This window comes from Sphingobacterium arenae, from assembly GCF_014692505.1.
GTDB lineage: Bacteria > Bacteroidota > Bacteroidia > Sphingobacteriales > Sphingobacteriaceae > Sphingobacterium > Sphingobacterium arenae.
The window spans coordinates 346,028-461,370 of the sequence record NZ_JACNYK010000002.1; the positions used below are offsets into that span (position 1 = coordinate 346,028).

The following is a 115,343-nucleotide window of genomic DNA, read 5'->3' on the forward strand; positions in this document are numbered from 1 at the left end:
GTGCTGAGCTCTCACAAGAAAGAAGAATTACCCCCATGTTCTTTTTATATCCGGGACTATAGTGAAATAAATGCGCAACGGGTCATGGATTTATTGACTAGTTAATTCATGGGTGAAGCACTGCAACTCCTTCCCTCTCCGGCCGGATGGGTATTGTACTTCGTATGTGCGGTGCTGATAGGCATGTCTAAAACGGGCGTCCAGAACATCGGAACATTAGCCGTACCGTTATTTGCCTTCTTATTCGGTGCAAAATATTCCACAGGCATTGTACTCATTTTGCTGTGTATCGCAGATCTTATAGCTGTTATCTACTACCGGAAGGAGTTTTTATGGTCAGAAATAAAGAAGTTGTTACCCGCCTCGTTATTCGGACTTATCGTCGGATTACTCCTTGGTAACTACATCAATGACAAAATCTTCAAGCTGCTTATCGGCATTTGTATCATTGTGGGGGTGGGGATTATGATCTGGCTAGATAGAACTTCGCAACAAAGGCAGGAAAAACTCACCAAAAACCGCTGGTATTCCCCATTTTTTGGTTTTATCCTCGGGTTTTCAACCATGATCGGCAACGCCGCTGGTCCGGCTCTATCCGTCTACATGTTATCGAAAAGGTTAGATAAAATAAGCTTCGCCGCGACCTCTGCTTGGTTTATTATGATTTTAAATTTCACGAAAATTCCGTTGCAAGTCTTCGTTTGGCATAATCTTACCTGGTCAGGCTTCTATCTGAATTTACTCGCTATTCCATTTATTCTGCTCGGGGGATTCACCGGAATAAAAATTGTTAAGATACTGCCCGAACGAGAATTCCGGTTACTTATCATCGCTTTGGTGGTGGTCTCAGCAGTTTTGTTGATGATTTTATGATTCGTAATCGTGATTTGTCACGCGTCACAAATCACGATTTACGATTTACGCCAATACGTCTCGCTCGTCTGGATATCGTTCAAATATTGTTTTGGCAAAGGAACAGGCCGGCACGACCTTCCAACTATTTTCCCGCGCTTGATTAATGGCGGCCAAAACGAGTTCCTCTGCAATTTTATTCCCCCGATAAAAAGGTTCTACTTCCGCGTGCGAAATCGTCATAACATTATCCTCCACATGGTACATCAGCTCTCCAATCTGAACCTCATCATTTAGAGCAAGCCATCTCCCACTATCTGCTATATGTGTTAGTTCCATATTATAGATGTTTTAAGATTTTATATTCGTTTTTCAGATAAATATAACAACATTTCAGGAGAATAGTTTATCCACGGTATAAACCTTTCGTTAAAAAATTAAAAATCCTCCGTATCTTTGTTAGTGATGAATGTAGACAAATTACTTGAACGTGCGCTTAATTTTGAATTCCTATCGAAGGAGGAGGGTATATATTTGTATAAGAAAGCTGCAACAGCAGATTTGACCTATGTAGCCAATACCTTACGGAAAATACAGGTTCCACATAACAAAGTTACTTGGCAGATTGATCGCAATGTTAATACGACCAATGTTTGTATCGCAAACTGCAAATTTTGCAATTTTTTTCGCCGTCCGGGCCATGAAGAGAGCTATATCACAGACATCGAAACATATAAACAGAAAATTGAAGAAACATTTCGTTATGGTGGTGATCAACTACTTTTACAGGGCGGACATCATCCTGATTTGGGTCTTGAGTTTTATACGACATTGTTCAGGCAACTCAAAGAACTCTATCCGACCCTCAAGTTACATTCGCTCGGACCTCCGGAAGTTGCACACATCGCAAAACTCGAAGGGCTTCCTCATATTGAAGTACTTCGAGCCTTAAAAGAGGCTGGATTGGACTCCCTTCCTGGTGCGGGAGCTGAAATACTGAATGATCGGGTCCGAAGATTAATTTCGAAAGGAAAATGTGGTGGACAAGAGTGGCTTGACGTAATGCGAGCGGCTCATCAAATCAATTTACCTACATCGGCTACCATGATGTTTGGTCATATTGAAACGATAGAGGAACGTTTTGAACACTTAGTATGGATTCGCGAAGTCCAGCACGAAAAGCCTTCCGATGCTTATGGATTTATCGCTTTTATACCATGGCCTTTTCAAGATGACGGCACGTTGTTAAAGCGTTTACGAGGCATCACCAATAATGTCAGTAGTGAAGAGTATATCCGGATGATTGCATTAAGCCGTATCATGTTGCCCAATATTAAGAATATACAGGCTTCATGGCTTACTGTAGGAAGGAAAACCGCACAACTTTGTTTACATGCGGGAGCAAATGATTTCGGTTCGATCATGATCGAGGAAAATGTAGTTTCCGCTGCCGGCGCACCGCATCGATTCACCTCCAAATCTATACAGGAAGCTATTTTAGAAGCTGGATTCCAACCACAATTACGTACGCAAAAATATGAGTTCCGAGAGCTGCCACAAATGGAAGAACAGGTTATCAACTATTAAAGTATACCATCGTGAAGGATATATTGTTAAATATAGAGGCTATTATTTTTGCATCCGAAGAGGGCATCAATGCCAATGATTTAAAACAAGTGCTCAAAGATGCGTTAGCCATCGACATCAATAAACAAGAGGTGTTAGACTTGTTAAAGAAGATAGCGGAAAAATACAATGATGAAGACCATATTTTCAGTCTCCAGATTTTTAATAAACATTATCAGTTTTTAACCAAAGAAAAGTATCACGACGTTGTGAACCAACTTCAGGCACATAAAGACAAAAAGAAACTTAGCCAAGCCGCTTTAGAGACATTGTCTATCATCGCTTATCGTCAACCACTCACCAAATTAGAGGTGGAACAAATTCGGGGAGTAAACTGTGACTATTCCATTCAGCGATTGCTGGAAAAAAATCTCATTGAAATTGTGGGGAAAGCCGATACTATTGGTAAACCTCTTTTATATGCAACAAGCGGACAGTTTATGCAATATTTTGGTATCAAGTCCGTAAAAGATTTACCACAACTAAAAGATATTATTACAGAGGATAACAACATAGGAGAAGCCGCAAAATAGCCTAATTGCCTGCTGGCGTTTTAACTCACTGGGTGACAAGTGATAAAAAAACAAAAAAAATTTCAAGTTAGAAGATTCTTGATTATTTTTACGGTCGGTAACAAACAGTAGATTTATCATTTATTAACACGAAAAGACTATGATGGCAGCGGCAGAAAAAGAGGTTTTGGTTGAAGAAATTATCAATTTTAACGGTCCGGAAGATGATGCAGATGATGTCTATGATGACGATTTCGAATTAGATGAGATGGATTCTATCGGGGAGTTCGATGATTTCGACGATGACGACGATGATTTTTAATACACGATCGCGTACAGTTGGTAAAAAAATTAAAAAAGCAGGGTTTTACACACCCTGCTTTTTCTTTGAATAGTATAGTAATCTTGGTATATTATTAATAACCTTCGTTTTGTGTATAATTTGGATTACCCAGTTGGTTTAACGGAATAGGAAAAAGAAGATTTCTAGCATCAGAAGCAGGTTTTTCCTGCCAAGCTTCTAAAAATCGTCCAAACCTAATCAAATCTGTTCTTCGATGTCCTTCCCAAAAAAATTCGCGTCCGAGTTCATCCAATAGCAGCTGCTCATTTAATTCTAATAAGTTACTTGCTCCTCTTTTTGCACGCACCTCATTTACAAGTTGTAACGCTTCTCCGTCTTGTCCGATACGCAATAGTGCTTCCGCTTTCATCAACAGAACATCTGAATAACGGTAAAATACCCAGTCGTTGTCTAATAAACTGGTAGAACCATTCGCATAGTCGATGGGATATTTGATGACACGTATACCAGCTACTTCAAGATGATTTTGGTCACGTTCGATAATACTTACTTCCGGCGTAAACGCTAAGGGGTTACCTCGACGGTCTGTTAAATTTTCTCCGTGCTGGTTTGCTTGTTGACCTACTAAAAAACCGACTCGCACGCCACTTACAGTCGTCATCCCCGGATATTCACCTCCGCGTCGTACATCACTTTCTTCGAATTTATCGTAGAAGTCCGATAATGTACAGAACCCGTTGTTCCCTCTCGGATTTTGATTGTAATGAAGCGTTGCCACCCACATATTTGTCATACCGGTTGCGGAACTTTCTCCCCCAATATTCTCACCAGTAAATATATTTTCGGTATCTGATTGACCATTCGCAGGAGAAAAATTCAAAAAATAATCGTCTATCAACTCATACTTTCCACTATTAATAATTTCATCGGCTAGATTGATGACTTGTCGCATATCTTCCTCAGAAAAAGTTGGTGATTCACGGTTCAGAAACACGCCCTTATTCAAGAATATTTTCATTAATAGTACTTTTGCAGCATCTGGAGATGCGCGATCTATACGGTTAGTAGGCAAGTCGGCCATAATCGCTGTAATTTCAGAAATGAGATAACTGATTTGCTCTTCCGCATTTCGTACCCTGGGGTTTTCCGTAACGTCTTCTCCCGGCTCTCGATAGGGTACCTGTCCCCAACCATCAAGGATAGAAAATTCAGCAAACGCTCTTAAAAATCTAGCTTGTGCTTCTTGAGCAGGCGTTGGATTATATTGTAAAATATCGGTCGCCGCATAGCTCACCCCTAAAACATCCTTAAACACGCTATGGATCCTTGTATGATCCGACTCCCACCGGTGTAAGTGAAGCGCTCGCCAAGCGCCGTTGTCATCCCAATCCCCCCCTCTCGTAGGCACTATAGCTTCATCTGTCGGAAACTCCTGCAACGCCCACCATCCATATGGCCCAAAATAAGGATTACGCATAGCAATGTAGGTTGCATTTAATAAAGCCGGTACATCATCACTCCCAATATTGCCAGCTCCCACTTGTCCGTGGAGCTTTTCTTCTAATTTTGTACATCCTGTAATAGTTACGGTTAGGAACGTAAACAAAAGGACTTTTATATATCTATTGCTCATAATACTTCCTTTATTTTTACAATGAAAAGTTGACGCCAATATTGAATGTGCGGGCTGCCGGATACGTAACATTATCTATACCTGCAGACGGAACGCTGTTGACTGATTTATTGACGTTTACTTCGGGATCAAATCCTTTATATTTAGTAATGACGAATAGGTTCTGCCCATTCAGAAATACACCGAGATTTTTGATTGAAGAACCAATATCTCCTATCCGGTAATTCAGCGTTGCATTAGCTAATTTTAAATAGCTACCATTTTCAATGTACCGGGAAGACGCAGCGATAGGGTTTGCCGGTGATTCCAAGATCCCTTGCTTCATCAATTCGGAAGCAATATTCCTTGATCCGAGGTTAGAAATAGGCAAAACGGAATTCGCTGTGTTATTATAGATATCTTGTCCAATCACGCCGTTGAAATTCGCGTTAAAGGAAAAGCGCTTATAATCTATACCCGTACTGAATCCCAATAACACTCTCGGATTCGGATTCCCTACCCGACGAAACACAAATCCATCATCGGTAAACCGAGAGAAACCTTCTTCGTCCAGTCCCAGATATTCCCTTGTTACAAAAGCAAACAGTGGATAATCATTCTGAACAACTTGTACCGTGACATCACTCAGTCCTTGTCCGCTGAGGCTACCGGTTCGGATGATTTCACTTTCTCCTAAGTTTTGTACACGATTTTTGACAAAGGTTAGATTCCCCCCGATGTCCCACCTAAAGTCATCGTTTTCCACGACTACACCGTTCAGGTTTAGTTCTATCCCTTTATTAATTACTTCACCAGGTAAGTTTATCCAAGTGATAGAAGCATCCGGTGATGCAGGATATTGTGGTGTCTGCGGAAAGAGTAAATCAGTTGTTTTTTTATGGAAGAAGTCAACCGTTCCCCGGAGTCGTCCATCAAAAAAACCAAAATCAGCGCCTATATTGATCTGTTCATCCGATTGCCACCGTAAATCAGTATTTTCATTATTATTAATGGGCCTAGTTTGTTCTCCGCTCCCAAACCCGATCGAATATCTACGCTGGGAAGAACCAGACGGAAATTCCTGATTACCGGTCTTGCCCCAACCAGCACGTAATTTTAGTTCGCTCAACCAAGTAGTAGAGGACATAAACTCTTCATTTTTAATATTCCAGGCAGCAGCAAATGAAGGAAAAGTTCCGTATCGGTTATTTTCTCCGAATTTCGTAGATCCATCTATCCGAACAGTCGCTGTCAATAAATACCGTTCCTTTAAATTGAAGGTAGCCCGTCCAAAGTATGACTGCAACTGCGTCGTGGGGTCGTAAAATGAATTGATATTTCTGTTACCGGGAGCGGTAGCCTGCATAATATCTGTATAATTTACGGCGATGTCACCAAAACCGCGAGCATTCATGTCAGTCCCTCTATTCATAAAATCCATGTATTCGAACCCAACAACGGCATTTAGGTTCAAATCTGTTGCAACTTCTTTATTAAACGACAGCGTGTGCGTCAGCTGCTTCGTTATGAGCTCATTATTGGCCACGCTGGCATAACCTCCCGCGAAATCGTTTTCAGGATCAGCTTGGATTCCTTGTATATTAATAAAACTTCGGGTAGAAGATCGACGTTCTCCTTTACTGTAGTTAACACTCAGCAACATCCTGTATTCCAACCAATCATTAAACTTATAGAAAGGGGATAGACTTGCCAAGATATTCGTCACATTCGCCCGATCATCATATGCCTCCGACATCGCCAAAGGATTGATAATATTACCTTGTTCAATGGCCAAACTACCATCCGTATTTCGCAATGGACGTGTAGGATTCCATGCTAAAGCCTGACCAATCAAGCTACCACTAGCCCCGGCATCGGTTACTACAGGTGCAATATTTTCCATATTATGGCTGGTCAATAAGTTAACATCCAAGCCCAGTTTCTTACTTTCCAACATTTTAAAATTCCCATTGAATGCCCCACTATATCGTTTAAATCCAGTCTTTTGAACAATTCCCTGTTGATCTTGGTAGCCAAATGATGTTCGGTATTTATTATCGACATTTCCTCCGCTTAAAGAGAGGTTATGATTCTGGTTATAAGCGGTCCGCAAAACTACTCCCAAGGCATCTACATCTTCACCATAATCGCCTGTTGTAAATCCATACTTATTTAACGCATCTCTATATTGATTTCCGTTCAAAATATCAATATTTCGCATTATATTGGCTACCCCCCCTGAAGAATTTATGTCTATTTTCACTCCTCCTTCCTGACCTCGTTTGGTTGTAATTAAGACAACACCATAGGCTGCTCTAGAACCGTAAATAGCTGTAGCCGAAGCATCTTTCAAAACCTGAATAGAAGCAATATCTGTAGGGTTTATGAAACTTAACGGGTTACCTGCGGGACTCGTTCCAATGCCTCCACTCTGATTAGGTCTAGATGTACGTCCGTCCAGCGCGACACCATCAACTACATAAAGAGGTTGCCCAGAACCGGTAACGGCTGAATTTCCTCGGATACGAACCGTACTAGCGCCACCAGGCTGTCCGCTATTATTGAGCATCTGCACTCCGGAAACCTTGCCTTGGATAAGTTGATCAGCGGATATTAACGGTCCCTTATTAAAATCCTTTTCATCAACTGATGCTACCGCACCTGTTAAATCACTTTTCCGCTGTGTTCCGTACCCTACAACGACTACCTCGTCCAAATCACTGAGCTGCTCCTCTAGCACCATATTAATTTCAGCTTTCCCGTCAATAACAACTTCTTGTGTGGCAAAACCCATATAGTCGAATATTAAGACACCTTGTTCTGGGGGTGCCACAATGGAATAAGTACCATCTCCACCTGTACTTGTGGCTGTGCTTGTACCTTTTAATGCTACCGTTACGCCTGCCAACGGCTCTCCATTCCTGTTAGTTACCTTTCCCTTGATTGTACGCTGCTGTGTGGTTGATTTTTCTTCCAAATGGCTAGATAGGTTTTTCGGAACACGTATTACAGCAATAGATTTGCCCTTAATCTGGTAGACTAATGGTTTTCCTTCAAACAACGCGTCTAAAGCTTCCTTTATGTTTCCATTTTCAACGGTAATTGAGACTGGAAATATCGGTGATAGATCCTTTTCGTCATATATAAAAGTATAACCCGATTGCTTACTAATATCTACTAACACTTTTTTCAATTGAACCTGTTGATAATGGAGATTGACACGCTGTCCATGTACATTTGCAAAACATAGCATCATAGACGCGAAAAAAATAACGACAGTAAGTTTCATAGGTAAATAAAAAAATGACGGCAACAAATATTTTGTTTGATTTCGATGTTTGATCTTGTTCATTTTTGTTTCATGAACAATACGCCCTTCATTATAAAAGACCTGGCACAACACGTATAAATTGCTTCCAAATCAAATAATCAGTAAGTTTGTATTGTTGGTATATAACTTTGTTAGCTAACACTATTTTAAAGTTATCCGACATACCTTAACTGTTGAGATGTTACGAGCATCTCGACAGCTTTTTTTGGATAACCATGCTTATTATTTTTTATTTTTTTGCCGAAACCCTCCTTTCTTTTATCATAAATTTTACACCTGTCTTTAATTCAATGGCTGCTAATACCTCAGATAATTTAGCATTTCGAGGGATAATGGCTGATAGTCGTCTCTCGCCGTAAGGCTCCATATTTACTTCGACGTCATACCAGCGCTCTATCTTTCGTGCATAATGCTTTAATGGTTCATCATTTACGATATACATGCCGTCCTTCCAAGACGAAATCTCTTCCGTATCTACATTTTTTATTGTTATCGCCTTATTATCCGTTACCACCGCCTGCTGCCCCGGTTTCAGTTCAATCTGATTCCCAAATTTTTCATGATATATCCGAACATACCCTTCGGTTAGTGTAGTTAAGGTTTGGCCGTCATCTGCGTAAGCATTTATATTAAAACTTGTTCCCAATACTTCAATACGTTGCTGATTGGTGTGAACAACAAACGGCTTCTTACTATCGTGGGCCACTTCGAGATATACTTCTCCCGTAATTTCTACCTGACGCTTTTTGCCAATAAATGCCGTAGGGTATCGAATCGAAGATAAGGCATTGAGCCAAGCTTTGCTACCATCTGGTAGGGTTATTTGGTATTGCCCTGCTATCGGGGTACTTAACATCGCCATTTGGATCTGTTTTATTTTTTTTAAAGATGTTCCATCATGATAAGTAATGATACCGTCATCATTAATAAGTCCGCCCTTCTCTTCGTTTAGTTCGATCTGCTCCTTATTGTCAAAAGATAAAGTAGCACGGTTTGTACCTGGCATCACATCTTGGTGAGCAGATATATCCGTGGACGAAACATTTTCTACAGCTGCATTTTTATTCCAAATAACAAGACTTATCGTCAGCGTAACACACAATATCGCTGCGATAACACGTGCATAAATCTGAAAAGATTCCTTTCTTTTTGGTATTTCAAACAGTCGATTTTGCAGTTCATGTAGGTTTCCCTGTATTTTCTTACCCTCCCGTTCATTTACATCATGATGAATGGATAGATACCAATCTTCAACCAAAGCTTTTTCTTCTTCGGTACAGTTTCCCTCCAGATATCTTTTTAAAAGGATTCGTGTTTTTTTATGATGTTGGTCGGCCATGATCTTTTCCCTATTTACTATATAAGACGGATGAAAAGAATCTTAGGGGGGATAGATTTAAAAAAAATTAACGCAAAAGGAGAATAATATCCAAGGAAATGCATTCAATTTTACGCGCAACACGCGCAAAGCATCTTTAATATAACTCCGTACACTCTGTTCTGAGAGATTAAGTTTTTGTGAGATTTCCTTATGACTAAGATATTGTTTCCGACTCAGTTCAAATATCTCCCGTATTCGAGGCGGAAGTTTCACAAGAGCATTTTCGATTTGCTCTTCAAGCATTTTTTCCCGCACGCGGTAGTCAGTTGCTTCGTATTGACTTTCCATTTGCTGCGTTAAAGAGTCTAAATAGCTGGCTTTCGACTGTTCTTTCGAAATATAATCCAAAACCCTATTACGGATACTAGCATAGAGATAAGATGACAGTTTTCCCGTTATTGTTAAAGATTCCCTTCTTTGCCATATGTTAGCAAAGAGATCATGTACAATATCCTGTGCAGCATTCCCGTCCCCTAATTTATTGTAGGCATGTAGGTATAATAAACTATAGTACTGCGTGTAGATCCGTTGAAAGGCTAACGTATCACCTTGCTGTAAAGCATGCAGCAAAGCTTTTTCCTCACTTACAACATGTGGTTTATGCATGGCCATATATACAATATTAATAAAATATTACAACATGAACAAAACCAAGCGCTATAAATAAAAAAGAGAGCATAGGACTATGCTCTCTTCACCCCATCTATCGATGAGACCTTATTTTTTGTGGAGCTGTTCGTACAACTCGATGACTTTTTTTTGTAATTCAATTACTTCAGCTTCCCGGACTTGCAATTTATTGTTCAGCTCATCAATTTCATCCTTTGCTTGTCTTTCTTCTTCCGAATCGGAGGTAGACAATAGCTGAACCAATGACATACCGAATAGTTTAGAAATTTGGTTCAATCTGGACAAATTCACATCTGTAATTCCCGTTTCAATCTTCGAAAAGGCTGGGATCGAAATATCCAAACGCTTTGCGACATCTTCTTGACTCCAACCTTTTTGATGTCTTAACAAACGTATTTTCTTTCCTAATGCATTCATTTTGGGTATTTGCTTTCTTATTCTGTTAGATAATCCTCTCTCCTTTCAAAAATAACAAAAAGATACTAAAGAGACGCATTTTACAGAATAATTAATAATTTTTAAGAAATTTATCTGCAAAACTGACAATATCCATACTATTATGATGGGGAGACACCATAAATAGAAGATTGAAACCCAGCGATTTAAATTTATCCAAATAAATCTCTAAGGAAGTAATATCGGTTAAAAACGTGAAATTTCGGTGGTTAAAAACAGCTTGAATTTCGGACTCTAAATTACTTAATAATATATTTTTCTCTTTTATAGCATCCTTGTTGATTAAAACCACTGCATAATCGGATTCATTCATAGACTCTCGATAAGTATCCAAAAAACTCCGATTTATAACATCATAAGGGTTTAATTCAATAATGGTAACCAATCCTTGGCTGGGGAATTGCTCTTTAACGGCATGGATACTCGTTCTGAGTTTATAAGGTGAGTGTAAGAAATCTTGATATACCACACTTTCGTTGTCGCTCGCGACAAACTCCAAATAGCGGATGGAACTTCTAAAATCTTTGATGGCTTGGTAAAAATCAACTCGCTTTACACCTAACCACTCGCAAACCGTATATGCTCCTGCTATATTTGATAAGTTCAATTTTCCAAATACTTGAAGTGGTATGCGTTCTTCTCCTAGATGGAGGTACGTTACACCCTTGTTGATAGAATATTCGGGCAGCTTATAACCATGCCGATTAATATTACAATCCGAAGTCGCCTCTACAATCTTTACCAAATTAAGGTTATCTTTATTATAAATCAACGTGCCTTTTGGTACAATCGTATCAATAAAGGTTTCGAATTGTTTAATATACTCCTCTTCCCCGATATTTGCCCTACTCTCATTCCATTCCACACCACTGATTAATGCTATATTGGGGTTAAAAAGATGAAACTTCGAACGATGGTCTATAGGAGAAGCGTAATATTCATCACCTTCCAGTAAAATAATTTTGTTATGGGTCGTTAATTTCACAAGCGAATCGAATCCCTCTAATTGTGCCCCTACCAGATAATCAAAATCACGCCCAAGTTTTGTAAGCACGTGCATAACCATACTCATGATGGTCGTTTTGCCGTAGGTTCCCGCAATCACAACGCGCGTTTTATCCATGCTTTGTTCATAGATAAATTCCGGAAAAGAATATAACTTAATATTCAGCTCTTGTGCACGACGCAATTCCGGATTATCGCTTTCCGCATGCATTCCCAAGATTACTGCATCAATATCTTCCGTTATCTTCTCCGGAAACCACCCCATGGTTTTAGGCAAAAGTCCTGCTTTTTTTAATCTGGACTTTGATGGCTCCACAACCTGGTCATCAGACCCACTCACTTGATGCCCCTGCTCAGCCAAGGAAATGGCCAAGTTGTGCATTACTGCACCGCCAATGGCTATAAAATGAACTCGCATACTTCTTAAAAATAAAAAGTCAACATCTCACGAACTTTGCTGCACACCATTTATTCTGTGTTTTTTTATGCCGATAGTCAAACCCCACAGATTGTGCTTTTCGTATCAACATCTCTAAGTCTTCGCCCTCATAGAAACCACTAATATACAATTCTCCCCCAGAATTCGTACTTAAACCGTAATCTTCCAATTGATCCATCAAAATATTTCGGTTGATATTCGCCAGAATGATGTCAAATACCTTTCCCTTTATACGTTCCTCCGATCCAAATTCAGCGTCAACGGACACGATATTATTCAACACTTTATTTTCGTTTACACTTTCCACACAAACCTCATCATAGTCTACCGCCAGAACGTGCTTTGCACCACGCTTAACAGCTAATATAGCAAGAATCCCTGTACCGCACCCCATGTCCAACACTTCCTTATCTTGAAAGTCATTCTCTAAAATAAAGGAAAGCATCATCGATGTCGTTTGATGATGCCCAGTTCCAAATGACATTTTAGGGTCGATAATAATTTCGTAGGGAATACCGGGTTTCGGTTCATGAAAGGTAGCCCGTACATAACAGATATCATTTACCGTAATCGGCTGAAAGTTACTTTCCCATAGCTCATTCCAATTCTGATCTTTTATTTCGGCGATTGTATAATGAATATCAAAACCCTCCGTTTCCAGCAATAATAACGTTTCCAATGCCTGTAAATCCAAGTTAGCTGTCGGAATGTAGGCTATAAACCCTTGCTCTACATATTCGAAGGTGTCATAGCCAATGGATCCTAGAGAATCGATGAGCAGATCCCTCTGCCAATCTTCCATAGTTGAAGAAGTAAACGCAACCGAAGAATACTTCATTATTTCGTATTAAAAACCTTTACAATTTCTAAAAAGTCGCGCGATTTCAGGGATGCGCCTCCGATCAATCCACCGTCGATATCCTTTTGTGAAAATAACTCATTTGCATTACCGGGGTTGCAGCTTCCTCCATATAAGATTGTCGTTTCATCTGCGGTCTTTTGAGCGTAATGATTAGCAACAGTTTCACGGATAAAAGCGTGGACCTCCTGCGCCTGCTCCGGCGAAGCAGTCAGCCCTGTTCCAATAGCCCACACGGGCTCATAAGCTAACACTACTTTTTCAAAATCCTCACTAGGTAGATGGAATATACCTTTTTCCAATTGCGTTTTGATAACATCAAAAACCTTTCCTCCTTCACGCTCATCTTTTGTTTCGCCAATGCAGAAAATTGGTCGTAAACCATTAGCTAATGCAGCATCAACTTTTTGCGCCAATAGCGCATCGGTTTCATCGAAGTATGCTCTACGCTCCGAATGACCTAAAATAACATAATCTGCGCCGGCGGATTTGACTTGTGCTGCAGATATCTCACCCGTATATGCTCCCGATTCAGCCTGATGTATATTTTGTGCACCGACAGCCACGTTACTTACGGGCTCTGCTAATTTTGCAATGCTGTGTAAATGGATAGCGGGGCTACAAACAATAACCTCTTGGTCGCCAACGACTTCATCCTTTACCATATTCACAATTTCAGAGAATAAGCTTACGCCTTTCTCATAATCCAAATTCATCTTCCAGTTTCCTGCTACAATGTTTTTTCTCATCGTTTTTTATTCTTATCTACTTTGTTATATTAAATTCTTCTCGTCTTGTTAAACAGTAGACCTCCCATAATATACGAAGGTCGGTTTCCTGTAATTCTTGATTTTTTAGTCGCCCCCGTTCTGTCAACATGTCTTCAAATTTATTCCATGCATATGTTTCCTGCTTTTCATCGGTCATCCAGGAAAAGTCCGGCACAAACTTCGGAATAATATTTGACATAGACACCTGTGCACCTACACCAATCACTGTCCCGGTCGTGATAGACGAATTGATACCACACATTGCTAAATCGCCCATAAAAGTACCTACTTTATGCCGACCAGTCTTTCGCCATTTGTCAAGCTTATAATCATACAACTTGACAATCTTCCAATTGTTTTGAAGATTTGAATTACTCGTACCTGCTCCCAAATTGCACCCTTCTCCAATTACAGCGCATCCTAGATAGCCGTCATGTCCTTTCGCGCTATTTTCCCACATCACGGTGTTATTGACTTCTCCTCCAATCGTTGCTTTCGGACCAACACTTACATTTGGATACAGCCGACTCCCCATCTTTACCTTTGCTCCTTTACCGATAGCTATCGGACCTTTCAAATGGCTGCCTTGTTCTAACAACACGTCATCAGCGAGGTATATCGGCCCCTCCAGCGTATTGAATGTACAAGCAAATGCAACCACATTTGTTCCGACATAGATATTATCTCCTATTACCAGATTGGAAGAATGTAGCGTTGAGGAAGTTTTGTCTTTCGTAAGTAGATCAAAATCAAAAACAATTTGTTGCGCATTTTGAAGATAAATATCTTCCAAAAATTGAATCCGGCCTAGTTCTCCTTCAAACTTACGCACCCTTAACGTGCTCCTTTCCGGTTGTGGACTCCACGTCCTTACTTTATAGGCAATCCAGTCGTCATCTTTTTCCAAAATACACTCTTCCTCCAAGGTAAGCACGGCATGAACTAAATCCGCGGTCGGGCAAAGGTTGGCACGTATCACTAAATAGGTGGCTGAAGGTGGTGGACTATTAAATTTATCTTGAAGATAGGGCTCTGTATAAAAACTGACCGGAGCATTCATTACGAGTTGCCATTTTTCTTGGATCGTCAAAACTCCCATTCGAAACGCCCCCACTGGTCTCGTGTAAGCCATGGGCAATAAATGTTCTCGCCACGGGTCTCGATCATGTAAGACGACTTCTAACAACATAATTCGATAAATTTACATAAAAAAATCCCGACAAGGAGAACCTATCGGGATGAAAGTTATTTTTGACCGAAGCCTATAGTCTATATTATTTTTGGTAACGGCTACGGAATTTATCAATACGTCCTGCGGTATCGACTAATTTCATTTTACCTGTATAAAAGGGGTGTGAGGTGTGCGAAATCTCCAATTTCACTAACGGATACTCATTACCATCTTCCCAAGTAATCGTTTCTTTTGTGTCTACACATGATTTAGTTACAAAAGCATAGTCGTTAGACATGTCTTTGAAAACAACTAATCTGTAGTTTGATGGATGCAGATCTTTTTTCATTTTTATCGTATGATTATTATATATTCAACAATTTGAGGTGCAAAGATAAACTATTTCCCCAAATAAAACAAAAGAATCGTTTTAAAATTACACGCAATCTGGGTAAACCTACTCTACTGCATCTGCTATTTAAAACGTCCACTTTTTTTCCTACTTTTGCATTCTCATTTAGCAATTGAATCATTAGACATGAGTACTGTATTATCGGAACAGGAACAACAGCGTAGACTAAACCTTCAGGCCCTTATCGACTTAGGTATTAATCCCTATCCGGCGGATGAGTTTAAGGTAAATGTCTCTGCTGCGGATATTCTGGAAAATTACGAAAGAGATAAACTAAATTACAAAAACATCCGCTTCGCCGGACGTATGATGAGCCGTCGCATTATGGGGAGCGCTTCCTTTATGGAGTTGCAGGATGCTACCGGACGGATTCAGGCTTACGTCAAACGTGACGACATTTGCGTTGGTGAAGACAAGACCTTATATAATACCGTCTTTAAGAAGCTCATGGATATCGGCGATATCATAGGCGTCGACGGATACGTATTCACCACACAAACTGGAGAAATCTCTATCCATGTCGAAAAATTCACCATATTGACGAAATCTCTCCGTCCATTGCCTATTGTAAAAGAAGCAGATGGCAAAACCTATGATGCGTTTACCGATCCGGAGCAACGTTATCGCATGCGGTATGTAGATTTGATCGTTAATCCGCAAAATCGGGAGAGGTTCGTTAAGCGCACAAAATTGTTCAACGCCATGCGCGCATTTTTTAACGACTCCGGTTATATGGAAGTAGAAACACCCGTACTACAAGCGATTCCTGGTGGCGCAGCGGCACGCCCATTCATTACGCACCACAACGCCCTGGATATTCCATTATATTTACGTATCGCAAATGAGTTATACCTTAAACGACTTATTGTCGGTGGGTTTGACGGTGTGTACGAATTTTCCAAAAACTTCCGCAACGAGGGTATGGACAGAACACACAATCCAGAGTTTACGGTCATGGAGATATACGTGGCGTATAAGGATTACAACTGGATGATGGGCTTTACCGAACGTTTAATCGAGCATTGTGCACTTGCCGTCAATGGAACTACAAAAGCAACTTTCGGAGAACACCAAATCGATTTTAAAGCTCCTTTCAAACGGGTAACCATGGCGGAAGCCATTCAGGAGTTCACGGGTTTTAATATCACCGGAAAATCCGAAGTTGAAATTCGTGAAGCTGCAAAAAACATGGGTATCGCAGTTGATGATACGATGGGCAAAGGTAAGTTAATTGATGAGATTTTCGGAGAGAAATGTGAAGGCAATTATATCCAGCCAACTTTTATCACAGATTACCCTATCGAGATGTCGCCGTTGACTAAAAAACACCGAAATAATCCCGAATTAACCGAACGTTTTGAACTCATGGTATGCGGAAAGGAAATTGCCAATGCGTACTCAGAATTAAATGATCCAATAGATCAACGTGAACGTTTTGAAGACCAACTACGTCTTTCTGAAAAAGGAGATGATGAGGCGATGTTTATCGATCAAGATTTCTTACGCGCGTTGGAATACGGTATGCCACCTACTTCGGGGCTCGGCATAGGCATGGATCGTTTAATTATGTTCCTGACCAATAACGCTTCCATTCAAGAAGTCCTTTTTTTTCCACAAATGCGTCCGGAGAAAAAGGAAACTATCGTTGAATTGGGTGAGGAGGAAAAACTACTATTGGCACAACTTACGGACGAGCGTAATATCTTGGCCGATGTGAAACAAGCGACAGGGTTGAGTGGAAAAAAATGGGACGCTGCTACAAAGAGCTTACGTCAAAAAGATCTGATTAATATTGTTGTTGAGGGCGACAATAAGTTTATCATAAAGAATTAGAGGTGGGATATCCCACCTCTAATTCTTTATGATATTGCTTCACGGATACGCACTAATTTTTCAAGCAATCCCTCCAGCAAATCGAGATGCAACATATTTGCTCCATCCGATTTTGCATTCGCCGGATCCGGATGCGTTTCTATAAATAAGCCGTCTGCTCCTACTGCAATGGCCGCCTTGGCAATTGTTTCGATAAGTTCTGGCTTCCCTCCTGTAACGCCCGATGTTTGATTTGGCTGTTGCAACGAATGCGTACAGTCCATTACCGTCGGCACACCAAAAGTACGCATCTCGGGCAGCCCCCGAAAATCCACAATCAGATCCTGATATCCGAATGTGTTCCCCCTATCTGTCAAAAATACCCTGTCATTTCCAGCATCCTTTACTTTATCCACGGCAAACTTCATCGAAGCGGCAGATAGGAACTGTCCCTTTTTAATATTGACTACTTTTCCCGTTTCCGCAGCAGCCGTCAGCAATTCGGTTTGTCTGCACAAAAATGCAGGTATCTGCAAAACGTCAACGTAAGCCCCAGCGATAACCGCTTCATGGCTCTCATGAATATCGGTTACTGTAGGAACTCCAAATGTCCGTCCGACCTTTTCCAGTATCTTTAAAGCCTTCTCATCTCCTATTCCTGTAAAGGAATCTGATCGGGAACGATTAGCTTTCCGGTAGGATCCTTTAAAGATGTACGGAATCTCGTACTTATCTGTCATTTTCACAACTCTTTCGGCAATGCGCAAAGCGATTTCTTCTCCTTCAATAGCACACGGCCCTGCCATTAGAAAGAACTGCGTAGAATCTCCGTGTTTAATGGCGGGTAAATATTGTTGAATCATATACTTGATCATTAATTTCCTAATTCAGACATGAATTTAATCCGCATCAACTGGACATCTTCATATGTGTAGTCATTTTCCCCCAGCTCTTTCAATGCTTCATCGATGGAATCTACCTCGGCAGCCCGAAAGTAATCATACACTTCTTCTTGTCGGTCACTATCAATCATCTCATCCACAAAATACCCGATATTAAGTTTTGTGCCGGAATTGACAATAGATTCAACTTCTTTAAGCAAATCTTCATAACTAATCCCTTTAGCAGAAGCAATATCCTCCAAACCGATTTTACGGTCTATATTCTGTATGATTGAAACTTTCAACGCCGACTTATTGGCAGCACTCTTAATCACAAGATCCAATGGGCGGTCAATATCGTTGTCATCTACATATTGCTTAATCAGCTCCACAAATGGCTTCCCAAATTTAAGGGCTTTTCCTGCTCCCACACCGTGCATTTGCTTCAGTTCATCCAAACTGACGGGATAATGCGTACACATTTCATCAAGCGAGGGGTCTTGAAATATCACGAATGGCGGTAAGGATTTCTGCTTGGCTATTTTCTTCCGTAGATCTTTCAGCATCTTTAGCAGGTTGGTATCTAATGTCCCAGAGCCCTGAACGGCTTCTTCCATACCATCCTCATCAGCCTTTTCCATTATCCTGTTTAAAATGAATTTGATACTGTACGGATTAACCAAATACCTCCTGCCGTTTTCCGTAAGCGTCAACAAACCATAATGGTCAATATCTTTTTTCAGGAAATTATTTAATTCGGCCTGTCGAATCAACGATTTCCAGTAGTTCACACCCAAACTTTTGCCTTTTCCGAACAAGGGATGTAGATCATGCTTATAAGAAGATATAGGCTGGTTGTTTTGCCCCATCATTACATTGATAATATGGTGATCGTCAAACTTCTCTCCCTCTTCCTCTATAAAACCTAATACTTTTAGTAAATTTTCTTCGGCCTCAAAATACGTTTTTGGTGTACGACAGTTATCGCACATATTATTACAGCCCGTCTCGTCAAACTGTTCACCAAAATAATACAAAATCTGCTTTCGACGACATACCGATGATTCGGAATAATCTATCACTTCTTTTAGTATCTGTGTACCGATCTCTCTTTCGGAGACGGGTTTGTCTTTCATGAATTTGGTGAGCTTCTCTATATCCTTTTCAGAATAAAACGCCAAACAAAGTCCCTCGCCACCGTCACGTCCGGCACGGCCTGTTTCCTGATAATATCCCTCCATTGATTTGGGTATATCATGATGGATGACATACCGGACATCCGGTTTATCTATCCCCATTCCAAATGCGATCGTTGCCACAATGACTTCGACATCTTCCATCAGGAACTTGTCTTGTGTATCTGCTCTCGTTTTGGCATCCAACCCCGCATGATACGGCAATGCCTTTATCCCGTTGATATTGAGAACTTCCGCAACTTCCTCCACCTTTTTACGACTGAGGCAATATATAATACCCGTTTTTCCAGCATTGTTTCGGATAAACTTCACAATCTCCTTTACCACGTTCTTTTTTGGTCTGACTTCATAATATAAGTTGGACCGATTAAAAGAGGATTTAAACAAAGTCGCATTATTCATCTGCAAATTCTTACGAATATCAGACTGCACCTTTGGTGTAGCGGTTGCCGTCAAAGCAATGATAGGAATGTTTTCACCGATACCGTTAATAACTTGCCTTATCTTACGATATTCCGGCCGAAAATCGTGCCCCCATTCCGATATACAATGGGCTTCGTCTACCGCAACAAAGGAAACGATAATCTGCTTCAAAAAAAGTGCATTTTCTTCCTTTGCCAACGATTCGGGTGCTACATAAAGCAGTTTCGTCTTGCCTTCTGTGACATCTTTTTTCACCTTGGTAATCTCCCCTTTATTAAGAGAAGAATTTAAAAAATGTGCAATGCTATCATTCCCGCCGAACGCTCTTAATTGATCTACTTGATTTTTCATAAGTGCTATAAGAGGCGAGATGACAATAGCTGTGCCCTCGCTCATCAACGCAGGCAATTGATAACAAATAGATTTTCCGCCTCCTGTGGGCATAATAACAAACGTATCTTTTTTATTCAATATATTCGTTATTATCGCTTCTTGATCCCCTTTAAAGGTATCGAAGCCGAAAAACTCCTGCAAATTGTCAAATAGTGATTTTTCTATTTCCATTGACCTCAAGACAAAAATTAGATGGATCCGTGGCTCATTTGAGCGCTAAATAACCTACTTTTGTAGTTATTAATATAAAATTAACTATTTTTTCTGTGATACACAACATCGATATCAAAAAGACTGCAATTGACGCGTTGGAACTGGAGGCCACAGCAATCCATAACCTTACACAATTCATTGACGACGATTTCGTTAAGGTTGTAAATCAAATACTGGACTTACCAGGCAGAATAATAGTAACGGGAATTGGCAAGAGCGCAATCATTGCACAAAAAATTGTGGCTACGTTTAATTCTACGGGAACACCTGCTATATTTATGCATGCAGCTGACGCAATCCACGGTGACCTGGGCATCATCCAGCAGCACGATCTGATTATCGCGCTTTCCAAAAGCGGTAATACACCGGAAATTAAAGTATTAGTTCCCTTTTTAAAGCAAACGGGGAATACATTAGTCGCCATGGTGGGTAATATGGACTCCTTTTTGGCACATCATGCAAATTTCGCTCTGAATACCTCCGTTGAACGGGAAGCCTGCCCGAATAACCTAGCGCCCACAACAAGTACGACAGCACAATTAGCAATGGGGGATGCTTTAGCCGTTTGTCTGCAAACATGCCGACAGTTTTCCGATCGTGACTTTGCTAGATATCATCCTGGGGGTGCATTGGGCAAACAATTATATTTAAAGGTTAGCGACCTATCAGACAACAACGGTAAACCCGAAGTGTCTCCAACAGCAAGTATACGTGAGGTACTCATTACCATCACAAAGTATCGTTTAGGTGCGACGGCGGTTATCGGCGTAGATGAGATTCTCGGCATCATCACGGATGGAGACATCCGTAGAATGCTCGAAAAACATGAGGATGTGACGCACTTAACTGCAAATGACATTATGACACGAAATCCTAAAGAGATAAAGAGAGAAGAGCTCGCTGCCGACGCACTTCATATAATGCGGCAACACAATATATCGCAGCTTTTAGTTACCCAAGAAGGACATTATACCGGCATAATACATTTACAGGATCTCTTAAAAGAGGGAATCATATAAGTTCTTTCTGTAATATTTTTGTCTATTTTATAAAATTTAGGTCACACACATTGCTGTATTGGTAATTTTGGCGTATCTTTTGATCTTATCAGAAGGTTAAAGTATTAGTAAGATGAAGAAAAAAAGTTTAGGAATATTAGCGACGTTTATAGCTGTCATTGGTTTTACGTCGATGGCAATAGCTATTGGTGAATTCAAATTTGAAAATGAAACCCACGATTTTGGGAATATCCCTCAAAATAAACCAGCATCATACAACTTTAAGTTTTCCAATACAGGTGATGCGCCTATTATTATCAACGAGGTAAAACCTTCTTGTGGCTGCTCTGTTGCTGAATTCACAAAAACTCCAGTTAAGCCTGGCGAAGGAGGCACTGTAACGGTTACCTATAATGCGGCTGCCAAAGGGCCTTTCACCAAGCAATTCACGATTAAGTCCAACACGAAGACGCCTATCAAAACGTTAACAATTAAAGGAAACGTAGAATAATAATTCGTTTTCCGTAGTCAATACATAATAGATTAAGTAAAATGCCGTCAATTGACGGCATTTTTTATTAGTTTTGTGATATACTTAAAAACACAAAGTAATGCCAGAAATATCAAAAAGAGGCTTAAATATGCCTGCTTCTCCAATTAGAAAGCTTACACCCTTTGCAGAGCAGGCAAAAAAAGAAGGAAAGAAAGTATATCATCTGAATATCGGGCAGCCCGATATCAAAACGCCGGAGGTCATGTTAAATGCATTGAAAGACATCGATTTCACTATTTGGGCGTACACGGCGTCAGAAGGCATTGCCTCCTACAGGGAAAAATTGACAACTTATTATAACAAGCTGGGTTACAACATTGATCCGACAGATATTTTAGTGACCAATGGTGGGTCAGAAGCTCTTACCATTGCGATGCAAAGTTGCCTTAGCTCCGGCGATGAAATTATTATTCCCGAACCATTTTATGCGAACTATAATGGGTTTGCCTGTGCGGCAGACGCCGTAGTAAAGCCGATCCTATCGCACATAGAAACTGGTTTCGCTTTGCCCCCCATAACGGAATTTGAGAAATTGATCACGGACAAAACACGGGCAATTGCAATCTGTAACCCAAATAATCCTACAGGTTATCTCTATTCTCTAGAAGAATTGGAATCTTTGAAAGCTTTATGTCTAAAATATGATCTTTATTTATTTGCCGATGAAGCTTATCGAGAATTTTGTTACGACGGTCACACGTTTGTTTCACCTATGCACTTGGAGGGCCTCGAACAGCATGTAGTCATCATCGATACCGTCTCTAAGCGATATTCCGCATGTGGAGCCCGAATAGGTTGTTTTATGACCAAAAACAAGGAACTTTATCAAACAGCGCTTAAGTTCGCTCAAACTCGCTTGAGTCCCTCTCTTGAGGGACAAATTGCTGCTGAAGCGGCGATCGATACGCCGGACAGTTACTTTGAAGCAGTATCTAAAGAATATACTGCCCGTCGGAACACACTGGTTGACGGATTAAATAAAATAGACGGCGTGTTCTGCCCCGTTCCGGGAGGAGCCTTTTATGTCGTAGCCAAGCTTCCTATTGACAACGCCGACAAATTTTGTCAATGGATATTAGAGAAATTCTCTTATAATAATGAAACGGTTATGATGGCTCCGGCTACCGGCTTTTACAGTTCTCCAAATGTCGGAACGGACCAAGTGCGTTTGGCATATGTACTTAAACAGGAAGATTTACATAGCGCCTTGATCTGCCTAGAAAAAGCGCTGGAGGCATATCCTGGTCGTACGGCATCTTTATAAACATCTTTTCCAAAGTGTCGGATCTTTGGAAAAGATGCCACTCACCTTATACGGACTTAGGAAGGTGTTGCGCACTTTCTTTATCAATAAACAAGTAGGCGTTTTCATGCTTTCTCAAAATAGTAGATGGATACTGTGCATCCATTTCTTCATAAAGTGTTTGATAGACGGCTTTGGCTTTATTTTTTCCGGGCACCATACAGTACAAAAATTTCCCTTGCAATAATGCCGGAACCGTCAGCGTGATGGCGTGAGTCGGCACTTCATTAAAAGAATCAAAACATCCATCATTTACCTGTTGCTGACGACTCTTATCATCCAGATCAACGATTTTCACCCAATAGGGATCGTCAAAGTTTGCTACGTGCGGATCATTAAACGCTATATGCGTATTTTCTCCAATCCCCATACACACGATGTCTATAGGATGCACTCTCAATAACTGCTCATACCGCTCACATTCTTTTTCGATATCACTTGAATTTCCTTGTATATAGTGGATCTGGTGAATAGGTACCTTATCAAATATACTTTCTTTAAGAAATCGTCCAAAACTCTGTGGATGCTCTAAATCTAAACCAATATATTCATCCATATGAAATGCAACGATTTTCCTCCAGTCTATGTTTGGGTTATTTCCCAACATTTCCAAAAACTCACTTTGTGAAGGGGCGGAAGCAAATACCATATATACATGCTCTTTTTCTTGTTGCAATTCTTCAATTTTTCTGCCTACCATTTCTGCCGCGTCTTTTCCGAGTTGTGCACGACTCTCATACGTTCTGACTTGCAGATGCTCTATTTTATTCTCTTCAATTTCCATTATTATTTTTTTATTATACAATTACATTCAAAAACAGCATTAATTCACTATCGTGTAGGTACACGTTAATTATTCTAAAAAAAGGCATACCTCGTATACCTAATTCCGATAGAATCGTTGATTCTCTCGATGGATGATGTCAATGGGCATAAAATACTCCTTTTCTTGTTTTTCTTCGAACATCAAATATCGATATAATGCTTTTACTCCTCGATAAGCTTGCTCTTGCGGTTTCTCGCATATTAAAAAGTCAATCACTCCCTTGTTAAGAAAGTCAATATTGTGTTTTAAAAAGTCGTATCCTACCAAAAGAATATCTTCTTTTTTCTTTTCTAATAAGTATTTTGCGACCAATGAAACCCGTGAATTTGTTACAAAAATCAGTCGTATGTTGGGGTATTTTTTCAGGGCCTCTGAGACTGTTTTTTTTATCGACCTAGAGTCCGTATCATACAAATTTCGTTTTATTATTCTCTCTGGATTTTTTGCAGCAAAATATTTCGTAAAACCTTCTTCCTTTTTGAGAATATGATAGTCGGAGTCAATATCTTTGGCTATGTTCATTAATAATACCTGATCTGATTCTTCTACCAGGTAATCTACCAAATGAGCTGCCGTGTAGCCACTATAAAAAAGATCTGGACCAAAATAACTAAGGTTCTTTCGATTCGGAATATTGGAGTTGATGAATACAAAAGGAATCTTTCTTTTCTGGCAAACGTCCGTAAATGCCGTAGCTTCCTCAATAAAGGCCGGTGCAATCAATACACCATCTACGGATTCTGATTGGAGAATGGTTTCTGTCTGCTTGACGAAAGAGTCTTTATCGTTCATATCATAAAACAGTTTCTCAATCTTAACATTATAAAGCATAATCTCATTTTCGGCCTGTATAATGCCCTGTAAGGGTACCGACCAATAATCCGTTTCTTTAGATACCTCAGGAATTAACGTATAAAGGTGCATGGTTTTAGATGAAGCTAAACGCCTAGCCAAAATATTGGGTTTATAGTCCAATTCCTTGATAATGTCGTTAATCTTCTGTTTGGTCTTTTCCGACACACCAGTCCGATTATGTAATACCCTATCCACCGTTGCGATGGAAACATTTGCTCGACGTGCAATTTCTTTTACGCCGACCAGTTCTTTTTCATTTTTCTTCATATAAAAACATTACATCCACCTTACAGCATACAAAAATAATGAATATGCAGCACTTCCATATACTATTGAAAAGCGCCCATGGTTTAAAACAACTAAATATCATCTTTATTTTCAAACGTTCTTAACACCAAACCCTATTTAGATTTGAACATTCAAGATTTATCTAATATGGTTACCCTCATGTTTACCTATAATATCTTGCTGCATATTAATAACTGGAAGCGGCAAGAAGTGTACGTTACCGAATATAAGCCAAACTTTCTTTATTCCAAAATTTTTTTAAAATAAGCTATGATTTGATTCCTTCTATCTCGAGTCAAAGCTTCTTCTCTTGTATTAGATGTATAGCGTGGTTTGCCGCTCGGGCGGTAAGTGCCATAAACGTAAGTGACGGATTTTGGTTCCCTATACTGGTCATACACGCACCATCGGTTACAAAAACATTCTCACAAAGATGTAGTTGATTATACCTATTCAACAGTGATGTATTTGGGTCATTTCCCATCCGAACACCACCTACTTCATGTACTTCTAATCCAGGCTGTCTCCCGAATATTTCGTGCTGATCTAACGTACGGATATTTTCCGCACCTGCTCTGGCCAACATTTCCGTTCCTTCGTTAAAGAAATCTTCCATCATCATCATGTCATTGGCACTGTAATCCACCGAAGTAATTAATTGGGGTAAGCCATATTTATCGACCTTGTCTGGACTCAATCGCACATAATTATCAAACGATGGGAGTACTTCACCTTGCATCATCATCGAGATTTTCCAATCACCCGGTTCGAGCAAGTTATCCTTAAAATCAGCTCCTAAACCTTCTGTTGTGCCCCCCCTCGCCCACGAATCGCGATAAGCAGCAAAAGCGATAAGATATGACCCCTTAAAATTCTGCTCCGTCCGATGAATGTTTTTGAACGCTGGGATAAAAACCTGAGTAGGACGCCTACCGTAATAATACGAGTTTTCATAACCAGGAAAGTCGGCGGTAATACGACCCCGATAATTATGAAATGTAATATATCTTCCCATCAGCCCATTATCATTTCCTAATCCATTCGGAAACCGATCCGATTTCGAGTTCAATAGTATTAAGTTAGAGTTAAGGGTCGACGCATTTAGAAAAACTACACGAGATTTAAAGATTTTTTTAACTTTTGTCTTGGTATCAATAGTCTGTACGCCGATTGCTTTCTTCGTTTTATCGTCATATAAAATCGATTCTACAATAGTATCTGTTATAATCGTTAAATTTCCCGTTTTCTCCGCATAAGGTATAGTAGAAGAATTCGAGCTGAAATATGCTCCAAAAGGACAACCCCTCTCACATAATGAACGAGCCATACATTTACTACGACCCTGTGCAATCTGTTCCTCCTTTATTCCAGCGAGATTTGCACAACGTCCGATAATCGCTTTCCGATCCGAATAATGTTGGGTAACACTGTTTGAAATGGCCTGTTCCACTTGATTCATTTCAAAAGCTCCAACTACTTCGCTATCCGGCATATTTGGAATGCTGTCTTTTGTGCCCGCGATACCTATAAACCGTTCTACATGTGAATACCATGGGGCTATATCTTGATAACGGATGGGCCAATCGGCCGCATATCTATACTTCTTGGGAGCCTCAAATTCAAAATCGCTCCATCGCTGCGTTTGTCGAGCCCATAACAACGATTTACCACCGACCTGATAGCCTCTTACCCAGTCAAAGGGTTTCTCCTGAATATATTCTTGATCCTCATCATTGACATAAAAATGCCGGGTAGCTTCCGAATATGCATAATGCTTGCTTATCAACTTATTCTGTGTCAGATCATCACGTGTTCGCTGGTTTCGATGCATAAACTCCCAGGTGTCTTTATACGCCGTAGGATAATCTTTGACATGTCTGACCATTCGGCCCCGTTCGATCAACAGCGTCTTGAATCCCTTTTCAGTAAATTCTTTTGCGGCCCAACCCCCACTAATTCCGGAACCCACCACTATAATATCAAAATCGCTCTCTAGGTTCATACTAATAACTTATTAAAGTAAATATAGTATTTTTATCGGTAACGTAACCGCTATGTAACAAAAAGAATGCAATAATTCTTTTATATATCGACAGGTATTATATTTCTGAAATGATAACTCGGGAAACGCATGAAAATATTATCTATTAAAACTGGCTTCGTCCTTGACCTCCGAAACCAGTTGTTTTATTTTTTCAATCATGCGAACAAACCAAGTTTTACATTTTCATCAAATTCTGATTCAAAAACTCCGTCACAAATTTATCATCATTTAACTCCGGATAGGCTGCATAGATTCTTGAGATTTCTTCGTATTGTCCCAGTGACAATACCTCATCTGGGTTAAGGCACCAGGTACCTTTCATCAATCCCTGACGTCGCAGCACCTCGTGTATTCCCGGTATACATCCGTGAAAATTATTCGCTGTATCAAATAATGCCGCATTCGCATCAGTCGTTTGGTTCGACAATATCTGTAACGCCCTCCATTTAGCAAACGATGGATTATCCTTATAATCTTTGACTTTAGCCAACAACGCTACAGCTTTATGGGTCCACACCGCCCAATGTCCTAACAGGCCTCCTCTGAACTCTATTTCTATATCTTTACCATTTACATTAAATCGATAAATGGACAACAAGTCCTGCACAATATTATCGTCATTACCTGTATATAAAGCAATTTGATCCCGTCTGGAGGAATTGGCAATCGCGCGAACTACATCCAAGGTCTGGTAACGATTAAAGGAAGCGCATTTTATGGCTTCTACGTTATCTATCTCCACAAATTTAGACCAGAAATCATACGAAAACACCCGTCCGCCAACCGAAGGCTGCAAATAAAATCCAAACACGGGAATCACCTTGGCAACTTCCTCCGTGCGTTCGAGTATTTGCTTTTCACTCAAACCCTGCAGCCCGCCCATGCTTAACAATCCCATATCATATCCGTAATCCACTGCAATCCGCGCTTCCTGAACAGCTTGTTCGGAGAGACCACATATTCCCGCGATTTTTACAAATGGACGATCCAGTTTATGCTTATCAATAACATCGGCCGTCACCCCTAAAACTTTTTCAAAGAGATTATATTTAGGTAAGCGGATCTCGAACTGCGTCGAATGCACCGCCACAGCTATTCCTCCAACACCGCTTTGGATATAGTATTGTGTCAATAGTTTTTGGTTTTCCTCATCAAAATTGCGAAACTCGTCCAGCGCTAGCGGATGGGCAGGAATGACTGTACCTTCCATGAGCAAAGACTTTAATACACGATCTAATCTTTTCATTAAAATTTCCCTCCCCTCTCCTGGAAATGCGTATCCTTCCCGAACTCTCCACCGTCTTGCAATATCCATTGTGCCGTAATGGCAATAACATCCAATATACCTACTTTAGGGTAACCAAATATCCTATGGCATTCCGACGCATTATTTAATAATGCTGTCTGTTCAGGTTCGTGTACAAACAAGGGTTTCTTTCCCAGTATTTCCCCAAGCTTTTCGGCAATCCATTTTATAGACAATATCTCCGGTCCCGTTACATTCAGCACCTTCGCTGGGCTTTCAACATGCAACAAGCTACGGATAGCTATTTCATTGGCATCACTTTGCCAGATGACATTGACATTATTTGTACGTATATCAATAGGTCGTTGGTGATAAACCTGTTTTGCAATTTCTCGGATCACACCGTATCGGAAATCCACGGCGTAATTTAATCTATACAACAATATCGGCGTACCGTTTTTCTTACTGAAATAAGTAAAAATACGTTCACGCCCTAACGTACTTTGGGCATATTCTCCTATCGGTTCCGGAAGGATCGACTCGTCTACGCCTCCCGATCGAACGTCGACATAAGGCAATACGTTACCGGAGGAAAATGCGATGATACGCGAATTTTTATATTTCTCCGCTATACGACCCGGCAAATAAGTATTCATCGCCCAAGTAAAATCTTCCTTTCCTGTCGCACCGAATTTAAAACCCGCCAAATAAATAACGTTTTTTGCATAAGGAAGCGATTGTAAGGCTTCGTCATCCAACAAGTTACAAACGATGGTTTCCACACCTAAATTTTCCAGATATTTTCGGTTGCTGTCATCTGAAAAGCGGGAAACACCATACACCTTTCGGGAAACCCCAATTTGACGCAAGCCGTCCAACAACAATTTTGCCATGCTTGGCCCCATTTTCCCTCCAATACCCAGAAATATAAAATCACCATCAATCTGCGCAAGATCTTCGAGAAATACTGCGGACGGTTGGGTAAACTTGTGCTCCAATTCTACTAAAACCTGATTCTCCATTTTTATTTTAAAAACATATCATAAACATTACTAACCATTAATATACAGATGACGATTAAGCCTAATGCCCCCGCTATCTTGTAAAAGAGATTATTAGCTTTATCTCCCATAATTGATTTATTATTTGCAATCAAATAAATAGACACGCCGATAAAAGGCACCAAAAATATGGTCACACTTTGGGCCAATACGATAAGTTCCAATGGTAACCTTCCAAAGGAGATCGCCACCACGCAGCCTAATATCATAACGAGAGAAATTAAGATTTTCACTTTTTTGGAATTTAAACTGCTTCCAAATCCCAACGCGTCGCCTAGTAACGCTCCACCCACCGTTGCATTACCGACCAAAGAAGAAAAGGCAGCACCAAACAACCCGACAAAAAACAGTGAACTGGCATGTTTGCCAAATAATGGCTCTAATGCCTTGCCCATTTCAGCAGCGCTACCTACATGTATGCCTTTGGGGAATAATACCGCTGCTGCACAAATCATCACGGCTGCGCTCATAAACCCCAAAATCGCTACCCCTGTAAACGCCCCTCTCTCTGAATCCTTAATATTCACCACATTTTGTGTGAGTTTTCTACGTTCCTGGATTAAATAAGTCTGGTAAAACGCCCCCACAAGTGAAAAACAAGAGGCGGTAAATGCGATTAACAGTCCTAGAGAACCATCTGGAATAGTCGGTACAAATCCAGTGAATAATTTATCAAACTGGATATCGGCTAGAAATAATGTCGCCATAAAACACGTCAACATCAGCAGCACTAATATTAGCATCACCTTTTCCATAATCTTGTAGAAGGAAGGAAAAAACAACAAAGCAATAGCTATTGCCGTAAAGACAATGATCCAGATATACATAGGTGTTCTGGTTGCTTCACCTATAGCAATACCTACACCAATACCATTGCCCGCTTGAAAAGACGTCGCCACCAAAAATATACCTACACCTATCGCGACACCGATGCCTTTACCAAAGCGTTCTTTTATCAAAGTCAATAAAGACTTGTCATGAACCACTCCTATGCGAGAACACATTGCTGTATATATCCCCATAAAAAACAGCGCCACCAAGACAATCCATAACAGTGAGTATTCGTAGTCTGCCCCCATTTTGGAGGTAATGGTCATCTTGCTGGGGCCAAACACAAGTGCGGCTGTGATAATTCCGGGACCTACGATGTTTAATAGTCTCTTCATCTATTTTCTTTTTTTCTTAACATTATCGTCACTTATTTGCTCTCCGTCACCAAACTCTTTCTTGACATAATTGATAATAGCTGCCAATTCCTCATCCTTCAAAAAGGAGAAGCTGGCCATACCCTGTTCGTAGAAGACGCCATCTATCGTATCCTTACCTTTGCTACCGTTCAACAAAAGATCGATAAAAGCATCGTTATCCTGTACCCTCGTAGCATTCTTCAGCGGGGGAAAAGTACCTTTAACCCCAAGACCATCTTCTTTATGACATGAAGCGCAAAAGCTGGTGTAAAGCTGTTTTCCGTTATGCTCCTTAGATTCGGTTTCTACGACATCTTCCTTCAAATAATTATCCGGCGTCTCCATAGTTCTTCTTAGTCTTAGTATCCTATCGTCAGTTGGCAGCGGAAATCCGGGTTGGGGGTTCCAGTCCCTATTGCTGGTCGACAAATAGATATCGCCATTAGGTGCCACTAACACAGCTCTCATCCTTCCATATTTTTTAGAAAAATATACTTGCTCTCGTTTGATTTGTTGATTTTTATCATCCAAATGCAGCACCCTTAATGATTGCGATTTGAGTGTAACGAGTAAGAGTGTGTTCTTCCATTCGGGAATATCGCTTTCGCCGAAATATGCTAAACCAGCGGGTGCTACCACAGGTGTCCACGACCAAATAGGTTCTGTTCGTGCGGAGCGCTTAGCTATCTCTATCTCATCAGGTGTATCGTGCATACCCTCTATAGCGGGCCAGCCGTAATTGTTCAACGGTTTGATCAGATTGATCTCATCCTCAATTGCGTCACCATGTTCAGATGTAAATATATTCCCTCGGTTATCTACGGTTAATCCCTGCATATTGCGAAATCCCCAGGCATACACAAAGCTATTTGGTATAGGATTATCGGGAGGAACCTCCCCGTTTATCGTCATCCTCAGAATCTTACCATTTAATGTCGTTGAATCTTGTGCTTCTGTATTATCTGCCACATCACCCGTTGCCCAATATAGCATATTTTTGCTGTCCAGCATTAGTCTGGCGCCATTATGTCCGTTTGCACCTCTGATCGTCAACAGATCAACGGGGTTAATCAATGTATCTTTTTGATATGTGTATCGCACCAATTTAGAAATGATACGATCATTTTCCTTAGCCGTATAGTTAATAATAACATAGGGATTATCTGTTACACCTTTCTGTACGACAATATCCAGTAAACCTGGAGTTGTCCTTGTAAATACATCCGGCACACGCAGGAGTGTAGAAACTTGACCGGTCGACAGATCGAGTTGCTTCACATTTCCGATAATCTCCGTAAACAAAATTTTATCATCAAAAAAGGCCATTCCCCACGGTACCTGCAGACTATCTGCTACCGTAGCTACCTCCAAAAATGAATCACCAAGTTTGACGTAATCGAGCACTTCTGTCACATAATCATGTGGGTGTCGATTACATGACTGACATGACATAATACATAACCATATCCATATGCTCATTATCCAAGATACGAACTTTCTTTTTCCAGACATTATAGCTTTCCTTTCGAGATCCTGTAAATATTATTATCGCCATCCGGGATTTTGTGTCAAGTTTTCTGGATTTAAAACTATCTGGCTTTCCGGAATGCAATCCAAGTAATCTCTATCCACCTTAAAATCGTAGTTGCCCGTTGGCTTTAGGGCGTTCCGATAAGGATCCATAAAACCATCTTCATCCACCGGAAACTCATCTTTGTTGATTATCTGACTGGCCTTAAAGCCCTTTGGCCGTTTACCGACAATCAGCTCGTCTGCCGCAGCCCACCGCGCGATATCATCCCAACGGAATCCTTCGGCCACGAGTTCTATCCGACGCTCCCTCCGTATTTCATTAATGATAGCTGGCAAGGCAGAAAAATCCCAGTCCGGATCTGTTGCAATTGACTCGATATCGATATTCGGCATACCGACCCGGTCGCGCAAGAGCTTCACTGTTTTATTGATATCGCCCTGACTGATATCGCCCAATTCCGCTTTAGCTTCGGCATAGTTTAACAGTACCTCGGCATAGCGAAAAATAACAGCGGGCTCCTCGCCATATTGCTGGATATGGTAAATGACCTGTGGATCGTAACCTTTCTGGATCATGTACCCTGTTGGTGCATTGAGGTCGGCATTGCTGTTCATCCGTGAAAATACAGTAGACCAGTTCTCTACGTTTCCATTAGCCTGTATCTTCCAGACCTGATCCGGGGAAGCTACCGTCTGCCTAAATCGAGGATCTCTATTTTCCATCTCTTCAACAATCGTGTTGTAGCCCTGGAAAAGTGCATTCCCAGAAATCGCACGACCATCAGTACAAAGGTAATCGTCGATCATACTTTTGGAGATCGACCGTCCAAGTGGCTGCGACATCCGAAAGTTACGGTCATTGGTAAAGGAACTGTTGCCTCGGGAGAGATTGTTGTCATACTTGCGCCAAAACATCACCTCACTGCTTCCCGTATAATCCCGCTGGATAAACAGATTTCGGTAATCTTCGTCCGGATTCCCTGTATTATAGATTCCATATAACCCAGACTCTATGATCTGCTCAGCAGCCTCCACAGCCTTGGTGAGATATTTATTCGGATCTGCATTTTCTACACCAAAAGGCGTACCGTTATGGTATTTCTGCCAGGTACCTTCATACAAGGCCACACGGCTCTGCATCAGTAATGCAATCCACTTATTGATACGCTCATACCCGTTTGTTTTCTCCGTCGTCAGGTACATGGCTGCCGTATCCAAACAGCCGATAATACGATCCGCCACAATCTGTCGAGGTGTACGGGGACTATATAGTTCCGGGGAAGTATCGCCCAGTTCTACATCCAGCCATTGTATGTCTCCATAATTTCTTAGCAGGTTAAAGTATGTCACCGCTTTAAAATAATAGGCCTCCCCAACGTATTGTTTATAGCTATCGAATTCATGAAGCGCCTCGATCTTTTTATAATGTGTCATAAAATAATTGATGCTGCGTACGTTACCAAACCCGATGCTGCCAGACGTCACGATCGGTCGTGTCCCTGCCAGACGCGTATTGACTGTCGGACCAACGAGATCGTCGCTGTCGTAATCATTACCGTGATTAGCGTATTTTGTAAAAAAAGTTGCGTTGTAATACTGGTTTACATATGTCTCTAAATCCTTTGGCTTTTCAAAGAACATCTCCGAAGCTACTTGATCTAACGGCGGACGTTCCAGAAAGTCATCGTTACAGGCAATGACAGAAAGCAGAGCGGCTAGACCTAATATTTTTGTTAAAGTTTTCATAACCATCCTTATTTTAATGTGAGATTAATACCTAAAGAAAATACTTTGCTCATCGGATAGATAACTCCGTTGGTGAGGTATCCGTCCTCCCGACTGTCCGAAGCAATAGCCGTTTCCGGATCAAATACTTTCGGCAGGCTTGAGAATGTTAGCAGGTTCTCGCCGGAGAAATAAACACGTGCTTTACTGAATATGTTCCCTACCGTCGAGGATGGTAGGGTGTACCCCACCTGTACGTTTTTCAGGCGTATAAAACCTGCATTCTGCACGTATGCAGTCTGCGCTAGTCTGTTCTTATTTGTTTCTGCCGTAAAATAAGGTTTAGGTAGGTAAGCTCCTGTATTTGGTCCTAGTATATTTGTTTCATCCGCTGGTCGCCAATAGTCGAGTGCTGGCGAATCCTTGTACAGCCCCGAACCTGCCCAAGCGCTTGTTAACCCCCAGAACAACGGTGATGTCGTTTCTGGATAAAATTCGCGTCTAAAAATGCCCTGCCAGAACATGTTAAAGTCTATCCCCTTCCAGTTCGCACCGGCATTGATACCGATATTGTAGCGCGGACTGGTATTACCGATAACTTTCAGATCCCCACGGTCATTCAGTGTACGGCTCCCTTCATCAATGACATCATCATCATTCAGGTCTACGTATCGAATATCACCCGGTCCCCAATTCGTATGGTATCGCTTCTGCCCCGCCGCGACAGTCTCAGCTTCTTCAGCGGTTTGGATAATACCTCCTGTTTCGAATCCCCAGATTTCACCATACTCTTTTCCGGCATACCAACCATCTATTCGTCCCATAGGATTCCAATACCTTGTTATTGTCGTCCGGCTATCGCCCAACGCTAACTTAACATTGTAGCTGAAATCATGTGATATATGATCGTTCCAGTCCACAACAAGCTCAAATCCTTTTGTGGATAGATCTGCATTGTTCGTGACCGGTGCAGTCGCGCCCAATACATAGGGCAATTCAAAAGCAGCTCCCCACATATCCAATGTCTTCCGGTTATACCAGTCAAAGGTAAGCCCCAAACGTGAATCCAACAGGTTCATCTCTACCCCCATATTGAAGGTGTTAATCGTCTCCCAGGTGATATCGTCACTTATCAGAGTCGGTACACCGGCATAAGGAGGCCGTTGCCCTCCCAATATCCAAGGTGTCTCGGGAGAGATTGATATTTTGTCATAATACAGATAGTTTGTAATATTCTGATTACCTAAAGAGCCGTAGGATACCCTCAGCTTCATGTAATCGATATAGCCCCGCATAGATTCCCAAAAGGGTTCGTTCGAGATTGCATAGCCGACAGAAGCCGAAGGGAAGAACCCAAAACGTTTATCTTTCGGAAAACGGGAAGAACCGCTATAGCGACCGCTTACTTCCACCAGATATTTCTCCTGATAGTTGTAGTTCAACCGGCCAAATGCCCCCCTTGTCGCCCAGTGCTCCATATTATCCGTCGCGATCACCCCGCCCAGAGAGGTTCGGATGGAAGGATATTCGTCCACCACCGGCGACGTACCTGTTGCCGACAATCCGGTCGTCAGTAATTCCTCCTGTTCAAAACCCAGCATAATATTAAAGAAATGCTCATCGATCTGTGATTCATACGAGGTTACCGCATTCAACAACTTATACACCCGTTCGGAGTAACTCGACACATAGGTAGATTCCGGCTTTCCAATATTACCAAACGAACCGTCTCCTAGTTCTACCATCACCGGTTTGGGATTACTGCTGGCCTTTGTATTGCGGATGTTATAGTTATAATTGAATGTGGTCTTCCAGCCCTTAATAGGTTCGATCTCCGCACCGATATTTGCTAAGAAATCTGCCCGTTTACTAATATCCCGCCCTGAATCTTGCAACAAGCGCACCAACGGGCTCTGAACCGTACCATTAATATTATAATGCGGCATCATTGGAGCAAACATCAACATCTCGCGAAAGGTATGTTCCCTCCCAACGGTCGTTTCTCCCATCGGATAATCTGTATCCGAGGACGCCCACTTCAAGCTGGAATTTAACCGCAACCAGTCGGTCACTTCTGTCGACACATTGGACATGAGGTTATATCGTTGATAATGATCGTGACCAACAGCATACGCTCCGTTCTGTCTGGAATAACCGGCTGAAAGAAAATACTGTGTCCGTTCCGATCCACCCGATACATTTAAATTATGTTTGTGGCTTAACGAATTGTTTCCCATCAAAAGATGAGGCCAGTCGTTATTGGCATTTCCATTTCGCCGACCGGCCCAAATATTGTCAATCGGATTCTCCGGATCATATTCATATGGAAAAGTCCCGTCGATATATCCTTTTATTCTTTCCATCTGTTCGTCTGAATAAACGGAAGTGAGACCGGCATTGGCATTGGCCTGGTTATAAGCCGTTGCCCAAGTATACGCATCGATAAAATGTGGTAAACGAAGCAGCGAGGAGATAGAAAGATTATTCGAATAATCGACTTTTACACCTTCCGCTTTACTTCCTTTTTTTGTCGTGATCAGGATCACACCATAGGGCGCGCGCGAACCATAAACTGCTGAGGCGGAAGCATCTTTGAGTACCGATATACTTTCGATCGTTTCGGGATCTACACTATTGATATCGATTTCTACCCCATCTACTAAAACCAAAGGACTACTACTTCCATTTAATGAACCAACCCCTCTTATATTCCAGCCACTTGCCGCCCCCGGTTCGCCTCCCCGCATCCCCATGTTGATGTTCATGTTCGGTGAGGCGCCTTTAATAAGATCCGCTACGTTAGCCGACGGACGGTTAGCCAAGGCCTCGCCCGAAACCACATCAACCGCTGCTGTCATGTGCGCGCGTTTCTGTGTACCGTAACCAACAACCACAACTTCCTCTAATGTAGATTCCTCTCCTTCCAAAACTATATCAAAGGACGTTTTATTGCCAATAGTCATTTTCTGAGTTACGTACCCGATATAAGATATGACTAAGACATCGGAAGAACTCAACCCCGACGCCGACAGGTTGAAAACTCCGTTTTCGTCCGTAGAGGCACTTGATTGTATCCTAACAACGGTCACCGTCGCTCCTACGATGGGCTCCCCATTTGCATTACGTACGGAACCTTTTATCTCCCTTTGATTATACGGGCTGGTATTTAGTATTATTCCTTCATCCAGCTCAAATGAAGGAGTCGCTGCATAACCGCTTCCTATAAAGAATGCAGTTATTCCTATCCCCCATATCCTGACCAAAGGATATAGTCTTCCCCGTTTTTGCATTCTATCCCTAGGATAAAATAAAAAAGAGTTGTTCGTTGTTACCATAATTAGTCTTATAATTTTAACTGCGCTGTATTTTATTTGATGTTCTATTTTATATAATTTATAGTTATTTCGATATTCTCTCGTTAACGTTACCGAACATTGCATTTAAAAAAAGGCGACATGCCTTATGAGTTAAAAAAGTAACGATAAATTTTCTATGGAGATTCCTTTCATCACGTTAGTCTCTGTCTGATATCAACTAATTTATTGCTTATAATCTGATCCAAGGTAAAATATAAACATTAAAAAAACAAATATTTTTTTCAATTTTCGTAAAACATATAATTTTCAACAGTAATAATATCAATTGGCATGGGTTTAAAATTCATGACATTCTCCTTTAGCAAAAAGAATCTATACAGGTAGTTTAACGCAAAATATCCCTGTTTATCCGGACGTTGGCAGATTAAGAAATCTACAATCCCTTTCGAGAGATAGTCTACGTTGGCTTCCAAAAAGTCAAATCCTATAATATAGGGTTTCTTTATCTCCTGATGATCATAAAAAAAACGTCCTACAACAGAAACCCTAGAATTCGTAACAAATAATACATCAGGATTAGACTTTCTAATACTAGACCACAACTCCTTTTCTACCTCTGTATATTCATTATAAGGAATATCGACAACTTCTATTCTAAAATTTTTATTCAGATTATTAAGATACGTTTTGTAGCCCTCAATTTTTGTATCTAAATACTTATAGTTTTCCAAGCCTTTCGCAATGTTCAAAATAAGTATCTTGGCATTTGTTCCCACTAAATAAGAAGTCAGGTTTCCCGCCAGTCTTCCCGTACTGTTCAAATCCGGGCCAATATAACCTAATGTTGATTTAGTTGGAATATCGGAATTTATATATATCGTCTGCAGTTTTTTCCGATGGCATTTTTTCACAAAAGCTTCCGTTTCTTTAATGAATATCGGCGCTATGACGACGGCATTAAACTGAGACTTTATCGTTTTTTCTGAAACTTCTAAAAAAGTGTGAACATCCTCTTGATCATAAAGAAACACCTCGGTTTGTATACCAAAGGGTTCTAACTCCTGTATACCTTTACGAATACCTTCTAAACACAGTTGCCAATAACCTGTCTGTAAAGATGTCTTAGGGATAATAACGGAAATCTTAATATTGTTTTTAACGGATAGTGATCTTGCGTAAAGATTAGGCTGATAATTGTATTCTTTTATGATATCCTTAACCTTTTTCCGAGTTGCTTCGGAGACGTCCTTTCTATTGTTAAGTACACGATCTACCGTTCCGATAGAAACATTGGCAAGTTTGGCAATATCTTTAATCCCAAAACGTTTTTTATCCTTGTCATCAGACATCATACTTCCCTAATAAAGTTAGTTTACGATAAATTTACGTTATATTTTCCAATATCCATCGTCGCGCTCGACCTATCGTTTCAAAAAATAATCAAAAAATAAGAATGCTTGTTCATTGGAAGTGCTATCTGGTGAATGTGCTACACGATTTGTCATGGCTACCCGGTTTTCAACGCCCAACAATTTATTTACTGCAATAGTATGGTTCAGTGGTATCCATCTTTCCAAGGGGTCTGAAGATCCACCTGAAACCAAAAAAGGACGTGGTGCCATTAATGCATGTAACTCGTGTAGATCATACCCCTCTTCAATTAGTTTCGGATATAGCCCCTTTGCATCTGCTCCCATTCCTGTTTTTCGCCATGTGTCTTTCCAAGGTGGGGAATAATAACCAAGATACCAGGGCTCCCAATAATTCACACCGCTTCCTTTGGTTTCGTCAAAAACAATACCCGGATCGGACCATACCCCACAGGCGTATTTATCATATAGAGCAGAGGCAAACATCGCCCATTTTCCGCCATAAGAGTGCCCCATAATTCCGATGCGGGTTTCATCAACCTCTGAATATTTCGCCAATGCCTCCCAAGCATTCGCCGCGGCATATGCCAGCATAGATAAAGGTTGCACTGTAGCATTATCTATTGACGGGTAATAAAGCGAATAGGTTCTGTTGGCAGATGTCTCTTTCGTGCCGATGGATAATGTTACAAACCCACGTTTTGTTAATTGCAAAGCAAAATCGCGATGTGGTTTTCCCGCACCTGTTGCTGTTTCTGGTTCATAGAAAACCGTTACCACTGCTGGTTTTTTACCTTTTGTTCCGGGTACTAAAAGATATCCCGTTGTTTCTTCGTTCGGCAACCATTTAAAAGTCACCGTATATTGTGTGTACCCCTCTTTCTGAGTGGAGTCCAATATGTTTAAGGTCTGATCTTCTATTATACCAGGCCACTCCCCCATCATGTCGTGCCATTTTTCTCTAATTTCTGTCCTTCGTTCTTCCCAATCTTCCTTTGTTTTTACTACCCTGCCATCATAAAAGTTCAAAGGGGAACGATATTCACCTAATTCGTGTTTAAATTGTTCAGGTGGAACAAAATACCGCTCTATCTTATCCCATATTTCTTTTTTGGACACTTTCATGGTTTGGCCGTGAGTGGCTAACGTGCCTAACATAAATACTGCGGTGCTCCAAAGTGCGATATGCATTTTTCGTCTGCTTTTCATATTAAATCGTGTGCTTTTTCTATTAAAACAAATCATTATAAAGTTTCCTTGACCGTATATACCACTAGCTTATTCAGCAAGGTATCTGTCCTTTGTTTATTAAAAACGGAATCTAACGTGATTTCATAGATATAATCTTTCTCCATTTCACCGAGGTCTATCTGCAATCTCTTTCCTCGATTCGATATTTTCCATTTGTGTACCGACATTTGTTTAAGATTTACTTCTGGCGAACCATATTTTTGATGGTATAGGTAGTTATAGCGACGAACTCGGATAGCTTTGGCGATATGAATGCTATCTCCCAGGTCGATAGGTTGTGTAAAATACATTTCAAAACCGTTTTTAAGAAGATGTATGTCCGCTACGTCAAACGGCGTTTTGCCAGTGAACGAAATGCGTTGGATTCCCCTATCTCCTAGCCAGCCATGATCTGATTGGCCTACCCACAGACTACCATCCGGCGCAAAAACTAACCTGTTGTTTCCCTTTCGTAGCCCCTGACCATCTATAAACGGTGTCACTGCACCTTGAACCACCCCCTTTACATCTTCTAGCATAATACGAACTAAGCGTTCTTGATTCATCTCGCCTACAATAAACTGTCCCTCAAAGGGCTTTAGCATTTTATTATGTCTAATTTGAACAGGTTGGGTAGGTGAATTTGCGATGACGTTATGTGGAAAAATCACAGCAGGCTTCTCCCGCATTGCATTTAATGTATCCGCATTCAGTTCAAATGGGTTGCCTCTATTCCATCCCTTCGTCCATACCAAGCTTGCCGGATGTCCGTAAAATTTACCTTCTTGGACATAGTGCAAGGGGCTCGACCCTACCCAATCTCCTTGATTATCGGTAACAAACAGCCTTCCTTTTGCGTCAAGCCCTAATCCATTAGGGGAACGAAAACCCGAAGCAAACGGCACAATCTCTCCATTTTTTTTCATTTTCATCACCCAACCCCTATAGGGTACAATGGAAAACATAGGTTTACCTTCCCGACTCTTGCCGTCCATCAACGTATCTCCTCGAAGTTCAGCAGATATCCCTCCTCCCGCTGAGGAAGAATTCAAGGCAAAATACAAATTGCCGTCGCTGTCTTCCACGGGGCCATAGGTAAATTCATGATAGTTTCCCGTCATACCAAATCCGTCATATACCGTTTCGTACATATCTGCCTTTCCATCGCCATCGGTATCCTTGATCCGTGTTAGTTCGGGTAATTGCATGACCAGTATTTCACGGTCATTAATGACCTTCAAACCAAGCGGTTCGTGCAAACCTGTTGCAAAAACACGCCATTCCTTCGTATCCGGTTCGTAAATCATCACCTCTCCCCGCATAAAAGCTGCTACCAACCGACCATCTGCTAAAAAATCCAATGCGGCTACTTCTGCCGTCAACCCAGGAGGTGTTTCAATAGTATCTATTTGAAAAGATGCACCGTCACTGACTAGATCGTCGCTTTGACAAGCTGCTAAGGCTATCGACGCACCTAAAAAATATGTAATCGCCGTTCTCATTATTTCTCTATTCTAAACTCCACACTAAATTGCTTTCCGTTTTTTTTATCCAAGACAAGCGGCCCAGCCGGTAATGGTACGCCATTATAATAACAGGTTATTTTTTCTTCTTCTGTATGGTGAAAAACAACATTATCATCTAATGTTGGAATCCGAAAATGACGTACAATCCCATTTTTATTTTCCAATTCTCTTATCGTTTCAAAAATCTCGATACCTTCTATGATATAACAAAATTCTAAATAACCACCATCCGTTACCCGATATCCTTTAAATTTAGGCGGGTTCTTGTTTGTATTTTGTTCGCCGATCGTTAGTACGTCCGGCCGGGTTTCGCGGTACACAATTGTCCCTTCTATCTTCGCTTTCGCATCTTTATGTCCTTTCCACAACTCCGTATTATCGACAAACCCGTCTTTCCATACAAATCTCATCTGACAGGGAGTTGCATCCCAACAAAAGGATATGTTTCCAGGTAAGTGGACAGCAATTGCTGCTGGGCTTGCGCCATCAATATATAGTCGATAATAATAAGGAGGTACCAATTCATAAGGATGATTTTTGGTTTCTGCATGAACATGCACTTTATTCTTAACATGGTGTGGCACTGCTTTATCCTCAGTCAACACGGGCATTTCACCAGATTCATTAACATACATCGCTCCGTACATGACATGTCCGTGTCCTGGTAGGGTACAAACATACGGATATACCCCTTCTTCTGATGGTGCTGTGAAAGACAATGTTTCTGTTTGATCTGCATGTAAAACAGACGTATGCCACATCACGTCCTCAGTTTCGGGAATATAACTTTTTGCTACTCCTTCCGCCCCTAATTTAGCGGCGAGATTTACCACCTTTTCTCGAGATTTCGGACGAATAACCAAGAGGTTATGATCCATATCGTCCGTATTCGTAAAACGAAGGACGACCTGCTGCCTTGGAACAACATGAAATCTAGGTAGACTAAACTGCAATCCGGGTAATACCGATATGTTAATTTCCTTAGGTGGTTCTTTTTGGGTTGAATATCCCTCTTTGTAACCCAAAATACCGATAACTATCAAAAAAGCAAAAGCTACGGCAATCAGCTTCTTAACCGTTGGCGTTGTTTTTAATATTGTTTTCATAATCCCTGCCTCGCAATCCCCATCATTTGCTGGTAATATGTCGAAATGGAAAAAATACCACCTGCAGTGTCATAAAAATTTTGGTCCAATGTAAATACACCGTTTACCACCCGCGTCCATTTAGCGTCCGCAAGCGGATGTCTCTTCTTCATATTTTCCCAATTGACATAGTTCATATCACCATTGGTTTCCATCAATCCCATCCCAATTGTAGGAAAAGGAGCCAGTGTAGCGGCAACATTCTTGTTCCACTCCATCAAAATTGGATTGACTGTCAAGTCTGCGCACAAACATGGTATATCATTTTCATGGGCTATCTTAGCAATCTTAACAGTCTGACTGAATGTCTTTGCTATACCTTTCAAGATAAATGCTTTATATCCCAACGCAATCTTACGACGGGCATCTTCTTCACTGTGAATACTCTCGTCGGCTCCGATAATTACACCTAGATCCGAAACGTCTTCATTGTCACTCTCCCCAAAAGGTTCTTCATATAACAGAATGTGTTCAAATGCGCCAATTTCTTTTGCGTAATCCAGATACTTTAACAATGTTTCCTTTTTGTCATAGCGTCCGTTGGCATCCATCGTATAATAGATTCTGTTTATCCTTTTATTCCTTTCCGCATTAAGGATATCATGGATATCTTTTAATCTCGCTTTATCCTGTTGCAACATCTTCTCTTGATCACCAGGACTTCCCGTTTTTATCTTAAATACAAAATATCCTTCTTCAGCTGCCTTTTTAATATCTGCCAGTGGCATGTCATAAGAAATCTGAAACATAACGGCGATCCGATCATTTTTGTGACTAAACGCTTGACGATAAATCGAAGGTATAAGTTCGGTAAATGTTGAGATACCGTTCTCTTCTGCATATAACATCCACATTGCATTATCAATACTAACCAAGGCATTGTATACAAAATTTATATTAAGATTAGGATATCCTGTTAGTTTTTTACCTTCTTCGATCAACCAAGGTAGCATTTCGTCGAACAGCTTTATCGGGCTATCTAATGATCGCCCTTCTATCCATTTTAACGCCTTATTTGTTAGCACAAACATAGTTGCGTTTCCGTTGGATTCAGAGGTAGAGGCAAATATCTCCGCATCGCCATATAGGACACTCTGCGTAGCTAATCCCAGTCCTTTTTTTCCCTTATCGTTCTCGAGCAAAACGACTATTTGCCATAATTCGCTGAGATATGCTCCCTTAAATCCAAAAGGGAACCGGAGCTTCTCTCTTTCAAAATCTGACTTTGTTTTTATGATTGTTGATTGATTTATCATTTCTAACTTTCTACTCGTGTTTGCGTTTCCTATCTTTATTCTTGCTGAAGCCCATAAAATAGCAGAACTTGCCAAGAAATATCTACGATCCATTGCTATCTTTTATGTTTCACTTGGGCTACTTGCTTTATTTTTCCTCAAATTATCCATTAACCAATTGTAGGTTTTCTGTCGCTGTGGAGGATATATCTTATGTTCCCCTTCAGGGATGACAAAAGTTTGTTTTGGTGCTTGCACCATGTTATATGCCGCATAGAAGGAGGTAGGTGGTGTGGTGGCATCGTTAAAACCCCAAGAAAAGAAACCCGGCACATTGATATGGGTGGCAAAATTGACCACATCGTAATAAGACAATGCTTCTAATACTTCCTTTTCCTTATCTTCATATAATTCGGGACGCAGAAAAAAATGTGGCCATCCCCCTGCCCGCTCATATAAATAACCTGAAAAATCACACATAGCAGGACATAGCGCAACAAAATAATCGATACGCTTATCTAATGCGGTAGTGATGATGGAAAGCGCTCCTCCTTGGCTTGATCCCCAAGCACCCAAATTTTCACCGTCGAAGTTGGGTAGTTCATAAATTAGATCTACAGCACGCCTACACCCTAGCAGTACATTATGGTAATAAAAAGAATCGCGGTTGTCTATACCTTTATACATATAGTCCTTAAGCTCGTTGTTCTTCAAATCCTCATAATACGCTTGACTTTCTGTAACGGGTTTACCATGTATATACAAATCGAGCGTGATGAATCCCTTGGCGGAGTTTGCCTTATCGCCCGACAGTGGAGCCCAACCTGCACCTGGAAATCGTATGATTGCAGGATACTTCCCTTCCTTTTTCGGAATACAGAGTACGGCATAAAATTTTTCGACATTTTCACTCAGAAATTCGTATTCAACCTGATAAACATTCACATCCTCGGTAGCTCGGTCTTCCAACAAGGTTAGCTTTTTATGGAGAGGCACCGATTTAGACTTTTGCATCGCTGTATGCCAAAAAACGGAAAAATCCTTAGGCTGCATAACCGTTGGTTTAATTTCCTCCGGCGCGAATGCCGCCGTTGCCCGAGCACTATAAGGATTTCCGTCGACATCCATTTTCACTTCACACCTTAAAAAACCGGGCTGCTGCATTGTCCCGCCAGAGATCAATGCTTCCCCACCTTTTATCTCCATCTCACCACGTTTCGTAAACTGCATCTTTTCGGGGCCTATTTCAAATTGGATTTTTTCATTATCGCAAGCTATACCGTTTTTATATGCCTTTACGACAAAGACAGCTTCCTCTCCTATATCATATGTCCAATCTCGCTTTTCCAATACCACGGCAATTTCAACCGTCGGGGTAGTTTTCTTTTTCTCGGATACGACGTCTATACCTTTTAAATCTTGTGCGTGAGCGCCCAAAAACATACCACTTAGAAAGATAAAAACTATCGCGCTGCGCGCAAAATTTTTAAATACGTTAACGTACCCGTTATAATTATTAAATTTTGAATAAATAGCTTTTATCATTCTTTTCTTGTTAAGGTGTTTCGATTTATAATATAAACGAATTTAAAAACATTATTCATTACATCCAAGTTTTTTTATCTGTATATAATTATCTATACGTGTTAAATCTCAATTGTATAGATGAGCTCGTTACACTCGGTTTATTTTCTTTTAACTTCCTTTTTTACTTGAGTTTCCTAGAAAACTAGTTTTCAAGGTTAAACCATACATTCGAGGTTCCGCTAAATGTACCGCTCCAAAATCATAAGCATAATCGATATATATTTTATCCATCAAATTGGATACCCATAAAGCGATCTCCGTTCTTTTATATTGAAAACCTATGCGGGCATTTAGCAGATTATCCGCATCTTGATAAATCGTGTTCGCCAGATTAAAATACCGCTTTCCGATACGTCTGTGCTCCAACCTTGCAAATAATGTAGAATTTGTATGCGCTGTTATACTTCGGCTATATTGTAATGATAGAAACGATGTTGTTTTCGGAGTAAAAATCTGTTTATTGCCGCTTAAGTCTTTATTTTCTCCATCATCAGCGATAATTAATTCCTTATAGGCAGCATGGGTATAACCAAAAGTATAGGTAAATTCAAAACCTCTAACAGGTAGAGCAGACAGTTCTAATTCTAGCCCTTTACTTTCCAATTTAGCCGCATTACGGATTAATGTGAGCGCTTCCGGCATCATTAGAACAGGTATCTGCCCGTTTTTTATCTGGGTATAAAACAATGTAGCGTTCAACCTTAATCTATTTTCGACAAACATATTTTTGCTGCCTATTTCAAGATTGTTGCTATATTCCGAATCGTACGGAACAAGCGGTGGTGTAGAAGGATCGGAAGATAATTGACTTATACCCCCTGCTCTAAATCCTTTGCTGTACATTCCGTAAAAATTATGGTCTTTGGATAGACGGTAACTCAAAGTGATTTTCGGACTCAAATTTCTATACACTTCAGACGTCGAGGTATCCGTTCTGGTGATGACAGCTTCTCCACCATCCGGTAGAAATGCACCCTCTATCTGCTGTTTCTTGTACTCATGGTCGTATCTCAAACCGGCAATTAGGTTTAGTGACGAAGACAACTGATAATCTATCTGCCCGAACCCTGCAAAACCGTAGCCTGTAAGATTATTGATAGTGATATCTGTAAAATTGGTTACCGGTGAGCCGTACATCTCTGCATCATCACCGTAGTAGGTTCCCTGTTTAACCGGATTTTCTTGCTTAAAACCGTAAATTCCCATATTCCAACGCAATCTGGAAACGGAATGTAAAGGAGACGAAAACCGGATCTCCTGCATGAAAACTTTACTTCTGTTCCATTTTTTGCCATAGTTATTTATAACGGCTATAATATCGTGGCTAGAAAAATCACCGTCTATCGGGTCTTCGTAAAAACGGTAATTGTCCTGATAGGAAGTCTGGGAAGTCAGCGTGTAATGGTCATGCTTGTATATGCCAGTCAAAGAAACATTAAAAGTGTTATCCCTCATTTTGGATAGTCGGTTTTGGTCCAATGTATAGGGATTTTCAAAAGCTTCTTGCATGTCGGAGACTAAGGGGAAGGCTCCGCTGTTCAGTTGTAATTGATGTTTTACGTTGATCGAAAATGTCAATCGTTTATTCGGTTGGTATTTCAAAAAGTAATTCCCCTGATTCATGTCCACATCATCGTAAGATGAACCTGTAAATTTGTTTCGAAAAAAACCATCTTTACGTTGGACCATACCGGTTGCTCCAATAAATAATTTGTCGGTAATGACGGGGATTCCTATACCTGCAGTATAACGCTGCAAGCCAAAATTTCCATAATCTATTCCGGCAAAACCCCGTATATGATTATCCGGCTGCTTCGTTATTATATTAATAACTCCTCCACTGGCATTTCTCCCATACAGTGTACCTTGTGGGCCTCTTAAAATCTCTATTCTTTCGATATCGTTCAGTTGAGAAATATACGTATCTAGACTAAACTGGTTTACACCGTCTATATAAAGAGACACCGCTGGCTCATATGAAGAGGTGGTTATTCCCCTTATGCTAATAACACTTCGGAGATCGCCAGGATGTGCAGCGTACAGGTTTGGAATCACAGCGGAAATATCCTTTACATCCCATATTCGGCCATGATGAATTTCGTTAGCATTTAAAACACTGAGGCTTAGCGGGGTTTTCTGCATATCCGTTTCCGTTTTATCCGCCGTTACTATTACTTCCGGCAACTGATATCCAGCTCTTTCATCGATGTCTCGAAGGTTAGTCCGATCCTGCGATCGACTATGGAGGAACAAACTACACCAAAAGAAGAAGATGAAGTACGTTATTCTCATATCACTGCTATTTTAACGCCCCAACCATTTCTTAAAAAAAGCTATACCCGGTTCCACGATAGCTTCGTGTCCACCTTCGTGCATAATCATATCAATCTGATTTTCTATTCCTAACTTCTTATAGTGTACTTTTGCACGTTCATATTCTTCCATAACCTGTGGCCAATGTGCAATTCGATCTTTCTTGCCATGTTGTATCTGCAAGGGTCTCGGTGCGATCATGGAAACTACATCATCATCTGAAAATTCTTCTAACCAACCGGGAACATATACATAGTCTTCCTTCGTCATAATAAAAGATGAATACCGTTCGTCTGGCACAACCATCTTATTTCTTCGTTCGTTGAACCAAGCCGAAACAATTCCTGCTTTAATCCGGGGCTCTAATGGCATCCAAAACATTGTTGCCATACCACCTAATGAGACACCCCACATCCCAATACGATGTCTGTCTATCCTTTCATCTTCCAACACCATATCCAATAAGTGCTGCATACGCGAAAACTCAATCCCCGGAATGCTAGTTTTCGCTAACCTGGCATACCGTTCTATATTATTGCGTCGTTCTATCGACCTCAAGTTCAGTGGTGCTAAAACGGCAAATCCAGCTTCCAACAGCTCTTTTGCATACGCGTGATAACTTTTTCCATTTTCAAAAGGTGTTTCTGGGCCACTTCCAATACCATGTTGAGCGATGATGAGGGGCACTGGATCATCCTTACTTGTTCCTTTTGGAAATGCTAAAATCCCTTCTGCCACAATATCACCAAGCGGTAAGGTTACCCATTCTGCATGAACACCATTAACTTCGTAAGAGATCTTTGTCATTGCACCTGTTTTTTCTAAGATGGGCGGATGCAGAACCTCTTTCCATCTGCTACGGTTCGGCTCAACACTCCTCTCCAGCGCATAACCGCTGCTATAATCTCTGTTCCAAAGTCGACTGGATCGTTCCTCATACCCATCAACCAAATAATCAACTAAATAATCTTTCAGTTGCTGTTCGTAGCTATCGATACGTGCATCGTCTTCTTTTTTAGTCAACGTTTTTTCCTGACCTTTAAGAAAGCAAGAAATCATTATTAAAAATAAAACTAGCAAGTTGCGATTGTATGTGTTGTTGATCATACGTATAGAGTTTATATATTGCTTTTACGGTATCTTTAATCATAAAGTGTGAGCGCTTCTTCTCCTGAGAATAACAATTCTTCTGTGTTCAGTGCTTCCTCTATATTCGCTGTACCAACCCAAGAACCAGTAGATCCATAACTATTGGAGTATTGATAAACAGCACTAAATTTTGCGTTTCTGCTAACGTTTTTACCGAAATATATCTTATCAGCTTCCAATCCCAGCTGGACAGACATTATATTTTGTTTATCCAAGACGGTACCTGTCTGTAACTTTTCCCCGTCGGCGATTGATAATCGATAATTACGATTCTCGGGATTAAATCCAGAGCTGTGAAACACGACTGCATGCAGTTTATTCTGGTTACCCATATTTCCATAGCTAAACGTATTATCAATAATGACATAATTCGTACCCATTCGCTCATTGCCTGGATCTGTGCTGTTTGAAGCAGAAACCTCGATAAAGGCGGGATTTATACCAGACAGGTATGTTCCGGTTGAAATAAAATCATTTCTAAAAAACACCCCCCTATCAACCATATTACCTCCAAAAAGAATAAAAGATCCAGAGCAGTCTTTGAAATAACTATCCACTACTTTCAGTCCGGTAGCTCCTCCTAACACGCAAATCACGTGAGCATTTTCATCTACTCCAATACGCTCAAATCGGGAGTTCACCACACGGATATCATCCGTCGTAGATTCATAGATACCTAATGCCGCAATACTAATATTAGGCAGGTCCTGCATATAGCAATTTTCCAGCATAATGTGTCGACTGTTTCTTATTTGCAAAGCATGGTCTGTTGAAGCACCCGTGAATTTAAGTCCGCGCAAACGGACGTTATAGCAATTTTCTAACGTCATCAGTGTGGGAATTCCTCCCTCAAAAATACATCGGTTTATTGCTTGAGCAGATATCATCAGTGAATACTCATCGTGTCCAATATTTTTAACAACAATAGGTTCAGTTAAAGTATATTCACCGACTGCAAACCGCACTAGGACGTGACCTGTATCGAGCGCTGTCTGAACTTCTTCCCAAAAAGCCCCATCTAATGTCGTTTCTGAATTAACTGTAAAAACCGTATCTGCTTTAAACACGACAGTCTCTGTTGAATCCCGTCCGGGATTTAGTGATTCTGGTTCGGGATTTGATTGTTTACATCCGAACAGAAAAAGTGTCATAGCGATAACACACGCAATATTTATTTCTGTTAGTCTCATGGGATAATTTCTATCGTAACTTCTTTGATAATTGTCTCCTGTTCTTTAATAGTAGCATTGGTTGCGACAAAGTATGCTTTATAGGTGCCGGGCTTAGTATAGCTATATGTAAAAGTTTCCGTTTTCGCATCTGAATTTCCTTTTACCTTAACCGGGCGGTCGGGTCCAAGATCTTTCGCCCCAAAATCAAATCCCTTACTAACGCACCAATCTTCCGTATAAGCAGGGACACTACTCCAATTGGAGTTTGCTCGCAATGTAATCGATCCGGAGGCAACACTGGAACGGCCGCTTGTCTCTTTCGGTCCGACATAAAACAGTTCGAAACCGCCTGTGAGGTGATTCGCCAATAAAGTCGCTCCAATCGTTGTTATGCTCGTGAGTGCTAGATTATTTATATTCCAAGTACGGGGAGCGGCATTGGTAGCTGGATCCTGAATGAAACGAAACGCGATATACAGCGGCATCCCCTCCGCCACGACATCTGCTAGATCAGCTACGCCTGCAGGTACATACGCATCGGTGGTAGCTAAGGTGAATCGATCAGTAATATCTATCCACTTAGCACTTTTAATCGCATCAATATTCCTTAACCCAGAATAGTCGGTGGATGCCAACACAGAAAATTGGTTGGGTTGCGTGCCATAAATTACTCGATTATTGAACGACAATGTCGCTTCTCCAGGCGGAACAATCCGACCATTTCGATATTCATAATCGCATCCTATTTCTCCCGAGTAAAATGTAATTATACCGGGTTCCCCCGACAGCTGAAATGTAATTTCTTCATCAACAGCATATGTGGACTTTTCTATAACTATGTCAAAGTCGTGCGCCGCAGTAATTTCCAACGAATCGTCGCAGGATGTTTCTAGGAGGAAACCTACAGCCAAAAAATAAATGAATATTTTTTTCATCTTTTTAACGGTTATTATCCGGTTTACCAGCCGGGGTTTTGTGTCATCAATTTATTAAGCATCAGTTCGGCAGCCGGAATAGGCCATACGGTATGTTTTTCCTGTTCTGCATTTGCAAAACGATCTCTGTAATATGGAATAGTCGTGAACACACGCTCAATGTCTTGTTGGACAGTGCTCATCTCAAAAGAAAATATTCCCCAACGAATAAGGTCAAACTTACGCATTTGTTCAAAGGCCAGTTCGCGCATACGTTCATCTTGCACCTGGGTTTTAAAATCAGTATAATCCAAGCCATACAGATCATGCGCTTCCACATTTTCCGCTTCCGGCAACAGTTTACCAAATGCTCTTCTACGAACTTGGTTTATCGCGTTGTAGGCGGCTTGCGTTGGGCCATTATTCACTTCGTTTTCGGCTTCGGCAAACATCAACAATACATCAGCGTAACGAAGCAAAGGAAAGTTCTGAGGCGTTTGCCCTACCGCTTTCGGAAGCAAGGTTTCGTATTCTCTGCGGAATTTTGCAGCCTGTCGATTATATAATGATGATTCCGAAATGGCATTAATCATCGTTTTGGCTCCATTTTCCCCTGTATTATTGTACGTGAAATCTGCGATATTCCAATCTCTTCGAAGATCTCCGGTTTCGTATTTCCTATAATGCTTAGCAGTCGTTCGTATCCCTCCAAATCCGTTCCCTGTATTGTTATTTGATGTCTGTGGTCCATTTGCAAAACCGACATACCCTGTTTCCGTGTAATTGTCTGTTCGGTTACCCCAGAATTCGACCTCAAAAATGCTCTCTTTAATATCGTACTCATCTCTCGCAATTTTTATAAATACATCTGAATAACTGGGATTCAATGCATGCGCGACCGCATCATCTTCCATTACCTTAAGCGTCCAACTACGTGCTTCTGCAAATTTAGACTCGTCTTTCAAGGGATTCCCAGCCATGTATAGGCAAACTCTCGCTAAAATGCCCCTGACGGCAGATTTATTGATCCTTCCACTAAATTGTATCTCATTAATGTTCGGCACTAATGCTTCAGCCTCCTTCATATCCTCCAATATTTGTGTATAGACCTCCGCAAGGCTATTTCGCTGGCTATCTGTTTCTTTCGCAGAGGCTGTAGGCGTTATAAAAATAGGAACCCCACCCCAAAGCTGAGCAAGTACAAAATAATAGTAACCGCGTAAGAATAGTGTCTCTCCTCTGATACGACTCCTGATTTCAATCGGAATACCGGGATTTTTATTGACGTTCGCCAACAACACATTTGCTCGGTTAATTCCTTGAAAAAGATTACGCCATATAGTATGCGTATCATTATCGCTAGCGGCTTGGTTAAAGTTTTGGGGACCTAATACAGGAGTTGATCGCGCAAAGTACCCCTCATCTCCTTCCATGCCTGTTCGATATAGCCAAACCGTGCCATACACACCTCCTAATATATCGTAAGTACCAGCTAGTGCTGCCATCAATTGACTCTCTGTTTCGTAATAGTTTACCGGAGCAAGGAAATCATTTGGATTTTTTTCAAAAGCTGTCTCACAGGAACTGGTTATCAATACAGTAGCCAGTATAAATAAAGTTCTTTTCGTGTATCTCGTTATCATGATGATTATCTAATATTATTAAAACGTTGCCTTAAGTGCAAAAACGATCGTTCTCGGAATTGGATAGGCAGAGAAATCAAATCCCGGTGTCAATACCGAATTTCTTACCGAAACCTCAGGATCCATTCCTGTATAGTTAGTCCAAGTCCATAAATTTTGTGCTGCCAAACTCACGTTGAGTTGCGTTATCGCCAAGGGGCGTATAATATTTCTTGGAACTTCGTACCCAAGTGAAACTGTTTTCAACCGCATATAAGAGCCATCCTCCAATACCCGGTTGGAATGGTAGCCTGTTACTCCTTGTCCTCTGGCTCGAAACAACGTACTATTTGGATTCTCCGGCGTCCACCGATCTGCATAACTTGCATATTGATTGATATTTGTCCGAATATTACCATTCCCTTCAAACATCAGTCGATTGGCATTGTAGAGTTTATTGCCATAAGACCACTGTAGGAATACATTCAGAGAAAAGCCTTTGTAAGTAAAATCATTATTGAAGCCACCACCGTGGATTGGCAGGCCGCGACCAAGTATCGTTAAGTCGTCGGAGTCAACGATTCCATCGTTATTGAGGTCACGATATTTAATATCACCAGGTCGGATATTATCACGTCCCGTACCGTTATCGGGCTGCGACGGTTTCAATACATGTACACCTTCTGACGGATTATCAAAATCGCTATAGTTATAGACACCTTCCCAAACATAGCCGTAAAACATGCCAGCAGGACGCCCAATTTCCGAAATATACAGTGGATTGGCATTATATTGTGATTCGAAAGACGGCGTAATGAATAATTTGTCCTGCCCTTCGGTCAATGCCAAGATTTTATTTCTATTAAAGCTGATGTTAAAACTAGAAGACCAAGAGAAGTTTTTCTTCTTAATATTATCAAAAAACAGTGTGATCTCTAATCCTTCATTGCGCACACTACCGATGTTTTTCATGGCCGAATTAAACCCCGTCGAGGTAGGTAATAGCGCATTTAACAACAGGTCGCGTGTGTTCTTTCTATAAACGTCAATGATGGCCGCAATGCGGTTGTCAAAAAAACCGAGGTCTAACCCTAAATCCACTTGTTCAGTCGTTTCCCACCTTAAATCTTCATTTCCTAAATCAGATACAATCGCTCCCAGTGTTGGTGTGGCATTCTGCCAAGAATAAGAAGCACCGAACGGTTGTGTCAGACTAGGGAAACGGACATATTCGCCAACTCGGTTATTTCCTGTCCATCCATAGCTAGTCCTAATCTTAATCTCCGAAATTCCGGATATTTCTTTCATCCAAGGCTCTTCATGCACATTCCAAGCTGCCGCCATCGAAGGAAAATATGCCCAACGGTTCACCTTATCAAATTTCGAGGAACCATCGGCACGAATCGTTGCCGTAAGTAAATATCTCGAATCATAATTATAATTGAAGCGTGCGAAGCCAGACATCAAAAAGAATTCTGAAAGCAGCGCTGTAGTTGCATAAGGCGTACCTTGGTCAATGCCGCTCATACCCAGATTTTCATTCGGGATCTGCTGTGTCGAAAAGCCGTAGGCATTATAATTTGATTCCTGAAAAGATAAACCTGTCATTCCAACTAAATGATGTTTATTGTTGAATTTTTTAGTATAGGTCAGCGTATTTTCATTAGACAACGTAATCCGCTCATTAAAATTAACCCTTGCATTGATCGCACGCGTATTAAAGTAACTAATAAGACTACCTTGTGGGGTTCTTGAATTAAAAAACATTTCGTTTCGAGCGTCTCTTCGGGTTACAGAGCCCGTCATTCGCAATATCCATTCCGGCAGGAATTTATACTCTGCGTAAACATTTGTGAGGAAATCTGTCACAAAGGTAGGTTGGTAAGCATTTTCACTGGTAACAATCGGGTTGAACCTAGCATCATATTGATTAAGCGCTTCCTCATCAATATCTTCTTCTAATAAATTGATATTGATATTTCCAGCTACAGGCCGATATCCCCACACCCGGCTAAGCAAGTATGTCGTAAAAGAAGACCCTTCACCTGATGCGACATTGGTACCGTAGGTTTTTCGTTTGCTCATATTAGCCATAATACCCACCTTCAATTTCTTACTTAACGACTGGTCTATATTGATCCTCCCCTGATATCGATCGTAACCAGAATTGAGCAGAATTCCATCCTGACTATAGGCAGACCCAGACATAGCATAACGCGTCTGATCTGTTCCTCCGCGTATTGCTATCGTATGAATTCTATTCAGCGTTTTCCGAAACACCTGATTCTGCCAGTCGATTCCGGGAACTTTTCGATAATCCTCCAAAGTGAGACCGCGTGGATCAAACCCTTCTTCGGAAGGATCCAATTCGCCCGGGGTATAGGATCTATAACCAGCACGAGAAAGCTCACGTTGATAGTCCACAAATTCATAAGGATTCATTACGGAAATGGTTTTTTGTACCCCCTGAAAGCCAAGGGTATTATTAAAAGTAACTATTGGTTTTCCGACTTTACCTTTTTTCGTTTCAATAATAATAACGCCATTTGCACCTCTCGATCCATAAATAGCTGTAGCGGATGCGTCCTTCAAAATATTTATGGAAGCAATATCGTCTGGATTAATGGCTCCATTGTCTGGGTCTTCAACGGGAAATCCATCGATAACATATAGCGGAGCATTGCTCTGTGTCAAGGAGTTGGCCCCTCGGATGACAATATTCATTTCCTGTCCCGGCTGTCCATCTGTTGCGGAGACGCTAACCCCGGCGACACGCCCCTGTAAAGCCTCTGTAAACGATGGTACCGGTGCTTTCTCCATATCCTTCATTGATACGGTACTAACCGATCCCGTTAAGTCTTTGCGGGCTATTTCTCCGTATCCAATCACAACAACTTCTTCCAAACGATCTTCCTCCACACGAAGTGTAACATTGATAATACCTGTCGCAGAAACATTACGTTGCTCGATGTGAAAGCCGATAAAACTGTAGGTCAGTACATTTTTCCCAAAGACTTCCAACTTATAATTCCCCTGCGCATCCGTAACAGTCTGATAGGTACTCCCTTGGATAAATACATTCACACCTGGCAAAGGATTGCCCTGCGGATCTATAACACGTCCAGAAACAGTATAACGTTGTTGCTTCTTAATCCTCTCGTCTTTCCCCTCCCCGAAGGAAAGAATCATCTCCGCCCGCTCCTCATTGTGGGTAGTCGAATAAGTTACAGCATAGCTGCTGTAAGAATTCATCCAGAAAAGTAGGATAAAAGACGACGTAAAAAATGGTAAGTATTCTTTTTTCATAAAATATTTATGTTGGTTAAACTACGTTTACGTTACCGAAAACATTCTCATTAGAAAATAAGATGGACAATATTTATATTATTTTTTAACCCACCTCCGTGTTCGAACTTTTTATTATTTATTTGATTTATAAATTATGGTTACGTTACCGATGTGACATGAAACGTCTTTAGCTCTATTACAATAATAGTATTATATATTAATATTACCAATATTTTTTATTGAAATTTATGATAACGTAACCATTGACGGACGTTAATCAAAAAATATATGCTCTATTTGGGCGTTACGAAATAATTACCGGGCTCTGTCATCTCCGTATATCCCGTATGCTCCTTCCCTCGGACATCTATATTCTGAATAATATGGCCTGCTTTGCGTATCTCCCATTTTCCCTCCTTCAGCCCCATAAGAACGACTTTCGTGATGCCCTCATGCTCCACTAAGATCGAAAACGGTTTCTTAACAGGATGTTGTGCTGCAAATACAATTGTATTAGCTCCGATATTTATCACTTCCCCTTCTTCATTGGTTGTACGCGTCAATGGCAATGGAGATTTGTTTCCGTCCACCATTTGAAATACTGTTACAAATTGATTGTTCTTATTCGGTTTCTTGTAGCTGACCATGAGTCTATGGCCTTTCCCTTCTGGATAGTTTGTTTCCGGCACTTCCAAAGCAACACCAAATACATTGGTTGCTAGGGAATCAGACCATACTTCTTTTGTATAGCTTTGCGAATCTGGATTCAGTATCGTCACATATGTTTTGCCTACCCTTCCTCCCAATTTATTGTGTATTACAAAACCATCGTCTGTTACCTCCGGCAGATGATGTGTATTTATCTGCCAGTATTTTGCAATCTCTTCATTTTTCGTTTCAATATTATCTATCAATATAATGGCAGCTGGTACATCTTGTCGGTCCAGATTGAGAAAACAGAAATCTCGGACATAATGTTTAACCTTATCGGTGTATGCACTTTTTAAATCCACCGAAAAATAGCTATAAAAAGGTTTCTCTTTCGTCGGACCTACGTCTGTAGCCAAAACGCTTCCATTATGAAACCAAGGATCCGACTGTATCTGTTGTGGAGATACCGGAGCGCGTTGATTGAATCGAGTCCCACCATCGTTGACTTCACTTCTGTAGAATAGCTCTTTCGGATCGACCGCCAACATCATACTATGGGCAACCGAACGTTTGTTGAACCCCATATCATATGGCGTACCATAGAACCTGTAAAGGCCAATATCGCCGACCTGAAATCCTCTATAATAGATTTGCAAGGATCCCGCATCGGCATGTTGATGATTTCCAAAATGGTAACCGCCTCCTTTTATCTCTGCAACCACATCGTCGCTGTCCGGACCTATATTCCAACCTGTACGTGCTACCATAGAGCCTAGTATTGGTCCAAAATCTTTTGTCAGCGGTAAAGATTGTAAACTAGGTTCTGCCTGCAAATCGGGGTCATTTAACAGCAAGTACAATACGGGATTGTTTAGATTACCATGCCTTAAAAACTCTCCTTTTACAATGGGGTCCTTACTATAAGTATACATTAAGAACATGACCAAAGGTGATTTCCAATAATAGGGCTGATCCGGTCTACCCGACGTAAAACCATCCCCGTCCCGTAACATTTCACCACCTGGAGTCCGCATATATAGCCAAAAATCCGACAAATTCTTTAGGTTATCATCGAAAACCATCTCGCCCGTCATCCGGTAGTAAAGCCAAGCCGCATGCATTTCCCAAGCAAATCTATACGCCCCATAGCCTATTCCCTGGTTGTGCCTGGGCGACTGATATTCAAATTTACGCATGGGCACGAGCTCTTCAAGGATTGCATAGGACACGTACTGATAGGGAATCGGGTCTTCATCGTAGATAGCAATGCTCATCGCCAGAAAATCCCGGTTTACCATGGCTTCATTCCCGTGTCCATTCAGTATTTTCGTTCTAAATGGCGGCCAACCAATCTCCATATCCATAGCCAACCGCATCAGGTTTTTGATCATCGTCTCCTTTTCTGCCGTGGTCAATAAATCGTAAGTCCAATCGTAGACCAAAGAAGCCGTGTAAATAGCCCGTCCGAGTTCCCTTGTAATATCCAACAGATTACCAAACTCCACATTTGCCAGATAACTGACCGTGAGGTCAATTGCCTCACGTCCAATCTCTTTTTCTCCGGTCATGAGGTAATAAAAGGCTTTCTTTTCCACCGCTTTTTCCAAATCCACATTATAGGAGATTTCTTCTTCGCTGTTAAACGAAAACCCAAAGGGAACTATGGCTTCTTTTTTCAGCTTTTCCCATGTCGTGCGATTTTCATCCTTCAGCAGATTTTCTCTGACCAAGGGAAGAGATTCCGCATTGACCCACAGCCGCGGGCGGCTAGCAGGAGGCTTTACACGGGGTTCATAATCTGCAGCCGCTTGTGGGACACGCGGTGGCACATAAGGTTGTATTTCCATATATTCCAATCGCACACCACGAGGCAGCCAGACACGAATATCTTGCTCTCCGCTATCTAAATAGAAAATACCTGTTTGTTGCTTCGGTCTATTCCAGGGCACATAAACAACTCTTTTCGTTGCCCTGTTTTCGCCAATCTGCATACGCATAAAAAGCGATTCAAATTTTGTTTTTGCTTTCTTCATCAATGCTGCGCCCTCCTCGTCCGTAACGGCATACGTATGAATAAGATAGTGTCCTGCCTGCCGCACGTTGACAGTGAAAATCATATCAGCGACTTGCCGTTCACCATTTACGGCCTCGCTGATTCCTTTTTTTAACGTGATACTCTGCTTACTCTCCAATCGATCATCGGTCACGATGACCACCGTTTCGGAGTTCACATCTGCTTTTCGACTGTCTAATTTATAAGATTGCGCCCTAAGATCGATCGTCGATTTGGTCTGTGCCCAGATAGAACATATTCCACATAGGGTGATCAGCAAAAAACTGATAACCCATCTCCTGTTTATCCCCTTTATTGGTATGTGAACATATTTATTCTTCGTCGTTAAGTTCATAATTTTGCATTAGCTTTTGTATGAATTCTTGTTTTAACTTTACGCCATTTTCCCTCATAGCCTGTAATGTTCGGCTATCAAACATGGTCTGTAAATGATTATATTTCACGGCACGGTTTAATTCGATAAAACCCAATAAATTTAATGCTTCTATTGCTGGTTGACCATCTACAACGGGAGCGGATAAACGGCAGTTCACAAAACTGGCTCCTTCTTTGCAATCCAGCGTAAAAGCTTTGCGTTTATACGCCCGTGGGTCAGGTCGCAATACACAGTCCCATAAGGTAATCTTCCCCATCAATCCCCCCCCTTCCGGGGTCTGCAACGCGTGAATTACGCTATTCCGGACATCAATATCCAGTTTCATCGCATCAAAAGAAGCGGCCAACCTATTACAACGCGCAATATATAACTGTAAGTACAATCCTTCTTCAACGAGAGCAGAATCATTGGATACAAATTGCATATTCATTTCCATTTCCAGTCCCTGTTTATTATCCAGGTACTCCAAGTCGACGTCCTCTAGTAGTATTTGGCTCGTGGCATGTACATTATTGTTCGAGCTATCCCGAACGACAAAATGTTGCGGATCGATTAATTTCATAACTTTCACTCCCTTCCGTCCCCCTCGAACACGGATATTCCTGAATATCATATCACGCGGAAAAAATAGTTTATGGCCGTTCTTCGTCTTTGAAAAGGACGGCGCATATAAAACCCAACAGGGATCCGTCCTTGTATCTTCCCCGAGATCAATTTGTAGATTTTCAACCCGGATTCCGTGTGCAAGCCCAATAGGGTAGCCATATTCGAAGTCTGCTGGTGAAAAGTACAACACCGCCCGCATTCTTCCAGCGGGAGGAATAAAACGACAATTGGAAATTTGTACATATCCGTCCCACTTCGCTCCATAATCTCTTCTAAAATTAATAAACGAAGTGCTACTACTTTGGGTATTTTCGACTGTGAGCTGCCCACCTCCGGTTACAGAAAGACCACGATAACCAATCTTTGAATCTTTTATATGAATATTCCACGCATGAAAATGGACATCGATACGATTTAAATGACATCTGTTTATATAAAGGTCTTTCATCAAGTTGGTACCAAACACACCCCAGTGGACAACACCTCCTTCGGCCATAATATTATTAAAACAGCTTTTGAGCACACGGGCTCCACTAATTCCATAAGTCCCTGCCGGCACATCTCGCTCTGTTCCTTCACGATCCTGCTCCCAAGGTATCAAACGTATATTTTCTAATGTAATATCATAAACACGACTAAAGTTGTAAAAACCTGTTCGTGGGTTCATGGACGTATCTACGGCATCTTTTTCCATCCCGACCCATTGATTACGGATAATTGTACGGCTCCTTGTGATGGTGAAACCATTATGCCTATATCCTTTCACATCTTGTCCTGGTCCTTCGCCGGAAATATAAAACGATCCTCCCTCCACGATCAGATAACAATCTTCTGCTGGATAAGCAGTCAGATGTGTATAATCTTTAAACGTCCATGCGATATCTCCGATAATCCTTCCGTGCTCTTCCACATAAAAGAATTCCTCTTTTGCCCAAGAAGCTCCTCCATAACGCGCTCCGGCACGATAGCCGATGCGGTCGTTATCATCTCGGACGATGATCAATGTATTTTTATAGGAAGCCAATTCTTCAAATTGCTGTATATTCGGTTTAAGCTGTTTCAAGAATTTCCGTTTCGTCTCATTATCCCACGAGATATCCTGCGGTTTTTGATAACTGGTAATGATAAAACGTGGAGTATTCTTCGTATTTGCGCTCTCCGAAATATGAAAAACAGTCATGCCCCAATCTACATTCGTGCGTATATGTATGGTCTGTGACGCCATTAACCAATACTCTCCGGTGACATTTACAACAGGAAGCTTATGGAGGTTCGCATAATCGTGCGCTTGTTTAATTTGATCGCCATCATCATCCATGCCATTGCCTTTCGCCCCAAACATCGCATAATTTACAGCCTGTACCCCGACTAACCGAGCTAACAGGTTCGTTTCCAATTCCCATTCCCCAATTTGTATGTCCTTATTTTTTTCACTTAGATACAGTTTATAGCTAGCACCTCCTCCATCGCCTACTTCATGATAACCTAACGTATGCACCACCATACCATTTTCCAGCTGGTTGTCCAGCAACATCTCCATCAACGTATCTTTAACAATCAAACCGGAGTTTGGAAAACCGTTATCCCTATCCATCATTGGTTGGTTCTGTAGCGAAGCATCTACATTTTTTTGTAATAAAGAGGCACTTCCCACGCCTAATAGCCCCAGTATTTGCCGTCGGTTCATATTTGGCTTCTTATTCATATAGATATTCTATTCATATATTGACAATCCTTCATATAATTAATCGGTAATACGGACACGGAATAAGCTAGCATGCGTAGCGTAATATAAGTGCCCATCTTCCTTCACCTTGGCCGTCCTCGCCCCTACCAACGATGCGTGTTCACCCAAAACCTTCCATTCATTACTTGTCGGATCCACCTGCAGTAACCGTCCATTGCGTGTATCTATACCATATATTAACCCATCGGCTCCGAGCGAATCACTCAAACTAATCCGCATCGCCTGCCCACTAGGATTATCCACAGGCATGGTTGTAACAATTTCCTTTTTTACCGGGTCAAATACAAACAAGCTGTTGCGAGCTGCCCCATATATCAAGCCATTATTGCCCCGTACGGTATTTTCGTAAACAGACGCACCGCTTATCGGTTTCCCCTGATAAGTGGTTTTTTTACTGACGGGATCCCATACGACAATGACAGCCTCTTTTTCGGTTGGTTTCGCGCTTGAACCTCCACGGACGGATGATGCTAGCAGTAATTCGCCGGTTTCAGGTATCGGTGTTACAGACATGAGGCTCTGGTTGGGTACAATATCCTTAAAGACCTCCACTTCTAGCGATTCTGGGTCTATCCGCACCAATGTACCTCCCAGATAGCCTTTGATAGGTATCGTCGGACTATATATATAACCGTCGGGTGCAAGCTGCAATTCCAACAGCCGCTCCTGCTTTGCCAAACGGTGCAAATGAGCTACTGGCTCACGGTTAATAGGCATATTATCCGCGTCTAGAGTAAATACATCAATGAAGCCGCCTGTGTAACTCGTCATAAACAAACGATCCTTATAAGCTAAAATATCATACGCCTGGACACTGCCCCGTGTTAATATGCCCAAATCATTAATTTCTCCTGATTGCATATCATAAGTAAAAATATTACCTGGCTTCATTCCACTACCGTATAGCTTACCGTTATACACGTCACCTATAGTCAATATTTCCCGTGCCGCGGGTTCAAAGGTGCTCTGAATGATCGATTTCTCTTCATTCTCGTTGTTCTCCACAACCAAATTTCCCGCTCTGTTGAGATATAATGCACGCTTGTCCCCGTATAAGTTATCCAGTATATTGACGGTTGCCTCCTCCACCTTGCTCTCCACGATACGTGCTTCTGTACAGCGAAAAGTTGTTTTTCCTTTTTTACCGTACACATGTCCGTCTGCTGCCCGCCAAATCTGCGGCGCGCCATACGTCATCAGTTTTTCCGAAAGAATCTGTTTCTTTTTTCCTGTTTGGTGATTATAAGACCACAATTCTCCGTGCTGCATACCTGTTGCGAAGTATACAATGCCATCGTTATCAGCTTCGGGATTGATCACATATTCACTCCCTTTAGAAGCAGACACCCGATCAATAATAGTTACCTCCTCCGTCTTCGGATTTAGTACAGAGACTGCTGCTCGCGGATATGTACCTACATAAATTAAACCTTCAGGAGAAATAGTATGGCTGTTTTTCATCCAATACTGCGCTTTGCTTGCTTCTCCAATAGTTTTCAACTCGTTTAGGCGCACATCGTATTTAAAAAAGCGTCCCGGCTTTCCCGAATACAGATAGATATAGCGCTCCGAGTCTTTAAACAATAACAGAGCATTCGCTTTCCCATACTGTGCCAAGTCCACTTCAATAAGCCGTCCATTCTCCATACTCACGCCTACCAATGCATTTCTCTCGGCATCGGTAAATGCGCCCCAAGCAATTGGTCCGGTGATTTCATCTCTTGTCACAAACTCCATAGCTAACGGTACCCTAATCGGTTGTCCTAGCTCTTCAAATTCATATATTTTTTGCTGTGCAATGCATAAACTACACGAGCTTAAAACAAACAGACAAACATAAATTACCCCATTTTTCATCCTATATTTTTTGATTCTGTATTTTACACTACCTATCTCAACAATAACGGGTACGCACCCGAAACTACTCCAATAAAAAAAGAGCCCCTTCTTTCTTAAAATATTTTATTTCGTTTTGTTTATAATCTGCGGTACATGTATATAAAATAACACAATTATTTTCAGAGTAACAAACGTTCGGGACATTGCCATTAAAACGTAACGATTGTTTTACGATCTCTTTGTCAATAACATAATCCTTTTACCCATATAGGTTATGCCTCCGCTATCTGACACAAGTAATTTGAAAACAAATTATGAGGTTAAAGATCAGACAAACAACTATTTATACATATCCTTACGTATCGTTTTGCTCCATATTACCCCCATTTTGAGCTACGGCAAGGACATGGCGAGGAATCTCTTTGTCCTGACGAAGGACTTCTTTTCATCGTAGAGGTACCTCAATGCCACACCGAGGGGTATCCACATCTCCAAGAAGAACCGATCTATCAACAAGAGGGACCTCTATACCTATATGTCGTCTGTGCCAATCGTTATGACGGACCTCAACGTAACGCTGAGGGACAACAATAAAGTATTGCTGTTGCTCAAAACGTTATAGAGGTATGCGCTTGCTGTTGTGAGGGGCGGATACACGTCAAAGAGGGGCAAGTAAGATGTATAGATGGACGGATATCGTTTACTGAGGGAGCTCTTTCTGATGCAGAGGGACAACGAGGAACGCCAGAGGTACATCTTCGCTTTGTTGATGGTAGGAGAAAATGCATATCGCTACCTCGATATGCACATGAGGGGTGTCGTCAACTCCAAGATGTACAGCAACGGAATCTCGAAGTATCTCAAAACGATAGGAAAACGTGTCATGTTCGGACAGCCCCCCGTTTGCCGAACAGCGTTACGAATTAATTTTTGTTTAGCCATTCATTGATACGTATATCGGTATTGAATTTAGTATAATGATTGTATATCCCCGTCATCCATAATACAATCGGGTCGCCTGTAAATCCAAAAACAACATACGGTCGTACATTATCGATTTCGGATTCTGTCGTAATTTTTGTTGTAATCCAATTTTTTCCTTTCTTTTTCCAATGTTCCACTTCGAAGAAATGGCCTACCTTCCGAGACAGATAAACGTTAGACGGATCACGATGGTTTAAGGAAATCCCTCCCGAATAATGAGGTTCCCTTACCTTCTCTCCAGGTTCTACAATCGGCATCCATCCACCTGCTTTACATATTTCTTCATCAAGCCACCTATTCCCGTTCCATTTTGCATAGTGATAACGGTGGTCTGTATCCTGCGGGAAGCGTGGGTAAACAACGACAGGGTGTCCATCTTTAGCAAGAGCCACGTCTGCAATCCAAGCTCTTATACTGTCCTTTTCTCCGGCATATACTTTATGAACATGTTGATGTTTGATGGCAGGGCCCTCTATTGAACCAATCAGATCTCCATTGGTTTGATGAAACATTCCTTTTTTATAATAAAAATGATACACTGAATTTGTAGGCTCTACACTTGGATGTCCATCTGTAAATATAAAATCTATTCTGTCCTGACCATCTGAATGAACTTTAAGATATGGTCTGTTCCTTGGCTTGTCTTTAATATTCTTACTTGCAATCAGCACTTTCGGATCGCTCCAGGTATCCCCCAGATCATCGCTGAATGAAAAAGATGGTTGCCAGTCACTGCCCCGCCAAAACATATAAATTCGATTCCCTTCGTCCTGCAACATAACCGGATGAGAATACGTAATGCGGTTTCCTCCAAAAGGAATAACCCGTTCTTCACCCCATTCGGTAATATCCTCTGGTTTTTTACTTATCCTCATAAAGAAACGGCCATTATGTTCTGTATAAAAAGCGATGAGACGGCCATCAGGTAAAAACAAAATGGAAGGAACATTGTGGTCATCGATTTGCAATTCCTTATGCAAAACAAACCTTCTCACTTCTTTTGATCTGGAATCCCTCGAATTTATGACAACATCTCCCTTACTGTTAATGTAGGCATAATATATCTGCTCGTTAGCTCCTTTATAATATACCGCACGCGGATCCGAAAACCAACACCAAGCTGCATCCTCGGCTACAACGATGTAGTCGGTTGCTTGAAATTGTGCTCGGGAAAAAAAAACAAAAAAAACCTGTATAAAAACTAGAAATACAACCGCTGTTTCTCTCATTTTACTTTCCATCAAGCCTTCTAATTTTGATATTCCTAAAATACGCTTTATCATGATGATCTTGTATTAGAATGTAACCGGATGAAGCTTCTCCATAGCCTTTATATTCTCTAAATTTGGTCCGTTCGACGAGTTTAGAAAACTCGTCGGATCCACGTTCATAGCTTAATACCTTCTTTCCATTAAGCCAATGTTCAACACTTTTACCTTTGGCGACTATTTTTATCCGATTCCATTTCCCGGGTTCGTTCAGCACTTTGTTCTTAGGAGCGTACAGAAGATACAAAGAACCCGTACTGGTTTCAGGACTCTTGCCATCCCTTACCGTTTCATGCTTAGAATCGTCTATTATCTGAAATTCAGGTCCATTTAACGCCGTTTTTCCTTCTACAGTCTTCAGTTCTGAAACAAAGTATTTTATTCCAGTGTTAGCTGAATCAGCCAATTTATAGTCGAGCACCAGTTCGAAATCTGTAAACTGTTCACGGGTAATGATATCCCTACCCATCCTCCCCGGAAGAAGCACAAGAGTCCCAGGTTCAACAGTCCACCCTTCTTTTGGAAATCTGTCATTACTGATGCTTCTCCATCGAATATTGGGATCCCTACCGTCAAATAATAATTCCCAACCCGCTGACTTCTCCATTGCGCCCAAATAATTATGCTGCAGACTCAACATCCCTTCTGAAAAACGCCGACCGAGTTCAGACGCGGAAGGACTATCAAAATGCGTCCCATCTCCCTTATGCCAAAGCCCTTCAGAAGAAACAACTGCGGTGTGAGGCACCGTAGCCTCAAGTTTATCTAATTCTTTATTGATCAATTGATAATTATTCCGATATCTACCTAATTGCCCGGCTACAAACGGCAATTCTGGGTCACCGACTAACGCACGAACTCCCCGAATCAGCTTTTGCAACTTATCCAAATAAACCTTTGCAGATTTTTCGTTACTGTCTCCTTCCCCTTGATGCCATATGATCCCCTTGACGTTTCCAGTTTCCATAGCTTTCCTGATTCTTTGTTCCGCATCATCAAATGGATGCGTATGTGTGGCTTTGTCGTAAACTGCCGGCGCCCAACTAGCAATCGATGTTCCTCCTACGGCACACGGAACTAATCCGATAGTGATATTAGGATCAGCTTCGGCCATTGCCATGCCAAAAGTCAAACCAGGCCCTACGCCGGCAATACTAGGTTTATCGAAGTGTAGAGGATGTACTGCCGTAACCCATTCACCGGCTTGATTGAGCATCCTGACGCGCGAATGCTGTTGTATGGCGTACTGCTCAGTCACTTGCCCTCTCCCCGCCATATTGGATTGCCCCATCAAAATATAAATGTGCATATCCTTATCTTGTTGCGCGAATACTTGAATAAACGCGCAGCTCAAGAATAACTTAAGGTATATTAAAATTATAGTTTTATTCATCTTTCGTGATCAAATCGTCTTACCACTTATTATTTCAATTCTGTTCATATAATGCACTGAAGAAAGTTCCCACCTCATCATACATTTCGACAGTCATCCTGTTGATTTCGCAGACCGGATATTTTACCTTCAGTTGATTTTTAGCGCCATATAGTTCATATATCCGATATACTGGCCTCATCATTTCTTTTAATGCCTGGATATCCGTGTACCGGTCTAAGTCCGGGGCCAAGATCAATATCGGTTTTGGTGCAGCTGCTGTAATAATTTCCCCGAAATCTACTGGTACACGTTCTGGATTGTCCGCAAATACTCCCAGTCTGGGTATAAAACCGTGTAAGTGAGAATAGATCCGTAAAGACTCGTACTGACTATTAGAGCTTCGCCAGGGGGAGAATGCAGCCACGGAAGCAACTCCAGCTACCCGATCGTCCAATGCAGCTGTCATTAAAGAAACACTACCACCCATCGTGTTACCCAATAAATAAATATGGGAATCGTCTAGATAGTCGATATCTTCTATCGCGTCTATACAGCCTTTAACATCAGTAATCATCTTACCCATTTTTGACCACTGTGGATACCGCAAATAAAAATTTTTGGCTTCCCAAATCCGAGTACCAAATCCATACATATCTATCGCCATGACAGCAAAGCCACGTTTCGTCAACGATTCAAAAAGTTCCTTCGTTCCTCGTCGCCCGTCCTTATCGTAGCCCTTAGAAAAACCCGTGGAATGCGCATACTGATGCAAGTAAATTATTACTGGTAATTTTCCATTCAGTTTGGTTTTAAGATTCCCAAATTCGTTTACCGGGCAATATAGAATGCCTGAAACGTGATCTCCAACAGCGCTATATGGACCTAAATAAATTTCTTTAGCTCCTTTTATGGTCGGTACAGGGTTGATTTTTTCGATCCAATCTCTAATCGGTGGGATCCAGCTACCCACATTAGTCGCCCGAGCACTGGGCGGTTCCTCGCCTAATATCCAATCTAGGTTTTCCAATATTTTACGCTTATCCTGATTAAAATCTTCAATGTCAGAATAATTCTCTTTGAGGCTTATGGAGGTTAGTTGCTCTGCTCTCTCCTGAATACCTGGATGGTTCTCTCGCCATTTTTCGTAATCGTAAGTATAATAGAGGTTATTCGTCCATTTTAGTGGAGTTCGCTTAAAGTGGATGTCCAAAAAATCAATGGTTTGTTCCACATCTCTTGCGGCAACACCGTGCGATCCCATCCGAGTGAGAACACCAATATTATCGGGAACATCTAAGAAATCGTAAACTTTTTTGACCGAGTAGTAATTTTGTTCATTAGACCAAGAATTTAACCCTGGTTCTACAAGGGAATAGTGGTACAATAGGGGGCGTGGAGCAATCAACGCTCCTAATAGGTTCTGGTCAATTGGTAATTTATCTTCTCTCCCAAAGTAAAACCTCAATCGTGGATGAAACCAATGAGCGTTCCAGGCAGTCACATAATCCAATGTTTCACTTGCATATTGAGGATCTCCGTATCGCCATGGAGCATCTCCACCTGTACTGGAACTACTCGATACTACCGCAGCTATACGCTCGTCAAAAGCTGCAGCCCACAAAGACTGCTTGCCATTACGAGAGTGCCCTGTAATGGCAATCTGTTGTTTGCTGACTTCTTTTCGCGTGGTTAAATAATCTACCACCCTTGATGCTCCCCAAGCACGGCGCATTAAACCACTGAAATCGTATTCCGGGTACAGGAACATATAAAGGTCTGTGTCATCTTTTAAATCTGCTGCTGCATATACGCAGCTTATATAGCCTCTCTTAACCGCTAACTGCGCCCAGTCGCGATGGTTCCACTGCGTCATGAACACCGGAAATGTTCCCTCTCCATTGGGGATCATTAATTCCACAGTCATCTTAGCTTTATGCTGTGGACCGAAACTTAATCGAATCATTTGTATCCGTAACCCATTCTGCTGCAGTGTATCCTTTAGGATCTCAGCTTTTACATTTTCAGGCGGCGGCGGGGCATGTCCCGAAACCCATTGTTGATATGTTGCTTTAATCCATTCACGCTTCTCCTCCCATTCTTTTGCGGTCGTTATTGGCACGTCCTTTCCGTCTTTATTTTGCATTAGGGGCTCCGGTAGCATAGGTATTGAACGCATTTTGGAAAAATCGGGTGGTAATTCTCCACTTCGATGTAGCCAATCTTTCCAAGTACTATCCTGAACGGATACTCTTCGGGTATTTTTCCGGAAGCGTTGCTCTATATTGATTTTAAGCGTCTCGTTTAGATATTGATTCTGTCGATCCACCGAGCTTTGTGGCCATCCGTCATTTGAAAGAAAACCCCAAAAAGCGAAACACACAATGATCATCTTTTTCATTGAACTCTTGCTTAATCAACGTGTTTACTAAACAGCCAATAGATTGGCTCCAAACAACACGAAAAGATAGATAATAATGATGGACATGACATTCAAAAAAGCGCCGCTCCGTAACATGTCCTTCAGCTCCACGTAGCCTGAACTGAAAACTATAGCATTGGGAGGTGTCGCTACCGGTAGCATGAAAGCACAGGAACTTGCCATAGTTGCCCCGGCTAATAACCCGATGAGGTCGGCTCCCATTCCTGCACCTAACGCGATAAGCACGGGCAGCATCATGCTTGCGGTAGCGGTATTGGAGGTAATCTCCGTTAGAATATTAATACCGGCAATTACGATGAAGATAAATAATGTAGCTGGCAAAACCTGAACGTTCTGTAGCTGAAAACCTAACCAAGTCGTTAAATCAGTCTGTGAAAAACCGCTCGCAATAGCTAAGCCTGCTCCGAAGATTAAAAGTACACTCCAAGGAAGTTCCTTTGCAACATCCCACGACATCAACCGTTCACTACTTCCCTTCCGTGCAGGAATTAAAAACAAGAGGAGAGCACAAAAAATAGCAACGATCGTATCGTCCAACATGGGCCATAGTTTAACTAGTAAAAATGATCTGGTTATCCACATTATCGCTACGAGCACAAATACGATCAATACCCGTCTCTCGGCAGTACTCATCGGAGGCAAAGGTTCCAACGTGATTTTTATTTCTTTTCCCCTAACGACCTTATATCTTGTAAGATAAAGCCACGTAACCAATAATAGGATACAGCTCAGCGGTAGCGCAAATATCATCCAATTAAGAAAAGTAATTTCGATCCCCAATGAATTCTGCACTATGCCCGCAAATATAATATTGGGAGGAGAGCCAATAAGCGTTCCCATCCCACCTATTGAGGCGCCATAAGCAATACTGAGCATCAAGTTTTTGGAAAATGGTTGGATGTTTTTGAAATGCCCAATAACAGACATGCCGATAGGCAGCAACATAATCGCAGTTGCCGTATTAGAAAGCCACATAGACAAGAAAGCAGTCGCGATAAGAAAGCCTAAAATAACTTTTTTCTCGCCCGTCCCCATGACACCTATAATCTTATAAGCGATCCGCTTATGTAAATCCCATTTTTGGATAGCCAGTCCAATAATAAAGCCCCCCATAAATAAAAAAATAAACGGATGACCGTAGGCTGAGGTAACTTCTGCTATGGGAGCTGCATTAGACAACGGAAAAATAACAATAGGCAACAGCGAGGTGACCGCAAGTTCCAACGCTTCAGTAATCCACCAATAGGCCACCCATACCGTGCAGGCGAGTACTGCCAGCCCCTCTTTGGAAAGTCCTTCAAAAGGTAAATTTATCAGGATAAAAAACAACAATGGACCGATAATCAAGTGTATTCGTTTATTAGACATTAAATCTGGATTTTGGTTGAGCTTTTATTCTTTAAAGATAGTTTATACGACTCTAATGTAAACAATCATTCGCGATATCTCATCATACATGGACACTTTATATTTGTTCAACTCGAAGTTAATTTAACAAGACCAACAATTTCCTTTCTTTTTCATGGATATTTAATTAATAGGCACCGTTCATCGACCTACAGGAAGAGTAATATACGCCGCAGGGTATCTACAAAGATGATACTCATTCGCTTCTGGACGTATTCATGTTGTCGACGCAAAGGATGGTATGTGACTTTTCAGCACGCTCTTGTCCATAACTCAAGTAAGGATTTACAAGAAAAACAAAAAAAAGGAGAAACAAAATTCTCTCATAACTCATGGTTCCCAATCAAACGGTTCGCTTTGCGAATTGATCGTAGCTGTTATATCGCCGTCGCCTACCCATCCTTTACTAACAGCTCCATAATTCACCCTCGTTGACATCGCCAACTGTCTGGTTATACGCGAGGAAAATACGTTTCCATGCATCCGGATTTTCTCTGTATCAATGCCAAAATTATCTTTCAACAACTGTTTCTTTTGAAATACAGTTCCCGATTGCAATATACCGCCTTCATCTCTAGTCAATAAATAGTTCCACTCCGGGGGAGAAAAACCCGAATGAAAAAAAGCAAGTGCGTTGGTTGTGGTATTATAGGTTTTATTTGAAAATTCATTATCTACAATAACATGGTTTGATGTAAAATATTCATCCCCTACTGGTGGCCGGCTGTTGAATTGCGGCCAAGCAATAAACATATTGCCAGTAAAGTCATTAGAGCTTTTTAAGAAAACACAATTTTTGACAATACCATAATCGCTACCTGCTCGATACCGTACATAGTCGCCCATACAGTCTTCAAAATGACAATCGAAAATATAGATATGTGATGTACCATAGGCATTATAAATCATATGGGCTGAACTGGCGATACCGATGCGTTTAAAGGTTACATTTTGATAGGTAATATGACTTGTCTCTTCATAAGAACAGCCGGACGCACCGTAAACTATACCCTCCATATCCACAAAAGAACTATTTTTTAAAAGAATATTCTTCGTCGGAAGCGATTTATCTGCTATTCTTGTAAATCGCACTACATAATTGATCGATCCATTTCCCGTAAAATGAAATCCGTTCATTTCAATATTTTGAGCACCTCTAAAATCTATAATATATGATTTGGTTCTTTCACCTTCTTTAAGTGGAAAAAGTACATTATCCCCACCTTTTAATATTAATTTATTTTCAGGGTGGCCTATTCGTTCAAAAACAAGCCCTCGTTCCAAGTATGCTCGCTCATACTCGCCGTCCAGAAACTGAACTTCCACCGACTCTGATAAAAGTTGTCGCCTAATTTTATCCCATAATTCAGTAGATAGAAAGTCTGCTGCATTTTCCGCAGAACTTCCGTCTCCTGTTCCTTGAACAATATTAGCGACGTAATAGCGGTTAGAAATTTGCAGTACTGGCTCTTCGTCGTCAGGATCTACCAGAGGCTGATTCGCCTTAGAACATCCCACCAATAAGAGTAAGCTCACAAGAAAAATACAAAAGTTTGTTGTTCTCATAATTATAGTTTTTATAGTTCATCCTATATCCTAACATTAAAGTTATCACGAGATTGCCGCAGCTTTCGTCACAGCGGTTTACTGATACCCCAAGTAACTAGTGATCGATCTTCAAGCCCCGAATTACCTCGAAACGTTATTCTTCCCGTTGATCCTATAACCGCAACATCCCGATCAGTCTCGCCTATAGTGACAAAGTTAAATCCACTTCCCTCCACTCCAGATTTTCTATTACCATTTTGCGTTTCAACCAAAACATCTTCAAGAAACCAATTTCTCGGCTTGGTGCCTAAATCCGGACTATAAGTATACTTAAAAGCGATATAAAAAAGTTCATTGGGTAATTCGTATTCAGATATGTCTTTTAAACCTGACGAGATAAATGAGTCCCCCCCCGAAGACAGGACAAAATCATCGGTGATGTCGATCCAGGTTGCCGCATTCACATCCGCTGCCTCATAACTTCCATTAAAATCTGTTGATATTAAAACGGTCAACTGATTATCCTGACTTCCGTATTGATACCTTGTTGAAAAAGATAGAAGTAAAGGATTTTCCTCTGCTTCAAATTCAAAAACTGTATAATCCGTATAAAATGTATCCAACGCCAATGAATCGGGGATAAACGCTGATCGCAGTTCAAATTCTCCTCCATTTGGAAAGTTGTATAACGTGTCGACCTCAGAATCTCGGTTGACTCGATAAATAACTTCGTCATCATTTGTATTTCGATATTTTATTTCGGAAAACAATAATTGAAGTTCCGGATCTGCCCAAGTAATCTCCATACGATCTCTTCCAATATATTCCGTTTCGTTAAAAGCTCTATTGACTAGCGAATTCTCATATCGTGAGCCATACACCTTTCCGACGACAGAAGATCTAATCGAGGTATTTCCTAACCTGTCGAACTGGAAAACCTCAAATTCATGTGTTTTTTCCTCGAGGTTTCTTAGAAGAACAACTACCGTATCTATTTGGTCCGTTTTATGCAACTGTCCCATAACCGAATCTTGTCGGTTATTCCAATATATCTTGTAGTTATCAACTTTAGGATCAGAAATCAACAGCCAATGCAATTCCACACGTTGATTTCCTCCTCGAACTAACAAAGAATCTGCTTTGCCTATATACGTAGTTTCTCCATCTTCAATGAATTGGCGATAATTAAAATCCATTTTTTTACATCCTACAAGAAATAACGTAAGAAGAAAGAGACATAAAATATTATATAAAAATCTAATCTTTTTCATTTGCTTGATTTTTTAATAAAGGGAATCCCGTCATCATTTAAACATATTGCATGAAATTTTCAAAAATCGTAACGGGAGTTCCTATTTTTCTTTGTAATTATTGTCTGTTTGCTTGTTGTCCCCAAAAAGTTAACTCCAACATACACATATACCCTAAACCACCCCAAGTTTCTAATGTCTTAAAACGTATATACCGATAGGAGTCCGATGAAATTGGCATATCAAAATCTTCACCTTGTGCATTTACCCGCAGATCATCATCCGATAATTGTCCTGTAGGTAAACCAGAGGGCTTAATGGATTCAAATTCACCCAATAGTGTCCAATCATCCCAATTGGGTGTAGGGTGATTGGTTCCCCAAATTTCGAACAAACGAGGTGAACAGGAGCTAAATCGCCATGTGTTTGAATGTGATACCTGATTATACCGCATTCGACCCAATACATACTCCCGACCGAAATCGATTGTAACCCAGTTTGGCATGTGTGCTTTTTCCAAAAGATTTCTATCTTGAAAAAAATACGTATTCGAACCGGGTGTCCACAACTGATAAAGTGGACTATATAATGGTTCATTGAAATCATCTATAAGCGCCTCGTCTGCCCATAGACTTTTATCTAATTCTTCTTCGTATAACGGTGTCAAATCACGGTATAGCGTATCGGAACAATTCCCCCATTTATCTGTCAAATAAAATGCAAAGGATGTAGGTTCAGGTAAAAATCCCCGTACCGCATATCGGTTTTCTTTTGCACTTGAATAATGGCGGTCATATTCTTCCCACCCACCCTGTTCATTTTTTAACAGTGTACGTGTCACATATTCGGCCCCCGATTCGTTGACGTAACCAATTGCCGGCCCGCCAAACGTTGCTATAACATCTAATGTTTCAAACGCAATGTGAACCGGCGCTTTAAGCGGGCTTATCTTAACATTTATAGGATCCGATTTATCCTCTGAACGGCTTACCGTATACAGCGATACACCGTATTCACGCTCTTGTCCGAACCCCTCTAGAAGTAGATAATTTTTAAAACTGGAACTTTTAACAGATTTTTTTCTGCCGTTGTTATCCGTAAACTCGGCCAGTACATATAAAAAAAACTGATCCTCCGGAAGTGTATACGATATTTTAGCCGCACCAGGCAAGTTTTCGATTTCTACATTTCGGAGTACTCCAGGTGCGCCCGTCCCTTGTACAAGCGGTTCATGAACTATTTCCTGACAGCTTCCCATCAGCAATGATGCTACAAGAATAATATTCCCTATTTTTGTCATATTTTTAAACTTTACCAACCTGGGTTTTGAACCAAGTTTTTATTAACAATCAAATCTTGTTCGCGCAATGGCCAAAAATAATCTCTCAAACCAAACGTCTGTTCAAAAAGAACACGGATACGATAAAAATTCTCTGTGATTTCCTGATCAACGTCCCATCCCCTTATAGACTGATTCAATTCATTTGGAGCTGTTTTCCAACGTCTTAAATCCCAAAACCGCTCGCCTTCAAATGCCATTTCGATAGTGCGTTCACGATGGATAATTTCTCGAAGACCTTCTTTTGTCGTTGGTTTATTGGGTAAGCGAGAATGATTTTTCCAAGAAGCTACGACGCCTTCCAATCCAGCCCTAACTCTTATCTTATCCAGATATTCATACACCTCGTCGGAAGGTCCATCCAGCTCATTTAATGCTTCTGCATATAGCAGGTATAAATCGCCCAACCGTAATAGTGGCCATGGATATTCAATTGCCGAATACGATGAATTTGTCGTATTATTATTGGTTACATTCACCAGCTTTTTAGCATAATACCCCGTAACTGCATGCCAACCCGCTTGTGTCTTTCCACCGAACTCCCCTCTCTTCAATTGTAACCAATAAGAATCTTCTTCATCATAGTTTCCCTGACCAAACCATATTCCCCGATCAAAACCCAAAGAACCATAAAAACGAGGTTCCCGGTCAAAGTTTATTACCGCAGTTAATTGCCCTTCCTTAATATAATAGCGATCGGACGCAGTAGCTTCCCTTAAGGTATAGCGATTATTATAATCCCAAGATAAATCCTCATCAATAGGAACACCATTATCAGAATAAAATTTTTCTACCATTTTCATTGATACCGCCGTACTTCCGTTGGGAGTAGAATGTGCTGTCTGGCTTGCCGCAAGTGCTTTTGGAGCAATCCATTCTTGTAAACTCTTGGTTGTACTACTACTATGTGCCCAAAGGATTTCCTGATTCCACTGATCGGTTACGATACCACGTGTTGTCAATTTCTGTTTAGTACTATCATTAACCACACGGATTTGAGATGTTGGTTCAAATTCATATAAGGCGTAGCCTAACGTGTGCGCTGCAATAATAGCCTCTTCCAATGCGTCCACAGCTTTTTTCCACTTATCCGCAATATATTCCTGATTGAAGAGCAACTCACCATCTTTATTTGTAAAATTAGCGTAATCGATGTTACCATTAAATAATGGGCTAGCTGCATAGGTTAATATTTTGGCTTTCCATCCCAAAGCAATTGGTAAAGTCAATCGACCATAATCGAGATTATCGTCCAATAGCTCCAGTGGCAGGTCTTGTTCGGCCTCTTCGATCAAGACAATAATATAATCAATAACTTCATCCACTGGCCGTCTAAATACGCGAACCTCCTCTCCCGATGCAGAAATCGGAAAATTTTCTCGTGCAATAGGTACCGGCCCGTAGCACCTCAATAACCAAAAATGATAAAACGCCTTTAAAAACTTTGCTTCTGCTGCCCACTGTCGTTTTTCATAACCATCCATATCTGGAACGATGTCAATGTTTTCTAAAAAGATATTACATTGGCTAATTCCTTCCCATAAGTCATTCGCCCGGTTCGCCCCATTCCAGTAATCCATTAATGGACTATTCGTATTTTGAAGCCCTAGCGCAATATTCCAATTATCCCATGTCGTTTTATCCGATGACAGCCAAAATTCGTCTCCTCCATACAAGGCGGGGTGTCGGTATTTATCGCCTAGCTCCGGTAAATAAGAATAGCAAGTAGCTAAATATCGCTCCGCTGTACTACGCATGCGAAAAGCATATTCTAATGTAGCAACATTATCCGGCACTACATCTAAGTACTTATTACAACCACTTATGGTCATTATGGCTATTGTCAATATCAATATTTTGATCAATCTCATCACTCAAAAGGTTACATTTATACCTAAATTAAATACACGTTGAACTGGATACCCTAGTCCATTTCCTGCCATCTCCACATCCCACAATTTGAAATTACTTACAGTAAAAAGGTTGGTGCCGCTTAAATATAGCCGTAATGTTTCCATACGCAATCTGTCTGCCAAATGATTCGGAAGGGAATATCCCAGCTCCATTTGTTTTACGCGCAAAAAATTGCCATTACGCAACCACCAAGTACTATGTTGCATATTGTTATTCTGATTTTCTATACTCAATCTTGGCCAAAGCGCATAGATATCGGGGTTATCTAAAGAAAAATGGTCCTCCGCAAATGCTTTCAGGATCTGTTTTCCACCCACAAAAGGCTGAATATTTGTCGGTCCGGTTGTACCGCTAACCGTTCCTCCCATCCAAAAAGAAGAATGTGCAGATCCCTGAAGAAAAGTGGAAATATCCAATTGTTTCCATCCAAAGGAAAAGCCAAAACCGTAAATAATCTCCGGCATGGTAGGAAATCCTATAGGTACCTGATCTAAGGCGGTAATTTGTCCATCTCCGTTGACATCTTTATATTTAATGTCTCCAGCTATATTGACTATCCCAAAGTTTTGAGCCGGAGAATTATGCACCTCTTCATCGTCTACAAACAGCCTTTCGGCAATATAACCACGAGGTTGATTCAAAGGGTAACCCACTCGCGATTTCCACCATTCTTTTTCGTATTCCGGTTCTTCATATACCCTGTATTCGTTTGTTGCGTAGGTAAAGTTTCCGCGCGCCTGCAACCACATGCTATTAGAAAAATGATGTGCGTAGTCAACGGATATATCCATACCTTTACCCGAAGCCTCTCCCACATTGGCCTGAACAGCAGCAGTAAGTCCCATTGTCGATGGAATATCCGCTCTAGGCATTAAGATATTTTTACGTGTTTCGGAAAAGAAATCAGCTTGTATATTTACTTTGTTCCACAAACCAAGCTCCAGAGCTAAGTTTGTTTTGTAGGAAGTTTCCCACGTTATACTGGGGTTGGCATAACGAGAAACATTAATTCCTGCTAATGTACGTCTATTTTGTCGGCCAAAAGTAAAGCCCTGAGCAGAGCTGGTCATGTTGACGTTAGATAGGTAAAAAAAACGATCGCTAGCCGAACCAATTGCGTCATTTCCAACTAGTCCATACGTACCTCTAATTCGCAAATTATTTATTTTGTCCTTTAACGGTTCCCAAAATTTCTCATTAGAGACACTCCAAGCTATGCCGAAAGATGGAAAAAACCCAAAGCGGTAATCTTCGTGAAAACGTTCCGAACCGTTATATCCAAAATTAAACTCTGCATAATATCGGCTATCATAGGCGTAGGTCGCCCTACCCGAAAGCCCCATATTTCGTGATGGTAGCGACAATTGCAGACTGTTTGCATTTGCGTTGATTCCCGATCTCAGGATAAGGACCATCAATCCGCTTAAGGAGTGCTTATCGCCAAATAACCGGTTGTAATCCATTGCTGATTCCATATAGAAAACAGAACTTTGCTGTCTTAGATCACCATCGATGCCAAATCCTAAATATTCCGTTCCCGTGGTTTCATTGAACAAATTCAAGGAATATTCGCCGGTACGCCGATCCATCGCCGTCGGAGGAATCCCATAATAGAAAGGATTGTATGAACGAAGCATATCAAACCTAGAAATTCGGTTGGTATTAAACATCGTTCGAAATCGTAACCCTTCTATTAAGAAAGAAAGATTTTGCTTCAATTCCATTTGTGCCATCATCAACGAGCGCGTATAATCTTTATATCCGGAAACCATATCTGCGTATGGATTTATAAAAGTAGCACCGTCTTCACCAGGACGTCCAAACATAATATGTTGTACGTGTTCGTGATCTGCATCCTTAGGATAATAGGGAAGAAAATCAACAGGGCTCGTACGGATTACCTTATTATAAAGTGCTGTCCCCCCATCTATTGGACCATTGTAATCATCGAAGTTGCCATTTAATCGAACAATTAATTCAGTAGACTTACCTAAATCAATGTTGACATTGGCACGTAGTGTATAACTTTTTAGATCAATATTATTATTAAAATTGTTAATCGGATCAACCCGCAACACACCGTTATCCTGGGCATATGAGCCGGCAACATAATAACGCGCAACCTTTCCTCCCCCAGTTACATTCATATTATGCCGGTGATTCAACGTATAGTCTTTAAACAGTTCCTTTCGCCAGTCCACTGCCGGAAATAAAACAGGGAACTGTCCCTCAAGGGTTGCATCAATTTTCTCCTGTTTGTACCTTAGCTCCGCAAAAGGAGATCGCGATATCTCTGCATCACTATACAATTCCATAAAGGTAATAGGATCTGCTAATTCCACATCTGTGGTCGGCGCTGAATATGAACTTTCGCTACGAAAGGATATTTTAGCTTTTCCTTCTTTACCCTGCTTCGTGGTGACAAAAATCACCCCGTTGGCTCCTCTAGCCCCATACAGCGCCGTAGAGGTCGCATCTTTCATAATAGAGAAACTCTCAATATCATCGGGACGCAAGCGGGCAAGCTCTGTTACACTAAGCTCCACACCGTCGATCAAAATCAACGGGTCGACTTTTCCCGTACCAAAAGACGTAACTCCACGTATAAAAAAGTCTGCATTATCCTGGCCCGGTTCGCCACTTCGCTGATAAGCGATGATACCTGCAGCCTGTCCGGCTAATGCTGTCGTCAGATTACTGGAGGGTACCCTTAAATCGGATGGTTTAACCGTAGTTACTGCCCCAACCATATCCGTTTTTTTTTGTGTACCAAATGCTACAACGACAACCTCGCCCAATGACTCCGGATCCTCCTCTAATACGACAATAATCCTCGTTTGATCCATCCACGTAATTTCTTGAGATAGATAACCTGTATACGTCACCACCAGCACACTACCTTTTTCTAAGTTCGGAAACCTAAACTCTCCGTGCCGATCGGTCTGCGTCCCCACAGATGTCCCTTTTATAATCACAGTGGCCCCCTCTAACGGCTTCCCCTCTTTGTCCTTCACTATTCCTTGCACATTTTGATCAATACTTATCGTTGTAGCGACATTGGCTAATAAGACAGGTGAGAAGCCGCAATTCCATAATAAGAAAAACAGACAAGATACCGGTATACCTACACATCGATTTTTTGGTATCTGGTCAGAGAAAAACAGAAATAATCTACAAAATTTATTTTTCATAATATGTATGATATGTTAGTTATTTATATTTCGTTTACGTTACCGCAATTAGTTTTCAAGATATTTTAAAGGATCTCGTAACTTATATCATTTCTACAAACATGAAATCAATCGTCTACGAAATTCCTCTTCTGTTATTCCGATGTATAAATCGGCTCCTCTCTACTGTTGATACTTCGGCTCACAAACTTTACGGTTACGTTACCGGATTAAACATAAAACCGCGTTAGCTAAAAACAAAGGTAATAAACATTTCCTTTTATCACAATTTATTTTAGATTTTATTTATCTGCAGCGTTATCGGTAGGACAACGCCGTTATAAAATTTTTCTAAATAAGAAATAGTAAGTATAATTACGGTACCGGAATGATTTTATCAAAAAAGACTATAATCTGATAGAAAATTAAACTTTAAACATTAGAAGGACTCTCATCATTCGCGTTTGAAAGTTCGGCCTTTCCAATTATCGGTACGGAACGAGGAGGCTGGTAACCCCTCGTGGTTATATAAATTTGCACCCAAAGGATTATTCGCCCAAGCATATCTTACTGCAACAGGATTCGCAATGCCGTCTGCCCAGACAATTACTTTGTTATTTTCGATTTTTGCTTTTGCCCATACGAATTTTTTATTTTTCCCGGCTATCGTAAAATATTTTAGTGCTTCCCCTTTCGCCACGGGTCTTGAGTCTATATTTTTAAAGTCGATGATGATCCGATCGCCTTCCACATGATACGTATCGTATACCGGGCCGTTGCTAATAACTTGTTGTCCATACGAAACCTTCATCGCTGCTAGGGCTAAGCGATTCCCCACTGTTTTCTTATCCTGCGGATGAATGTCATTCGTTTCTCCTACATCGTGTATCACGGCCATACCCGTATGCGGTAAGGCAAGTGCCATCGACTGCGCTTCACGCAACTCTGCCCATGAAGATTCAACCGGTTGATCTTCTTCCTTCCCATAATTCGCTAATTGTACGTATAGAAATGGGAAATCCCCTTGTTCCCATTTGCTTCGCCAATCAACAATCAGATACGCAAATAACTGGCGATATTGATATGCTCTTCCGGCATTGCCCTCTCCTTGGTACCAGGCTACTCCTTTGATTGTATAATTCGTAAGAGGATAGATCATACTATTGTATATCGCTGTAGGCTTTATATTAAACTTGGTCGTCATATTGGAGCGTAAGGCCGACAGTTTAGCACCGACTTTGTACTTCCATTTTCCTGCCAAGTCAATCCTTTCATTTGCCGAAATAAAAATACATTCCTTGTCTGGGTAAAAACCTCCCGGTCCATCCGGATTAAGGATTCGTACGACAATACGATTTTTCCCTGCTTTGACCAACTTACCCGGCACGTTATAGTTTCGCTCTCGGCCACGCATAGAGGAGTGTCCGACTTTAACACCGTTGAAGTAAGTGCTATCGCGATCATCTATAGCGCCAAAAAACAACGTCGCATCCCTACCGGCTAGATGAGCAGGAACATCAATTTCCTTCACCATCCATACCACACCAGGCATATTTTTGATCCCGGTTTTGTCCCAGTATCCGGGCACATCCGTGACACCCCAATCCGAAATATCCAGCACGGGATTTGCCCAATTGGTCACATTGTCGGAATAACCAATATCTTCTTCGCGCGACAGCTTATACCAATTCGACTTCAACGCATCATCGGCTTCTTGTGTCTGCTTCACAACATTTGGATCCTTAAATTTATTAGCTTCAGCAACAAAGTCGGGAAAATGCTTCAACCCTTCCTCACTCATCCACGCTTCGGCTACTGTCGCAGAATAACTGGCGTTTATAATCCCTATCGGAACCCGTGTATCGTCATACACCGCTTTCGCAAAAAAATAGGCCACCGCGCTAAAATCCAATACATTTTGTGGATTTGCCGATTTCCACCCTTCCGATTGAACATCGTTTTGCAATAAAAAATTCCACGACGGCTTTACTAAAAACTGACGGATAAAGTTGTTGGCGGAAGCGGCTATTTCTTTCGTATACCTTTCTTTTACTCTATCCATCTTAAAGGCCATATTCGATTGCCCGGAACATAACCACACATCACCTACGAGGATGTCCCGGATCGTTATTTCGTTTTCGCCTTCTATCGTCATAACATATGGCCCTCCGGCATCTAGCTTAGGTAAGGTTAACGACCATGTACCATCTACTGCCGTAGTTACCTGATATTGCTGTTTGTTGAATTTCACGGTAATTTTCTCATCCACATCCGCCCAACCCCATATTTTCACAGATTGGTCTCGCTGCAGAATCATACCATCATCGATCAATGCCGGAAGTTTCACTTTAGCATAGATGATAGATGTATATAATATGCTCAACACAAGCAATAGCGTTCTTTTCATTTGTTATCTTTGATTAATAAATGTTGTTTCCAAAATAACTAATCTCCTATCTCCTTTAAAACCCATCTCTACCGCTGTAGAATTGACGGGACAACTCACCTCTTCGGTACTATGAGGTGCAATTTCTTTTGATACTGCTTCACCGTTGATCCATACCTGAACTGTCAAGGGTATATCATCGGGGTTCCAAACCTTACTAACAGCAGCATTGACGCCAGGCAGAACGCTGCACCAAAACCTTCCCTCCCCCTCCGTTGACTTTTTGTCCTGTATCTCAGGCATGGCTGCAAAACCTCGTAAAAAATATGGTCCAAATGGACGGCGACCATTAGCTACATACTGCAGACCCGGACGTGACGCAAATGCGACTCTCAAACCGGGAGCAAATTGATCCCCTTTATCCGTGATCGTAATCGTCTTATTCTTATTCAATTCAGGAATACGCGGTGTAGCGTTCACCATCAAACCACTATTCACTCCAGTCAATACGCCGTTTTCTGTTTCATAATCACCCCAGACGATGGTACTCCTAATCAACGGATGTCGTTCATGCCCCTCGTTCGTTCCATTATAGGCAATTAAATTACGTAAAAGTCGGTCTGCAATAGGATCTAATCCGGTACGACGCGCTAAATCGAATCCACTCAACAAAACACTTCCATCGCCATTAAACTGTTCCGCTAATGCCACGCCTTCCAGTCCGGCACCATAATTACCCAAAACAGCAATCTTCTCCAGCGCAGACTTATCAACGGGTGTAAAGCCGTCTGTCACCGGATATATCGCCGGTAGGTTATTTTTCGTTTCGTCCCAGTTCGTGTAATCAGACCATACCCGTAGGTTACGCCGTTCTATTCCAGCCATCACCGGATGATCCGGACGTTCAGCATTCACATAGTATCCGTTACGTGAAGGTCGGATAGGTGCCGGGTAAGCCGGATTATCTATATCAGGAAGTGTACTTTTAAATGGCTTTTCAACGATGGCATTCACATGGGGCATATGAAGAGAATCCTGACGAAGAAACAACACCCGTCCACCTTTTGTAATGTAATCTTTAATGACAGCGCTATTTCGTAGGATGATATGGTCTGCTGCATTTTCTCCGATAACTAAAGAAGACGTTAGCGGTATCCGCCTAAAATCCGTCAATAACTGGTAGTCGACGCCCAAGCGTTGGAGTGACTCGGCTGTCGTTCCAATTGGATCATACAATAGTACATCGGATGTTGGCGTAGATGCCGATTGGACAAATGTCTGGTTTGCTATAAAAAGCTTATACGAGTTCTTACTGACTTCGCGGTTTCCAGCGATAATTTTACCGGTAAGCTCATACTCTCCTGTAGCAAGATTATCGGGTATTTTCATCTCAATCGGCTGTTGGTACGTGCCATAATAAGGGACGTCGACAATGTCAACACTATCTACCCATAGTTTCTTATGCGTTTTGTCCGAAAGAGAATAGACAATCCGTGCGTTTTTCAAATCACGTCTCTCTTCATCATCATTTACCACATGCGCTATAGCTTTTACCGTTGCGCCTGCATAGACCTGCGGAGTCCAGCACTCCCAGCTCAACAAAATAGGCTGAAAAGATCTTTTCAGCTGCTCCGCAGCAGGTTTAGGATTCATATCCGCAAATTCATTTACCGTATCCCAGTTGTAAAATAAAATCGTAAACGGGAATATACCACTCAGCTCGTGGTTGATCACTCTCAGCCGTCTGAAAATTTCTACGGCTTGCTTTATGGTATAAATCTGATGCTCATCCGCCAGATTTGCTTGTAGATCTTGATGCGCATGTCCGGTCCAGGCTAATTGAGATCCCGGGTTTTTGTGATTAGGCGTCATGTTATACCGTCCATCAGGTCCGGTATAGTTACCTATACACTCTGTAAAAGTTATTGGCTGCACCCGTTTCGGAAATGGAACAATCTGATTATTATCTCGCGTGTGGAGAAAGGTAAAAGGCGAGGAATAATACCAACCCCAGTAACGGTGTAGATCACAAATATCTCCCACCTTCCCATAGCCGTATCCTGCGTTGGCAATATACACACGCGTTTCATCCCACTTCTTCAATTCGTCGTATGCATAGGATAGAAACTTATCCCATTCGGCGGCTCGTCTACCGGCAAAAGGTGTTTCGTTAGTCATGGCATAGATTATCAAGCTCGGATGGTGTGCTATCGCCCCCAGTTTGTTGTGCTTATACCAAGCTACCCCCCTATCATAATCTTGTGGGAAACCGCCATCCGTCTCGTCACCAATTTTCTCGAAATTCTCGACCTTTGCTCCTCTAGCAACGGTGCCGCTGTAATTTCCACCAAACACCATCATCCCCAATTCATCACATACATCATACCATGTTTCGTCGTCTGGAATGCGTATAATATTCACATTCAAACTCTTCATAAAACGTACGTATTGCATAGCAAATGCTCGACTTCGCTCCACGTGGGACGGAATTCCTCTATTTGGTGGATTTATGGCAAAGCCCCGAAGAAATATCGGGTCCCCATTCAAAAACAAATTCCCATTCCTTGATTCAAAACTTCTGAAACCAGTTCTTTCGGTCAGACTACTGACTAATTTCCGCTGCTGGTATTGTTCCAACACCACTTCATACAAATAAGGGTTTGTAGGGCTCCATAATTGTGGTGCAAGATCGCTTATTGTACAAGAAAGCGTAGGCTTACCCTTGTCCTCGATAAGCACGAAATCCACATCTCCTTGCCATAGGGTACTGTTGTCATCCAAGGAACGGATTTTTACGTTGAAGGTATTTTCTGGGGCCTGCCGGAAGGTTTCGTCTACCACCAAACGTACAAAATCAACGCCTGTAAAAGGTGTCAATTTAATTTGATCTTGCATTGCTCCGGCTTGAAAAGCAACAATTAGAAACGCGAAAAGTAAGCCAGCTCGTTGTCTCCAGTTATATTCACTCATGAAACTCTCTATTTTTTCTCGTTGATCAATATTGATGTATTATACCGGATAAAATGGTCGTACACACCATGCATCCACATGACGATCGGTTTGCCCATGTGCCGGTCGACCACATAAGGTCGTATGTTTTTGGCAGAAGAATTATGGGTTAACGCGGTGCTTTTCCATTTTTCCCCCTTCCGTTGCCAGTGTTCGATCTCAAATACACCATTTACCTGCCGGGACATAAATACATTTTTAGGATTGTGATGATCGAGTACCAACCCTCCTGAGTAATGTTCTTCCAATACTTTCCCATTTTTCTCAGGTTCCGTCATGTATTTTCCAGCATTTATTAATTCATAATCCTGCCATTTTTTGCCATCCCAATAAGCGTAGTAATAGATATGATCATATATCGACGGGAAGCGTGCATAGGCTATGACCGGACGTCCTTTTTTGTCTAACGCAATGTCCCATATCCAAGATTTGACTTTTACTTTATCATAATCATACACCTTGTCGATTTTGGTTATGTCCAGTGGAATTTCGTGTATTCCTTGAAGTTCATTTCCATTGGTTTGATAAAATTTATCTTTCTCATAATATACGTGATATACGGATGACAAGCTAACTTTCGGGTGCCCGTCTGTAAATAGAAAATGAATTTTTGATTTATGATCAGAAACGATCTTTAAGTAAGGTATCTTGTTATGGCTTCCTTTACTGGTAAGGTATGCTTTGGCAATTGACCATGTTTTCCCCAGATCATCACTATACGTATAATTTTGTTTCCAGTTTACATCCTGCGTTGTTCCTGTTCTCCTGTTTCTACTTCGGAAAAACATATAAATACGATTATTTTCATCCGACAGCATAACAGGGTGAGAATACGTAATAAACTCATCGTCCAACCCAAACGAAAGCGTTACCTCTTCTTCCCATGCACTTATATCTTCCATATTTTTGCTCTTACGCATAAAGAATTTCCCATTGTGCTCGGTATAAAACACCAGTAGTTTCCCGTCTGGTAAAAACAAAATAGAGGGCACATTATGATCATCGATCTGTAGCTTTTTGTGCAGAATGTGGCTTTTAACTACTTTTGTTTTCATGTCTCGCGAACCAATGACCACATCTCCTTGGCTGTTGATGTATCCGTAATAAACTTTTTCGTATTTACCTTTATGATAGACCGCCCTTGGATCGGCAAACCAACACCATGCACCATCTTCAGCCGCAACATGATACGTCGAGGTAGTGGGTACATTTATCTGGGAATATGTGTTTATACCACTGAACAACCCTATCATAAAAAGGATAATATATCTCTTAAATTCGTTGTTTTGCTTCATCATCGTGTTACAGATTATTTGTTACGTTCTTGCATTTCCTAAAGTCCCGGTCCTTCATATAGTCCCCTATTAGGTATCTTTTGACTGTCTACTTTGTTGCCATAAAAATCTATACCACCGTTGTTAGGTATTACGCTACCAGAGCGCAGTGCCGGTGATCCTTTTCTAACCTTATAGCCGTCCAATGTATTCAAGCCAATACTTCCTAGTCCTGGAGATACGAATAATGGATCTTCCGTGATTTTAGCCGGATCGTCTGGTTCTCCTTTAGGATGATTTCCGTAAAAAACATTATTACCAAACGTTCTGTTTTGAACACCTTTGTAACCTAGAAGCGCAAACCGGTACGTAGCCCCCTCACTCCTGTTGTAGATAATGTTATTGTGGAAACTATAGGTGTGATCCGTATTTGATCGTTCACGGATGATGACTGGTGACACATGTTCGCCGATAAAAAACACATTGTTATAAACGGACGCTCCCGAAAAAGCATAGTTAAAATAAACTAACGCTCCCTTGTCATTCTGACTCAGGTTATACCGAACGATAATGTCATCATCTCTCTTATGTGTGCAAAACCACACCAGTCCGTGCGCATTGTCATGGCTATAGCTGTACTGCCAAATGGTTCCGGGACTATTGATGTCGGGGTCGTACAGACTCCCGTCTGCATCGGGAGAACGATTGAGAAAGCCTTCATTATATTGGAATACGGTGCCGCGAACCGTTCTGGAAAAAATGGTATTTCCGGTGATATCCGTTGCCGTTTCATAACACAGATTACGCTCCACCAAACCGCCCTCTGTCATCCGGATAATCATCGCATTCTTGGAAATATGATGAATGACATTATTTCGGACGATCAGATTTGTCATTTTTCTATTTTCCCACTTTTCTCCCTCGGGATAATCAAACACTCCTTTTTCGTGACTCGTCGCAATACCTTGGTTTTGAATATGATGGATATGACAGTTCTCTATTAAAATATCGTTGTAGCGTGTCGGTTTTATATCATCTGCTACGGTGGTAATGTAGATCCCCGCTGTTCGCTTTTCGGGATGCCCGTTTCCAATTATTCCTTTTATATGATGGATATGCAGATTCCTCAAATAGACGTGATGGATTAGTCCGTGGTTTTCAGCACTGATCTCTACCCCTCTGCGATCCCCAGGTTTATCTGAATCGTTGGTGATTTCGAGGTTGTTGATCTCCCAATAGGACTGATTATAGAGGTATACAACACCTTTTCCGGTCATTCCATCTCCATCAATAAGGGGTTTACTTCCCGTACCATATTGATCAATTACAACGGGTTGTTGTGCCGTACCCGAACCCCTGGGATGTAGATGGCCGAACCACATACTTCCGGCTTTCAGCAAAATCTTTGCGCCGGGGCCAAAGGAGACACTATTGACTTTCTTTAGCGACTGCCAGGCTTCTTTTTCAGAAAAGCCATCATGATTGTCGTTTCCTGTTTCGGAATCGACATATACGGTTGTGGTAATAATATTTGCCGAAACCCTTTCATAGCCTATACACAATAGGCTTAGCAAAAGAAATCTCAAAATTAAAAATCGAAAATGGTGTATGAGCATCTGACGTTAATTGTTTAAGGTGATCTGGTTCAACTGCGTCCGGTCGATAGCCACCTCTGCATGGCTTGCTTCTTGGCTAACCAAGTTTGCATAAGCGTCTTCTACATAGGCTTCTTTTACTTGACATGTAAAATCTTTGAGTTTGTACTTCTCCTCCTGATAAACGGTTTGTTGCATCTTTTCAAATTTGTTTTCCATATCTTGCTGCGTAACCGTAATGATACTATCATTCAGGAGTTTATATTTCAATTGGATAAGGGCGTTATGGAATCGGTAATCAAAAAAGGTTTGTTCATTAAATGTAACCGGTCCATATATCACTTGATTATCGGCGACCATATGCTCCCGTTTATGATTATTTTGCTCCATATCTGTCAAAAATTCTTGATAATTTTTGTAAGGCCAGATATCTCGCTCCATCAACATCTTTTCCTGCACTTTAAGGATCTTCAAGGACGTAAGCGCTCTTTCCCGAAGGAGGTCAACAGCATTCGCTCCTTTCCTCTCCCGGTTTACCGACCGATATACCTCGGCACGGTATTTCCGCATCTCACGCTGCAGTTCCTCTTTCGTTATTTCGATTCCCGCGATGGTACCAATCGTTTGGGCTTTCTTCTGATTATCCTTCGATACAGAAGAACCATCCGAAACCAGGACTTTTCTTAGAAACTTCACAATCTCGTCCGTTTTTTTCGCCGTTATATAATTGTAAATCGCATGCCCTTTCCCCGCAAAAACATGGGTTTCAGACATGCTGTTTCCTGTTTCTTTCATTTTCTTCTCCAAATCATAGGCATAGTCTACATGGATCAGTTTATCTTGATCACCGTGGTAAGTAAGTAATGCTGGTGCCCCACTTTTGATATGGTTTGAATTCTCCAAACCTCCCCATAAATTGACTACCGCTTGGATGGGCAGTATTGTCTGGTCCGAGGCATAAGCAGTGTACAAGGCGGTCATTGCACCGGCAGATCCTCCCGATATAACAACCGAAGATAGGTCAAGTCTATAGGTGTCCGTATTGTCTTTTATCCACTGAAGTGCCAATTGCGCATCGCTGGAAGCATTTTTAACCGCTTCTTGCAATTTTGGATGAAAGCCTTTTGTCGGCAGTCCCTTGGACATATTGGCGGTACAACTGACTCCAGCAGTTTTCTCGTGCTTTAGCGTGAGGTAATAATTGATAGAAATCACTGCAAATCCATGCTTAGCAAGCTTTGTACAAAAAGCCTGTGTACCCGCATTGCCCTTATCGCCACCAGCAAAACCACCACCGTGCACAAACATGAAAACGGGTAATTTACCCTCTCTTTCTTCCGGCAAATAGAGGTCTAACGTCCTGTCAGAAGTCGTATCCTGTCCAATTCCCTTTGGTTTCTCCCCGTATCGTAGATTCCTATGAACCTGAATACCCTCGCCAGTAGTTTGGGTCTGCCAGGCAGCGGTCGTCGCTACGGAGAAGTAGCATAAAATTGCCAAACTCAAAAATGCAACGAGATGTCTCTTTCTACCAGCTCTTTTTTTGTCTATATAATATCGTCTCATCTTCCTAAATTTATCTTCCATTATTTATTTCGCAATGCTTTGTCTATTGGTGCATATTTCCCTTTGTAAACCGACTTTGAGGTCCAGTCTACATTTTCACCCGTCCAAAAAATATCTGAAGAAGGAAGTCCCAAAACGAGAAAAGCTTGCGAACATAAATATAAACTACCCGTACAGATATAATTTTCAGCCAATTCCGGTTGATGTCCGTAAAACCCGATCTGTAACCAGCCGTCTTTGTCAAATGTACCAGGAGCCTCTATTTGTTTTTTGATAACTGTGTAAAGCGCATACCTCACTTGCTGGGGTGTAACGTTCGCAGGAAGAAACTGTAAATGTGCAGCTTTAGACAACAGCTGAAAGGCCCCAAAGCGATAAGGTATCGAACGGCCTAGCAAGGGATAGGTGCCTTCGGGGGATATCAACCTTTCTTGTACTGCCGCATACCTGCTCGCTCGCTTTAATACGAGATCATAATTATTTTCTGGATCAAGATCGTTGTCTTTCAGCACCTGCAGAATCTCTAACAGCATCGGTTGAATAACGAAACTATTATAATAATCCCAGTGAAATTCCGGACCGTCCCCATAGATACCGTCCCCCTTATACCAAGCCAACATTTGCCTAACACCATAATCTATTCTCATCAGATCCCCCGAACGGTCAAATTGTTGTAATGCAGCTTCAATAATACCACTGAACAATATCCAGTTATTGTATCCCGGTGTGATTCCCCTCGTTGAACGCAAAGCATTTAAAACATTCTCTTTCGTACCCTCCGTCAAATTGTCCCATAATTGATGAGGAGCCCGTAACAGCGCCTGGGCCAAAAAAGCCGCATCTACCAAAGGTTGTTTTCCTTCGGTAAAGTTCATAAAATCACGAGATTTTGGATCGGTTGCATTATGAATTCCTCTCAAGGAAAGATCTATGTACTTTTTGCGTAGCTTGCCCTCTTCTGTATCGTCAGGACCTAACTCCAGCCAAGGTGCCATCCCAGCCAGTAGCCGACCAAAAGCTTCCAAATGCATGAAATCTCGACGCGTATCTGGATATTTAGCTTCCAGAGGCATCCTTTTTTTTAATTCATTCTTGCTCAATGCATCCAATACGGGATCTGCGATATGCACCAAAGTTTGCACATAATAATCTCGCTGCGCTTTACCATCTGGCATATCATCCTGCCCATACGAATGGCAGGGACCCAAAAGAAAACAAAAAATAACTATCCACAAGACGCTCTTCATCATAACTTTTTTTTTAAAAATACTATGGTCTTCTATTATTTCGGTAAGTTTTTATATCTCAACATGGCTTCGGTATAATAATAATCTGCATAGGAAAGCGGAACGTCTACTTCCCTTTCTTTCGTGAGATTCCCTACGCTATGCATTAATATGAAACCGCCATTTTCCTTCAGAGGCGATGTGTATGCCGGAGAAGCGAGCGATTTAATCATCGTTTCCGCTGCATGTAAATATTTATTAGCTTTTTCTTTATCTGAATAGCTCGAAAGCTCAATCAGTGCTGAGGCTACCAATGCACCGGCGGAAGCATCTCTCGGTATTATCGGGTATTTTGATGCGTCGTACACCCAGCTGGAGGGAAAATTCGGTTGACCGGCATTAAAATCCCAGTACGGTATCTTGTCCTCCGGTAAATTTTCATGGTTGAGAAAAAAATCTGCCATCCCCTGCGCTGTCTTAAGAAAACGATCGTCTCCTGTTTCCCGGTATACCATCGTAAACCCATATATCCCCCAACCCTGCCCTCTGGCCCAAGTAGAATTATGCGCAAAACCTTGATAGGTTTGACGGCTTTCCACCGCTCCAGTTTCCGGATTGTAGGCCACCACATGATACGAGCTATAATCTGGTCGCACATGATTTTTCATGGCTGTTTCAGCGTGCTTAACGGCGATGTCCTTAAAACGAGCATCGCCCGTACTCTTGGATGCAAAAAACAGCAATTCCAAATTCATCATGTTATCAATAATAACTGGGAAATCCCAATATTCGTCACTGACAAAAGACTTGATACGGTCCCAAGATTGAATACTACCGACTTTAGGATTGTATCGGCTAGCCAATGATCTAGCCGACTGCACGAGAATGTCTTTGTATTTTTCATTCTGTGTAAGGCGATAAGCATTGCCAAAACTGCAATACATCATAAACCCCAGATCGTGCGTTCGTTTATTGTCTTTTTGGCTTTCCAAAGAAGTCAATTTATTTTCGATCTCATGAAATAATTCCTTGTCTTGACTATATTCATACAGATAGCATAATGTACCGGGATAAAAACCGCTCGTCCAGTCTCTCGCACTACTTGTCACTAAACGTCCGTGTTCATAATTTTTAGGAAATCGATCTTCGTCCGTCAATGACTTCATGTATTTATACTGACTTACGGCTTGCTGCAAACCGTTGTCTATGATCTCCAATAAGTGTGGATCTGCTTTTACTAAGCTTTTCTTTTGTGCACAAGAAACGGAAAGAATTAGGAGGATGGCCGACATACTAAATAGTCTCTTCATTTTATATTGTATTTTTCTTTATTTTTTAGTTATTGATTTTACACAAACGATTACTGGACAGTGACCGAAACCGGTAAAAGTTCCTCGTAAACACCACCAATATAATCCAGTGCTTTCAGTTGGAAGCTATCACTACCACCTTCATTGTGTACATATTTTATAGCACCGCGGGCTAATTCTTGCTGGGTAAATTGCGTAAACTTTTTCATTGGAAGTCCATATTTTGTCAACGTACCATTAGCCGGGACCTCCATCAGCGAAAAAAGAATATTGTTATCAGAGTACTTATATGTTGATGATTGCAGGCTTGCCATACTAAAATGATCCTTTGTGAGTATCGTTATACCGTTGTTAGAAACAACAATTGGCTCATTATGACGAAGTATCAATTCACTTGGAATCGGCCCCATCAAGCTAATAAATTGCGTATAAATACCATTGGAGGCCTCCGTATTCCTTATTTGCACGCTGGATGAAGTGATATTTTGGCCATTAAGCAGTTGAAGTCCTAAAGAAATGACCGGCTTTTCATCTTTATAGACGTTTTGCATGTAGCCTGTTAGATTAATCTCATTCCAATTCAAGGCAAGCTCCGCTGTTACTAGCTCTGGCCCAAATCCAGGCATCGTATTATAGGTCAAAGTCGGTGCCGTCCAATTGTCATCTGTCGTTTCATGCACCGCGCAGAAAGGAACAAAATTCGATCCGTTGATGGTATTGACAAAGAAGTGTAGCTTTGCAGATGTCAGGTCATCCACATAATCAATAGGAAGTGTATTAAATTTAAAGAAGGTGTACCGATACTGACCAGATCTGGAGACCAACTGGTTAACACCAGAATTGTAATTATTATTCGCACCTCCCCTATACGCATGGGCTTCATCCGTTACCCATATGGTATCTTTCTGTGCTTCACTGTAATCCACATCATCTGGAACGGAATCCGTCGGTGTCATAAGCTGTTGATAGGTCGGAAAATAATCCACCACATGCGCTACACCATCCATAAAAACATAATCCTGCCGAATAACATCAATAGGCGGTGTCGCTAATTGATTGGAGCCATTCACCACGACGCGATATTGGTCTGTCGAAGAAGTAAGTCGTGTTAGGTATAAGGGCTCGCCGGTATGTGTTTCCCCTTCAACTGTTTCATTCTCATCCAAGTCAATAGACCGAAATGTACCTGAAAATATCAAATAGGAAAACAGCCCTTTAACGACATTGGGAGACAGATCTCTTATATTTGATATTCCGGCAGATGCCAACAGTGTCCTAATTGCATTATTCGTCGGTACGACCCTAGTCTGTTCACCTTTAGCGATTAGTTCGGTGAGACCGGCGTACTCGATCGCCTCCGCATATAACGTCAAACTGGTATCCCGCCCCTGCTCGATATAATCCACTAGCGTCATGGTCTTCAAGAAATCAGGATTTGTATCCAACTCATAGTCCTTGATCAGGTCTTGACAACTCCACATGCTAGTGACACCTAGCACCAACATTAAAATAAGTTTGTTAGGCATTTTTAAGGGTAATTTTTTCATCTTAAAACTTATCTATAGTATTCATTCTGTTCTACTCCTTCACCTCTTCTGATCTCCTCGATATGAATTGGCCATACCAGACTTAAGGGGTGAATATCAATTCCTACCCGTTCTTTAACTATCTCAATAGCTTTGCCATTGCGAACCAGATCAAACCAACGTTGTCCTTCATAGGTAAGCTCAAACTTTCTTTCTTCCAATATAAAATCTTTCAAATATTCCGGATAGAAAATATCCCGATCAAGATATTCGGATTCTGGTATTTCAAAATCTACACCTCCGGCTCTATTACGAATTTGATTAACCAAATCCATTGCGGCCCTTCGGTCATCATCTGTATCTCCTAAATTAACGATGGCTTCAGCTTTCAATAGATACAGGTCTGCTAGTCGTAATAGGACAATGTTACGCGTGTCTACGTCAGAGCTGAAACCGATTGTAAATTTGGTTACGGTATAGTTACCGCTCGAATTGAACCTGTGTGCTATGATGGCGCGCCAGTCTAGATCATCAAACGTTTCTGCGTATTCTGGATGAGGTCTTACGATAGGGAATCCACCCGAGAGATAACTTGTCAAATATTGGTTATCGTCTCCGTCATCCAAGCTAAATGCCAGTTCAAATATTGATTCCTTGCTTCGTCCGTTATTGAATATCCCAGCATATTCAGTGGCTTGTACTCGCTCTACAAAATTGGGATCGTTCACACTTATCGCCGTGTTATATAGTGATGTAAGCGAGTAATTGGAATTGCTCAAAACCAAGTCTATTCGTTCTATGACCTTTTCATAATCATGTTCCCAGGCATAGGCATGTGCATCAATAGCGTAAGCCGCAGCTCGCGTAAACGCAGTACGGTTCGTTCCTGAAGCAGGAAGCATAAGAGCTCCCTCTTCGAGATCACGGTGTATTTGCTCAAAAACCTTAGTTTGTGATTCGCGGCCATGCGGTACCAAATCATTGTTTGAAAGAAACGGCTCCGTGACAAGCGGCACATCTCCCCATATCCGTACGAGATAAAAATAGGTATACGCTCTTAGAATATAAGCCTGTCCCATCAGATCGTTGGCTACAGCCTCTGTAATGATACGCTGCTCCAATAACTCGGGGGTATATTTCAGAACGATATTAGCTTGTTTAACCGCCTCATAAAATGTCCTCCAAGAAGCAAGTGACATACCGTTGTCCAATCTATTGGCAACGACTTTGTCGATGTTGACATTGAAAGCATTATTAAAATAAACCTCTGAACGCATATCGCCATACACCATGAAATTTACACGCAGAGCGGCCTGAAGTCGACCGTAGCCACCGTATAACACACCATAGAGATGCGCTTCTTCTGTAGGCAAGTTTGCACCAGTCCACGAGGTTGTCGGTTCAATTTCCAATATATTACAAGAGGATATCGTCAAACTTGCACCGAGAAAGAGATATAAAATAAATTTTTTCATCTTTATATTTTTGATATATGTTAGAATTGAACCCTCACACCTAAATTAAATGATCGACTTTTTGGAAAAGAACCGTTATCCACGCCCGACACAAACGGATTCGTCGACGAGTTGACCTCTGGATCGTAGCCACTGTATTTACTCCACGTAAATAGGTTTGTACCTGAAATATAAGCACTTGCCGACCGGATAAATAAACCTTTGAGATAATCCGAAGGTACACGATAAGTCAAGGTAATTTCTTTCAGGCGAACAAAGGATCCGTCTTCCATATTAAAAGTAGATGGTCTGAAATTCTGCATGGAATCACCATAGCGTACCATTGGAAAATTGGTCACATCGCCCTGTTGCCGCCAACGATTCATAGCATCCTGCCCCAAGTTCCCAGTAAATGTCATCTGGTTTCTACGCCGTCTCAACTCATTCATCACCATGTTTCCCTGTGACCAATAAAAAATCATATTCAACGAAAAGCTTTCATAGGATAATTTACTGGTAAAGCCAGCGATGAAATCCGGATTGGGATCTCCGATAATTAATCGATCGTAATCATCAATAACACCATTATTATCTAAATCTGCCCAGATCATATCACCGCCTTTGAAAACCTCCCCTGTCGCAGCACCTCTCCGGTATTGACCTTGCGTGCCATCCGGCGCGAAGTATACGTTACTCTCGTCCCGATCATAGACACCGAGTGCCTGATGCGCATAAAACACACCTATAGGCTGCCCTATTCTACCCAGTGCGTACTCATTGACGAGGATATCATCCCCGTTGGGTAGCTCCGTAATCTTATTACGGTTCAAACTGATATTGAAACCTGTTTCCCAACGAACTTTTTTATCGATGTTTACGGTCTCGATTAGAAATTCCAGCCCTCTGTTTTCTATACTTCCAAAATTTGTCGCTACCGAAGTAAACCCTGTATAATAGTTGATCGGAAAATCAAACAAAAGATCTTTACTGCTTTTAAGATACGCATCGGCAGTGACGTTGATTTTCCCTTTCAAGAAAGTTAAATCCAATCCTGCATTGTACTGCGTGGTCGTCTCCCAACCTAAATTAGTATTCATCAGACTGGCGTGGTTAATAATCACATTTCCATCATATCGGTTAGAAGAAGCTGAATATTCCCCCTGCCAAGCATAATTGGAAATACTCTGATTACCCGTTATCCCCATACTGGCACGCACCTTACCATCCGTCAAAAAGGATCTCCTAATATTGCGCATAAAGGGCTCGTGGGAAAAACGCCATCCAGCGGAAGCCGACGGGAAGTACCCAAACCGCTTATCGCTACCAAACCGGGATGATCCATCAGCTCTAAGTGTAAAAGACGCCAAATATTTACTGGCATAATTATAATTTGCCCGCCCAAAAAAGGAAAGTAAGATACGTTCGGATTCCGTTCTTGATATAGAGGTAAAACGTGCTGCTGTTTGTATAGGCGTTACTTTCGAATCAATATGATTTTCACCCTCTAAACGGATATTTTCACTAAAATCCCGTTCTATAGCTTGTCCCAATACAACGCCAATACGATGCTTATCTATCTTTTTGTCATATGACAACGTATTTTCATTCACAAATTTATTTACGTCTCCCTGCCTAAACTTACCAAAATCTCTTCGTGGAGTAGCCGAATCGAAGGTCTTTGGCTGGAAACTGGATTGCTTTGTCTTATCAAAACTCATATAGAGACTTGTCCGAAGCGTCAAACCCTCCATCAAATCTGCCGAGACAAACTGGTTCAACGTTATTCTGTCTTGGAAGAAGTTAATCGGAACTTTCTCGGCCATGGCCAATGGGTTTCTCATTTCCCGCTGTCCTAACCAATCTACTAGTTCGCCCGTGACAGGATCATAAGGGGAAAAAACCGGATTTGTAAATAAAGCGGCCCGCAAGGCACTGTAGTTATTGCTACTCGAGGAAAGTATACGGTTGTAATCCACATTGGTATACGACACCCTAGTTCCCGCAGATATCCGATCGGTTAATTTATAGGAGAAATTTCCCCGCATATTAAGTTGCTTATAGCCGGTAGCGACCATGACCGGGTCGAGGTCGCGATAGCCGATGGACACTCCATAGGAGAAGGTTTCCGAGCTACCCTGCAAACCAAGGTCGTGCCGACTTTGATAGGCCGGTCTAAAGATCACATCCTGCCAATCGGTGGTACGATTATAATATGGATGATGGGGGTTGGTTACCCATAGTTGGGTAATATCCTGCCCGTTGTTGGTTCGTGCTTCCGTATAAGCTGTTCGGAATTGGTCTCCATTCATCACATCTAGCTTTCTCGATACGGCTACTAAGCTCGACGTATGGTCATATGTTACTCTCGGACGAATTGCACCAAATTTATTCCCACCTTTAGTCGTGATGATCACCACTCCATTTGCAGCGCGCGATCCATAAATGGCTCCTGAAGCCGCATCTTTCAACACCTCTATAGACTCAATATCGTTAGGGTTTAGACTGGCAATGGGGCTAAACGTCGCATCACCATCAATGGATGAAATATTGGAAGATTCCATCGGTACCCCGTCGATAATATAAAGCGGTTCGCTACCGCCGTTGATAGAAGAAGCACCTCTAATCTTGATGTTCGAACCCGATCCCGGCTCTCCTGAAGTTGTCACAATCTGCATACCCGGTATCCTCCCCTGCAATGCAGAGTTGATCGTAGCTCCAGGGTTTGTTTCCATGTCTTCGGCCGAAATCGATGTAATGGCCCCCGTGACATCCCGTTTCTCTTGTGTACCATACCCGATAACAACGACCTCGTCAAGGTTACTTGCTGTTTCCCGCATTTCAACGTTCAGCGTGGTCTGGCCATTAAGTGCCACCTCTTGTGTCTCTCTTCCTAAGAAGGAAAAGACAAGAGTAGCATTCTTGGGAACACCTGACAGCGAGAAAGCACCGTCTTGGTTGGTAACGGTCGTAATTACCGTTCCCTTTACGGCTACGGAGGCTCCCACTATAGGTTCACCAATCCTAAAGTCGGTAACTCTACCCTTTACCGAGAGGGATTGCGCTTGAAGAAGTATTGGCGACAAAAGAAGTAAACACAAGATAATTTTTATCTGTAATTTCATATACTTACTGTTTATAGTTGCTAGTTATTGGTTTATTCATGTTTAAAGATATTATTTCACGTATACCACGCTCCTCACCGCCCGCTGAGAACCTCCGCTCGGGAGATTGACAAGGCCGTTGGTGCCAAACCCTTGGGCAAACATCGTTGTCGAACCTCCGCCATCGAAATTCATGCCGCTAGCGGCTCCCAAAGCCTCTAAAATCAAGCCTAACTGTGGTGTGGTCACCCCCGTTACGCCATTGCCCGTATCCACGGTCACCATAATGACGCGTTTGCCATCTGCACTAACACCTAATCCGGTTCTGGCCGTAGAGGACGTATTATGGGGATTATCATCCTGTTGGATATGATTATGGTCGACGAAAAGTATGGGGCCGCAGACAATAACGTTTTCAGCTTCGGAGAACGGGATTTGTGCAGCCTGTAGATTCAAATTGCTGCTTCCGGTGAGATGGCGTACCGATGCGATATTATTGTTTATGGTCAACGCTGCATTAACAAAACGCGTAGAAACACTGTTCAAGGTGCCCTCCTGAACTTCAATCCCGTCTATTCTGATATACGGATCTTTGTCTACCGCTCCGGACATCGGAAAATATCCTGCATTAATACCTGCTATTCCTCCTAAACCAGCAATCATGTTTACGGTAGAGGCATTAGTCGTAGAAAAACCTATCGCCAGTTCATTGGACTGGTCCAGCGTTACATCCAAGACATTTATTCTTCGTTGAACATCACCGAATAGTGCAAATGTACCCGTCTTATGGATTATCCCGCTTCTAACTTGAGTAGCAGCCCAATCATATTTAGCAATTGTATTCTGATCCAGATTAACATCTATTCGCATGGCGTTAGAAACCAGATCAGCTTTAGATACTGTAATATCTGTAGAAGTTACATCACCCAAATCGGGCACTAAAACTGTTAAGGATGTTTCACTCGCTTCGGTAACTGTTGCTTCGACGTCACCAAACTTTACGATATTTTCTTCTGCTACTGGGCTAAAGTTTATACCGGAAATAACCAATACGGCATGATAGAAAGTAGTGGCTGGGATGGCGGTGATTTCTGGTCGAAATCTTTCTATATAATAAAACTGTGCATATCGGGAAGGAAGGAGCTGATCCGACACAAACACCTGAATATTTACCGCTTTATCTGAAAACCCACCAGGTGCTTTTACTTTAATTTCCGTATCCGAAACGGATAATATTTCCGCCGCATCAGTAGTATTATCAAACCGGACCCTCACCTTCGTGGCGTCTGTTCCAAATCGGACACCGGCAATGGTGATAACTGTGCCGGACTCCCCGGTCTCCGGAAGCACGGAGGTAATCTCGGGTTTTAATGCTGCTGGAGAAACATTCTCTAGATCGCTCCAGCAAGATGTAGTCAACCAAGGTGTAGTTATGAAAACGATCCATACATAACACAGATAATGCAACTTCTTTTTCATGAGCATAAATTATATTTATTAATTATTGTTTAATTGGGCTAATGGTTACGTACCCGATTCAAGCAAATTAAAAAGTACTCTATTCCACTTCTCCTATAAGAAACTATTATCTGCTTAGGTTTACAACGATAAATGATTTCATCATTATCTATAATTTAGTTTCTTCGTGATAATCAAAGATAATCAACTTTTTCGTTAACAAAAATACAACATGTTTGTATCAAAAACACATGACAGATGTATCAATTTTACATGTTATATCCGAAGTTATCTCTTACAATAACATTAGATCTCTTCCGAATTAATGTACTCTCTTGGGGTCCTGCCAAATTCTTCCTTAAAACATCGACGAAAATAATCAACATCAGTAAATCCGACACTATAAACGACTTCGTTCACATTCATTTTCTTTTGTCGCAGTAATTGTGCGGCTCTTTTCATTCTGATACTGCGAATAAATTCTATTGCCGTTTTTCCCGTAAGGGTCTTAATCTTGCGGTACAAAGCACTCCGTCCCAAGCCCACTTCTTTTGCCATTTTTTCTACATTTAATGCGGGTTCAGAAAGATTATTTTCGATAAAGTCCATAAGTTTCGCAATAAATATCTCATCGGGAGAAGTCAAGTCAACATTTTGGGGTTGTGTACTCAACTCTGTTTTATATTGTGCGATTATTTTATTACGCGACGAGATCAGATTATTGATTCTGGCTTCGAGCACATCCATCCTGAAAGGCTTGGTGATGTAATCATCCGCTCCTATCTCAAACCCTTCAATTTTATATATAACCGGAGTTCTTGCCGTAAGTAAAATAAAAGGAATATGGCTTATACGGACATCCGATTTCACTTTCTTACAAAACTCGATCCCGTTCATTACAGGCATCATTACGTCACTAATAATAATATCTGGTACAATTTCTTTTAACCGACACAATCCTTCTTTTCCATTGACAGCAGTATGGACCGTAAACCGCTCTGAAAAAGAAGTCATCATGAACTCCAGTAAATCTATATTATCTTCGACGATCAGCATGGTTATATTTTCGTCCAGATTATATCTTATAACTCGACTTTGTTCTGGATCAGCGATCACACCTATATTTTCTATAAGTTCTTCTTCCTTTCTTGTCTCTATATCCTGCTGGCACAAATATTTTCGAATGAGTGGAAGCTTAATGGTGAAACATGTATATCCAGATTGATTGCTTTTCTCTCTGTTGCTTTTAACGGTCAGATCCCCTCCCAACAGTTCTGCCAGACCTTTGGAAAAAGCAAGGCCAATGCCGGTACTGTTTATATTGGTCTCGTTACTATGCTGGAATTGGTCGAAAATAGTATCCATATTCTCTTCTGAAATCCCTATGCCATTATCTTCTATGTCAATGTTTATAAAATCATTATTGGTTTCATCTGGTTTTATTTTCACCTGTATTTCTCCCCCATCTTTGCTAAATTTCACCGCATTGGACAACAGATTGTACATTATTTTTTCCAGTTTATCTTCATCAAACCATAAAGGTAGATCGGTGTACTCCGCATATAATTTTAGCTGGATATTGTGCTGGGCGGCATAACTTTCGAACACCACACATATCTCCTCGATAAATTTCACCAAATCGTTTTCTGTATTTTTCAGCAACATATGACCCGATTCAAATTTCCTAAAATCGAGCAATTGGTTGATCAATTTGTTTAATCGTTCTCCATTCCGTTGCATCATGACCAGCTGAGGTTTCAGCTTGCTGCCTTCTCTGCTGCTCTTAAGCATTTTATCCAACGGAGCTAAGATAAGTGTTAAGGGCGTTTTAATTTCGTGGGATATATTTGTAAAGAAGTTTATTTTTTGTTCGACAAGTGCCCTATCCTTCTCGTTGCTCAAATGCTTGTAATGAAGTTCATTTTTAAGTTTAGCTGTTTTCAGTGAATAATAATAAAACAGGTATATTAATCCAAACCCCAAAGCGATATAAATACAATAAGCCCACCAAGTCCTCCAAAATGGGGGGAGGACAATCACTTCTACCGTACGGACATAATCGCTCCATATACCATCGTTGTTTGTCGCCCTCATGCTAAAACGATATTTTCCCGGAGCAAGGTTAATAAAAGTTGCTGTACGCTGGTTTGCTCCTAAATAGTTCCATTCCTTGTTGCCTCCGCCTTCCAGACGATAGGCATATTCATTTTTCTCCGGAGCGACAAAGTTAAGGGCAGCAAACTTAAAAGATATGGAGCCGTGGTCATGTGGCAGTGTGATTGCATCGTCATAAATACTGGGATATCTGTCATTTTCTGATGGCAAAGCCCCCTGTATCTCCACATTAGTCAATACAATGTTAGGCATCAATTTGTTGCGCTGGATTTTTTCTGGAAAAAACCAATTGATCCCCTTTATTCCTCCAAAGAACAGCGCGCCTTTCCGAGATTTCATGACCGCTCCTGTCGAAAACTGATTACTTTGCAGACCATCGCCCATGACATATTTAGATATCATCAGGCTATCGCTGGGAATGAAAACGCCTTTTCGTGTCGGTCTAATTCTTGACAAGCCTTCGTTGGTACTTATCCATATACTGCCGTCAGAACCTTCGCCAATTGCACGCACCACTCTATTCCCCCGTTCGGATCCCGTAATGCTGTGAAACCTACCTGTAAGAGAATCGAACATATCCAGACCAGCCCCATCTGTTCCAATCCATAAATTTTCTTCCGAATCAATAAAAACCGATAAAATAGCATTACTGTTTAAGCTATATCCTTTATTTGGAGTATCTTTGTATGTCCGTATTTTTTTAGTTTTCGTATCAAAATAATTCAGGCCATTTCGAGTTCCTATCCAAAGATTGCCCCGCTTGTCCTGCACCATAGTCCGTATATGATTTGTGCCAATACTATGAGGTTGATTAGGATGGTGTAAGAAAGTTGACACCTTGCCCTCTGCATCCATAAATCGTAACCCACCTCCATTCGTACCTATCCATAATCCCTCTTCTGTATGGACAAGCGCAGAAATCTGATGACTTCCAAACAGTTTATCGTCTCCCACGACATAACTTCGATAAGTTTTGTCTCTAATGTCAAAAAGATGCAGTCCATAAGAGGTCCCTATCCATATATGACTACTGTCTTTATACGTCAGCGCCTTGACAATATTTTTGAAGAATTTGTCTTCTCCCCCCGACAAGCCAAAAGAATAATAAGAGAATGAATCACTATGCTGGTCATAGTAATTAAGTCCGCCCCCCTCGGTGCCGATCCATAATCCTTGGTTTTTGGCTTCCAATATACTGCTGACCACAGGATGGTTCAGCCCACGATTTCCAGCTTTCTTTCCAGCAATCGTGTGGAACTGTGCACGATTAGGAGAATAGATATTTACCCCACCGGCAAATGTCCCCAACCAGATATTACCGGCGTTATCTTGCATGAAATTACGTACAGAATTATAGCTGATCCCATGTTGGTTATTAGGATCGTAGACATGTCTACTGACTGTACCACGCTCCAGATCGATGATGCCAAGCCCTTCCAGTGTACCCACCCATACTTCTTTATTTGATTTGAAAAAGATACCTCTCACCGTATTGCTCGGCAAAGAGTTTTTAATACCCAATCCTCTTTTCTCATAATGAATACAAGTTTCATGTGTCGAATCGTAAACAAATAAGCCATTGGATTCAGAACCAAACCATATCCGACCGATACTGTCCTGCTGGATTGCCCTAACGTAATAGCTAGCCAGCTGCTGGATGGGCTCTGGAAGTGGCAACCGTTGACCATTTTTGGAATCAAACAGCGATAACCCCGAGGTGGTACCTATCCATATTTTTCCCGAACGGTCTTTGAGGATCGTATGTGCTCTGTTGCCATGTACGACACCTACGTGTTTTGCAAAATCATAGAGGTGCTTTTCCTGGAGATCGTATCTTTTCAGTCCTTCTTTCGTACTGATCCATACATTGCCGTCATCATCGGAAAACAACGCATGGATGAAATTCCGGGTGTAAGGCTCTGCGGTAGATGAAGTGGTGTTGATACACTCAAAGACATCCGCTTTTTTGTCATAGACATTCAACCCATCTGCAGTCGCCACCCATAAATGGCGGTCTCCGACTTCAATAATGGCATTGATAAAATTATTACTGATTCCTCCGTCTTTACGATGATTTCGCTTATAATGTTTAAACTCATAACCGTCATATCTATTCAGTCCATCTTCCGTTCCGATCCATACAAACCCCTCTCTATCCTGCAACATGCAAAACACATTGTTTTGAGAAAGGCCATCATTGATATCCAAGTGCCTAAAAGAAAACAATTGTTGTGCATCTGTATTTGTAGGGAAATACAGTAGATAAAATATAAACAAAAAGAATAATGAATACTTATTCTGAGCAACTAACATTATATTCCGGAAATGTTTGAACCATCTCATAAAGTCATTACTATTATACAGCTTGAAAAAACAGTTTCGCAATTTGGATAAAATCGATAGCCAGCTGTTGGTCAAGGAGTAAATATAAGCTTTTACCTTTTCATCTCATACTGAATTTTTTCCAATTTATTTCCACAGCTGTGTCCCGTTGTCAACGGAATATCTTCTGCCACGCTCCGTGGTCTAGACAGCATGAAACCAGCTGCCAGAACAATGTTTTCATCGCCCTTGGCAACGAGCTGAACGTACAAGGATAAAAACGGATGCCTTCCAATAATTCCTCGCGTTTGGTGTTGCGTAAACGGATCGCCAGCATATCGCGGTATGTAGCATCAACGCATGAAAAATAACATGCAACATACGAATGTTATTGTATTTGGGTTTATGAAATTAGCTTTTTTCATCATACTGTTCTTTATCGTTTATAATTCATTTAACTCTTGGGTATAAAGTGGATCCCGTTTCTAACAATTCCATCGACCATAAGGCACTTAGTGCGGCATATTTAGCGGCTGCCAGTGATTCTCCATGTACAGGCTTTGGAAACGTTGGCGAAAGGAATCCCATAGCAGACATCGATGTGTTGGCCCCAAAGCTCCATATATACTTCAGCAGAACGGCACGGTTGCTAGCCGTGTTACGTATAAATTGCTGATAATAAAGTAAAGGCAGGGCTCGTAAAGTGGAACGAGACCCCAAATCATACATATCGTTTAATTTCCCTTGATAGAGCGGTGGTAAGAAAGACAAATCTAAGTTTTCACGGATTGTCTTTTTGATCGTTTTGTCATTTGTTGTCAACCAGACCCAAAACAACGCTTCTGCCTGGTAATATCCAGCTGCAGAATATCGTGCATTTATATAGAATTTAACGTTTCGATCTGCGATTTTCTGGTACAGCTCATTGTTAGGATGGTCGTCGATATAGGCTGCGTAAACTTGTGCGGCCAGGATATCAGCGAGGACCCATGACGGTCCTGTTTCCTGACGACTGCGCCCAGCCTGTCCAAGACCGTACAAACCAGCGGCGGCATTCCCCTTCGTATATTCCTCCGGTATGCTTACTTTTAAAGAGTCAGATTTAGTCTCGCTAATATAGAATGTCTCCGCCCAGTCTAGAAAGCGATAGCAGACATCCAGATAGGCCTTTCTCTTCATTTCATCTTTTACATAGCGGGACAGCTGGAATAAAGCCAATGCCATCTGCCCTCCATCGGCTACGTTGTAGCCACAGGCATGTTCGGAGTAGCCCATCGGAAGAGCGCCACTGGGCTGTTGTCTTTCGACAAGCATGTCGCAAAAGCGGATAGCACTTTCCAGGATGTCGTTTGGAGATATCTTTGCCCAGAGGTCCGTATTCTTCGCCAGATGTTCAGGGTTTCTTTCCAGAAAATCCAAATAGGCTAACATGGCCCGAACGCCATACGCGTCTCCAAAATAGTGGTGACTATAGCGACCGTCGGGATATTTTTTCTGTGCGTTAACAAGGTGAATGAATGCCTGCAACATGGAACGCTCCACATCTACTGTTTCATTTATGCGGTCATGAGAATCAGGAGTTTCCAGCTCAATGCTCCAATCAAACTGCTGGAAGGAAAAGCCCGTCGGCACCTCCCCGAATTGTATAATTCTGTCAAGTGTCTCTCCCGGTGAAATTTCTACATCTACCTTCTTTTGGGGTATACCCTCGATATGCAAAGAAAGCTTTCCTTTTGCCGTTTTTGCAGTAGGGTTTTGAAGAGTAATGACAAACTTAGGAACAACACTTTCCTTGTTCTTTTGAATCGTTGTATTGATCGTTGTTTTCAAAACACGGGGTGTATGCAGGATATAATCTGCGACGCCGACCAATGTGTTTCGTAACTGCGGCTGTGCGACGATGCTTTGGGGGCTAAAACCAAATACGGCAATCGAGGAATGTTTATAGGGTCCACCCGCATGGATATCGAGACGGGCCACTATGTTTCCATCGTCGGTTGTCAAAAGCGGAATAATGCGTTTTTCTCTATCCATACGGTGATCATAAGTACTTTTGGTATCCGTTCCATTCAATGATCCGGGAAATTCGGCAAGTGTATTTGCCAAGATGGTGACATCCTGAACGGTCTGTTGTGCTATCTCTCCGAAAGGAGAACCTTTGGCCGAGATGATGTGTACAGCGTCCTTTATAGACATGGATTGGAAAAAGGGATCTATAATCCATTGCGGTAAAATGGTTTCGTTCTCCTGAAAGGGTAGCGACAAGGGGCTAAGCGCTGATGTGGGGGCATATATATCGGTCTCATTTTCACAGAGGGAAACATCCGCAATGGCAAAGACCATGCCTTTTTCCCGCCAGACAGTCATTAAGTTAGTACCCATTGCCAGCGAATCTATACGGGAAGGGTCGAGTAAAGGGTACACCATGTCTGTCGCGTGCCAACCTTCTGGTAGAAAATCAGCCAGCGAAACGGTGTAATCTTCCCACCCCAGAGATAACGGAACAAATGTGATCCATTTTTTGTTATCGCGATCTTTAATTTGTAGCGATAACAGATCCATATAATGGTTACCTTTCGCTTTAAAGGTTAATACCGACCTTTTAGGGGCAGCCTCTTTTACTATAGAAAACTGTGCATATATATCACGCATTCCTCTTTTCTCTGTAGCGAATTCTAACCCTTTCCCGGTGCTGTTTGGAAGATCTACGGTCTGGATAGTCGGCTTGTCCATGGATGCTAGCCTCGGTGTCCTTGGCGGTTCGATTATCTGGTAATCATCGATATTTTTGAAGTCAACTACAACCACAGGATTCACAGGTTCAGGCCTATAATCAAAGCTAGCTGAACCGACAACGATGATATTTCCTCCGTTTGCGAGATACTTACTGATGGTTGGTCGGCTTTCCGATGGGCAGGGAGTATCGCTACCTATTAACAGGAGGCGTCCTTGATCAACGGAGATGTTCAATAGGCTGTCAGCTGTTATATTCCGTACCTCCATTTTTTTTTCTGCTAACTCTTTTTTCAATGCTGTAGACTGGTTTAATATTTCTCCAAATACCATTATGCGCTCTTGCGCAGACAGCACTAAGGGAAAACATATAAACATCGACAGATACGCCAAATAAACGTGCTTCAACATATTATTTTTCTCATAACTTTTCCTGATTGCTTTTTTTGTTAAATCACCTCTTATCTCTTAAAAAGTATAATGCGGATTCTGCTCTAATGCTTTGTTTCTATCCCAAGCATCTCTAGGGATAGGGAATAATATCGGCTGTGTTTGCAACCATGGTTTTTGATGTACGTTTAAACTCGGAAAATTAGGACGTTCTGCTTCAATAAAGTCAAGAAACCGTCCTCTCCTATTCAGATCGGAAAATCCTCCCGTCGGCTCCCATATAAATTCCATCCTTCGCTCTTTAAAAATCGCATCTAAAGTCTCTGTTTTTGATAAAGTAAGAGGTAAGTCAACCAGACCTGCCCGATCTCTGATCTTATTCACCTGAACTATAGATTCTTCTGTGCGGTCTCTTTCATTCAAAGCTTCGGCATAGTTTAGCACTATTTCGGCAAACCGAATCACTGGTGCATTGACGCCAGAATTATTCAGCGTCGGTTTTTGCCAATATTTGGTCATAATATATCCAGAATGTGACCAGCCAGCCGGCACATTATCGGGCATCACAAAAGCTGACATATCTTGGTGACGTTCACCCGGACCAATAATTGTTGCCCAATATCTTTTGTCAATGATTCTTCCGGAACCGTCTGTTTCATGCGCATCTACCCAATGCTGCTGTGGCACAAAGTTACTCCATGCAGCACCACCTGTAAACTCAGCAGGTGCACCTCTAGGTGCTGTACGTTTCACAAGATTGTTTCCTTCAGCATCCACGCCTTCCCTAAATTGAGTAGAAAACAATATCTCCGCATTATTCTCATTTTCTTCCATAAAAACGGAACGGTAATCCGGCAATAATGTATATACTTCTTCTTCAAAAAGCGATTCTGAAATGGCAATTACATCATCAAACTTTTCCTGCCACAAGTAAGCTTTATTCAATAAAGCCTTGCAAGCTCCCGAAGTAACCCTTCCAACATCATTTCCCGTCCATGTAGCCGGTAACAAATCTTTCGTCTCATTTAGATCATTTTCTATTTGCTGCCATACCGCTTCTGCTGTAGCACGAGGTATCTGTAAATCGGAATTAGCATTTAAAGGCTCCGTAATCAATGGCACACCACCGAAATATGTTACCAAGCGATAGTAGAACAATGCCCGAATAAATTTCGCCTGTGCGATAATTTGTTTTTTTGTTTCCTCTTCGCCTTCTTCCATTCCGACAACTTTTGCAATGACTACGTTAGCTCTGCTTATCCCTTGATATGCGGCGGAATAAACATCCCTAAGAATTGTATTTGTAGACGGTAATGCCAAGGAATGCAATTCGATCCGATTTGCACTACCATCCATCTCGTACATATCACCCGATACGGCCCATTCAATATCGGCGGCATCCCGTACGTTAGAAAAAGCTTCCTCTTTTTGAAGCGTGGCATAGACACCTGTCAACGCAGCTTCCGCATCGGATATATTTAGAAAAAACTCATCTTCAATCAATGTATCCTTTGGTGACAAGGACAAAAAATCATCGCTACATGCTAAGCATAGCAACGTAGCTAAAAATAAAAAAGTGTTATGTATGTATTTCATGATCATTATCTTAACAAATTAAAAACCTACTTTCACGCCAAACATATACGTTCTGGGCATCGGGTATACGCCATTGTCTACACCACTCGCCAACGGGTTTGTATCTCCAATTTCGGGATCAAACCCCGAATATTTTGTAAACGTGAACAAATTCTGTATCGACGTATACACTCGCAGCCGTTTGAGCATATTTGTATTCTCAAATAATCCTTGTGGCAATGTATATCCCAACGTAAAATTCCGCAGACGTAAATAGGAACCATCTTCGATATAGAATGACGATAGGTTGGCGTAATTACCGTTTAAATCCGTGTATTTCAAAATAGGTACGGTATTTCCGCCATTTTCCGGCGTCCACCTGTCTAATACATCCGCAGAAGCATTGATAACACCACTTCCACCAAAATATTTAATTGGATATGTACTGAATTTATTGACATGGAAAATATCATTGCCTGAAACTCCTTGAAACATGAGGTTCAAATCAAAATTCTTATAAGACAGGTCTATATTCATACCATAAGTAAGTTTTGGCCAAGGAGAGCCTAACATAACCCGGTCTTCGTCTGAAAGCACATTATCGCCGTTGACATCCCTGAACTTAAAATCTCCAGCAGAGGCATTCGGTTGAAATGTCTTATCAACCTCCTCATCTGATTGGTAGATTCCTTCTACAACATACCCCCTAAAATATCCAATTGGCAGTCCCACTTCGGTATAAGAACTATTCATGCTCGTAAACCCGACAACGGGTCCGCTGATCGGATTTCCGGCACCTAATGACAGCACTTCATTTTTCAAGGTAGAAAGATTGACACTGACATCATATTGAAATGCATTTCCTGCACCATAGCCTACTAGCAATTCGAAACCTGAATTTCTGATTCGACCGCCATTCACAGAAGGTGCTGATTCAAATCCTGCTTCCAACGAAACGGGCAAACTTACCAACATATCCCGTGTATCTTTAACATAGTACTCGGCAGTCAAGTACCCTCCTCCGTTCAAAAATGTCGCGTCTACACCGAAGTTCCACTGCTCGCTGGTTTCCCACTTCAAATCCGAATTACCCGGACGTATCATGCCTGCCCCCGTAATCAGACGTTGGTCTGTCCCGAGAATATAGTTATCAGCCACGCGGCCTAAACCAAATGTGCTAGAATAACCAAATGCGCCGATAGCATCATTTCCTAATTGTCCCCAACTGGCACGCACTTTCAAGCTATTGATTGCTCCGTCAGCATTAAAAAAAGACTCTTCAGAAATATTCCAACCGGCGGATACTGACGGGAAATTCCCCCATTTGTAAGAGGGCCCAAAATTAGATGAACCGTCACGACGAATACTTGCCGAAAACAGGTATTTATTATCAAATGAATAGTTTACCCTTCCCAAGTAAGAAGCTAAGGTATACATTGAGCCTGTACCCGTTCCCCTTCGTTCTGACTCAGAACTCGTGTTGATTACACGGATGGTTTCATTTTGAAATTCACGTGCTGTAATCGAAATCCAATCATTTGTATTTTTTTGTGCCGTTTGTCCGACAATGAGAGAAAGATTATGCCTGTCAAACGTCTTATTATAACTCAGCGTATTTTCAATCAACCAGTTGAGTCCCTGATCCTGCCTTTCGCTCAACACGGCCTGAGGGTTACTGTAAAAACCACGTTGTATTTTGGGTTGCCAAGTCGTCCCTCGATTAGATAGGAAATCTAAACCAATACTACTTTTGAATTTTAAACCTTCCATAATCTCGAATTCACCAAAGGCATTTCCATAGAGACGGAGATTATTCAAGTAGTTTTCCATCGACTTCGCTCTCAAATAGGGATTATCGCCCTGCGTGGAGTAAAATGCAGATGAGCCGCTGACAACATCCTCTCGTCCCAGAGTCGGGTAGAACTGCTGTGCAAGGTTGAAAATACCTAGTCTAAAATCTTCATTCCGTTGTCCCTTACCCTGTATATAAGAAAAAGCCAAGCTACCTCCGAAGTTCAGTCTATCTGTCGCTGTAAGATCTACATTGGCACGTCCGGTATAACGTTTATTCCACGTTTCCATTAAAGTGCCTTGTTGATCTCTATACCCTAGTGACAAGGCATTTCTTATTTTTTGGTTTCCACCCGTCAGCGACAAGTCCACATTATACATGGGTGCTGTACGAAATACTTCATCTATCCAGTTCGTTCCATGCCCGAAGCTACTTGGGTTTTCCCATTCGGGATTGGTTGCCATATTAGAGTTTTGATACAGCTCATTTGCCAATGTGGTAAACTGCTCCGCATTCAGAAATTTAGGCTGTCTCCATAAGTTCTGGAAACCGGTATAAGCATGTAAGTCCGCTGTGGTAACACCCTCTTTTCCTCTTTTAGTGGTAATGAGGATCACACCGTTTGCAGCGCGAGCTCCGTAGATAGAAGCAGCTGCCGCATCTTTTAATATCTCGATTGATTCAATATCATTGGGGTTGACGATCGACATACCGTCAATATTGTCTGTACTCCCGTTAATGGCTATATTCGATCCTCCGACCGGGAACCCATCGATGACATACAGCGGCTGATTTCCTCCTGTTGTCCCCACCCCTCTGATGCGTACAGAACTCGCCCCACCTGGTGCTCCTGTCGTTTGGTTAATGGTCACACCAGGCACTTTTCCCTGTATCGCACTAGTAAAGGATGAAGCAGCCACCTTTTCCAAGTCCGAAGATTTCACGGAAGATATAGATCCTGTCATTTCTGAACGGCGTTGGGTACCATATCCAACCACCACCACTTCGTCAATATTGCCTTGCTGAGTCGTCATCACCACGTGAAGTGTTTCAAGATTGGAGATTAGCATCTCATTTGGTACGTACCCAATATAAGAAAAAGAGAGTGTATCACCAATATTTACACCGACAACCTCAAATATTCCTTCCTGATTTGTTAAACCTAAGGATCTGCCATCTTTTGCAGACACCGTAACACCCGAGATCGGTTGTCCCGAGGTATCCACCACCCTTCCTTTTAATCTTTGTTGTATGGACTCCGACGTCCACCTGAATTTCACTATTTCCCCCGCAGCAAACACTATCTTCGCTAGTGCAAAAAACAATAAAATACATGTTAAACAGATTTTTCTTCTCATAGTAGTGTTTATTTGATTTCGTATAAATATATGTAACCCCATAATTTTGTTTATAAGTTTCACATGATGGGTACGTACACGAATATACATACCCCAATTGTAAAAAACCAATTTTACTTTAAAGAAAAAACGGCTCGCTATCTGTAACACTACAGACAGCGAGCCGGCTCTCTTGTCATCTACTTTTACCAATGTTTTGATGAGATTTGTGATCAAAAAAACACATGGGTTATCTTCTCGATGACTTTAATTACTCTCCTCCTCTATCGTTTTAGCTTCCTCTAGTGCCTTGGTAGTCAAATAATACTTCGCCAGTATAAACGATTTTTCCCATGCAGGTAAAACACCGTCCTTCCGATATTGTATGAATCCGTCCAATACCTTTGCGAAATGATCTTCATGGCTAAGGTACAGGTTTTCAGGAATGACAATTTTGTAAGCTTCGGATACTTTTTCTGCCGTTAAACCCGGCAGACCGTCCATTGCTCGCAAAACATCTCCCAACTGGCTTGCAAAGTCGCCCGTATCCTCTTTCGACGTGATAAAAACAGCTGTTTTACCCTTTTCATCAGGTTTAATCTCTATTTTCAACCGATTAGTTAGAAAGTGTGCATAAAACTGATCTCCTCTCCCATCCAACGACTCCGCGTGCCATCTCACATCAATGGAAACCGGCACTCCTTTAAAGGTATACTCCATTCTTCCATTGCTAAAAACATCGATACGGTCATTGTCAACCACATGCTTTTGCAATACAGATGGAAAGACGGGTAATCCAGTCGACTTTTGAAACTGTTCCTTCGACAGGCTAGTTTTCCATCGTTGTGAACTAGTAAGTTTCACCTCTTGATTGACGTCGATAACCGTTTCTGATGATAACATCCATTGTACCAAATCGATATAGTGTGTCGTGACATCGACAAGCCCCTCGCCTTGCTTTTCCGTATCAAAAAATAATGCCGGACGTAAAAGTGGCTTACCGGAAACATCCTTGATAAAGTGATGCACACTTTGGAATAGAATCGCCACCTTATCATCCTCCCCCATTAATAATCCACCCGAAAACTCTTCGTTATTCAGCAGCGATTTGACAATTTGGTTTTTTACATCGTATCGTTCTGTCATCATATCGTAAACCAATACCTGCTCTTTCTCTCCATCCCCTTCTATCAAAGCCTTCAGTTTACGATAACCGGCAGCATCGATGACCAAGGGCTTGTCAGCAAAAACATCTCGCCCGTGCTGAACAGACTTTTGGATGTAATCTATCTTCCGCTGATTATCCCCAGCCAGCACGACAACATTCCCTGCTGTTGGATCAAATGCTTTTTCCAAAAAGTCCGCGCCAAAATAATCGATAATCTTCCATTGTGTCGGCTCACTCTCCCGCGTATTATATTGCGTGATCAGTTGTTTATATCCTTCCACTGCGGCACTGGAATCTGCAAATAAATGCACGACTGAATCGATACCAGGATGAATATGTTTCTGCACTAAAGCCGCATGAAAATGCTGCGGGTCGATAACTGTCAATTTCGCTTTCTCTTCCTTTTTTTTGTTAGAAGGATTTTCACCGGCACATCCAACTCCGCAAAGCAGGATTATTAGTAAAGAAAAATAGCTTAATGTTCTCATCTTACAAACTCCATTTTCTAATTTTATGCCCATAAACTGCATAATACACGAGATATAGATAGCAAGGAAATAATACCCAATACGCTTCGCGTAAACCATACCCATCGGCAAAATAACCGTAAATCATAGGTAAGATAGCGTTACCACACAGCCCCATGATCATCAATGATGCACCGACTTTGGTAAACCTGCCGAGTCCATCCAGAGCTAACGGCCAGATCCCCGCCCAAGTTAGTGAGTTAGATATGCCCAGCAAGGTAATGAACCAAATAGAGATATCTGCAGTATGTCCCAAAAACGTAACCTCTCCTTTGGCATAAACAATAAGCAAAGAAAGTACAGCACCTAATACCGTAACAATCCTCAGTAGCGTCGTTTGACTGATGTATCTCGGTGTAACAGCTATTCCCAAGAAATAACCTATAATAGCCATGGCCAATGTATACGAGGGAAATACTTTAGCCTCCACAAGAGAAATGCCCATGGATCCCGCATAATTAATAATAGTATCGATAGAGATAACCTGTGCACCCACATGGATAAAGATAGCTACCGCCCCCAGGACGAGGTGTGGAAACTGAAAGATACTAGTTTTACCATTATTCGTCTCCGCAACTTCTTCACTCTCTTCATCTGTATTGATCTCGGGGAGTGGTGAATACCGAACACCGAGACCAATTAATAGCATGGCACAACCCACCACCGCATACGGGACAATAACCCGACGAATCAATTCATCAAGTGCAGCACTTCGATCTGTATCTGTCATTTCAGCAAGACTATCAAACATAGCTTGATCTGTTGGGCGCAGTACCGCGGCGGCAAACAATAACGGGGCTAAAATCCCTGCAAATTTATTACAGATTCCCATAATACTGATCCGTTGTGCAGCACGTTCCTTGGGGCCCAAAATCGTTATATAAGGGTTTGCAGCTGTCTGCAGAATAGCCAGTCCCACGCCGATGGTAAATAGCCCCATCAGAAACAACTCATATGTACGGGTCATCGCCGCCGGTATAAATATAAATGCACCAACCGCCAATGCAAGAAACCCAACCATCATACCTTTCTTGAAACCAACAGCTTTTAAAAGATAGGAAGATGGTACAGACATTACAAAGTAAGCAATGTAAAAAGCAAATGCTACCAAATAAGATTGGAAGTGTGTCAATTCACAAGCAATTTTAAAATACGGTATCAGAATGGCGTTTATCCACGACAAAAAACCGAAAATAAAGAATAACAGAGCAATAATACCAATAGAAATATTTGTTTCCTTTTTGGTTAAGCTTCCCACTGTTTTTAAAGTTGTTGCGCTCATCCTTTATTTATATTTTAGGTTCCCAGCCTTTAGCATATTCCCTTGACCAAAACTCCTGCATGATTTTTTTGTCATTAAGTATATGGCCATTAGATGGGTCTATTTCCAGCTGCTTACCAGAGCGCAAAGCGATATTACCCAATTGTACCAAAAGCGTACTCTGATGACCGCTAACAATATCCGAATTTAGATTTCCTCCGTTGTTGATAGCCGAAAACATATTCTGTATATGAATCGCGTCCAATTGCTGAGAAGGGTTTGTGAGACTGGTCGTATCAATCGGTCTTGAGTCTTTTACTTCTTTTACCAGTTTTCCCTTTACGTCAAATATTTTATAGGAGTTGGCCCCGTCTATCTGCAAAGAACCATTAGATCCATAAAACATAACACCAACATTCGATCCTTCCGTTGGAGTCCTATTACAACTTCTACCTTCCCATGTAA

At 41.5% G+C, this 115,343-nt stretch carries 73 protein-coding genes (2 of these 73 running past the window's edge); 9 read left to right on the forward strand and 64 right to left on the reverse strand.

What is annotated here, in order from left to right; translation table 11 throughout:
• A protein-coding gene (locus H8B17_RS07830; protein ID WP_190308643.1) for an HAD family hydrolase crosses the window boundary here: on the forward strand, positions 1–105 show its final stretch. 555 nt of this gene lie to the left of the window's left edge; 105 of the gene's 660 nt are visible here — the last part of the coding sequence; the start codon falls outside the window, past its left edge; it ends in the stop codon at positions 103–105.
• A gap of 3 nt (positions 106–108) precedes the next feature.
• On the forward strand, positions 109–873 hold the full coding sequence (locus H8B17_RS07835) for a sulfite exporter TauE/SafE family protein (protein WP_190308644.1): 765 nt from the start codon (positions 109–111) through the stop codon (positions 871–873).
• Positions 874–918: 45 nt separating this feature from the next.
• Here H8B17_RS07835 and H8B17_RS07840 read toward each other — a convergent pair whose 3' ends face one another.
• Complete coding sequence (locus H8B17_RS07840; RefSeq protein ID WP_190308645.1) at positions 919–1,191, reverse strand: GNAT family N-acetyltransferase; 273 nt, start codon at positions 1,189–1,191, stop codon at positions 919–921.
• 126 nt (positions 1,192–1,317) lie between these two features.
• On the opposite strand from H8B17_RS07840, the gene mqnC reads away from it, so the two are divergent.
• From mqnC to H8B17_RS07855, 3 genes are all read left to right on the forward strand, one after another.
• The gene (gene mqnC, locus H8B17_RS07845; RefSeq protein WP_190308646.1) at positions 1,318–2,439 is read left to right on the forward strand and encodes a cyclic dehypoxanthinyl futalosine synthase; all 1,122 of its coding nucleotides are present in this window, start codon (positions 1,318–1,320) and stop codon (positions 2,437–2,439) included.
• A gap of 11 nt (positions 2,440–2,450) precedes the next feature.
• Positions 2,451–3,011: an SMC-Scp complex subunit ScpB gene (gene scpB / locus H8B17_RS07850; protein ID WP_190308647.1), complete on the forward strand. Its 561-nt coding sequence runs from the start codon at positions 2,451–2,453 to the stop codon at positions 3,009–3,011.
• A 139-nt stretch (positions 3,012–3,150) separates the two neighbouring features.
• On the forward strand, positions 3,151–3,312 hold the full coding sequence (locus H8B17_RS07855; protein WP_190308648.1) for a hypothetical protein: 162 nt from the start codon (positions 3,151–3,153) through the stop codon (positions 3,310–3,312).
• Positions 3,313–3,406: 94 nt separating this feature from the next.
• Here the strand turns inward: H8B17_RS07855 and H8B17_RS07860 are convergent, their stop codons facing one another.
• From H8B17_RS07860 to H8B17_RS07905, 10 genes are all read right to left on the reverse strand, one after another.
• Positions 3,407–4,927, reverse strand: a complete 1,521-nt coding sequence (locus H8B17_RS07860; protein WP_190308649.1) for a RagB/SusD family nutrient uptake outer membrane protein — start codon at positions 4,925–4,927, stop codon at positions 3,407–3,409.
• 16 nt (positions 4,928–4,943) lie between these two features.
• The gene (locus H8B17_RS07865) at positions 4,944–8,195 is read right to left on the reverse strand and encodes a SusC/RagA family TonB-linked outer membrane protein (RefSeq protein WP_223816432.1); all 3,252 of its coding nucleotides are present in this window, start codon (positions 8,193–8,195) and stop codon (positions 4,944–4,946) included.
• 271 nt (positions 8,196–8,466) lie between these two features.
• Complete coding sequence (locus H8B17_RS07870; protein ID WP_190308650.1) at positions 8,467–9,576, reverse strand: FecR family protein; 1,110 nt, start codon at positions 9,574–9,576, stop codon at positions 8,467–8,469.
• A gap of 57 nt (positions 9,577–9,633) precedes the next feature.
• On the reverse strand, positions 9,634–10,230 hold the full coding sequence (locus H8B17_RS07875) for an RNA polymerase sigma factor (protein ID WP_190308651.1): 597 nt from the start codon (positions 10,228–10,230) through the stop codon (positions 9,634–9,636).
• Between the two features lie 105 nt (positions 10,231–10,335).
• On the reverse strand, positions 10,336–10,665 hold the full coding sequence (locus H8B17_RS07880; RefSeq protein WP_190308652.1) for a helix-turn-helix domain-containing protein: 330 nt from the start codon (positions 10,663–10,665) through the stop codon (positions 10,336–10,338).
• 91 nt (positions 10,666–10,756) lie between these two features.
• Positions 10,757–12,127, reverse strand: coding sequence for a Mur ligase domain-containing protein (locus H8B17_RS07885; RefSeq protein ID WP_190308653.1), 1,371 nt, complete (start codon positions 12,125–12,127; stop codon positions 10,757–10,759).
• 19 nt (positions 12,128–12,146) lie between these two features.
• The gene (gene prmA, locus H8B17_RS07890; protein ID WP_190308654.1) at positions 12,147–12,986 is read right to left on the reverse strand and encodes a 50S ribosomal protein L11 methyltransferase; all 840 of its coding nucleotides are present in this window, start codon (positions 12,984–12,986) and stop codon (positions 12,147–12,149) included.
• Positions 12,986–13,756 (reverse strand): triose-phosphate isomerase, encoded by a 771-nt coding sequence (tpiA, locus tag H8B17_RS07895; RefSeq protein ID WP_190308655.1) that lies wholly within the window; start codon positions 13,754–13,756, stop codon positions 12,986–12,988. Before tpiA ends, prmA begins: the two co-directional genes overlap by 1 nt.
• Positions 13,757–13,772: 16 nt before the next feature.
• A complete protein-coding gene (locus H8B17_RS07900) occupies positions 13,773–14,966 on the reverse strand; it encodes a putative sugar nucleotidyl transferase (RefSeq protein WP_190308656.1) in 1,194 nt (397 codons plus the stop codon).
• Between the two features lie 85 nt (positions 14,967–15,051).
• Complete coding sequence (locus H8B17_RS07905) at positions 15,052–15,297, reverse strand: type B 50S ribosomal protein L31 (protein WP_190308657.1); 246 nt, start codon at positions 15,295–15,297, stop codon at positions 15,052–15,054.
• A gap of 189 nt (positions 15,298–15,486) precedes the next feature.
• Here H8B17_RS07905 and lysS point away from each other — a divergent pair, with 189 nt between their 5' ends.
• On the forward strand, positions 15,487–17,193 hold the full coding sequence (gene lysS, locus H8B17_RS07910; protein WP_190308658.1) for a lysine--tRNA ligase: 1,707 nt from the start codon (positions 15,487–15,489) through the stop codon (positions 17,191–17,193).
• 26 nt (positions 17,194–17,219) lie between these two features.
• Here the strand turns inward: lysS and kdsA are convergent, their stop codons facing one another.
• A complete protein-coding gene (kdsA, locus tag H8B17_RS07915) occupies positions 17,220–18,035 on the reverse strand; it encodes a 3-deoxy-8-phosphooctulonate synthase (RefSeq protein WP_190308659.1) in 816 nt (271 codons plus the stop codon).
• A gap of 11 nt (positions 18,036–18,046) precedes the next feature.
• Positions 18,047–20,236, reverse strand: coding sequence for a DNA helicase RecQ (recQ, locus tag H8B17_RS07920; protein WP_190308660.1), 2,190 nt, complete (start codon positions 20,234–20,236; stop codon positions 18,047–18,049).
• A 98-nt stretch (positions 20,237–20,334) separates the two neighbouring features.
• On the opposite strand from recQ, the gene H8B17_RS07925 reads away from it, so the two are divergent.
• The 3 genes from H8B17_RS07925 (at position 20,335) to H8B17_RS07935 (ending at position 23,093) form a co-directional block, all read left to right on the forward strand.
• A complete protein-coding gene (locus H8B17_RS07925; RefSeq protein ID WP_380933800.1) occupies positions 20,335–21,297 on the forward strand; it encodes a KpsF/GutQ family sugar-phosphate isomerase in 963 nt (320 codons plus the stop codon).
• Between the two features lie 112 nt (positions 21,298–21,409).
• On the forward strand, positions 21,410–21,787 hold the full coding sequence (locus H8B17_RS07930; RefSeq protein ID WP_190308662.1) for a DUF1573 domain-containing protein: 378 nt from the start codon (positions 21,410–21,412) through the stop codon (positions 21,785–21,787).
• A gap of 100 nt (positions 21,788–21,887) precedes the next feature.
• The gene (locus H8B17_RS07935; protein WP_190308663.1) at positions 21,888–23,093 is read left to right on the forward strand and encodes a pyridoxal phosphate-dependent aminotransferase; all 1,206 of its coding nucleotides are present in this window, start codon (positions 21,888–21,890) and stop codon (positions 23,091–23,093) included.
• A 46-nt stretch (positions 23,094–23,139) separates the two neighbouring features.
• Here H8B17_RS07935 and H8B17_RS07940 read toward each other — a convergent pair whose 3' ends face one another.
• The 51 genes from H8B17_RS07940 to H8B17_RS08195 form a co-directional block, all read right to left on the reverse strand.
• Positions 23,140–23,916 carry a glucosamine-6-phosphate deaminase gene (locus H8B17_RS07940; protein WP_190308664.1) on the reverse strand — a complete coding sequence of 259 codons (777 nt, stop codon included), beginning with the start codon at positions 23,914–23,916 and terminating at the stop codon, positions 23,140–23,142.
• A gap of 99 nt (positions 23,917–24,015) precedes the next feature.
• Positions 24,016–25,080 carry a LacI family DNA-binding transcriptional regulator gene (locus H8B17_RS07945; RefSeq protein WP_190308665.1) on the reverse strand — a complete coding sequence of 355 codons (1,065 nt, stop codon included), beginning with the start codon at positions 25,078–25,080 and terminating at the stop codon, positions 24,016–24,018.
• 316 nt (positions 25,081–25,396) lie between these two features.
• Positions 25,397–27,103, reverse strand: a complete 1,707-nt coding sequence (locus tag H8B17_RS07950; protein ID WP_190308666.1) for a GMC oxidoreductase — start codon at positions 27,101–27,103, stop codon at positions 25,397–25,399.
• 217 nt (positions 27,104–27,320) lie between these two features.
• Entirely contained in the window at positions 27,321–28,391 is a 1,071-nt protein-coding gene (locus H8B17_RS07955; protein ID WP_190308667.1) for a dihydrodipicolinate synthase family protein, read from the reverse strand.
• A complete protein-coding gene (locus tag H8B17_RS07960; protein ID WP_190308668.1) occupies positions 28,391–29,413 on the reverse strand; it encodes an NAD-dependent epimerase/dehydratase family protein in 1,023 nt (340 codons plus the stop codon). Before H8B17_RS07960 ends, H8B17_RS07955 begins: the two co-directional genes overlap by 1 nt.
• Positions 29,414–29,415: 2 nt before the next feature.
• Entirely contained in the window at positions 29,416–30,618 is a 1,203-nt protein-coding gene (locus tag H8B17_RS07965) for an Nramp family divalent metal transporter (RefSeq protein WP_190308669.1), read from the reverse strand.
• The gene (locus H8B17_RS07970; protein ID WP_190308670.1) at positions 30,619–32,091 is read right to left on the reverse strand and encodes a PQQ-dependent sugar dehydrogenase; all 1,473 of its coding nucleotides are present in this window, start codon (positions 32,089–32,091) and stop codon (positions 30,619–30,621) included.
• Positions 32,092–32,184: 93 nt separating this feature from the next.
• Positions 32,185–33,918 carry a RagB/SusD family nutrient uptake outer membrane protein gene (locus H8B17_RS07975; RefSeq protein WP_223816433.1) on the reverse strand — a complete coding sequence of 578 codons (1,734 nt, stop codon included), beginning with the start codon at positions 33,916–33,918 and terminating at the stop codon, positions 32,185–32,187.
• An 8-nt stretch (positions 33,919–33,926) separates the two neighbouring features.
• Positions 33,927–37,232, reverse strand: a complete 3,306-nt coding sequence (locus H8B17_RS07980) for a SusC/RagA family TonB-linked outer membrane protein (RefSeq protein ID WP_190308672.1) — start codon at positions 37,230–37,232, stop codon at positions 33,927–33,929.
• A gap of 263 nt (positions 37,233–37,495) precedes the next feature.
• A complete protein-coding gene (locus H8B17_RS07985) occupies positions 37,496–38,566 on the reverse strand; it encodes a LacI family DNA-binding transcriptional regulator (RefSeq protein WP_190308673.1) in 1,071 nt (356 codons plus the stop codon).
• 69 nt (positions 38,567–38,635) lie between these two features.
• Positions 38,636–39,793 carry an alpha/beta hydrolase family protein gene (locus tag H8B17_RS07990; protein WP_223816434.1) on the reverse strand — a complete coding sequence of 386 codons (1,158 nt, stop codon included), beginning with the start codon at positions 39,791–39,793 and terminating at the stop codon, positions 38,636–38,638.
• Between the two features lie 35 nt (positions 39,794–39,828).
• The gene (locus tag H8B17_RS07995) at positions 39,829–41,316 is read right to left on the reverse strand and encodes a PQQ-dependent sugar dehydrogenase (RefSeq protein WP_190308674.1); all 1,488 of its coding nucleotides are present in this window, start codon (positions 41,314–41,316) and stop codon (positions 39,829–39,831) included.
• Entirely contained in the window at positions 41,316–42,446 is a 1,131-nt protein-coding gene (locus H8B17_RS08000) for a plastocyanin/azurin family copper-binding protein (protein WP_190308675.1), read from the reverse strand. Before H8B17_RS08000 ends, H8B17_RS07995 begins: the two co-directional genes overlap by 1 nt.
• The gene (locus H8B17_RS08005; RefSeq protein WP_190308676.1) at positions 42,443–43,834 is read right to left on the reverse strand and encodes an enolase C-terminal domain-like protein; all 1,392 of its coding nucleotides are present in this window, start codon (positions 43,832–43,834) and stop codon (positions 42,443–42,445) included. Before H8B17_RS08005 ends, H8B17_RS08000 begins: the two co-directional genes overlap by 4 nt.
• Before the next feature lie 9 nt (positions 43,835–43,843).
• Positions 43,844–45,265 carry an acetylxylan esterase gene (locus H8B17_RS08010; protein WP_190308677.1) on the reverse strand — a complete coding sequence of 474 codons (1,422 nt, stop codon included), beginning with the start codon at positions 45,263–45,265 and terminating at the stop codon, positions 43,844–43,846.
• Between the two features lie 150 nt (positions 45,266–45,415).
• Positions 45,416–47,599: a TonB-dependent receptor gene (locus H8B17_RS08015; RefSeq protein ID WP_190308678.1), complete on the reverse strand. Its 2,184-nt coding sequence runs from the start codon at positions 47,597–47,599 to the stop codon at positions 45,416–45,418.
• A 12-nt stretch (positions 47,600–47,611) separates the two neighbouring features.
• A complete protein-coding gene (locus H8B17_RS08020) occupies positions 47,612–48,643 on the reverse strand; it encodes an alpha/beta hydrolase family protein (RefSeq protein ID WP_190308679.1) in 1,032 nt (343 codons plus the stop codon).
• 119 nt (positions 48,644–48,762) lie between these two features.
• Positions 48,763–49,959 (reverse strand): hypothetical protein, encoded by a 1,197-nt coding sequence (locus H8B17_RS08025; protein ID WP_190308680.1) that lies wholly within the window; start codon positions 49,957–49,959, stop codon positions 48,763–48,765.
• Positions 49,956–50,876 carry a DUF5017 domain-containing protein gene (locus H8B17_RS08030; protein WP_190308681.1) on the reverse strand — a complete coding sequence of 307 codons (921 nt, stop codon included), beginning with the start codon at positions 50,874–50,876 and terminating at the stop codon, positions 49,956–49,958. The genes H8B17_RS08025 and H8B17_RS08030 overlap by 4 nt, the downstream gene beginning before the upstream one ends.
• A gap of 23 nt (positions 50,877–50,899) precedes the next feature.
• Positions 50,900–52,498, reverse strand: a complete 1,599-nt coding sequence (locus tag H8B17_RS08035; protein ID WP_190308682.1) for a RagB/SusD family nutrient uptake outer membrane protein — start codon at positions 52,496–52,498, stop codon at positions 50,900–50,902.
• An 18-nt stretch (positions 52,499–52,516) separates the two neighbouring features.
• Entirely contained in the window at positions 52,517–55,783 is a 3,267-nt protein-coding gene (locus H8B17_RS08040) for a SusC/RagA family TonB-linked outer membrane protein (protein ID WP_223816435.1), read from the reverse strand.
• A gap of 275 nt (positions 55,784–56,058) precedes the next feature.
• Positions 56,059–58,824: a hypothetical protein gene (locus H8B17_RS08045; RefSeq protein ID WP_190308683.1), complete on the reverse strand. Its 2,766-nt coding sequence runs from the start codon at positions 58,822–58,824 to the stop codon at positions 56,059–56,061.
• On the reverse strand, positions 58,802–61,177 hold the full coding sequence (locus H8B17_RS08050; protein WP_190308684.1) for a hypothetical protein: 2,376 nt from the start codon (positions 61,175–61,177) through the stop codon (positions 58,802–58,804). The genes H8B17_RS08045 and H8B17_RS08050 overlap by 23 nt, the downstream gene beginning before the upstream one ends.
• A gap of 39 nt (positions 61,178–61,216) precedes the next feature.
• Entirely contained in the window at positions 61,217–62,956 is a 1,740-nt protein-coding gene (locus H8B17_RS08055) for a ligand-binding sensor domain-containing protein (RefSeq protein WP_190308685.1), read from the reverse strand.
• A gap of 1,025 nt (positions 62,957–63,981) precedes the next feature.
• Entirely contained in the window at positions 63,982–65,325 is a 1,344-nt protein-coding gene (locus H8B17_RS08060; RefSeq protein ID WP_190308686.1) for a BNR-4 repeat-containing protein, read from the reverse strand.
• Entirely contained in the window at positions 65,273–66,619 is a 1,347-nt protein-coding gene (locus H8B17_RS08065; protein ID WP_190308687.1) for a sialate O-acetylesterase, read from the reverse strand. Before H8B17_RS08065 ends, H8B17_RS08060 begins: the two co-directional genes overlap by 53 nt.
• 118 nt (positions 66,620–66,737) lie before the next feature.
• On the reverse strand, positions 66,738–69,083 hold the full coding sequence (locus tag H8B17_RS08070; protein WP_190308688.1) for an alpha/beta hydrolase family protein: 2,346 nt from the start codon (positions 69,081–69,083) through the stop codon (positions 66,738–66,740).
• Positions 69,084–69,110: 27 nt separating this feature from the next.
• Entirely contained in the window at positions 69,111–70,493 is a 1,383-nt protein-coding gene (locus H8B17_RS08075) for an SLC13 family permease (protein ID WP_190308689.1), read from the reverse strand.
• A gap of 369 nt (positions 70,494–70,862) precedes the next feature.
• Positions 70,863–72,098, reverse strand: coding sequence for a hypothetical protein (locus tag H8B17_RS08085; RefSeq protein WP_190308690.1), 1,236 nt, complete (start codon positions 72,096–72,098; stop codon positions 70,863–70,865).
• Between the two features lie 68 nt (positions 72,099–72,166).
• Positions 72,167–73,276 (reverse strand): DUF4998 domain-containing protein, encoded by a 1,110-nt coding sequence (locus H8B17_RS08090; RefSeq protein WP_190308691.1) that lies wholly within the window; start codon positions 73,274–73,276, stop codon positions 72,167–72,169.
• 172 nt (positions 73,277–73,448) lie between these two features.
• Positions 73,449–74,630, reverse strand: a complete 1,182-nt coding sequence (locus tag H8B17_RS08095) for a DUF5000 domain-containing lipoprotein (protein ID WP_190308692.1) — start codon at positions 74,628–74,630, stop codon at positions 73,449–73,451.
• An 11-nt stretch (positions 74,631–74,641) separates the two neighbouring features.
• Positions 74,642–76,540 carry a RagB/SusD family nutrient uptake outer membrane protein gene (locus H8B17_RS08100; protein WP_190308693.1) on the reverse strand — a complete coding sequence of 633 codons (1,899 nt, stop codon included), beginning with the start codon at positions 76,538–76,540 and terminating at the stop codon, positions 74,642–74,644.
• A 3-nt stretch (positions 76,541–76,543) separates the two neighbouring features.
• Positions 76,544–79,774 carry a SusC/RagA family TonB-linked outer membrane protein gene (locus H8B17_RS08105; protein ID WP_190308694.1) on the reverse strand — a complete coding sequence of 1,077 codons (3,231 nt, stop codon included), beginning with the start codon at positions 79,772–79,774 and terminating at the stop codon, positions 76,544–76,546.
• A gap of 433 nt (positions 79,775–80,207) precedes the next feature.
• Entirely contained in the window at positions 80,208–82,160 is a 1,953-nt protein-coding gene (locus H8B17_RS08110; RefSeq protein ID WP_190308695.1) for a sialate O-acetylesterase, read from the reverse strand.
• A gap of 3 nt (positions 82,161–82,163) precedes the next feature.
• On the reverse strand, positions 82,164–85,109 hold the full coding sequence (locus tag H8B17_RS08115; protein WP_190308696.1) for a glycoside hydrolase family 2 TIM barrel-domain containing protein: 2,946 nt from the start codon (positions 85,107–85,109) through the stop codon (positions 82,164–82,166).
• An 8-nt stretch (positions 85,110–85,117) separates the two neighbouring features.
• The gene (locus H8B17_RS08120; RefSeq protein WP_190308697.1) at positions 85,118–86,446 is read right to left on the reverse strand and encodes a BNR-4 repeat-containing protein; all 1,329 of its coding nucleotides are present in this window, start codon (positions 86,444–86,446) and stop codon (positions 85,118–85,120) included.
• Positions 86,447–86,481: 35 nt separating this feature from the next.
• Positions 86,482–88,008, reverse strand: a complete 1,527-nt coding sequence (locus tag H8B17_RS08125) for a hypothetical protein (protein WP_190308698.1) — start codon at positions 88,006–88,008, stop codon at positions 86,482–86,484.
• 36 nt (positions 88,009–88,044) lie between these two features.
• Positions 88,045–89,583 carry an alpha/beta hydrolase gene (locus tag H8B17_RS08130; protein WP_190308699.1) on the reverse strand — a complete coding sequence of 513 codons (1,539 nt, stop codon included), beginning with the start codon at positions 89,581–89,583 and terminating at the stop codon, positions 88,045–88,047.
• Positions 89,584–89,603: 20 nt separating this feature from the next.
• The gene (locus H8B17_RS08135) at positions 89,604–90,833 is read right to left on the reverse strand and encodes a DUF2264 domain-containing protein (RefSeq protein WP_190308700.1); all 1,230 of its coding nucleotides are present in this window, start codon (positions 90,831–90,833) and stop codon (positions 89,604–89,606) included.
• Positions 90,834–90,865: 32 nt separating this feature from the next.
• Positions 90,866–92,119 (reverse strand): glycoside hydrolase family 88 protein, encoded by a 1,254-nt coding sequence (locus H8B17_RS08140; protein WP_190308701.1) that lies wholly within the window; start codon positions 92,117–92,119, stop codon positions 90,866–90,868.
• Between the two features lie 50 nt (positions 92,120–92,169).
• A complete protein-coding gene (locus tag H8B17_RS08145; protein WP_190308702.1) occupies positions 92,170–93,666 on the reverse strand; it encodes a DNRLRE domain-containing protein in 1,497 nt (498 codons plus the stop codon).
• An 8-nt stretch (positions 93,667–93,674) separates the two neighbouring features.
• A complete protein-coding gene (locus H8B17_RS08150) occupies positions 93,675–95,120 on the reverse strand; it encodes a RagB/SusD family nutrient uptake outer membrane protein (protein WP_190308703.1) in 1,446 nt (481 codons plus the stop codon).
• Positions 95,121–95,140: 20 nt separating this feature from the next.
• Positions 95,141–98,221, reverse strand: a complete 3,081-nt coding sequence (locus H8B17_RS08155) for a SusC/RagA family TonB-linked outer membrane protein (protein WP_190308704.1) — start codon at positions 98,219–98,221, stop codon at positions 95,141–95,143.
• Between the two features lie 51 nt (positions 98,222–98,272).
• On the reverse strand, positions 98,273–99,679 hold the full coding sequence (locus H8B17_RS08160; protein ID WP_190308705.1) for a phosphodiester glycosidase family protein: 1,407 nt from the start codon (positions 99,677–99,679) through the stop codon (positions 98,273–98,275).
• A 285-nt stretch (positions 99,680–99,964) separates the two neighbouring features.
• On the reverse strand, positions 99,965–104,116 hold the full coding sequence (locus H8B17_RS08165; RefSeq protein ID WP_223816437.1) for a hybrid sensor histidine kinase/response regulator transcription factor: 4,152 nt from the start codon (positions 104,114–104,116) through the stop codon (positions 99,965–99,967).
• A 429-nt stretch (positions 104,117–104,545) separates the two neighbouring features.
• Positions 104,546–107,239, reverse strand: coding sequence for a hypothetical protein (locus H8B17_RS08170; RefSeq protein ID WP_190308707.1), 2,694 nt, complete (start codon positions 107,237–107,239; stop codon positions 104,546–104,548).
• Between the two features lie 57 nt (positions 107,240–107,296).
• The gene (locus tag H8B17_RS08175; RefSeq protein ID WP_190308708.1) at positions 107,297–108,814 is read right to left on the reverse strand and encodes a RagB/SusD family nutrient uptake outer membrane protein; all 1,518 of its coding nucleotides are present in this window, start codon (positions 108,812–108,814) and stop codon (positions 107,297–107,299) included.
• 18 nt (positions 108,815–108,832) lie between these two features.
• Positions 108,833–111,943, reverse strand: coding sequence for a SusC/RagA family TonB-linked outer membrane protein (locus H8B17_RS08180; RefSeq protein WP_190308709.1), 3,111 nt, complete (start codon positions 111,941–111,943; stop codon positions 108,833–108,835).
• Positions 111,944–112,189: 246 nt separating this feature from the next.
• Complete coding sequence (locus H8B17_RS08185; RefSeq protein ID WP_190308710.1) at positions 112,190–113,578, reverse strand: putative oxidoreductase C-terminal domain-containing protein; 1,389 nt, start codon at positions 113,576–113,578, stop codon at positions 112,190–112,192.
• A 1-nt stretch (position 113,579) separates the two neighbouring features.
• On the reverse strand, positions 113,580–114,899 hold the full coding sequence (locus H8B17_RS08190; RefSeq protein WP_190308711.1) for a sugar MFS transporter: 1,320 nt from the start codon (positions 114,897–114,899) through the stop codon (positions 113,580–113,582).
• 7 nt (positions 114,900–114,906) lie between these two features.
• Positions 114,907–115,343, reverse strand: partial view of a Gfo/Idh/MocA family oxidoreductase gene (locus tag H8B17_RS08195; RefSeq protein ID WP_190308712.1) — the final stretch only. The gene runs 913 nt beyond the window's last position; 437 of the gene's 1,350 nt are visible here — the last part of the coding sequence; its start codon lies beyond the right edge, outside the window; it ends in the stop codon at positions 114,907–114,909.

What these genes read in the sequence shown, in the direction of transcription:
- H8B17_RS07835 (WP_190308644.1), top strand. Translation starts at nt 109, where the DNA reads ATGGGTGAAGCACTGCAACTCCTTCCCTCTCCGGCCGGATGGGTATTG.
- H8B17_RS07840 (WP_190308645.1), bottom strand. Translation starts at nt 1,191, where the DNA reads ATGGAACTAACACATATAGCAGATAGTGGGAGATGGCTTGCTCTAAAT.
- mqnC (WP_190308646.1), top strand. Translation starts at nt 1,318, where the DNA reads ATGAATGTAGACAAATTACTTGAACGTGCGCTTAATTTTGAATTCCTA.
- H8B17_RS07855 (WP_190308648.1), top strand. Translation starts at nt 3,151, where the DNA reads ATGATGGCAGCGGCAGAAAAAGAGGTTTTGGTTGAAGAAATTATCAAT.
- H8B17_RS07860 (WP_190308649.1), bottom strand. Translation starts at nt 4,927, where the DNA reads ATGAGCAATAGATATATAAAAGTCCTTTTGTTTACGTTCCTAACCGTA.
- H8B17_RS07865 (WP_223816432.1), bottom strand. Translation starts at nt 8,195, where the DNA reads ATGAAACTTACTGTCGTTATTTTTTTCGCGTCTATGATGCTATGTTTT.
- H8B17_RS07870 (WP_190308650.1), bottom strand. Translation starts at nt 9,576, where the DNA reads ATGGCCGACCAACATCATAAAAAAACACGAATCCTTTTAAAAAGATAT.
- H8B17_RS07875 (WP_190308651.1), bottom strand. Translation starts at nt 10,230, where the DNA reads ATGGCCATGCATAAACCACATGTTGTAAGTGAGGAAAAAGCTTTGCTG.
- H8B17_RS07880 (WP_190308652.1), bottom strand. Translation starts at nt 10,665, where the DNA reads ATGAATGCATTAGGAAAGAAAATACGTTTGTTAAGACATCAAAAAGGT.
- H8B17_RS07885 (WP_190308653.1), bottom strand. Translation starts at nt 12,127, where the DNA reads ATGCGAGTTCATTTTATAGCCATTGGCGGTGCAGTAATGCACAACTTG.
- prmA (WP_190308654.1), bottom strand. Translation starts at nt 12,986, where the DNA reads ATGAAGTATTCTTCGGTTGCGTTTACTTCTTCAACTATGGAAGATTGG.
- tpiA (WP_190308655.1), bottom strand. Translation starts at nt 13,756, where the DNA reads ATGAGAAAAAACATTGTAGCAGGAAACTGGAAGATGAATTTGGATTAT.
- H8B17_RS07900 (WP_190308656.1), bottom strand. Translation starts at nt 14,966, where the DNA reads ATGTTGTTAGAAGTCGTCTTACATGATCGAGACCCGTGGCGAGAACAT.
- H8B17_RS07905 (WP_190308657.1), bottom strand. Translation starts at nt 15,297, where the DNA reads ATGAAAAAAGATCTGCATCCATCAAACTACAGATTAGTTGTTTTCAAA.
- lysS (WP_190308658.1), top strand. Translation starts at nt 15,487, where the DNA reads ATGAGTACTGTATTATCGGAACAGGAACAACAGCGTAGACTAAACCTT.
- kdsA (WP_190308659.1), bottom strand. Translation starts at nt 18,035, where the DNA reads ATGATTCAACAATATTTACCCGCCATTAAACACGGAGATTCTACGCAG.
- recQ (WP_190308660.1), bottom strand. Translation starts at nt 20,236, where the DNA reads ATGGAAATAGAAAAATCACTATTTGACAATTTGCAGGAGTTTTTCGGC.
- H8B17_RS07930 (WP_190308662.1), top strand. Translation starts at nt 21,410, where the DNA reads ATGAAGAAAAAAAGTTTAGGAATATTAGCGACGTTTATAGCTGTCATT.
- H8B17_RS07935 (WP_190308663.1), top strand. Translation starts at nt 21,888, where the DNA reads ATGCCAGAAATATCAAAAAGAGGCTTAAATATGCCTGCTTCTCCAATT.
- H8B17_RS07940 (WP_190308664.1), bottom strand. Translation starts at nt 23,916, where the DNA reads ATGGAAATTGAAGAGAATAAAATAGAGCATCTGCAAGTCAGAACGTAT.
- H8B17_RS07945 (WP_190308665.1), bottom strand. Translation starts at nt 25,080, where the DNA reads ATGAAGAAAAATGAAAAAGAACTGGTCGGCGTAAAAGAAATTGCACGT.
- H8B17_RS07950 (WP_190308666.1), bottom strand. Translation starts at nt 27,103, where the DNA reads ATGAACCTAGAGAGCGATTTTGATATTATAGTGGTGGGTTCCGGAATT.
- H8B17_RS07955 (WP_190308667.1), bottom strand. Translation starts at nt 28,391, where the DNA reads ATGAAAAGATTAGATCGTGTATTAAAGTCTTTGCTCATGGAAGGTACA.
- H8B17_RS07960 (WP_190308668.1), bottom strand. Translation starts at nt 29,413, where the DNA reads ATGGAGAATCAGGTTTTAGTAGAATTGGAGCACAAGTTTACCCAACCG.
- H8B17_RS07965 (WP_190308669.1), bottom strand. Translation starts at nt 30,618, where the DNA reads ATGAAGAGACTATTAAACATCGTAGGTCCCGGAATTATCACAGCCGCA.
- H8B17_RS07970 (WP_190308670.1), bottom strand. Translation starts at nt 32,091, where the DNA reads ATGTCATGTCAGTCATGTAATCGACACCCACATGATTATGTGACAGAA.
- H8B17_RS07975 (WP_223816433.1), bottom strand. Translation starts at nt 33,918, where the DNA reads ATGAAAACTTTAACAAAAATATTAGGTCTAGCCGCTCTGCTTTCTGTC.
- H8B17_RS07980 (WP_190308672.1), bottom strand. Translation starts at nt 37,232, where the DNA reads ATGGTAACAACGAACAACTCTTTTTTATTTTATCCTAGGGATAGAATG.
- H8B17_RS07985 (WP_190308673.1), bottom strand. Translation starts at nt 38,566, where the DNA reads ATGATGTCTGATGACAAGGATAAAAAACGTTTTGGGATTAAAGATATT.
- H8B17_RS07990 (WP_223816434.1), bottom strand. Translation starts at nt 39,793, where the DNA reads ATGAAAAGCAGACGAAAAATGCATATCGCACTTTGGAGCACCGCAGTA.
- H8B17_RS07995 (WP_190308674.1), bottom strand. Translation starts at nt 41,316, where the DNA reads ATGAGAACGGCGATTACATATTTTTTAGGTGCGTCGATAGCCTTAGCA.
- H8B17_RS08000 (WP_190308675.1), bottom strand. Translation starts at nt 42,446, where the DNA reads ATGAAAACAATATTAAAAACAACGCCAACGGTTAAGAAGCTGATTGCC.
- H8B17_RS08005 (WP_190308676.1), bottom strand. Translation starts at nt 43,834, where the DNA reads ATGGATCGTAGATATTTCTTGGCAAGTTCTGCTATTTTATGGGCTTCA.
- H8B17_RS08010 (WP_190308677.1), bottom strand. Translation starts at nt 45,265, where the DNA reads ATGATAAAAGCTATTTATTCAAAATTTAATAATTATAACGGGTACGTT.
- H8B17_RS08015 (WP_190308678.1), bottom strand. Translation starts at nt 47,599, where the DNA reads ATGAGAATAACGTACTTCATCTTCTTCTTTTGGTGTAGTTTGTTCCTC.
- H8B17_RS08025 (WP_190308680.1), bottom strand. Translation starts at nt 49,959, where the DNA reads ATGAGACTAACAGAAATAAATATTGCGTGTGTTATCGCTATGACACTT.
- H8B17_RS08030 (WP_190308681.1), bottom strand. Translation starts at nt 50,876, where the DNA reads ATGAAAAAAATATTCATTTATTTTTTGGCTGTAGGTTTCCTCCTAGAA.
- H8B17_RS08035 (WP_190308682.1), bottom strand. Translation starts at nt 52,498, where the DNA reads ATGATAACGAGATACACGAAAAGAACTTTATTTATACTGGCTACTGTA.
- H8B17_RS08040 (WP_223816435.1), bottom strand. Translation starts at nt 55,783, where the DNA reads ATGAAAAAAGAATACTTACCATTTTTTACGTCGTCTTTTATCCTACTT.
- H8B17_RS08045 (WP_190308683.1), bottom strand. Translation starts at nt 58,824, where the DNA reads ATGAACTTAACGACGAAGAATAAATATGTTCACATACCAATAAAGGGG.
- H8B17_RS08050 (WP_190308684.1), bottom strand. Translation starts at nt 61,177, where the DNA reads ATGAATAAGAAGCCAAATATGAACCGACGGCAAATACTGGGGCTATTA.
- H8B17_RS08055 (WP_190308685.1), bottom strand. Translation starts at nt 62,956, where the DNA reads ATGGAGTTTGTGACAAGAGATGAAATCACCGGACCAATTGCTTGGGGC.
- H8B17_RS08060 (WP_190308686.1), bottom strand. Translation starts at nt 65,325, where the DNA reads ATGATAAAGCGTATTTTAGGAATATCAAAATTAGAAGGCTTGATGGAA.
- H8B17_RS08065 (WP_190308687.1), bottom strand. Translation starts at nt 66,619, where the DNA reads ATGCACATTTATATTTTGATGGGGCAATCCAATATGGCGGGGAGAGGG.
- H8B17_RS08070 (WP_190308688.1), bottom strand. Translation starts at nt 69,083, where the DNA reads ATGAAAAAGATGATCATTGTGTGTTTCGCTTTTTGGGGTTTTCTTTCA.
- H8B17_RS08075 (WP_190308689.1), bottom strand. Translation starts at nt 70,493, where the DNA reads ATGTCTAATAAACGAATACACTTGATTATCGGTCCATTGTTGTTTTTT.
- H8B17_RS08085 (WP_190308690.1), bottom strand. Translation starts at nt 72,098, where the DNA reads ATGAGAACAACAAACTTTTGTATTTTTCTTGTGAGCTTACTCTTATTG.
- H8B17_RS08090 (WP_190308691.1), bottom strand. Translation starts at nt 73,276, where the DNA reads ATGGATTTTAATTATCGCCAATTCATTGAAGATGGAGAAACTACGTAT.
- H8B17_RS08095 (WP_190308692.1), bottom strand. Translation starts at nt 74,630, where the DNA reads ATGACAAAAATAGGGAATATTATTCTTGTAGCATCATTGCTGATGGGA.
- H8B17_RS08100 (WP_190308693.1), bottom strand. Translation starts at nt 76,540, where the DNA reads ATGAGATTGATCAAAATATTGATATTGACAATAGCCATAATGACCATA.
- H8B17_RS08105 (WP_190308694.1), bottom strand. Translation starts at nt 79,774, where the DNA reads ATGAAAAATAAATTTTGTAGATTATTTCTGTTTTTCTCTGACCAGATA.
- H8B17_RS08110 (WP_190308695.1), bottom strand. Translation starts at nt 82,160, where the DNA reads ATGAAAAGAACGCTATTGCTTGTGTTGAGCATATTATATACATCTATC.
- H8B17_RS08115 (WP_190308696.1), bottom strand. Translation starts at nt 85,109, where the DNA reads ATGAGTGAATATAACTGGAGACAACGAGCTGGCTTACTTTTCGCGTTT.
- H8B17_RS08120 (WP_190308697.1), bottom strand. Translation starts at nt 86,446, where the DNA reads ATGATGAAGCAAAACAACGAATTTAAGAGATATATTATCCTTTTTATG.
- H8B17_RS08130 (WP_190308699.1), bottom strand. Translation starts at nt 89,583, where the DNA reads ATGAGACGATATTATATAGACAAAAAAAGAGCTGGTAGAAAGAGACAT.
- H8B17_RS08135 (WP_190308700.1), bottom strand. Translation starts at nt 90,833, where the DNA reads ATGATGAAGAGCGTCTTGTGGATAGTTATTTTTTGTTTTCTTTTGGGT.
- H8B17_RS08140 (WP_190308701.1), bottom strand. Translation starts at nt 92,119, where the DNA reads ATGAAGAGACTATTTAGTATGTCGGCCATCCTCCTAATTCTTTCCGTT.
- H8B17_RS08145 (WP_190308702.1), bottom strand. Translation starts at nt 93,666, where the DNA reads ATGAAAAAATTACCCTTAAAAATGCCTAACAAACTTATTTTAATGTTG.
- H8B17_RS08150 (WP_190308703.1), bottom strand. Translation starts at nt 95,120, where the DNA reads ATGAAAAAATTTATTTTATATCTCTTTCTCGGTGCAAGTTTGACGATA.
- H8B17_RS08155 (WP_190308704.1), bottom strand. Translation starts at nt 98,221, where the DNA reads ATGAAATTACAGATAAAAATTATCTTGTGTTTACTTCTTTTGTCGCCA.
- H8B17_RS08160 (WP_190308705.1), bottom strand. Translation starts at nt 99,679, where the DNA reads ATGAAAAAGAAGTTGCATTATCTGTGTTATGTATGGATCGTTTTCATA.
- H8B17_RS08165 (WP_223816437.1), bottom strand. Translation starts at nt 104,116, where the DNA reads ATGAGATGGTTCAAACATTTCCGGAATATAATGTTAGTTGCTCAGAAT.
- H8B17_RS08170 (WP_190308707.1), bottom strand. Translation starts at nt 107,239, where the DNA reads ATGTTGAAGCACGTTTATTTGGCGTATCTGTCGATGTTTATATGTTTT.
- H8B17_RS08175 (WP_190308708.1), bottom strand. Translation starts at nt 108,814, where the DNA reads ATGAAATACATACATAACACTTTTTTATTTTTAGCTACGTTGCTATGC.
- H8B17_RS08180 (WP_190308709.1), bottom strand. Translation starts at nt 111,943, where the DNA reads ATGAGAAGAAAAATCTGTTTAACATGTATTTTATTGTTTTTTGCACTA.
- H8B17_RS08185 (WP_190308710.1), bottom strand. Translation starts at nt 113,578, where the DNA reads ATGAGAACATTAAGCTATTTTTCTTTACTAATAATCCTGCTTTGCGGA.
- H8B17_RS08190 (WP_190308711.1), bottom strand. Translation starts at nt 114,899, where the DNA reads ATGAGCGCAACAACTTTAAAAACAGTGGGAAGCTTAACCAAAAAGGAA.